Here is a 115,343-nt window from a genome sequence, read left to right as displayed (position 1 = left end):
CGACAGACCGGCGAATGCGTGGTGGTCGACCCCGCATACGCCGCCGGAGACCTGGTCGACACGCTGGAAGCCGACGGTATGCGCCTGTCCGGGGTGCTGGTTACCCACCATCATCCAGACCACGTCGGTGGTTCGATGATGGGTTTTGAGCTCAAGGGACTGGCCGAGTTGTTAGCGCGGGTGAGCGTGCCGGTGCACGTCAACACGCATGAAGCAGTGTGGGTTTCCCGGGTTACCGGGATTCCGATGAGTGACCTGACCACCCATGACCACCGCGACAAGGTCGGCATCGGTGCAATCGAGATCGAATTGCTACACACTCCTGGCCATACTCCAGGCAGTCAGTGTTTCCTGCTCGATAACCGACTCGTGGCCGGTGACACCTTGTTCCTGGAAGGGTGCGGACGCACCGACTTTCCCGGCGGTGATTCCGACGAGATGTATCGCAGCCTGCAGCAGCTCGCTGCGCTTCCGGGCGATCCGACGGTATTTCCCGGGCATTGGTATTCGGCCGATCCGAGCGCGTCGCTCTCCGAGGTCAAGCGGTCCAATTACGTGTATCGCGCGGCCGATCTCGCACAGTGGCGAATGCTGATGGGCGGCTGAGCAAGCATCCGGGCAGCGCGCGTGCCGGCGGACGCGCTGCGATACCCACCAGGAAAGCTGCGATACCCACCAGGAAATATGGCGGGCGCGCATCTACGATCATGTTCGGTGGGATTTCAGTATCGATAACTGCAGTGGTATAAGCGGAGGATGTATTCCATGGGGTGGGGCCAAAGCGGCTGGCATGGGATTTCCAATGTCGAGTCCAGTACCTGGGTAGCGCTGGCGGCCTGGGCGGCGTTAGCGCTTGCCATCGTGACGCTGATCGTGATGTACCGCCAGATCCAGCGCAACCATCAACTGACCGCCGAGCAAGCCCGGCCGTATGTGTCGATGATGATGGAACCCCACGTCGCGGATTGGCATGTGATCGAACTGGTCGTCCGCAACTTCGGTCGCACCGCGGCATACAACATCGGGTTCAGTTTCCCCAATCCCCCGACCGTGGCCGAATACGAAAACGCGTCCGACGGTTACGCCGACGTCGTCGAATTGCAGCTGCCCCGGGAGTTGCCGACTTTGGCGCCGGGTCAGGAATGGCGGATGGTGTGGGACTCCGCACTCGACCGTGCCGAGATCGGCCAGGGCGTCGAATCCCGATTCGAGGGGACGCTGACCTACTACGACCGCCCCGAGCAGCCGCGCGGGTGGCGGTTCTGGCAACGGGATCGACGTCCGCTGGAGACGAAGGTGGTGCTGGACTGGGATGCGCTGCCGCCCGTCCAGCGGATCGAACTGATGACCACCCACGACAATGCGAAGCGGGAAAAGCAGAAGCTGGAGCTGCTGCGCAGTCTGCTGACCTACTTCCACTACGCGAGCAAGGAAACCCGCCCCGACGTTTTCCGCAGCGAGATCGACCGGATCAACCGCGCGGTTCAAGAAACTCAGGACCGGTGGCGCACCCGCCAGCTCGATCAGCCCACCGATGTCAGCCTGCGCTGGGGTGAGGCCGAAAACGAGCTGGGTAAGCATCACGGTCAACGGGTCTAGCGACGCACCGGCTACGGGCGCGCGGTGCACCGCCACGGTGATCTGATTCAATCGACGGGCTGTCCGTTTCGAAGGAGAAACCCATGAGCGGTCTGGTCACCTACACCCACGACGATTCCATCGGCCTGATCCGGATGGATGATGGCAAGGTCAACGTCTTGGGCCCGGCCATGCAGCAGGCACTGAACGAGGCGATCGACAATGCCGAACGGGACAACGTCGGGGCACTGGTCATCGCCGGCAACCACCGAGTGTTCAGCGGCGGATTCGACCTGAAGGTGTTGACCTCCGGCGAAGCGCAGCCCGCCATCGACATGCTGCGTGGCGGGTTCGAGTTGTCCTATCGGCTGTTGTCTTTCCCCAAACCAGTGGTGATGGCCTGCACCGGTCACGCGATCGCGATGGGAGCGTTCCTGTTGTCCTCCGGCGACCACCGGGTGGCCGCCCACGCCTACAACATTCAGGCCAACGAGGTGGCGATCGGCATGACCATCCCCTACGCGGCGCTCGAGATCATGAAGTTGCGCCTGACCAGATCGGCATACCAACAAGCGTCCGGGCTGGCCAAGACGTTCTTTGGGGAGACCGCGCTGGCCGCCGGATTCGTGGACGAGATCGTGCTGCCCGAGATGGTGCTCAGCCGCGCCGAAGAAGCCGCGCGCGAATTCGCCAATCTCAACCAGCAGGCTCATCTCGCGACCAAGTTGCGTGCCCGCGCCGACGCGCTGAAGGCGATTCGCGCGGGTATCGACGGGCTGGAAGCCGAGTTCGGTCTCTAGCTGCGGCGAGCGTCACGGGTATCACGGCGGAACCGGTCGAGGTAATCCACCCAGTTCCAAGTCGACAGGAAGGTGTCCGCGGCCTGGTAACCGGTGCCGTAGAGCTCTTCCAGACGCGATCGCGAGATGTCGAAATCGAGTACGCCGACGTCCGTGGAGGCAACCGGTATCGTGCGGGCGCTCACCCATGGCTGGCTCAGATGAGCCTGATCATGGCCGACCAGCATGGTGGTGAACAGGCTTTCCAGCAGGGCTGACTGTTGCAGGAACCGCAGCGGCCGCAACGCCGGGAAGGCCTCCTCGATGCCTTCAGCGAGCTTGGGGATCACCGTGATCCCGAACGTGGGCCAACGCGGCGGCAGGCTGTCGGTGCGATCCAGTGAGTCGACCGGAAAGTTGGACAGCACCCCACCATCAACGAGGGTGGATTTCAGCCCATCCGCGCTGGTCAGTTTGACCGGCGGGTAGAAGAACGGGATCGCCATCGAGGCGCGCACCGCCGCGGCGACCGACTGTTCGTCGGGATCGACCCCGTAGACTCGCCGATAGTCCCAGGGCAACCGCACCAGCTGCGCCCTCGTCACGTCGGCGACGGTGATGACCACCCGGTAGCGCTGTTCGGGCGGCAGCTGGTCGTCGGGCAGGGCCAGATCAGCAAATGTCGTCACGCCTAGGTTTTGCAGTTCATTGCGGATCCAGTCATGCGCGACATCGCCGCGATACAGTGCCGAGTCCCGGACCAGCCCCCACGCGGAGCCCAGAAACGGAACCGGACCCGCGTCACGCCATTTGCTCAGTGGTACCGACAATGACAATTCCCGGATCTGCGCGCTGCTGAGCCGATCGCCCTGGGCCGCGGCGGCGGAGATAACGGCGACCACCGATCCCGCGGAGACTCCGGACACCCGGTAAGGCGAATAGCCGTCGTCGATGAGCCGCGCGATCGCGCCGACCAGGCCGATGAACTTGACGCCCCCGCCGGACAACACCAAGTCCATCGTCTGTTGCTGCTTCATCGGCCCGGCGTCACCCTTGGCCCGGGCCGTCCGCGGCCGAAGTCCATTGATAGGGAAGGAACTTTCCGTCAAACGTCACCACCACCCGATCACCCGAGGGGTGCGGCTTTTTCTGCAGGTCGACGCTGAAGTTGATGGCGCTCATGATGCCGTCGCCGAACTGCTCGTGGATCAGCTCTTTGAGGGCACCACCGTAGACCTGAAGCGCTTCATAGAAGCGGTAAACGGTGGGGTCGGTGGGCACTGCGTCCGGCAGCCCCCCGCGCATCGGCGATGCCGCCAGCACCGGCACCACGGACGCGTCGAGACCCAACATTTCGACGAGGACCTTGCCCTGCTCCGGGGCGATCGGGTGCTGGCCGAGCATCGCCGAGGTGGTCCATACCACCGGCTTGCCGATGGCGTCGGCCAACTCCTGCCACGTCAGACCCCGGGCCAGGCGGGCCACAACGATCTGCTCGGTGATCTCGCTTCTGTTCATAGCCCCAGCATGCGGCATGGGGGTTTCATCGCCGTGACCAGGGCCACTCGGTGGAAGGCGCCGATTCGGTGTGCGAATTGGGGGCTAACGGGCGATCCGCCGGGTATCCGATGCCGAGCCGGGTGATCGTAGGGCACGCCCAGGCCGGCGCGCGCCGTGTCCTGGTCGCCGCCGGGGCCCTCCCTGCACGTCACCGCTCGGCACCCAGCGTGTCAGGTCCGGGGACGACATATCGACGCCGACGCCCCGGCGGGCGGCGTCGACGTCTATGGTGACCCGCAATGGCGCTTCACCTCCACCGTGCCGAACGCACCGATCTGCTTGCCGACGGCCTGGGCGCCTTGCTGGCCAACCCGCTCCCGGACCCATTCGCGCAGGAGCTGGTGCTGGTTCCGGCCCGCGGTATGGAGCGCTGGCTCAGTCAGCGGCTTTCGCACGTGCTGGGCTGCCGCCCGGCCGGCGACGACGGTGTGTGCGCGGGCGTGACGTTTCGGAGCCCAGGGTCGCTGCTGGCCGACATCACCGGGACTGCCGACGCCGACCCATGGTCACCCGAGGCCATGACGTGGCCCCTGCTGGAGGTGATCGACGCCAGCCTCGATGACCCGTGGTGCGCGACGCTGGCCAAGCACTTGGGCCACTTCGATTCCGACGCCTGCGAAGCGGAGCTGCGCCGAGGTCGCCGGTACGCGGTGGCCAGCCGCCTCGCCGGCCTGTTTGCCTCGTACGCGCGGCAGCGGCCGGCGCTGCTGGCCGGGTGGCTGGACGGTGACGCTGCCGGGACCGATGCCGACTTAGGATGGCAACCGCAGCTTTGGCGGCTGCTGGTCGCGAAGATAGCCGCCGACCCGCCGCACGTCCGGCACCGGCAGGCCGTTGACCGACTCCGCCAATCGCCCACCGACCTGCCCGCTCGATTGTCGTTGTTCGGTCACACCCGGCTGCCGATCAGCGACATCGAACTCCTCGATGCGGTTGCCGCCCACCATGACCTGCACCTGTGGCTACCCCACCCCAGCGACGAGCTGTGGCGTGCCCTCAGTGACCGCTACAGCATCGATGGCATCGATCCAGTGGTGCGGCGAAGCGATGACGCCAGCCAGCTTGCTGCCGACCATCCGCTGCTGGAAACCCTGGGCCGCGACCTGCGCGAACTGCAACGCGCATTGCCCGCTCAGCGTGCCACCGACGAGTATCTCGGGCAGTCCGCCGAGCGGGACTGCTTGCTGGGCTGGCTGCAGTCCGACATCGCGGCGAATGCGCTCCGGCCCGGAGTTCGCGTGCCGGCGACAGATGACCGATCCGTTCAGGTGCATGCCTGCCACGGTCCGGCCAGACAGGTCGACGTGCTGCGCGAGGTATTGCTCGGCCTGCTCGACGACGATCCGACGCTGGAGCCCCGCGACATCGTGGTGATGTGTCCCGACATCGAGACCTACGCACCGCTGTTTGTCGCCGGTTTCGGGCTTGGCGAGGTGGCCGGGGAGAACCATCCCGCCCATCGACTGCGGGTCCGGCTGGCCGACCGCGCCCTTACCCAGACCAACCCGCTACTGGCAGTCGCGACGGAACTTCTCGCCATCGCGGGAAGCCGAGCCACCGCGAACCAAGTCCTCAACCTCGCGCACATGCCACCCGTACGCGCCCGGTTCGGTTTTACCGACGACGACCTCGACGTGATCACCGACTGGGTCCGCCAATCCAACATTCGTTGGGGCTTCGACCAACGACATCGCCAGCCCTACGGTCTGCACCATTTTGTACACAACACCTGGCGATTCGGGCTGGACCGCATTCTTACCGGCGTGGCGATATCGGACGATTCGCAAGCCTGGCTGGGCAGCGCGCTGCCGCTCGACGACGTGGGAAGCAACCGGGTGGAGCTAGCGGGACGCCTCGCGGAATTCATCGCACGGTTACAACGTTCAACCGAACGTCTCAGCGGCACACGGCCGTTGAGCGGCTGGCTGGATGCACTGGCCGCAGGGGTCAGCCTGCTCAGCCGTCCCGAACATGAGTGGCAACCGGCACAGCTGCAGCGCGAATTTGCCGACATCAGTGAGCAGGCGGGCGCCCGAGTTTCGACCCCGCTGCGGCTTACCGATGTCTCGGCGCTGCTGGACGGTCACCTCGGCGGGCGCCCGACACGGGCGAACTTCCGTACCGGCACGCTGACGGTCTGCACGATGGTGCCCATGCGCTCGGTACCGCATCGGGTGGTATGCCTGGTTGGCCTCGATGATGGGCTATTCCCGCGCCACAGCGTGCCCGACGGTGACGATGTGCTGGCACGCGACCCGCGAACCGGTGAGCGTGACGTCCGTTCCGAAGACCGGCAATTGTTGCTCGACGCTATCGGCGCGGCCACCGAGACCCTGGTAATCACCTACACCGGCGCTGACGAGCACACCGGGCATCCGCGGCCTCCCGCCGTGCCGCTGGCCGAGTTGCTCGACGCCCTGGATCAGACGGCCGCGGCGCCGGTTCGCGACCACGTCATTGTCCGACACCCGCTGCAGCCATTCGATCGCAAGAACGTCATACCTGGTGCCCTACTACCGGGCAAGCCGTTCACGTTCGACCCGGCCGCGCTGGCAGCCGCCGAAGCTGCTGGCGGGAGGCGCTGCACGCCAATGGCTTTCATCACCGATCGACTGCCCGAGCCGCCCATCACCGATGTGACCCTGGCCGATCTGTTGGACTTCTTCAAGAATCCCGTCAAAGGGTTTTTCCGCGCGCTCGACTTCACCCTGCCGTGGGACGTCGATACCGTCGAGGATGCGATGCCCGTCGAGATCGACGCCCTACGGGCCTGGCTGGTCGGCGATCGCATGCTGCGGGACATAGTGCATGGCATGCATCCCGACACCGCGGCAAACGCCGAGTGGCGTCGCGGGACGCTGCCTCCGGGGCGGCTGGGGGTACGCAAAGCCAAGGAGATTCGCGATCGGGCGCGTGATCTGGCATTGGTCGCCCTACGGCACAGGACGGCCGAATCGGACGCGCATGACGTCGATGTCGAGCTCGGCGGTGGGCGCCGGGTCACCGGAACCGTTGCGCCGGTATTCGGTAGCCGGATGGTGTCGGTCACCTACTCGAAGCTGGCACCCAAGCACGTGTTGCCATCGTGGATCGGGCTGGTTGCCTTGGCAGCACAACAGCCCGGTCGCCCTTGGGCAGCGGTGTGTATCGGTCGCGGCAAGAGCAGAAACCGCATCGCCACTCGGATGTTCGCACCGCCGCCCGATCCGGTGGCGGTGCTGCGGGATCTGGTGTTTCTCTATGACGCAGGGCGGCGGGAGCCGCTACCGCTGCCACTGAAAACGTCCTGCGCGTGGGCTGAGGCGCGCCATGCTGGCGACGACCCGCGCGCCGCGGCGCAGGAGCGGTGGGAGTCCAACAACTTTCGCGACGGTGACGACCGAGAGCATGCGCACGTGCGGGTGTGGGGCGAAAAGGCGGCACTTGATGTACTGCTCGACAGCCCACGCCCGGGCGAGGAGATGTCCGGTGAGGACACCCGGTTGGGTGCGCTGGCCGCCCGCTTGTGGGGGCCACTGCTGACCGCCGAGGGCAGCTCCGGATGATCGCGCCGTTCAACCTGCTGGGCCCGCTCCCCCACCGAGGCGCCACCATCGTATTGGAGGCCAGCGCGGGCACCGGCAAGACCTTCGCCCTGGCGGGTTTGGTGAGCCGCTATCTTGCCGAGACCGATGTGACCCTCGACGAGATGCTGCTGATCACGTTCAACCGTGCGGCCAGCCGGGAACTTCGCGAACGAGTGCGGGACCAGATCGTTGCGGCGCTGGCCGCCCTGGCCGGCCGGTCGGCCCCCGCCAACGATCTGATCGAGCACTTGCTGAGCGGCACCAATAACGACCGCGCCAGTCGCCACGCTCGACTGCGTAAAGCTCTGGCGAACTTTGATGCCGCCACCATCGCCACCACGCACGAGTTCTGCGGTTCTGTCCTGAAATCTCTTGGTGTGGCGGGTGATACCGACACCGGTTTGACACTTCAGGAGAGCCTGGACGACCTGTTGGCCGAGATCGTCGACGACCTCTACCTGATTGAGTTTGGTCATGCAGAATCCGATCCGGTGCTTACCCGTGCGCAGGCGTTGACCCTGGCCCGCGAAGTCGTGGGTGACCCGTACGCTCAGCTGCGCCCCCTCGAACCCGAACCCGACAGCGCAGCCGCCATCCGGCTCAGATTTGCCGATCAGGTGATCGGCGAACTCGAACGCCGAAAGCGCCGGCTGCGCATTCTCGGTTACGACGACCTGCTGATCCGGCTGGCGCAAGCGCTGGATGCACCGGATTCGCCCGCCCGCGATCGCATGCGCAAGCGCTGGCCCGTCGTGTTAGTCGACGAATTCCAAGACACCGACCCGATCCAATGGCAGGTGCTCGAGCGTGCGTTCGGCCGCCACTCGACGCTGATCCTGATCGGCGATCCAAAGCAGGCGATATATGGCTTCCGCGGCGGCGACATCCACACCTACCTTCGCGCGGCCCGAACTGCCGATGCGCGTTATACCCTGGATGTCAACTGGCGTAGCGACGCCGCACTCGTCGAGAGCCTGCAGACGATCCTGCGCGGCGCGGCATTGGGGCATCCCGAGATCGTCGTGCACGAGATCGAGGCACATCACCACGGACACCGGCTGACCGGCGCACCCCACAACGCGCCGTTTCGGTTGCGAGTGGTCAACCGGTCCCACGTTGGCTACGGCGGCACCGCTAACATCCCGATCGCAGTGTTGCGCAATCACATACCCGCCGACCTGGCCGCCGACATCGGATCGCTGCTGTCCAGCGGCGCCACCTTCGCGGGCCGGCCGGTTTCGCCCGGCGACGTCGCGGTCATCGTCGAGCAACACAGAGACGCACGCGCATGCCGGGACGCGTTGGCAGCAGCGGGAATCCCGGCGATCTATACGGGCGACACCGACGTGTTCGCTTCGCGAGCAGCCCAAGACTGGCTGTGCCTACTGGGGGCGATCGATGCGCCCCAGCACAGCGGCCTGGTGCGCGCCGCCGCCACCACAATGTTCTTCGGGGAAACCGCAGAAAGCCTTGCGGCGGAGGGTGACACGCTCACCGATCGGGTGGCTGCGACACTGCGCGAGTGGGCCGATCAGGCACGCCAGTGTGGCGTGGCAGCGGTGTTTGAGGCAGCTCAGCTGGGCGGGATGGGGCGTCGGGTACTGCGCCAGCGCGGCGGCGAGCGCCACATGACCGACCTGGCGCACATCGGCCAGCTGCTACATGAGACCGCCCATTGGCAGCGCTACAGTCTACCGGCACTTCATGATTGGTTGCGCAGGCAGTGCGCCGGCGGAAACGGCGCGACCGAGCACAACCGTCGTTTGGACAGTGACGCCGGTGCGGTTCAGATCATGACGGTGTTCGTGGCCAAAGGTCTGCAGTTCCCAATCGTGTACCTGCCCTTCCTGTTCAACAGGCACATCCGCCAGGACGACATCCTGCTGTACCACGACGACACCGACACCCGCTGCCTGTATGTCGGCGGTCAACGTCGCGACCCGCAGCGCAAATCCGTCGAAGAGCTGAACCGCTTGGAGGAAGCCAACGACAACATCCGGCTCACCTATGTCGCGCTCACCCGGGCGCAGGCTCAGGTGGTGGCGTGGTGGGCGCCAACCATCGACGAGGTCAACGGCGGGTTGTCGCGGCTGCTGCGCGGCCGCGGAAGCGGCGACCCACGAGTGCCCGACAGGTGCTCGCCGCGGATCACCGATGACGAGGCGTGGTCGAGGTTCGTGCAGTGGTCGGCCGCGGGCGGCCCCGCGGTGGAAGAATCGACGATCAACCGTCCCACCGCTATTGAAAAGCCCTCTCGCATTAGCGGTTTAGCGGTACGGCACTTCCACCGGACGGTCGACACCACGTGGCGCCGAACGTCGTATTCGGCGCTGGTGCGCGACGGCGCGGAGGCGGCGCCCGGGGTGGCCAGCGAACCGGAAATCGAACTGCGCGACGACGAAGTGGAGGTGGCTGTGGTCGCCGCATCGGATGCGGCCGACAACCTCGCCTCGCCGCTGGCGGCAATGCCGTCGGGCGCGACGTTCGGGTCGCTGATCCACGCGGTGCTGGAGGGCGCCGACCCGCAGGCACCCGACCTGGCCGCCGAACTCGAGGAGCAACTGCACCGGCAGCTGCCATGGTGGCCGGTTGACGCCGACGCCGGCGAGCTGGCCCGGGCGTTGGTGCCCATGCACGACACGCCGCTTGGCCCGCTTGCCGAGGGGATCACACTGCGCCGGATCGGCACTCGGGATCGGCTGCGGGAACTGGACTTCGAGATACCGTTGGCCGGCGGCGACCGGCGCGGCCCGACCACCAGCGCGTCGCTGTCCGACGTGGGCGAGCTGCTTCGTTCGTACCTTCCGGGTGACGATCCGCTGGTTCCCTATGCGGACCGCCTGACGTCTTCGGGGTTGGGCGGCCAATCGCTGCGGGGCTATTTGTCAGGTTCGATCGACGTGGTACTTCGGCTGCCCACCCAGCGATACCTGGTGGTGGACTACAAGACGAACCATCTGGGAGAGACCGCCGCGGACTACAGCTTCCAGCGTTTGACCGAGACGATGCTGCATTCCGACTATCCCCTGCAGGCACTGTTGTATACCGTTGTGCTACAGCGGTTTCTGCGTTGGCGCCAGCCGGGCTACGATCCGCAGCGTCATCTCGGAGGGGTGCTGTACCTGTTTGTGCGGGGCATGTGCGGTGTCGACACGCCCGTTCTGGCCGGCCAGCCGGCCGGTGTGTTCAGCTGGATGCCGCCGCCGGAGCTGGTGGTTGCCGTTTCGGACCTCCTCGAGGACGGGAGACTGATCGCGTGACATTGACCGATGTCGAGCTGGCCACCTCCGCCACGGGGCTCTTGCAGGTCTTCAATCAGGCCGGGGTTCTCGATGTCGCCGATGTTCACGTGGCGCAACGACTCTGCGCACTCAGCGGGGAGACCGAGGAACGGGTGGCGCTTGCCGTGGCCATGGCCGTGCGCGCGATTCGGGCCGGGTCGGTGTGCGTGGATCTGTCAGCGGTCGCACAAGTCACGGCTCGTGATGATCTTCCGTGGCCGGACCCCGGGCAGTGGTTGACGGCGGTACGGGCCAGCAAGTTGGTCGGCGACCCAGCGGTGTTGCGTCTTTACCAGGACCATCTGCTCTACCTCGACCGTTACTGGCGCGAGGAAGAGCAGGTGTGCCATGACCTGCTGACGTTGGCAAGCTACCGACCGCCGCCGTCCGCACCGACGTTGGAGCGGCTGTTTCCGGCCGACCATGCCGAGCAGCGCGAAGCCGCGCGCCTGGCTCTGGCGCAATGTGTCACCGTGGTGACGGGTGGGCCCGGAACCGGCAAGACCACGACGGTGGCACGGCTGCTCGCATTGCTGGTGGAGCAAGCGGAGCTGGCCCGAGCCGCGCGGCCGCGTATCGCGCTGGCGGCCCCGACGGGCAAAGCAGCGGCGCGCCTGGCCGAGGCCGTGCAACATGAGGTGGCCGGTCTGGGCGCCGCGGATCAGCGCAGGATCGGGCGCGTGCAGGCGGTGACGTTGCATCGGCTGCTCGGCGGCAGGCGCGAAACCTCGGCCCGGTTTCGACACCATCGCGGCAACCGGTTACCGCACGACGTGATTGTCGTTGACGAGACATCGATGGTGTCGCTGACGTTGATGGCACGGCTCCTGGAAGCGGTTCGCCCGGGCACCCGATTGATCCTGGTCGGCGACGCCGGCCAACTGGCGTCGGTAGAGGCCGGTGCGGTGCTGGCGGACGTGGTGGAGGGGTTCGCGGCACGCCACGACGTGCGAGTGGCGACGCTGCGCACCGCACACCGGTTCGGAGCCGCGATCGGAGCCCTGGCGAATGCGATCCGGGTCGGCGACGTAGCGGGCGCGCTGGGGCTGCTGCGATCGGGTGACGAGCATATCGAGTTCATCGAAACTTCCGATCCGACAGCGCGATTGCGCGCCGTACTGGTGCCGCACGCGTTGCGGCTGCGTGAGGCGGCACTATTGGGCGCCGTCGGCGCCGCGTTGGGCGCGCTGGACGAACACCGGCTGTTGTGCGCTCACCGGCACGGGCCTTTTGGCGTTCGGCACTGGAACCGACTGGTCGAGGCCTGGCTTGCCGAGGAGACCGGCCAGCCGCCGTGGTCGCAATGGTATGCCGGGCGGCCGCTACTTTTGACGGCCAATGACTACGGGCTACGGGTGTACAACGGCGATACCGGTGTCACGGTGGTCGGGCGAGACGGTCTGCGCGCGGTCATTTCCGGTGCCGCCGGACCGCTTGATTTCGCGACCGGTCGGCTATCTGACGTCGAAACGATGCACGCCATGACGATTCACAAGAGCCAGGGCAGCCAGGCCGACGAGGTCACGGTTCTGCTGCCACCGCAGGATTCACGATTGCTGACTCGAGAGCTCTTCTACACCGCGGTCACCCGGGCGAAGCGCAAAATTCGGGTGGTCGGCTCCGCAGCCGAGGTAACCAATGCGGTCCGGCGCCCCGCGTTACGCGCGTCCGGGCTGCGGATGCGACTGGAATCCGCATCGCCCCCGTAACCTACTCGGACAAGCTGTTCTCGACGAGGAGCCCGGCATGGATACACACCAGCTGCACATCCGCAACGTCAACGTCTTCGACAGTGTCGCCGGCAGCATCACCGGACCCTGGGATGTCACCGTCGAGGACAATCTGGTCGCATCGTTAAAGCCTGCGGGCGCAACAGACTTAGCGGGCACCCAGATCGACGGGTCAGGCAAGACGTTGATACCCGGGCTGATCGACGCGCACTGGCACACCATGTTCACCACCATTCCGACGACGGTCGCCCTGGTCAGCGAGCTCGGATACGTTTTCGCGCGGGCCGTCGTCAGTGCCCGAGACACGCTGTTGCGCGGGTTTACCACGGTCCGCGATTTGGGCGGGCCGGTATTCGGCATCAAGCAAGCCATCGACGAGGGCACGATCCCGGGCCCACGCATCTACCCCTGCGGCGGTTTCATCTCCCAGACCGGCGGCCACGGCGACTTCCGGCTGCCGTACGAGGTGCCGCGTGGCGTGTGCGGCCATCTGAGCTACATCGAGATCGTCGGGACCGCCGTGATCGCCGATGGCGAAGCCGAAGTGCTACGCGGCGCACGGGAGATGCTGCGCCGAGGTGCGTCGCAGTTGAAGTTGATGGCCGGCGGCGGGGTGGCCTCCAACTACGACCCACTCGACGTTTCCCAGTTCACCTTGACCGAGATGCGCGCGGCGGTGGAGGCGGCCGAAAACTGGGGCACCTATGTCACCGTGCACGCCTACACACCCCGAGCGATCCGCACCGCCGTGGCCGCCGGTGTCCGTTGCATCGAGCATGGCCAGCTCATCGACGAAGGCACGGCGGCGCTGCTCGCCGAAAACGACATCTGGTGGTGCTTGCAACCATTTCTCGCCGACGAGGACAGGGCTCTGGCGCCGGCGAACCAGGCGAAGTTGCAGCAGATGACGGCCGGCACCGACGCCGCGTATCGGCTGGCGATCAAGCATCAGGCCAAAATCGCGTTCGGCACGGATATCTTGTTCGCCCCGGAACTGGCCAGCCGCCAGGGCGCGATGCTCACCAAGCTCTCCCGCTGGTTCACCCCCGCCGAGGTGTTGCAACAGGCGACAATCCGCAACGCCGAGCTGCTGGCCATGTCCGGGCCGCGCAATCCGTACCCGGGACGGTTAGGCGTGGTAGCCGAAGGCGCCCTGGCGGATCTGATACTCGTTGACGGCGACCCGGTCGCCGACATCTCGCTGATCGCACGTCCGGAGGAATCGTTCGCCGCGATTATCAAGGACGGTAGGTTGGTCACGCAGGAGAGTGGGTGATGCCACCGTGAACCAGGTGATCCGAGACGGTTGCAGTTGGCCGGTCGGCACGGCCGCCGATGTCGCCTGGATCAACGAGGCCACGTCGATCGGCCTCACCATCACCTCGGCGATCCCGCCGACTTTCGACGCCTACGCCACCATCGTGCTGCCGAACCACCGGGAAGAACAACGGCGGCGCGACCGGGCGCTGCTCGCGCTGCTCGACGGGCAGTCACCCGGTCAGCGGTGGTGGCTTGGATATCTTGACACCGGCAGCTCCGACGTCGTTTTTCCGGACGCACCGCGAGTGCGCTTGTATGCGGACTGGCCTTATGTTTTGGTACAGGCCGGCCCCCAGCAGGCCGCCAGCTGGCGCCAAACCAACGTCGAGTCATCCGGGTCGAAGCAGCTGCCGGACCTGATGTTTCCGGTGGACCGGACCTGGTTGGCCTCAACGTTGTGGGACGACGACTGGACCTGTGTCGGGGGGCCGTTCGCGCTGATGGAGGGTGTGCCGAATCACCCCGATCTGGCGGAGCACACACGGCCAGTGGGCATCCACCAGGACGCCACCCCACCCGGCCACCAAGCGAGGTAAATCGTCGGCCGCTTGGGACTTGCCCGACCGCGTCACCAACCCAGCGGTCGCGGCCTGCTAAGCCACTGAATTAGCTTGTGCACCAACAGCTTCAACGGTCACTGACGGCGGCTTTTGCCGGTGGCTCGCGATAGTCCTCGAACATACATGCATTCGAATGACCGCGACTTTATCGGCGTAGCGTTCAACGAGCTGGACGCGGCGCTGAACCGGATTCTGGATCTGTCGTGCGACGTGCTGACCGTCGCGGAATGCCTCACGCCGCTGGAACGCTGTGGGGCGCTGTGGCGCCGGCTAGCGGCCGCCGAACACCCCTTGATCGGCAAGATCGCCGAACAATCCGACCAGACCACGGGTGACCCGCAATTTTCTGCATCAACTGCCCGGATTCCTCGACCTGGCCATGCGGGACAGGGCCGAGGCGGAGCTGGCCGAGCTGGGTGGCCGGTACCGCCCCGGGCATGTGCAACCCCGACGATCCCGCCCCGTGCACCGGCGGCACCCCGTCGTAGGTGGCGATCGAGTCGGACACCCGCAGCGCCGGGCCACGAAGCCACGACCCGCTGGCCGCGGCGTTGCGGGCGTTGCTGTGCTCGGGAGGTCTTGGCCACCACACTGGGTTGCCGATTGCGATCATCGTGTCGACGACGCTGGCCGAACGGGAATCCGGCCGCGGCAACGCACTGGCCGGCGACGGCACCGTGCTGCCCATGCACGATGCCATCCGGTTGGACTCCCACGCGCATCACCACCTGCGGATTGTTTCGAGCGGACGCGAGCTAGGTCTGTACCACACCAAACGCATCGCCCCACCGAGTCAGCGAATTGTGTTGTATGCCAAGGATAGTGGCTGCTCGCCTCCCAGCTGCGATGTCCCCGGCTATCGCACCGAGGTTCATCACCCTCGCGGACTTCGCCGAGTGCCAGGAACCCAACATCGGCGATCTGGCGTCGAGTTGCGGCCCCCACCACCAGTTGATTACCTCCGGCGGCTGGCAGACCCAAAAACACAAGGACGGCACCACCGAATGGATTCCCCCTGCCCACCTCGATTGCGGCAACCGTGTGCCAACGCGTTCTTCCACCTAAAAAGGCTGCTCGGCAACGGTGACGAGGACGAGGACGAGGACGAGGACGAGGACGAGGACGAGGACGATCCATGATCTTGGTTGGCATCCTCCTGCCTGCAATCCTGGTCCCACGGGTTAAGTTGTCGACGAGTCACTGACAGGCAAACCGATCCGAAGGGATCGTCGTGAAGATACGGGTTGACGGGCGCGACATCTCCGTTTCCGGTAGCTTGCTGCCCCCGCTCACCCGGCGGACCAACGACATCATCCGGCTCGTCTTGGCCGCGGTGTTCCTCGTGGTGGTGGTCACGAGTTCGGTAATCACCCGACCGCGCTGGGTGGCGCTGGAGAAGTCCATCTCCGAAATCGTCGGCGTGCTGACCCCCGCCCAGTCCGACCTGGTGTACCTGATCTATGGCGTCGCGATTGTCGCACTGCCGTTCGTGATCCTGGTCGGCCTGATCATCAGCCGCCAATGGAAGCTGCTCGGCGCCTACGGGGCGGCGGCATTCATGGCCATTCTTCCCCTGTCAATCAGCAGCAACCGCCTCTCGGCGCCGCGTTGGCATTTCGACCTGTCCGAGAAGCTCAGCTCGGTGCCCGCGCAGTTCCTCGACGACCCGCGGTGGATCGCGATGCTGGCCGCGGTGCTGACCGTGTCGGGGCCCTGGCTACCGGCCCGCTGGCGGCATTGGTGGTGGGGGCTGCTGCTGGCCTTCGTGCCGATCCATCTGGTGATCAGCGCTATCGTGCCGGCTCGGTCGGCGTTGGGTCTGGCGGTCGGCTGGTTCGTGGGCGCGTTGGTGGTGCTGGTGGTTGGCACTCCTGCGCTCGAAGTGCCACTGGAGGGCGCGGTTCGCGCGATGGCCAAGGGCGGATTCGTGGTGTCCACGCTCGCGGTGGTGCGGCCGGGCGGACCCGGGCCACTCGTTCTGTTGGCCACCTCACCGGATCCCGACACCAGGGCGGCCGTGGAGTTGTACGGACCGCATCAACGCAGCGGTGGGGCGCTGCGGCAACTGTGGTGGAAGCTGCGTCTGCGCGGTTCGGAGACGGCACCCCTGCAGGCCTCGCTTCGCCGCGCCGTCGAGCATCGTGCACTGATGTCCATCGCCATCGGCGAAACCGGTGTCGCCAATACGTCGACGATCGCTCTGGCGGCGCTTGATCGCGGCTGGACCTTGTACGCGCACCGGCCCGTTCGCGGCACCCCGCTGGATGAATGTGCAAGCCAAACACCGGTTGCCCGCGCATGGGAATCGTTGCGGGTGCTCAACGATCATCAGATCTCCCACGGGGATCTGCGCTGTCACGAAATCACCGTCCACGACGGCACGGTCCTGTTCGGCGGCTTCGGCAGCGCCGAATACGGCGCCACGGACGCCCAGCTGCAGTCGGATATCGCCCAACTCTTGGTAACCACGTCGGCGCTCTACGACGCAAAATCGGCGGTCAGCGCCGCCATCCACACCTTCGGCAAGGACACCATTCTGAGCGCCTCGCGGCGGCTCACCAAATCAGCTGTGCCCAAAAGAGTTCGTGAATCGGTAGCCAACGCCAAGTCCGTCATCTCCGGCGCCCGCGAGGAGGTCAAGCGCCAAACCGGTGCCGATCAAATCGAAACCCAGACGATCACCCGGTTCAGCCGCAGCCAGTTCATTCAGCTGGTGCTGATCGGCGCGCTGGTCTATGTCGCCTACCCGTTCATCAGCACCGTACCCACGTTCTTCTCCCAGCTCAGAACGGCGAACTGGTCGTGGGCGCTGCTCGGCCTGGCGGTGTCCGCGCTGACCTATGTCGGGGCGGCCGCGGCCTTGTGGACCTGCGCCGACGGGCAAGTGAGTTTCTGGAAGCTGTCAATCGTGCAGGTAGCCAACACGTTTGCGGCAACAACCACACCCGCCGGCGTGGGAGGCCTCGCGCTGAGCACCCGGTTTCTGCAGAAGAGCGGTCTGAGCGCGTTACGCGCTACCGCGGCGGTAGCCCTGCAGCAGTCGGTTCAGGTCATCGTCCACCTGGCATTGCTGATCTTGTTCAGCGCGGTCGCGGGCACCTCAGCGGACCTGTCCCACTTCGTCCCGACCGGGACGGTGGTGTACCTGATCGCGGGTGTCGCGCTGGGCATCGTCGGCACCGTCTTGTTCGTGCCCAACCTGCGGCGCTGGCTGTCCACCGAGGTGCGTCCCAAGCTCAAGGAGGTAACCGACGACCTCGTCGTGCTTGCCCGCGAACCGAAAAGATTGGGGGTGATCCTACTCGGTTGCGCGGGAACGACTCTCGGCGCAGCGTTGGCGCTATGGGCCAGCATTGAAGCGTTCGGCGGCGGCACCACATTCGTCACCGTCACCGTGGTAACGATGGTCGGTGGGACGCTCGCCTCGGCCGCCCCCACACCCGGCGGCGTGGGCGCCGTCGAGGCGGCGCTGATCGGTGGACTTGCCGCCTTCGGCGTGCCCGCGGCGATCGGGGTGCCCTCGGTGCTGCTGTACCGAGTACTCACTTGCTGGCTGCCGGTATTTCTCGGTTGGCCGGTGATGCGCTGGCTCACCAAGAACGAGATGATTTAGCAAATCCGCTCCGGCACCGCATTATTCCGCCAAGTCGATGACCACAACCAGCACCACCGAACTTCTGGCGCTGTGTCCGACCGTGGTGGTCAGATAGGTCAGATAGTAATCGTCAGGCACTGACCGCGCGACGGCGATTTCGACGTCCACCGCGGCCGCCCCGTCCTCACCGAACTCGCCAGACGCGGGCGTCACCGTGACACCGTCAATGGCAGACGATCCGGTGACCACGTAGTCGCCGGCATCGGCAATCATCCGTTGCATGTCGAGCCTGACGGTGCCGGTTGCACCCGGCGCGATACCGATGATCGGCCGGACCACGTTGACCGTTACCGCCGAACTACCCGCCCCGAACGACGGGGGCGCCGAGGATGGGGCAGTTCCCCACGACTTGTTGGGCCTGCCGGAAAGCGTGAAGGCGACGTCGCCGCCGGTGCGGATGATCGAATCCGGAAGAAACGTTTGCTCGGTGGCCCGGCCGTCGATGCGCAGGCCGCTGATGTATTTCATCCGGCTGGGCGCGGTCGCGCCGGGTGCGGAGATCCGGATGGATTTGCCTCCCGGTAGGGCGATGATCGCGCGATCGAACAGTGGGGTGTTCACGGTGAGGATCGAGGTCCCCGGGATGATCGGATACAGGCCGAGAGCGGCCCAGACATACCAGCTGGACAGTGCGCCGAGGTCGTCATTGCCCGGTGCGCCGTCGGGCGTGGGTGAGAACAGGCCGCGCACCCGATCGACCGTCCGCTGCGTCTTCCACGGTTGGCCCACGTAGTTGTACAGCCACGGCACCCCGAAGCCAGGCTCGTTGCCGACCCAGAGGTACGGCTCGTTGGGACCCACGTTGAGCTTCTTGGTGAAGCCATCGAGCCGGTCGGCAACCGCCTTGCGCCCCCCAAGAGCGGTGATCAGACCACCGATGTTTTGCGGCACCCACCAGAGATACTGTTCGGCGTTACCCTCGTCGTACCCGTCCTGCCCGAAGCCATCGGGGGTGTCCTTGAATCCCGGTCCCGGTGCAAAGAATCCGATCGGGCTGCGCGGCGAGATATACCGAGTGCTGGGGTTGAACACGTTTTGCCAGTTCTGCGCCCGGCGCTGGAACTCGGCGGCGGTCTTGGCATCTCCCAGCGAATCGGCGAATCGGGAGATCGTGAAGTCGTCCAGCGACCACTCCAGCGTGATCGACGCGCCGGCGAACCGACCGTTGGTACCGAAATCGACCGCCTGCGGCGCGTAGCCCAGCTCCTGGTAGGTGGCGACTCCCGGCCGTTCCACATATCCGTTGAGCCCAACACCACCCTGTGTCGCCGCGTGCACCATGTAGCGCAGTGCGGTCTTGGTGTCGAAGTCCTTGGCCCCGAACGCATACAAGTTCACGATGAGCGGCACTACGTTGTCCCCGCTCATCATGCCGGTCGCCGAATTTGCAAGTGCCCAGCGTGGAAGCGATCCGCTCTGCTCGGCATCATTGACCAATGATTGAGCCATGTCGCTGGCCTGCTCGGGGAAGAGCAGGCCCTGCAGGGCGGCCAAACTCCGGTAGGTGTCCCAATCGGAGAAGTTGGCGTACTGGGTATGTCCTTGGGTAACAGCGTGAATGGTGTTATCGAACCCGAGGTAGCGGCCGTCAACGTCGTTAAAGGTGTTGGGATGCAACAGCGATCGGTACAGGCAACTGTAGAAAGTCACCACGTGACCGTGATCCCGGCCGGCCACCGCGATGCGCGACAGGGCTGCGTTCCATGTGGCCGCGGAGGCCGCACGAACGTCGTCGAAGCCGGCCGCACCTTCGGCGGCAAGGTTCGCCCGGGCTCCGTCGATCCCCACATAAGAGATCGCGGTGCGAACTTCGAGCACCGAGCCGGCCGGAAACTCCACGTACCCACCGCTGTAAGGCGAATCCGCGGTACGCGAGCCGGGGTATACGGCGGCGCCGTCCCAGGTTCCGTAGGACGTGAACGGCTGGCTGAACTGCATGGCGAAGTAGACCGTGTAGGTGTTGTTCTTACCGCAGAATCCTCCGCTGGTCGCCCACCCGGTGATGGTGGTGCTGTCCGCACCGATCTGGATGGTTGAGCGAGAGTTTCCCGCAAGCGAGGCACCGGACCGCACGCGAAATGTGGCCGGCCGGCCGTCGCGCGGGTAGCTGAACCGACCGAATCCGGTTCGCGTGGTGGCGGTAAGCTCCGCGGTCACTCCGCTGGACGGGAATCGCACGGTGTAGTAGCCGGGCATACCCGACTCGGTGTCGTCGTGGGCAATCCGCTCCGTGGCGCGCCAAGGTTGCGCACCGACGGCGCTGGTGGTCGGCAACATCGAGATGTCACCAAAGGCGGCACAGCCCACCGAGGCGTGCGTCATGCTGAACCCGGTGGAGCGTGGGTTTTGGAAATCGTATCCGGCGTAGTTGCCGGGGGTGTCCGGCGAGTACTGCACCATGCCGAATGGCATCGAGGCGCCCGGGAAGTTGTTGATTTCCCCGACGATCTCGCCTCCTCTGCCGGTGCCGACGAGGGTGTCGACGTATTCGACCGGGTTGGTAACGAACTGCGGTTCACCGTCGTAAGCGGTCGGCGTGGCGGCAATCAACGGCACCAAGAATCCCAGCGCCGCCACCAGTGCGACGAGGGCCCGCATCGACCTGCGTGACCGCATAACTGTCTCTTACTGCACGTAGGGGGTTCCTGTGGTTGTTTCGAGGCTAATCGAGACTGAGCTGACGCGTCGATCGACGGCCGGCGCCGCGCACAAAGCGACAATGCTTGGCGCCGATTCGGCTAATGTCTGTCCCGACGTCACCGGCGCAAGCACCGGGGCCCAAATTTCCGGGAGATGCATTACATGAAGGACCTGATGGCAATGATTGCCACCGTGGCGCTGAGCGTGACGCTGGTTGGCTGCGGCTCCGACACCAAGACCAATGGCCAGACGTCCACATCCACAGCCACCTCGACGTCAACATCGACGACCACGTCAACGACGAGCGCGACGCCGGGCGCCCAGGTCAACTACACGATCGCCGACTACATTCGGGAGAACAACATTCAGGAGACGCCCATCCATCATGGCGACCCCGGATCGCCGAACATCAACCTGCCGGTGCCCGATGGTTGGCAGTTGATTCCCGAAGGCTCCGGCGCGCCGTATGGCGGCATTGTCTACACCAAACCCAGCGATCCCAACGATCCGCCCACTATCGTGGCGATCCTGTCCAAGCTGACCGGCAACGTCGATGCGGCGAAGATCATCGAGTTCGCCCCGGGCGAGTTGAAGAACCTGCCCGGATATCAGGGCAGCAACGACGGAAGCGCCTCCACGCTCAGCGGTTTCCAGGCATGGCAGCTGGGCGGCTCCTACACCAAGAACGGGAAGCAGCGAGCCATTGCCCAGAAGACGGTGGTGATTCCCAGCGCCGACGGACTGTTCGTGTTACAGCTGGACGCCGATGCCCTCGACAGCGAGCAAGGCGTCCTGATGGACGCCACCAACATCATCGACGACCAGACGACGATCACATCCTGACGGCAGCGCGGCGCGCCGTCCTCGATCCCTTCGGGCGCGTGGCGACCATGACGGGCGATTAGCTCATCGGCCGGAACCGCTGAGACATCCCAACCGCGGCCGCTCAGCCAGTCACGACATCGGCGCGGTCCCTGAAGTACCGCAAATCCTCAAAGTCCGTTGCGTGCTCAGTGGCGTTGCCCGCCGCCTCGCGATAGCGCTGCATTATCGAACGCTGCCGGGTGCCTCGATGGCAATCCCATCCCGGCGACGCGGTGACAGCGTGCGCGGCAGCGGCGCCGCCCACCCGAAACGTCATCCGCCGGGATTTGCCACTCCCGTAGCCGGCCCCGGTGTCCTACGGTGAGGACATGGCAGCACAGTCGCACGCGGTGGACGTCGGGCACCCGCCCTCGGCAGTACTTCGGGTCGTCAATCCGATGCTCGGCTTCCTCCTGGGCACCCCGCTGGCCGGCTCGCTGCGCAAGCAGCTGATGATGCTCGACTTCGCCGGCCGAAAGTCGGGACGGCGGTTCTCACTTCCGGTGAGCGCACACCTCATCGACAACGATCTCTACGCGCTGACCGGCGCCCCCTGGAAGCACAACTTCCGCGGTGGTGCAACGGCACAGGTCCGCTACGACGGCAGGGCGACCAGCATGCGCGGCGACCTGATCCAGGACAAAGACGTGGTCTGCGATCTCTACCTACGTTGCGCCCAGTCCTATGACCTCAAGCACGCCCAGCGAATGATGGGCCTGAAGTTCCGCGACCAACGCATGCCGACCCGGGAGGAGTTCGCCGAGGCGGTCGACCGGCTGCATCTGGCGGCAATCAAGTTGACCCCGGCCCGCTGACGTCCCGCATAGTGCGAAACCGGCCGCACACAAGTGGGTTTCACCGCTCGAATGCAGCATTGTCGTGCCTACTCGTGGCGGTGTTGACGGCCAGCCTTCTGGTCGCGTGCGGCTCGGCGACCAAGAGGACCTTCTACGAGTCCGCGCCGTGCCCGGTGCCCAACTTCCCCGGCGTGCCGCAAGCTGATCTGGGGGCCGCCTACAGCTGTGGATATCTCACCGTGCCGGAGAACCGTCTCAAACCGAACAGCCGGACCATACGGATCCTGGTTGCCCGGGTGACAGCCGCCAGCGATAACCCGAAGCCCGATCCGATCGTCTTCCTCGCCGGAGGTCCCGGCGGCGCCGGCACATTGAGCGCACCGGGAGTCGTTGCCGGCGGAATGAATGCCGACCGGGACGTCATCTTTGTCAACCAGCGTGGGACTGTGCACAGCGATCCGTTTCTGAGCTGCCCGGAAATGGACGACTTCACCGCCCATGCCGTCGACTTGGATTTCACCGCCCCGTCGACTGCGGATCTGGCCGCAGCTGCCGTCACAGCCTGCCGAAACAAGCTGTCGCCGAGCAATTTCGACTTCGCCGCCTACAGCTCCAGGGAGAACGCGGCCGATATCGCCGACCTTCGGGTGCAGTTGGGCATCGAAAACTGGAACGTTTATGGCGTCTCATATGGCACCGACCTGGCTCAGCAGTTGCTGCGTACCCATCCCGACGGCATCAGGTCTCTGGTACTCGACTCGGTGGTGCCGTCGTCGATCAACATTGTCGACCGGTGGTGGGAAGCCCCCGCTAGCGGCCTGGCCGCGATCTTTCAGGCGTGCGCCACCCAACCCAAGTGCGCCGCGGCCTATCCGGACCTGGCAACGATTTTCGTCGACGTCGTCACCAGGCTGAGCGCGACACCGCTGAAGGTTACCGCCACCGGTCCGGCCGGAGATCCGGTTCGAGTCACCATCGACGGCTCCAAGGTGGTGCCCTTGGTGCTCAACTGGAGTGCCGACCCGGCCAAGGTGACCGACATTCCGCGGATGCTCTTCGACCTCGCCCACGGCGACGGCAGCTTGGCAGCCGCGGGAATCGCCGCGAGCATCCCGCCGCCCGACCAACGCGGGCTGTTGGGCGCAGGGCTGGCGTTGGGTGCCTACTGCCAGGAGATGGCCAACTGGACCACGCCGGAAAGTGCTCTTTCCCAAGCGAAATCGGCGATGCCCTTGCTTCCAGAATCGGTACTGCGGATCACTCCGACCGGCAGTTGGATCTTCCGCGAATGCGATGCGTGGGGCCTGGGCAGGTCCGACACGGCCGATCGCCTGTCGGTGTCCAGCGGGGTCCCTACACTCATTCTGTCGGGCACTTTCGATTCCAGCACCGCACCACAGTGGGTCAAAAAGATCACCCCCGGGCTTAGCAATTCAGTCATGGTGCGCGTCCCGGGCGTGGGTCACGGCGTGCTGCCCACTTCCCAGTGTGCCCAGTCGATCATGACGGCATTCCTGGACGACCCGGCGAGCTATTTCGACCAGTCCTGCATCGACTCAACGCCCATGCCGACGTTCAGCCTTCCCGAGACCCGGTAGATCCTGATTCGCTCACCCCACATGCGCCGCGCCGGCGGCCGCGCGGGTCCGGGTGATCACCGGCTGCTCAAAGCCGGCCGCGCCCACCGCCCGCCGCACCGCAGAACCAACCGCCTCCGCCCGCTCGGCGGGCGTCAAGGCGATCACACATCCGCCGAAGCCACCGCCGGTCATTCGGGCGCCCAGGGCACCCGCGCGCACCGCCGTGTCGGCGATCAGGTCGATGTGGTCGGTGGTGATTTCGAAATCGTCGCGCATGGAGTTGTGCGACGCGGTAAAAAGCCGTCCAACCTCGACGAAGTTTGAATCGGCTAGCGCCGCAGCAAATTCGAGCACCCGGAGGTTTTCGGTCAGCACATGGCGGGCGCGTCGCGCGTCGACCGGATCGGCGACCCCGGCCAATCCCGCGGACCCGAGATCCTGCACCTCACGCAACGACGACGCACCCAAATCGGCGGCCGCACGCTCGCAGGACGCGCGGCGCTGCGCATATTCTCCGCCGGCGTGCCGGTGGCGGATTTTGGAGTCGATCAGCAGCAGCGCCACTCCACACGCGTCCGGGTCGAAGGGCACCGGTGCGACAGTGAGGTCGCGGAAGTCGATCAGCAGGGCCGTCGCCGGCGCCCCGAACAGCGACGCCAGCTGGTCAAGCAAACCCGTTGGGGCGCCGACGTAATCGTTTTCCGCCCGCTGAGCCAGCCGGGCGCGTTCTGTCGGGTCGATGTGGACACCGGCGGCAGCCGCGATGGCGCCCAGCACCGCGCATTCCAACGCCGCCGAGGAAGCCAGGCCGGACCCCATCTCCACGTCGCTGGTGATCGACATAGCGCCGCCGGGGACCGGATGGCCGGCGTGCCGCAGCGCCCACACCACCCCGGCCACATAGCTTGCCCAGCCGACCACGTGGCTGGCGGGGTCGCCGGGAGCGGTGTCCAACGGAACGCGCGTCAAGCCATCCACCCGATCGCTGCTCACCGTGATCACCTCGCCATCGCCGGGCGTGAACGTCACCACCGTGCGCTTCGGCAGCGCGATCGGCAGCGCGAAGCCGAGGTTGTAGTCGGTGTGTTCACCGATCAGGTTGACGCGCCCGGGTGCGGCGTAGCGAACGCTTGTCTGGGTCATCGGTCGAGGTCCCGCAGTCGCTGGGCGACGCTTTCCGGTGTGACGTCGCTGATGAAGGCGTCCATCGCCGATTCGGAGGCGGCCAGGTATTTGAGCTTGGTGGCGCTGCGCCGGATCGACATGAGTTCGACATGGAAGTAGCCGTCAGCTTGGGCATCGGTGTCGGCGAACTGGTGCAGTGCCGATATGTACGGCAGCGGGCCAACCGCCGGTGCGTAGATGCGGTCGAAGCGCGCCAGCATGTCGAGGTAGACCCGCGTGAATCCGTCCAGCTCCGCCTCGTCCAGCTCAGCGAGATTATGCACGAACCGGTTTGGGTAGATGTGTACCTCGACCGGCCAGCGCGCCGCGAACGGTACGAACGCCGTGAACAGCTCGGTGCGCGTGACGACACGGCTTCCGTCCGCGACTTCGCGGGCAAGCAGATCGGCAAAGAGGTTGCCGCCATGCCGCATCCGATGTTCACGAGCCTGGCCCAGCATGGCGGCGGTGCGGGGAGTCAGGTAGGGATAGCCGTAGATCTGACCGTGCGGATGGGTCAACGTCACCCCGATCTCTTCTCCGCGATTCTCGAAACAGAACACCTGCTCGATGCCGGTAGTGGCCAGCAGATCGGAGCTGCGGTGGCGCCACGCGTCGACGACGAGCCGGGCGTGCGGCAGCGTCAACTCCGCGAAGGAACCGGTGTGCTCGCTGGAGAAGCAGATCACCTCGCTGCGGCCATGTCCCGGTGCGGACAGAAAGCCCTCTCCGGGAGACAGCGTTGGCGCGGGTGCCCGATCGACGGCGCCGGACAAGCTCGGGAACCGGTTTTCGAAGACCACGACGTCGTAGTCGGGGGCGGGAACCTCGCTGGTCAGCCCCGTTGGCCCGGGGCACAGCGGACATTGATCTGCTGGCGGTTTATAGGTGCGGTCCTGGCGCAGCGCCGCGATGATCACCCACTGACCTGTCGATTTGTCGAACCGCAACTGTGACTGCTCGGGGTCGCGCGCCGGCAGCGGCCGGCGATCCGCCACCGGCGCCGGCCGGCGCCCAGGCAGGGAGAAGAACAACAGTTCACGACCATCGGCCAGCTTCGCCCGCGTCGGCGCAGTCACGATCTCGAAGACTAGCGGGTATCCCGGCGGGTGATCATGGACGGCGGTGGTCGGCGTGGCCGGTGGTCCCGACGAGCTGCGAACCACTGCGGCGCATTCGGTGGCATCGACACGATTGCGGCCATTGGTTCTCCTTGCCACGTGGCCATGAAGCCCTGGGCACGATTGCCCCCTGGCTAGTCCGCGGATGCGGAGTTGGTCGGCCGCCGGCCGGTGAAGGCGATCAGCCGATCCAGGATTGGGGCAACAGAGCCGACCGCCGCTGGCTGCGCGAAGCCGGCGGAGTTGCGGGTTGCCGGGGTGATGACCTTGCCGGCCACTCCCATCACATACTCCACCAGCTCCTCGGATGCGACCACCCGACGTCCAGTTGCAATTGCGAAATCCCAAGCATGTACCAGAAATTCGAGACAGAGAATGCCCACGGGAACAACCGCGGGTACCTGGTTTGCATTCAGCTCGACCGTGCCGTCCAGACCGTGTCGCCGCCACGCTTCCAGCACCGCCTGCGCTGCGTCGGCCACCTGAGTTTCCAGCGGCGCCTCCAAGTCGCGCGGTGGTATCCGTGCGCCCACGGCGCTGCCGATAATCGTCAGGGAGCGCATCAGATGATCAGCCAACTGGGCCACGTTGTATTCACTGCATGGCGTCTGCTTGGCCTGATCAGCGGCGGCCAGCCCGCGCAGCACGTGCTGAATCACCGCCAGCGCTGCTTCCGCGCAGGACAATTCATCGAGCGGCTCGGGGACAGCCGCCCATTCGTCGGGACCGGCGTCACCATGTTGGCCCGCAACAACCAGCCTGCTCAGGTAGTGATTCCAGGCTTCGCCGTGACGGGCGGCCTGCTCATCGGTGAGCCCGTCGTGCAGCAGCCGGACCTCGGTGCCGCCCTCGACTCCGGTGAGCGTGAGGCTCACCGTCGACTCATCCAGCATTGGATTGCCCCGCCGCTCCCAGCCCCAGGAGATGACCACCAGCTTTCCCGGGTCGACTGCAGCGACGGTGCCCACTGCGGTATGTCCGGGCGTCACCGTCCAGCGATATACCCCACCGACGCACAGTTCGATGCGAGCCGTGATGGTCAACCAGCACCGAAGCCCTTCGGGGGTAGCGATCAGCGCAAATGTTTCGTCTGGTTCGCGGGGCACAAAAGTTGTTTTTTCCCAAGGCATAACGAGCTCTTCCTGTGACACTGCCCAAGTTATCGACCAGATCCAGGGTGGATTCCTGGTTTCGCCGCATAACGGTGTCGGCCCGGGTCGAGAGGGACTGGCCTGACGACGGGCTTCGACGGGCGCCGCACGGCACCGCGCCGCCACCGGATGGACTCTGCCGCGACCACGATCGTGTCGAGCACACTTCGATACGTTAGCCGCGCCGTCCATTGGTTGCCTGAATCCTGCCAAGGGGCACAATTGCAGTGTGAAAGTAGCGATCAGCGGCGCCGGGGTGGCGGGTGCGGCACTTGCCCACTGGCTCTATCGAAGCGGCCACACCCCGACAGTGATCGAACAAGCGCCGAGTTTTCGCACCGGCGGCTACATGATCGACTTTTGGGGCGTCGGCTACCAAGCGACTAAGCGGATGGGCATCGAGGACCCGGTCCGCGCCGCCGGGTATGAGATTGAAAACCTGCGTTCGGTGGGCTCCCGGGGCGAGGTCAAGGCCAATGTCAGCGTTGACGTCTTTCGCCGCATGTTCGGCGAAGACTTCACCAGCCTGCCCCGCGGCGACCTGGCCGCCGCCATCTACGCGACCATTGAGGACAAGGTGGAGACCCGCTTCGACGACAGCATCACCAGCGTCGACCAGCACGTCGACGGCGTCCACGTCACCTTCGAAACGAGCACACCGCGTGAATTCGATCTGCTGATCGGCGCCGACGGATTGCACTCCAATGTGCGTCGGCTGGTCTTCGGGCCTGAGCAAGATTATGAGCACTACCTGGGCTGCAAGGTCGCGGCGTGGGTCGTCGAAGGCTACTGGCCTCGTGACGACTTGACCTACGTCTTGTACAACACTCCGGGCAAGCAGGTAGGGCGCGTCGCACTGCGCGGCGACCGCACCATGTTCCTGTTCATCTTCCGCGATGAACACGACAGCGGCGGCGCAACACCGAAAGAACAGCTGCGCAACCATTTTGGTGATGCCGGCTGGGAATGCCCAGACATCCTGGCCACCCTGGACGACGTCGATGACCTATATTTCGACGTTGTCAGCCAGATCCGGATGGATCACTGGTCGCGTGATCGGGTGCTGTTGGTCGGTGACGCCGCCGGATGCATTTCGCTGCTCGGCGGTGAGGGTACCGGCCTGGCAGTGACCGAGGCGTATGTGCTTGCCGGCGAGCTCGAACGCGCTCAAGGCGACCACCGTCGGGCCTTTGCTAGTTATGAGGCACAGCTGCGCCCCTTCATCAGAGACAAGCAGGGCAGTGCGGCCAAATACATCGGATTCTTTGCCACCCGAACCCAATTCGGTCTATGGTTCCGCAATCTGGCAATGCGGGCGATGAATGTCAGGCCGTTGGCGACGTTGATTGCCGGCAGCGTGCGGGACGATTTCCAGCTGCCCGAATACGACATGTAGCTACCTGGTGAGCGGTCGGCGCTCTACGCAGTGGTCGCCCTCACCGTCGGGCGAGGGCGACCTCCTGGCGTTGCGCGCGAAGCGCGGGGGCTAGAGCGGAATGAACACGCCGTTGAGCCAGATACCCCAGTGCTGATGTCCGGCATCCCAGACCACCGGCGTGTTGGGGGCATAGGCCGGCGGCGGGGGCTGCGGAGGCGCTCCCGGGGGCGGTCCCGCCTGCACGGGTGCGGGGGCGGGTGGCGGAGGGTCTGCGGCAGCATAGCCCGCGCCAACGGTGATCGCCCCCATGCTGAGGGCTCCGGCAACGGCGGCGCTAGCGAGAATATGGGCAATGTTCATCGGGATTCTCTTTCTTCCGTTGTGCCTGACGCACACCGACTTTGGCCTCGGCGGCGCTCGCACTAAATGGGCGGTGGCAAATCTGGGGGCAGCCACCGACGTGTTGACGGATCGCAAGCGCTGCGCACGCGGCACTGGATCGATCCAACATGGCGCGCCGCACTGCGCGCCCGCGCGATCGGAACCAGAAGCCGCCTAGGCCTTTATGGGCAACCTGGACGTCCTGCCGCGCGTCCTGCTGATAGATGCCGTTGGGCAATTTGCAGGGCACAGTCATTTAAGCACCCAGACCAGGCGGTTGTCTAATATTCAATGCAATTGTCGAATATCCGACATGCTGTGCTGCGGGCGGATTCACCGAGGCAATCGACACATGTTCGCCGCCGCGTCCGTCCTGCGGGAACTACCTGGGCATTGAAGGGCTCGACGACGTGGTCCGGCGACCGGCGGGGCACTCCCCTTCCGGGGCCGCCAACCGCGCAGCCGCCGGCACGTCACGGACCGCACCGACCCGGATGCGCGCACCACGACGTGGCACCAAGATGACGTGTTTGAGCTGTTGTCGTTCACCGGCTGACGCGGTGGTGCTCAACTCCACCCGCCGCAAGATTTCCCGCAGGACGACCCGCATCTCGACCATGGCGAAGTTGGCCCCAAGGCAGCGTCGGTTGCCGCCGCCGAAAGGTAACCACGTGGTCGGGCTCAGCGTCGCGCCAAGCATGCGATCAGGATCGAACCGCTCCGGGTCCGAATACACCTCGGCACTCCCGTGTACCAACCCGATTCCGGGAGCAACCATGGTTCTTGCCGGTAGCGCATAGCCGGCCAGTTCGATCGGCTCGGTCAGAACCCGGCCAACGTCGAACACGACCGGGCGGATGCGCAGCGTCTCTTTGGCCAGCGCGTCGAGGTACTCGTCACCGGCCGGATCGCCCGAGCCGCTGGCCTCAGCCGCGCGCACCGCCTTGGCCAGAATTGCCGGGTGCCGAGTCAACCGCTCCAGTGCCCAGGCGAGCCCGCTGGCCGTGGTGTCGTGCCCGGCGACCAGCAACGTCATCAGCTGGTCTCGCAACTCGGCGTCCGTCATCGCACACGTCCCGTCCGACGCGTCGTCCGTGGAGCGAACCAACATGGCCAGCGCATCGGTGCGCACCGCGAGGTTGGGGTCAGCGCGCCGGTCGGCAATTTCGGCGTAGAGCAACTCGTCGGCTTCCGCGATGTGCCGACGCAGTCGTCGCCACAGGCGGCGATTCATGAGCTCGGGTTTGGCAAGCGCCAGCGTCTCCCACGGCCCCACGTCGAGCACTCGCGGCATGACCTTGCGAAGCATCGCCAACCGCGCCTGGTCGGTGGCACCGATGACAATCCGCAGGATCACCTCGAGCGTGATCTCGGACATCTTGGGAGCCACCGCGAACTCACGGCCCACCGGCCACCCGGCGATGTTCTCCGCCGCGATCTCGGCCATCAGCGCGGCCTGGTGCGCGACAGCGTCGCGCTGGAATGGCGGCAGCATCAGACGTCGACGATCCCGGTGTACGTCGTCATCGCTCAGCAGCAAAGAACTCTCGCCCAACAATCCGCCGAGCATCTCGTTGGCTTCCCCAGCATGAAAGACGCGCGGATCGCCGGCGAACACCGTCTTGATGTCGGCCGGGTCATTCACATACACCATGGTCCCGAAGCCCGCGACGCGCAGCGTGAAAATGTTGCCGTAACGACGTCGACACGCGGCCAGGAACCACGCGCTATACCGCATCAACAATGCAGCCTGCACCAGCCGAGGCAACGAGGGTCCGGGAGGCAGCGCGGCAGCGGCGGAGTTGGTCATGACCGCAATGCTACATACGTCGAGGGCGCCGACCGGATGGTTTGAGGAATTATCACGCCATGGCCCGCGTTAGCGGTAGCGTCAATATCGGTTGCCGGCGTGCGATTTGCCACCGCACAGTCTCCGATGTATCCCAAATATGATGTACGGCAAGGTGATTGCTACCGCTACGGCCGGGAATACGTGAAACAGACTGACGTATAACGCGGTTCACTCAAGGCCTCACCTATTCGGATTTGCATGGCAGAGGCAATTCGCGGTGGCCGTCGCGCGTGGATTGCCTGTTCGAACGCGTAGGCGTAGCCAATGAGTTTCGGCTCCTAGAACGCGCCCGCGAAAACGACAATCCTATCGGCAGGCCAAAGAGGTACCCGGCGGGAACACAGATGTGTGGGTAACCCGCGACTGCCGGCGGCGACGAACAACCGCCCGGCAAGATGTTGTCGCCGACCACCGGATCGATCACGAACGCCAGCGAGCCTTCGGTGGGCGCGACGATGGCAGCGAGCCGAGTGCTCCGCCAGTGTCTTGCCAATGCCCTCGCCACCGGCCAAACGCCGTAGCTCGGCGTTGATCAGCAAATACTGCCCGTCGGTCAGATCCCCTGTGGCCTGTGTCTGCTCGAAAAATTCCTGGCGAAGGGGCATCACCCATCCTGGGCAAGCCCGGCGGCCGTCCACTCGCCTCGCTGGAACGCGGTCCGTTCGGCGATGCTGAACTCGGACAGTTCCATCTGGGGTTCAACCGGCCAGCGTGATCCGGCGTGCCGTGACCGGTTCGGCTTTGCCTTTGAGGCTCAGCGTGAGCTCCTCGCCGTCTTCGACGGCCGCCATGTCCGCGACCGCCTTGGACATGACGATGTCGCCGCCCGCGGCAACGCTTTGCAGCCGCGACGCGGTATTGACGACGTCTCCGATCGCGGTGAAGTCACGGATCTCGCCCTCACCGACGATTCCGACGTAAGCGGGGCCAACGTCGAGTCCGATGCCAACGTGCAGCTGCGGACCCTCCGGGGTGCCATAGCCCTGTTCGCGCAGGATGGTGCGAGCGTCATTGACCATCGAACTGACATAGCGGCCGTCCGCACTGAGCGGCGCAAAATAGAGCCCCATGACGGCGTCGCCGATGAGCTTGTCGACGATCCCGTGCTGCACGATCACCTGCGTAAGCTTCGAGTAGAAGCGATTGAGGGCAGCCACCATTTCGTCCGGCGCCACGGTCTCAGCCAGAGCGGTGGAGTCGCGCACGTCTGCGAAAAGAACTCCGATCGGCAGCGTCACCCCGCCACTGGGCGCCCTCTCGAAGCAAACCTGACACCAGCGCGGATTCTTCCGGGATGGGCCTTTCCCCACCCGCCGCATCAACCAGCCGCCAACTCCTGCGAACGGGTTACCGCAGGCCTCGCACCGGGGTGCAGACGGAAGGCTGGAGATGACTCGGATTCCACGACGCACCTTGGCGTGTCCGAAATACTCGAAGAAGCGCGCCCACTCCTCCGGGTCGGCCTGCGCACCCTCGGGGCGCGGCGGCGTGTGTCCGCGCGACATTGGCCGATTCTATGCGGCATTCGCGCAAGCAGGTGACCGCGGATCCGACGCTACTTGTGAGCGACCGCCGCGCTGGAGCCGGCGGCCAGCGGGATCACCTCGAAAGACCGGAATCCTACTGCGCTGCACCATTTCCGGAAGTCCGCACCGGTGAAGTCGAACGCATCACCGAATTCGATGAGCATGTTGAGCGACATCATCAATCCTTCGGTGTTTTCCCGCCGTGCGTCGTCGATCAGCGTCTCGATCACGACCAAAGCCCCGTCTTTTGGTAATGCCTCGTAGGCCTTTTCGATCAGCCGTTGTTTACCGTCCAGATTCCAGTCGTGCAGGATCTGCCCCATCGTGATGACATCGGCGGCCGGCAGCGGGTCGGCCAGAAAGTCACCGGCGACCGCACGCACTCGATCACCGAAGCCATGCTCGGCCAGCTTGCGCTGAGCGATCTCGGTCACCGCGGGCAGGTCCAAACTGATGCACTGTAGGTGCGGATGCGCCGTGGCAACGGTCCGCGACAGCAGTCCGTTGGCGCCGCCCACATCGCAAAGGGCGTGGTAGCGCTCGAAGGGAAAGCGTTCCGCGAGCAATTCCACATTGCGCCGCGATGCCGAGTCCATGGCGGTCACGAAGGCCTCGAGTTGCTTCGGGTCGGCATAGATAGCCTCGAAAAACGGCCGGCCCGTTCGCTTGACCTCGTTCTGTGGCTTGCCCGTCTGCAGGGCCTCGGTCAGATCACCCCAGAACCGAAAGTTGCGTTGGTCCCAAATTTTCAGCAGGCCGCCCTGATAGTCGGGGCTGGCTTCATCCAAGAATCGCGCCGTCTCCGGCGTGTTGCGGTAGCGGGCCTCGGGCCCGTCGCCATCGCGCCGCAGCAAGTCCAGCGACACCAGGCCGTCGAGGAAGTCCGTCGCCGGTCTTGGCACCAGCCCGAAACGGGCGGCGATGGCCTCCGCGGTCATCGCGCGATCGGCGAGTTCAGTGAAGAGCCCGAGACCCACCGCGGTCAGCAGTACCTTCGATGGGCCGTATCCGGCACCGATCGCCATGATCCGGTCGGGACTCAACCGATTCTCCACTCGACCTCCCGAACAACTACCGCTCTACGGTCGCGGCGCCGCCTACCGACCATAGGCCAAGTTTCGATTGTTGCGCGGGCTCGGCGGCGGGAAAGCCCGGGCGAAACCCCATCGCGATGGGCGCCGTTAGGTGCCCGGCCGGGCCCGCGCCGAAGATGGCAATACACATACCGCACATACCGCAATTTTGTATGGCCACGACCGAGACACCAGGTAGGCGCAGACCGCCACAAAGAGTCACTAACGGCTCGATCGTTGACGGCCTTTGCAACGCTGGCCACACATAATTGGAAGAGGTGTCCGCTAGGCCGGGTGCAAAGCGCCCATCTCCGATGGCACGCCAACTGTCACTTTGACCGCCGCCGATGTTGACATTCGGCGGCGGCGTGCACCACTGCCTCGGTGCCAACCCGGCCCGGCGCGAGCTGGCCCCAGGCCCTCGACGCGCTCACCCAACGCGTGCATGATCCGCATATCGTCGGGCGGGCGCCATGGAAGCCGATGGTGAGCCCTGGGCGGGCCGCTGATCCGCCGACCCTGCCCATCGAATTCGACCGCTAGCTGGGGCGGCCGGCCTCGTAGCCGTTCATCAGCCAGAACATCGTGCGGTCGATGCTGGGCAGAATTTCGGTGATGGCGATTTCACCGGCCGTGAAGCGCCCGAGCAGCCCGTACACCAGGCTGGAGATAACGGTGTCGAGGTCATTGATGAAGCCCGCATCGACGTCGGCAAGCACTTCCATCGCCGCCGGAACGACCATGTCCAAGCCGCGCCGAACCAGCCGCTGCCCACCGGGTGCGACCCTGGCCCGGAAATAGGCTTTCAAGATGTCCGGGTGCGCCTCCCAGGGCTGAAAAATGGTCCGGAGCACCCGCATCATGCCGGCATACAGCGACTCGCTCGCCGGGTGCGTTTGATCCGCCAGACCGGCGTAATGGTGCTCATCCATCCAGAACTCGAGGGCCGCCAAGATCAATTCGTCGCGGTTGGCGTAGTGCTTGTAGATGGTGGCCAGCGACGTGCGGGCACGCCGAGCGACCTCTCGCAACTGAACGGCGTCGTAGCCCTCGGTTTCCAGAATGTGCACCACGATCTCGAGGATGCGGTCTTGATGTCGCACCGACTGGACGATCGCTACTTCGGGACTGGCCACTTGCATGTCCCACCCTTGCTGTCATCGAGTAACAAGGTTACAGTACCGACTGTAACACGGTTACTCCTTGGCTCAACTTCAACGAGGCCCGATGTGCGTGCGGTCCCGGACGCGATCGCCGTCATCACCGGTGTGTCGCTGCGGGCCGATACCGGCAGCTGCCTGAAGTAGCGCGCGCTACCCGAAAGGTTCACCACACCATGACAACTCATAGTGAAGCCGCCGAAGCACCCGACGCCGACGTCTACTACGACCCCTACGACGTCGACATCGCGGCCAACCCCTACCCGACCTACGCCAGGCTGCGCGAGGAAGCGCCGATCTATTACAACGAGCGTTACGACTTTTGGGCCATCTCCCGCCACACCGACGTCGAAAAGGCGCTCGCCGATTGGCAGACTTTCTCCAACAGCCGAAGCGACATCCTCGAATTGGTGAAGTCGAAGTTCGACATGCCCTCGGGCGTGATGATGTTCGAGGACCCGCCGGTGCACACCATGCTGCGCGGCGTGATGTCCCGGGTCTTCACGCCGCGCCGAATGGCCGAGCTCGAAGACCAGATCCGGCGCTACTGCGTCGGCTGCCTGGATCCGCTGGTCGGGCGCGACAGCTTCGACATCATCGCGGAGTTGGGGTCGATGATGCCGATGCGCGTCATTGGCATGTTGCTTGGCATCCCGGAGCACGACCAGATCGGCGTTCGTGACGCCAACGACGCCAACCTGCGCACCAAACCCGGCACACCGATGAAGGTGGCCCGGCCGGACAAGATTGCCGACGGCACCATTTACGCCGACTACCTCGACTGGCGCGCCGACAACCCGTCCGACGACCTCATGACGGCGTTGCTCAATATCGAGTTCGAGGATGAAGACGGCGCGCGGAGAAAGCTCACCCGCAACGAAGTATTGCACTACACCCAGGTCGTGGCCGGCGCGGGCAACGAGACCACCGGCCGGCTCATCGGGTGGCTGGCGAAGGTACTCGCCGACCACCCCGACCAGCGCAGGCAGGTCCACGACGACCGATCGTTACTCACCCGCACCGTCGACGAAACCCTTCGATTCGAACCGACCGGCCCCCACATCGCGCGTTACACCCTGCGCGACCATCACTGCTACGACACCATGGTGCCCGCCGCCAGCGCCATCCTGCTACTTTTCGGTGCCGCCAACCGCGACCCGCGCCGCTACCAAGACCCCGATACCTTCAACATTCATCGCGACAACATCTCCCACCTCACCTTCGGCAAGGGCGTGCACTACTGCTTGGGCGCGAATCTGGCCCGCCTGGAAGGCCGGGTGGCACTCGACGAACTGCTCAACCGTTGGCCGGAATGGGGCATCGATTACGCCAGCCTGCAACTGGCGCCGACCTCGACCGTGCGCGGCTGGGAGCGATTGCGCGTCCTCGTCTCCTAAGCGCTGGCTGGTTAATTGCGTTCACTCGCGGCCGTGAGCGCCAGCGCGACCATCACGTCGGCGTAGGTAATGAAAAGCCCAATCCAGTACGCCCACTTAGCGTTCGGATCCGACTGTGACACAAAGAATATGATCAAGAAGATCGGTCCGACGATGCCGACCACGAACGTCATCAGCTGGATGACGACGTATCGCCAGAAGGTCGCCAATCCTGTGATCTCCCGTCCTGCAGTCACACCGGCCGTTGCGACCAGCAAGCCCAGACAATCCCGATCGGCGGCTTGGGCACGACGGCGTTGACCTATCCTAGCCCGAAATCATTAGGGCGCACGGACACCGGCGCCCCTAGTAGCAAATCTCTCCTGCTACCCGAATTTCCTTGCTCCATACGGCTTTCCTGGTGACCCGGGGCATCCGGTTCGAACGTCACTGCCCAGCATCGATGTGACACTGCCCGGGACCCCATGGCGCGCCTGCCACCCGAAAACGAACCACGAGACTGCGATGACCACGAAGACGGCAACCAGAACCGAGCCCGACCAGCCGGTCGGATACATCACCCCGGTGATGTAGTGCGCGATGAAGCCCGCGTCCGGCAGGGGCGCCATGCCCGCATGTGCCCGCCCCCATCGCTCCAGCCACGTCAGCGGACAATCGAGGTGCCGCATCGAGCTCAGGATCGCCCAGGCCACCACGGATACATGGCAGGCAATCGTCCGACGCCACCGCAACGCGACGACACCGCCGACCACCAGATAGGCCATGTAGGCGAAGTGCGCAGCGATGGTCGCAACGACCACGGCAACGTACATCAGCGAACTCTCAGAGCACCCTTCGATCTAGGCTTCGCTGCGGCCTCGGCTTCCTACCAACGCGGGAAATCAGGCCCTGCAACGATCATAAGGACGCCAGCGACGCCGTGCGGCTTGCCGCTCGTCGGCGACCTGGTGCACCGGCTCTGCCGGGCGTTACCGATGCCCGGCACGATCCGATGATAGACCGACGAACGTCTGGCCGATCCGGTAGGAAATCGAGGAAGCTAGGTAGGGCCGCGTATGGACGCACCAGCCGCGGCCGGCTACCGACAACCGAAGTGGAGTCTCAGTGAGCCTTGTCCTGGCGTTCGGCGTGGTGCTCCTCATCAGCGTGTCGCTGTCCGGGGTCGCGGCGCGCACGGTGTTGTCGAGTGCGCTGTTGTTCCTGGTCGCCGGCGCGGTCCTCGGACCGGGAATGCTCGGGCTAGACAACATTGGTCCAGACGACCCGATCGTCGCCGCGCTTTCCGATGTGGCGCTGTTCACCGTCTTGTTCACCGACGGCCAGCGCGCGAATCTGCACGAGCTGCGGGAAAATTGGCCGTTGTCCGGACGGGCACTCGGCGTTGGCATGCCACTGACCATGGTCGGAATCGCGGTCCCCGCCCACTTTTTGGCCGGCCTGAACTGGCCGACAGCGTTCCTGATCGGGGCCATCCTGTCGCCCACCGATCCGGTCTTCGCAGCGGCCATCGTCGGACGTACTGACGTGCCCGCCCGGCTGCGCCGTCTGCTCAATGTGGAGTCCGGGTTAAACGATGGGTTGGCGCTGCCCTTCGTCATGATTTTCCTGGCCACCGAGCAGGGCGCCGGCGCGGACGTGTTGTGGGTCGGCGTGGAACTGGTGCTCGGCCTGGTATTCGGCGTCGGGGTGGCGGCCGGTGTGGCGTTGGCGTGGCGGACGAAGATACTCACCGCCGAGCCGCATCTGCAGCCCCTGGGGCCACTGGCGATCGCGTTGGTGGTGTATTCGGCCTGCCACCTGACGCATGCCAACCCTTATCTGGCGGCGTTTGCCGCCGGCTCGGCGCTGGCCACGATGGACCACGTTGCCGCCGAATCGTTTCAACCCTTTGGCGACCTGCTATCCGAGGTGACCAAGTACGCCGCGTTGATCGTCTTCGGTGCGTTGATCACCCCGCAGCGATTGTCCGGGTTGAGTTGGCAAGATTGGCTTTTGGCGGTCGTGGTCATCTTGGCGATCCGGCCGGCGACAATGTTGTTGTCACTGTTGCGCACCCAGCTAACCAGACAAGAACGCCTGACTGCGGCGTGGTTCGGACCTAAAGGCTTCGCCTCGGTGGTCTACGGGCTGTTGGCGCTGCAGTCAGGGATAGCCAACCGAGAGCTGGTTTTCGATGTCGTCGCAGTTACCATCGCGCTGTCGATCGTGCTGCACTCATCCACCGACGTACCAATCGCCAAGGCGCTGCAGGTCGAGCCCCCAGACGATCTACCGGGCTCGCGCGGGCAGGCCGAGGCCGGAGAAGAGGCGAGTAAGCCCTAAATTCCTTCCGCTGCAGCGGTTTTAACGACCGCGGACCATCCGGAATGCGGCGCTCTTGGCGACGGGTCCGGCTGCTAACGTGGCCAGGCATGGGTGCCTTGGAAGGACGTGTTGCCTTAATTACCGGAGGAGCCCGAGGACAGGGGCGGGCACATGCTTTGGCATTGGCGAGCGCAGGCGCAGACATCGTCATAGCCGACGCGCCGGGCCCGATGAAGGAACTGACCTACCCGCTGGCCACCGAGCAAGACCTGCAAGACACCGCCGCGCTGGTTACCGACCTCGGCCGACGCTGCCTGCCGATAATCCTTGACATTCGCGACGCAACCCAGGTTGGCACCGCGGTGGAACAGACCGTCGAAGACCTGGGCAGCCTCGACATCGTGGTCGCCAATGCCGGCATCGTCAGCACCGGGCGCCTGGAAGAGGTCAGCGATCTGAGCTGGCAGCAGCTGGTGGACACCAACCTGACCGGCACCTTTCACACGCTGCGAGCGGCCATACCGGTGATGCGCGGTCAACGCTTCGGCCGGATCGTGGTGACGTCCTCGATGGGGGGCAGGATGGGCATCCCCGAGCTGGCGGCCTACAACGCCACCAAATGGGGTGTCATCGGACTGGCCAAGTCCGCTGCCCTCGAGGTCGCCAAGGAGGGCATCACCATCAACGTCATCTGTCCCACCACTACCCAGACACCGATGGTGCAGCCCACGGGAAGCGACGACGTCCCCGACGATTTGGTGCACCGCATGACCAAGGCCAATCCGATCCCGCAGCCATGGCTGCAACCCGAGGATGTCAGTCGCGGAGTGCTCTATCTGGCCACCGATCCCGGGGTGATCACCGGCAGTGTCCTGGAGATCGGCCTGGGCGGGAGCGCTCGCATTCACTGACCCGATCTGAGTTAACAGTCGGCTAAGTGGACCGCCACCGCTCGAGGCGCCCCCTAAAGTGTTGGGTCGCTAGGTATCTGCATCGACACTACGGCATCTGACGTGGGGATGGACGTTCATGAATTTTGTGGTGCTGCCGCCGGAAATCAACTCGGCGCGGATATTTTCTGGCGGCGGGGCGGGCCCGATGCTGGCCGCCGCGGCCGGCTGGAATGTGCTAGCCGGCGAACTGAGCACGGCGGCCGCCGCGTTTAAATCGGTCACGTCCGGTCTGGTCGGTGGGACGTGGCTGGGCCCGGCGGCGGCCGCGATGGCCCAAGCCGCTGCCCCATACGCCGAGTGGCTGAGCGCTTCAGCGGCCCAAGCAGCGGCGACGGCCAGCCAGGCCAACGCAGCGGCGACGGTGTTTGAGGCGGCGCAGGCGGCCACAGTGCATCCGGGACTGGTGCTGGCCAACCGGTCCGCGTTGGTGTCCTTGGTGCGGTCGAACCTGCTGGGTTTCAACGCGCCGGCCATCGCCGCCGTCGAGGCTCAGTATGAGCAGATGTGGGCCCAGGATGTGGCCAGCATGTCTGGCTATCACAGCGCGGCGTCGGCGGTCGCTGCGCAGCTGACACCGTGGCAGCCGGTGCTGCCGAGTGCGCCGGGCCTGCCGAATATAAACCTGGGGCTAGGTAATATCGGCAGCGTCAACCTCGGCAACGGCAACACCGGCAGCTACAACCTCGGCTCCGGCAACGGCGGCCCGAGCACCACCGGCGGCGGCAACGGCAACATCGGCTTCGGTAATTTCGGCTCCGTCAACTTCGGCGCCGGCAACGGAAACGCCGCCCTGACCGCCGACGGCAAGAGCTATCCCGGCGCCGCGTATTACAACGTAGGCACCGGAAACATCGGTGACCGCAACATCGGTTTCGGCAATGTCGGCAGCGGCAATATCGGCTTTGGCAACGGAAACCTGGTCGGGGCCATGGCGGCAACTCCGGCCATGTTCAACGTGGGGGCCGACAACGTCGGCAGCTACAACGTCGGCGTCGGCAATGTCGGCAACAACAACATCGGCGTCGGCAATGTCGGCAGCGGCAACATCGGCATCGGGCTCGTCGGAGACAACCAGATCGGTATTGGTGGGCTCAACGCCAACGGGATGGGGTGGAACGTCGGTCTAGGCAACAACGGCGGTTTCAACATTGGCTTCGGCAATACCGGTGACCACAACATCGGTCTAGCCAACTCCGGCAACGGCAACATCGGCATCGGGCTTACCGGCGACAACCAGGTTGGCTTCGGGGGATGGAACTCGGGCTCGGCGAACAGCGGTCTATTCAACTCGGGCAGCGGCAATTCAGGCCTGTTCAACTCGGGTGACAACAACTGGGGTCTGGCGAACTCCGGCAGCTCGAACTGGGGCGCGCTGAATTCGGGCAGCGTCAACACCGGAATCGGCAACGCCGGCGCCACCAATACCGGCTGGTGGAACGCAGGCGCCATGAACACCGGTCTCATGAACGCCGGCAGCACCAACATGGGTTTGGCGAACTCGGGCAACGGCAATCTGGGCGGCTTCAACTCCGGTGGCGGCGCCTCCGCGCTGTTCGGTCATGACATCGGCTTCTTCAACGCCGGAAACCACAATATGGGCGCGTTCAATGCGGGCTTCGGCAACGTGGGCCTGTCCAACGCGGGCGTCGGCAACACGGGTGGCTTCAATGCCGGCGGCAACGGCTCCAATCCGGTCTACGGGCCAGGAGTTACTGGTCAGGCCGGCAACACCGGCTTTTTCAACTCGGGCTTCACCAACACGGGCTTGTTCAACTCGGGCAGCACCAACACCGGACTGTGGAATGCCGGCAATGTGCACACCGGCATCGGCGGCACCGCCAACAACAGCGGCAACTCGGGCTTCGCGAATTCAGGCACCGGCAACTCAGGCTTCTTCAACTCGAGCAACTACAACTCGGGATTGTTCAACTCGGCCAACAACTCGTCCCTCGGCGGCGGCTACAACTCGGGCGGATGGAACTCCGGCGTGGGCGGCACCAACGTGGGATTCTTCAACTCCAGCAGCGGCGGCACCGACGTGGGCTTTTTCAATCATGGCGACGACGGCTTGCAGGTGGGCCTGTGGAACTCGGGCGAACATGACATCGGCCTGATGAACTCGGGCTTCTACAACACCGGATTCTTCAACTCGGGCAACCACAGTTCCGGTGTGGGCAACTCCGGTACCGGTAACGACTCCGGCTTCGGAAACTCCGGCGGCGGCTCGAACTCGGGTGGATTGAACGCGGGCACCGGGCAGTCCGGCTTCTTTGGGTCCGCCTGATAGGTCGCACCGCGATCGGTCCGCCGGGCCCAGCCCGGCACAATAGCCGGGCAGCTGCCGCGAGCGCCGTGCGGACCGGCGAAAACCGGATCCGAACTGCATCGATGCTGGTGGCAGGTACAGGATTCGAACCTGTGTAGGCGTAAGCCGACGGATTTACAGTCCGCTCCCATTGGCCGCTCGGGCAACCTGCCGCCTAGCAGGGTACAACGACCGGGTAGACAGTTCACAAACGGCCATCGCCAAAGCGGACAGGAAGGGACGGACGGAATGGCGGATTCATCGTTTGACATCGTCAGCAAGGTCGAACATCAGGAGGTCGACAACGCGCTCAACCAGGCCGCCAAGGAACTGGCCACCCGATTCGACTTCCGCGGCACCGACACCAAGATCGCCTGGAAAGGCGACGAGGCCGTCGAGCTCACCTCGTCCACCGAGGAACGTGTCAAGGCCGCCGTCGATGTGTTCAAGGAGAAACTGATCCGACGCGATATCTCGATGAAGGCCTTCGACGCCGGCGAGCCGCAGGCCTCCGGCAAGACCTACAAGGTCACCGGCGCCATCAAGCAGGGCATCAGCGGCGAAAACGCCAAAAAGATCACCAAGCTCATCCGCGACGAGGGGCCCAAGAACGTCAAGACCCAGATTCAGGGCGACGAGATCCGGGTCACCAGCAAAAAGCGCGATGATCTGCAGGCAGTGATCACGATGTTGAAGAACGCCGAGCTAGACGTTGCGCTGCAGTTCGTGAACTACCGGTAGGCGCGGCGCCCCGTCCGCGCCGAGCGGACCGCTGCGGCGAATCCCGGCGCCGATTTTCGCCCCGCCGCTACGCTCGCCGATCATTGCCTACTCTGGTGACGGCACCCATGTTCAAGCGAGGTTCACGATGACGGTGACTCCCCAAGAAGCCGACCAAGCCCCGGCGCCGACCCGCGAAGTCGATGTAGTGATCGTCGGGGCCGGGATCTCCGGCCTCGGCGCCGCCTACCGGCTGCTGCAACGCAACCCGGAGCTCAGCTACACCATCCTGGAACGCAGGGCGCGCATCGGTGGTACCTGGGATCTGTTCCGTTATCCGGGAGTACGCTCCGATAGCAGCATCTTCACGCTGAGCTTCCCGTTCGAGCCGTGGACCCGCAAGGAGGGCGTCGCTGACGGCGAGCACATCCGCGAGTACCTGACCAGTACCGCGCGCAAGTACGGCATCGACCGCCATATCCAGTTCAATAGCCATGTCCGGGCAGCGAATTGGGATTCGTCCACGGACACCTGGACGGTCACCTGCGACCAGGAAGGCGTAGCGAAGCGCTACCGCAGCCACTTTGTGTTCTTCGGCAGCGGCTACTACAACTACGACGAGGGCTACACCCCCGACTTCCCCGGTATCGAGCGGTTCGGCGGCACGGTCGTGCATCCCCAGCACTGGCCGGAGGACTTGGACTACACCGGCAAAAAGGTCGTGGTGATCGGTAGCGGCGCCACCGCGGTCACGCTGATCCCCGCATTGGCAGAAAAGGCCAACAAGGTGACCATGCTGCAGCGCTCGCCGACCTACCTCGCCGCGGCATCCAAGTACAGCATTTTCGCCGGGGTCGTTCGTAGAGCATTTCCTCGCAGGGCTTCCCACGCGATCACCCGAATGGCCGCCGCGTTGACGGAGGCGGGGTTCTGGTTCTTGTCCCGCAAGTTCCCGGGATTGGTGAAGTGGATGCTGCGACAGGTCGCGATCAAGAATCTGCCCGACGGCTACGACATCGACACCCACTTCAAGCCGCGATACAACCCGTGGGACCAGCGGATGTGCCTGATCCCCGACGCCGACTTGTACCAGGCGATCACCGCGGGCCGCGCCGCAGTGGTCACCGACCACATCGACCATTTCGACGCGACCGGCATCGCGCTCAAATCCGAGGGTCACCTCGAGGCCGACATCATCGTCACCGCCACCGGGCTGCAGCTGCAGGCGCTCGGTGGCGTCAAGATAAGCCTGGACGGTGGCGACATCGATCCCTGCGACCGCTTCGTCTACAAGGCACACATGCTCGAAGAAGTACCCAATCTGTTCTGGTGTGTGGGCTATACGAATGCGTCCTGGACGCTGCGCGCCGACATAACGGCCCGGGCTACGGCCAAGCTGCTGGCGCACATGGCCGCGCACGGCTACACACACGCCTATCCACGCCGCGGCGAGGCTCCGATGGCGGAAAAACCCTCGTGGGACATTCAAGCTAACTATGTGCTGCGGTCGCTGCACGCCCTGCCGAAGTCGGGTACCAAGCGGCCGTGGAATGTCCGACAGAACTATTTCGCCGATGCCATCGACTACCGGTTCGACCGGATCGAGGAAGCGATGGTGTTCGGTCGCGTCGCCGACCGGGCGCCGCTGGCCGGGTAAACGGGCGGCGGCGACAACGCTACGCGGATTCGCCGGGCGAGATTTCGGTACCGCCGTTCGGGCAGAGCCGTTCGCCCGGGTGATGCTGGGCCGGTGAACGGCTATTAAATGTCCGGTGGCCGCAATAGGGTGAGTTCCATGGCGGCTGCTATGCGCGAACCCAATGTCGTTGTACTTGGTGGCGGTTCCTGGGGCACCACGGTGGCGTCAATCTGTGCCCGGCGCGGACCGACGTTGCAGTGGGTGCGATCGGAAGCCACCGCAGCCGACATCAACGACAATCACCGCAACAGCCGCTACCTCGGCAACGACGTTGTGCTCAGCGCAACCCTGCGCGCCACCACTGACTTTGCCGAGGCCGCCAGTTGCGCCGACGTCGTGGTCATGGGAGTGCCCTCGCATGGCTTCCGGGGTGTCCTTAACGAGCTGAGCAAGGAGCTACGCCCCTGGGTTCCGGTGGTGTCCCTGGTCAAGGGGCTCGAGCAGGGCACGAATCTGCGCATGTCACAGATCATCGAAGAAATCCTGCCGGGTCACCCCGCGGGTATCCTGGCCGGACCGAACATCGCCCGCGAGGTGGCCGAAGGTTACGCTGCGGCCGCCGTCCTGGCCATGCCCGACCAGCACCTGGCCACGCGACTGTCCGCGTTGTTCCGCACCCGGCGGTTCCGCGTCTACACCACCGATGATGTCGTCGGTGTCGAAATGGCGGGGGCTCTTAAGAACGTCTTTGCGATCGCGGCGGGAATGGGCTACTCGCTGGGTATCGGTGAGAACACCCGCGCACTGGTGATCGCACGCTCGCTGCGCGAGATGACCAAGTTGGGCGTGGCAATGGGCGGCAACACCGAGACCTTCCCCGGTTTGGCCGGTCTGGGCGATCTGATCGTCACCTGCACCAGCCAGCGCAGCCGCAACCGGCACGTGGGCGAGCAACTGGGCGCGGGCAAGCAAATCGATGAAATCATCGCCTCGATGAACCAAGTCGCCGAAGGCGTCAGGGCGGCCAGCGTAATCATGGAATTCGCCAACGAATTCGGACTGAACATGCCCATCGCCCGGGAGGTCGACGCGGTGATCAACCACGGCTCCACCGTCGAACAGGCCTACCGAGGCTTGGCCGCCGAGGTACCCGGGCACGAGGTGCACGGGTCGGGGTTCTAGACTGGTGTAATCCGAGTTCTAACCTAGCCGTCTCCTCGCCGTAACGTGACGTTTCGCCGAGTAGATGCCAATTACATTGAACATTTGCGTTCCCTATGCACCTAGCGCGTCAAGTTGACCCTTGCTCCGTCGCGCCAATACCGTCGATGCAGCAGCCAAGCGATCGTGCCGAGCGCATCGTTGCCAACGGCAGACTTATTCGCCTGTGCACCAGCATGTTACGACTACATTGCAAAATGTATGGGGGCGGGAAATCGGGATAAATCCCCCGCTAGAAGCTAACGAGGGAGCGACCGATGCAACACATCGAGCTCGATAAACCAGACCTGGACCCAAGCCCGACGCCGGCGTCGCGCAGCGATCGGCTCAGATCGATCGTTCGGCACGATTTGCCGTCGTCGCTGGTGGTTTTCCTGGTCGCACTGCCCTTGTCGTTGGGGATCGCCATTGCATCCGATGCGCCGGTGCTTGCCGGCCTGATCGCCGCGATCGTCGGCGGCATCATCGGCGGCGCCCTGGCCGGATCGCCGTTGCAGGTCAGTGGGCCCGCCGCCGGGCTGACGGTGGTCGTCGCGGACCTCATCGCCGAATTCGGCTGGGGGGTAACTTGTCTCATCACCGCAGCGGCGGGAGTCATGCAGATCTTGCTGGGGTTCAGCCGCGTGGCTCGAGCCGCCCTTGCCATCTCACCCGTGGTTGTCCACGCCATGCTGGCGGGCATCGGAATCACCATCGCACTTCAGCAAACTCACGTGTTGCTCGGTGGCGAGTCCCACAGCTCAGCGTGGGTTAATGTTGTTGAACTACCGGCACAGATCATTGGCGCACACCGGCCGGGAGTGATCTTAGGACTCCTGGTGATCGCCATCATGGTCTGCTGGCGCTGGGCGCCGGCCAAGTTGGCTCCCGTACCTGGGCCGTTGGTCGCCATCGTGGTGGTAACCGTTGTCTCAGTGGTATTTCCGTTTCATGTATCCCGGATAACACTCGAGGGCTCGGTCCTGGATGCGCTGCAGCTGCCGACGATCCCACACGGAGGCTGGGGTGCCGTAGCGATCGGCATCATCACCGTCACGCTCATCACTAGCGTCCAAAGCCTGCTGACCGCGGTTGCGACCGACAGAATGCACAGCGGCCCACGCACCGAATTGAACCGCGAGTTGGTCGCGCAGGGCGCCTCCAACCTGGTGTCCGGAACCATCGGCGGCCTTCCCATCGCCGGCGTCATTGTGCGTAGTTCAGCAAATATCAAGGCGGGCGCTAAGACTCGAGCGTCGACAATCCTGCACGGCTTCTGGATCTTGTTGTTCGCCCTTCCGTTCGCGGGCTTGATCGAGCTGATTCCCAGCGCAGCACTCGCCGGCCTGCTCATCGTCATCGGAATTCAGCTGCTGCAACCCGCGCACATCGAAGCCGCGGTCAAGACCGGTGATTTCGCAATCTACCTGGTGACCATTGTCGCCGTAGTGTTCCTCAACCTGCTGCACGGTGTGATGATTGGGCTGGTGCTGGCCATCGCCATGACCGGATGGCGAGTAGTCCGCGCCAAGGTAGAGGCCCACCCGGTCGGTGACGAATGGCGGGTGATCGTCGAGGGGGCGTGCACCTTCCTGTCACTGCCGCGGCTGACCCGAGTGCTGGCGTCCATTCCTGAGCGCACAACGGTTACCCTTCATATCGCGGTCAACTATCTCGATCATGCTGCACACCAAGCCATTACCGACTGGCAGCAACAGCATCACGCCACGGGCGGCAGCGTCCGGATCGATGGCACACTCAAGCAAGGCCATTCCCGTCGCAAAGAGGCCGTACACCTAGCCGAAGGGAAAACGCAGGCCCAACAGGTGTAGGCAGGCCAGCCGCTGGGCAGACCCTTCACGCGGTCAAGTCCGGACCGGCCCGCTCCAGCGGCTAAGGCTGCGGCCGGGTCAGCCTCGTGCCATCGCTTCCAAGCGGCGGATGCGGTCCTCGATCGGCGGGTGCGTCGAGAACATCGAACCGATCCGCTCACCCACCCGGAACGGGTTGGCGATCATCAGATGCGCCTGGCTGGCGAGCTGCGGTTCCGGTGGCAACGGTGCCCGCTGCACTCCGCCGGAGATCTTGCGCAGGGCCGACGCCAACGCCAGTGGGTCTCCGGTCAGCATGGCGCCGGATTCATCGGCCTGATACTCGCGCGACCGCGACACCGCCATCCGCACTACCGTCGCGGCGATCGGGCCTAGCAGCGAAACCAGTAGCAGCGCGAACGGATTGCCGTTGTCCCGATTACCGCCAAACATGCCCATCCACATGGCCATGTTGGCCAGTGCGGTGATCACCCCGGCGAGCGCGCCCGCCACGCACGAGATCAGGATGTCGCGGTTGTAGACATGCGACAGCTCGTGGCCCAGCACGGCCCGCAACTCTCGTTCGTTGAGGATCTGCAGGATGCCGGTGGTGCAGCAGACCGCGGCGTTGCGCGGGTTGCGACCGGTGGCGAACGCGTTGGGCGCCGCGGTGTCGCTGATGTAGAGCCGCGGCATCGGCTGGTGGGCACTGGTCGCCAGCTCGCGCACGATGCGGTACATCGCCGGTGCCTGCAGTTCGGAAACCGGCTGCGCATGCATGGCCCTTAGGGCCAGCTTGTCGCTGTTGAAGTAGACATAGACGTTCATGCCGACGGCGAACAGTGCGGCGAACATCAAGGCCGTCTTGCCGAACAGGGCACCAATGGACACGATGATGCCGGACATGGCGACCAACAGCAGGAAGGTCTTCAGCCTGTTGGCATGCGGATGCCAGGTCATCGGTGTGTCCTCCTACGAACGCCGCAGCATGGGCGACTTTTGCTGATTCAATGCTGATTCAACGCCTCAAATGCCCCGCGTGGTTCCGCGATGGTGGATCCGGTGTTAGCCGTGCCGGCTAACGGTGTATTCGACCAGGGAGGCCAATGCCTGCCGGCCGGGCAGCTCGGGCAGCAAGTCCAGCTCATGACGCGCGCGGGCCGCGTATTGGCCCAACGTCTCTTTGGCCTGGTCCATACCCGGCGATGCCCGCAGCAGCGCCAGCGCCTCGAGCACCGCGTCGTCGTCGTGGATGGGTCCGGCCAGCAGGTCGCGAAGCCGCGCAGCGTCGGGGCCGCCCTGCCGCAGCGCGTACAGCATCGGCAACGTGCGCACTCCTTCCCGCAGGTCGGTGCCGGGTAGCTTGCCGGACTCGTCAGATTCGCTGTCGATGTCGATGATGTCGTCGGCGATTTGAAATGCGGTGCCGACAATGGCGCCGAGACGGCTCAGCCGCTCCACTTGATCATCGTCAGCGCCGGAAAACATCCCGCCGAACCGACCTGCCGCACCGATCAGACACCCGGTCTTCTCATGGACCACCTTGAGGTACTCGTCGACCAGGTCCACGCCGTCTGGTGCACCGCGGGTCTCGCGCATCTGACCGGTCACCAGCTGAGCGAATGTGTCGGCGACGATCAGAACCGCCTCCGGCCCCAGCCGGGATACCAGGCGCGACGCCGTCGCCAGCAGATAGTCCCCGGCCAGAATTGCGACGTTGTTGCCCCAGCGCGCGTTTGCACTGGGTGCGCCACGGCGGACCGCCGCCTCGTCCATCACGTCGTCGTGGTAGAGCGTCGCCAGGTGTATCAGCTCGATGACCGCGCCGGCGACGACCACCTCCTCGGCATCCGGGTTCGGTCCCACCTGGGCGGACAGCACGGTGAACAGTGGCCGGAACCGTTTGCCGCCAGCGGTAAACAGGTGCAGCAGCGAGTCGGTCATCACGTCGTCAGCCCCGCGCAGCTCGCTATCCATAAGCCGTTCGATTCGCGCAACGCCGTCACGCACCGTCGTAGCGAAGTGGGCGTCGCCAAAGTCAACGCCCGCCACCACTGTCGCCGGAGTCTTCACTCGACCAAACATACTGGTGACCGTGAGCACCGCAGAAATCAGAGCCGCCAAGGCCGACGTGGTGGTCGTGGGTGCCGGACCGGCCGGGTCAGCCGCGGCCGCTTGGGCCGCCCGGGCCGGTCAGGACGTCCTGGTCATCGACTCTGCCACCTTTCCCCGCGACAAGCCCTGCGGCGACGGCTTGACACCGCGAGCGATCGCCGAGCTGGAACAGCTGGGGCTCGGCGGCTGGCTGGCCGGCCGTATCCGGCATCGCGGTCTGCGCATGAGCGGGTTCGGCGGTGAAGTGGAAGTGGCCTGGCCCGGGCCATCCTTCCCGTCGCACAGCAGCGCGGTCGCCCGCCTGGAACTCGACGAGCGAATCCGGCAGGTCGCACAGGATCACGGTGCGCGGATGCTGCTCGGCAGCAAAGCGGTAGCCGTGCACCATGACTCGGCTACCCGGGTGGTATCGCTGACGTTGGCCGACGGTACCGAGGTGGCCTGCCGCCAACTGATCGTCGCCGACGGGGCGCGGTCGTCGCTGGGCCGCAAGTTGGGCCGCAGATGGCATCAAGAGACGGTCTATGGCGTCGCCGCCCGCGGTTATTTGGCCACCGCACGTAGTGCGGACCCGTGGCTGACCTCACATCTGGAACTGCGCTCTCCCGATGGCGCTGTGTTGCCCGGCTACGGCTGGATCTTCCCGCTCGGCAACGGCGAGGTGAACATCGGCGTAGGGGCACTCTCCACCTCGAAACGCCACGCCGATCTGGCATTGCGGCCGCTAATCTCCTACTACACCGACCTGCGCCGGGACGAGTGGGGCTTTGCCGGCGAGCCCCGGGCGGTGGCGTCCGCGTTGTTACCCATGGGCGGCGCGGTGTCCGGGGTGGCCGGACCGAATTGGATGCTCATCGGCGATGCCGCGGCCTGCGTCAACCCGCTCAACGGTGAAGGCATCGACTACGGATTGGAGACCGGACGCCTGGCCGCGGAGTCACTGGACGCACCCGACCTGTCCCGGCTGTGGCCGGCGCTGCTGGCCGATCACTACGGCCGCGGTTTTTCGGTTGCGCGCAGGCTGGCATTGCTGCTGACCTACCAACGGTTCCTGCCCGCGACCGGTCCCCTGGCGATGCGCTCCTGCGCACTGATGAGGATCGCCGTGCGCGTGATGGCCAACTTGGTCACCGACGAAGACGTCGACTGGGTTGCCCGAGTGTGGCGCGGCGGCGGGCGGGTTTCGCGGATGGTCGATCGTCGACCACCGTTTCACTGAGCGCGGCCCCGCCCGATATCAACTTCATTGACATATATCAGGCAGGTTGATATAAACGGGTATGGCCGAATCACTGGATTTTGAGTTTGAAACCGCCTACCGCGGCGAATCCGCCCAGTTCGGTGCGGGAGTACGACCGCCATGGAGCATCGGCGAAGCACAACCGGAATTGGCCGCCCTGATCGAACAGGGCAGGTTTCATGGCGAGGTGCTCGACGCAGGCTGCGGGGAAGCCGCCATCTCGCTCACGCTCGCCGCACGTGGACACACGGTGGTGGGTCTGGACATGTCTCCAACCGCCATCGAGCTGGCCCGCCGCGAGGCCGAGCAGCGCGGGCTGACCAGCGCCAGCTTCCATGTGGCCGACATCAGCGACTTCACCAGCTACCCGCCGGGATCGGCGACCCGGTTCGACACCATCGTGGACAGCACCTTGTTCCACTCCATGCCGGTCGAGCTGCGCGAGAGCTACCAGCGATCGATCGTCCGCGCCGCGGCACCGGGTGCGTCCTACTTTGTGCTGGTGTTCGACAGGGCCGCACTACCCGAAGGCCCGGCCAATGCGGTCACCGAGGACGAGCTGCGCGAGGTGGTGGCCAAGTATTGGGTCATCGACGAGATCAAGCCGGCCCGCCTATACGCCAAGGCGCCGACAGACTTCTTCGACATGCCCGGTGTCCAGGTGCGTTCCGAACCTGACGGTCGGGTGTCGGTTGGCGGCTGGCTGCTATCGGCGCATCTGGGCTGATCGGCCCGGCGCTGCGGTGTATAGTCCGGCTAATGAAGGGAACGAGGCTGGCCACCCTGGCCGCCATGGCGACGGTGGCGATAGGTATGGCGGCACCCGCACACGCCGATGACTACGACGCCCCTTTCAACGCCCAGCTGCACACCTACGGCATCTACGGCCCGCAGGACTACAACGCCTGGTTGGCCAAGATCAGCTGCGAACGGTTGAACAGGGGCGTGGACGGTGACGCCTACAAATCGGCGACCTTCCTACAGCGCAACCTGCCGCGGGGCACCACTCAGGGCCAAGCGTTGCAGTTCTTGGGAGCCGCGGTCGATCACTACTGCCCCGAGAACGTGGGCGTGCTGCAACGCGCCGGCCGTTAGGTCTTCGCCGACGCCGCAGGTGGCTTGTACGCCGCATGCAATGCCACGATTCCGCCGGAAAGGTTGCGCCACCGCACGGCTGACCATCCCGCCTGGGACATCCGCTGGGCCAACGTCGCCTGGTCCGGCCATGCCCTGATCGACTCGGCCAGATAAACATAGGCTTCCGGGTTACTGGACACCGCGCTGGCCACCCGCGGCAATGCCCGCATCAGATACTCCTTGTAGACGGTGGCGAACAATGCGCTCGTGGGCGTGGAGAATTCGCACACCACCAAACGGCCCCCAGGCCGGGTGACGCGCGCCATCTCGCGCAACGCAGCCGGAAAGTCGGCGACGTTACGCAGGCCGAAGCTGATGGTTACCGCATCGAAGACGCCATCGCCAAACGGCAGCCGGGTGGCGTCACCGGCAACCTTGGGCACCGTGCGCGCGCTGCCGGCGGCGAGCATTCCGACCGAAAAATCGGCCGCCACACACCATGCTCCGGCCTTCGCCAGCTCTACGGTGGATACCGCGGTGCCGGCGGCCAGATCCAGCACCCGGTCGCTCGGACCGATCCGCAACGCCGACCGAGTGGCCCGCCGCCAGTAACGGTCGCGGCCCAACGACAACACGGTGTTGGTCAGGTCATAGCGACGCGCTACGCCGTCGAACATCGACGCGACGTCCCGGGGATCCTTGTCCAACGCCGCACGAATCACTTCCGAGACGCTACCCGACAGCGTCGCGTCAGTACTGTCGGTATCTGCGCTGGACGTGTTCTTGCCGGATCGCGATCTGCCGGCGCCGTTCCTCGACCGACACCGTGCGGGTGTTCGCGGGCAGCCGGTGGCGCACACCGGCCAGCGGCACCTTGACGGCGGTAGCTTTGGGCAATTCCGACGGCGGGGTGCAATACGTCCATCGCAGCGTCAAGAAACCGCCGAGGTGGCCGGCGGTGTCGAGCCAGTTGGGCACGCCGGGGTCGGTGTCTGCAACGACGTAGCGAATCGTGCCGTCAACATCGGGTTCGCACTGAAATCCGTTGAGGCTGCACGTATGGTTGGCGTAATCCAGCGATTCACCCCACAGATTGGACAGATGGAATCCCATGTAGGCCGGCGGCACCGGGACGACGACCTCAACCAGGAGGGCCTCGTCGGTCTGCAAGTCGTAGACCCCGCCGCTGTAGACGTTGGTAATTTGGCCGCCACCCATGGCCAGGTTCGCCAGCGCAGGCTCATTGAGCGCATTGCGGGGCATCAGCGTGAGCCCATCCCCGTTCTTGTCGCCATACGCCTCAAGCACGACATCGTAAAACTGGTTCCAAAATGTCATCTGGTGCTCGACGATCGTCCCCAGGCGGCGCATATTCTGGGCCGCTCTCGCGGGATCGAGCGGCGCGGGATGGGCTCCCTCCTTACCGATCTGCACGATGAGCAACTCGGGTGACACCTCGCGCTCCCAGTCGTGAAACAGGATGCGGGCGATCAGGAATCCCGCTGTTGCGGCCTTGTCCGCGCTGACCGTGGCGATGAAATTCCCGGTGTGCCCACTGGGCCGCTGTGGGGCCAGCAAGATCTCGAATCGGCCGCCGTCGTCAACGACGAGGCCGGCGGTGTCCAGCGCCCCGGTGACCACGCGCCCACCCGGCATGAGTTCGGCGAGGCCGCCGGTGTCTCCGGCGTAGACGGTGTGTGCCTCAAAAATGAGGTACTGGGGCGCTTTTGGCCCGGTGAACCGGCCGGTCACCCGATAGCTGGTGGTGCCGTCGATCGACGCCGACAGGTACAGGGCATCGGCATTGTCGATGGTCGCCTTGTCCAGCGGTTGGATTGCGCGCCGAAAATACGGGAATTCGGGATTCTCGCGAAAGGCGCGTTCGATGCCACTGAACACAAATCCCAGCAGGTAGCCGTACCCGTCCGCGAGGCCTTGTGCGGTGATCGGTGGGGCGTGCAGATCGGCGATGTCGAGGGCATCCCGCGCCCTGATCAGCGCGTCGATCATGTCGGTCCAGGCGGCGCGTAGCTCGGCTTGGCTCGCTTCAGCCGACATGAGAGTCCTTTCCTTCGGTGTCCCACTGGTATTGATCGAACAAGGTGGCCAGCCGGGTATGAATTTCGCGGGAATCCAGGCCAAACTCCGCCAGGCTGTAACGGTGGGTCGTTTCGTGCCCGCTGCCTGCCGCGGCCGACGCAAATGCGTTGGCGGCCACCGGCCCCAAGTCCAGTTCCAAGCCCGCGTAGATGCGGCGCAAGGTGACCTCTGGTTGGCGGATCAGCTCACGGTAATCCACCAGGACCGAGTGAACGTCGCGATGGCGGGCCAAGACGTCGAGGGGATGCTGGTAAGAATCCAGCGATTGCTCGGCCAGTACTCGCAGCGAGCTGGCGACCAAGCGCTGATCGCGGCCGCGCAGGCGCCATTCGGTCTGCAGCAACTTGAGCAGGCTCGGGATTGTTTCATCGGGATTGCGCAGGGGTACCACAAATCTGGCGTCCGGAAAGGCCTCGATCAGCGCTTCGACGCGACCGCAGAAGGTGGGATTCTTGCTCAGGTGCGTCCCGCCGCCGTTGAGCGCGATTTGCCGCCGCACGCATTGCTTGTAGAAACCCATCACCCGTCGCCGCTTGGGCTTTGACCACCGATCGACATGGTAAAAATCGAGCTCCCCCATGAACGGGAACATCAAGATCCAGAACCCGGAACATAGTGACCAGGTCAAGAAGGCGTCGTCCTCTTCGGGCACGAAGAATCCGGTCTTGTGCATGTCGTCGGTTGGGGCGAAGCGACGCTTTTCGAGCTCGTCGAGCCGGCGCCGCAGTCGCTTTCCGAACATGGCGTCGACTCGAAGTAGCAGACGCAGCAAGCGCTTCTCTAACAACGAAGGGAAGAACAACTCGTACATCAGCGCATAACTGAACTGCGGGTCGGTGGCCATCAGCCGATGCAGATAAGTGGTGCCGCTGCGGGCGTGCCCGATACAGAACACCGGTGCGATCACCTGGGTGCGGCGCAGCGACGGGAACAGGATCGGATCGAGCGCAAAACACACCGCGTGGATCGCGGCGACGGCCGGCACACCGACGCCGAATGCGACGAAGCGCCGCCACCGCGCCGACGCCGGCGGGTTCCGGCGCAGCAGCCTCAGCATCGTACGGTAGTTGGGCCAGTCGAAGTAGAACCCCGTTCCCAGCATGAACACTCCTGCGCACAAGCCAATTTGGTGGGCGTATGCGCCGCCAAGCTATCCTTATTTTGTTGACTATGTCAAGTAGTTGCCGGATACTGTCCCGCCATGCGCAAGCTCGATTCGGTGGCCTCGATCAGTGCCACCCTCGCCCAGATCGTCCGGCTCAGCGTCAGTCGTTCGGCGTTCGCCGGACAGGCGTCGGCGGCCAACACCGCGCTATCGCAGCCGTCCTACATGTTGCTTCGCGTCTTGATTGACGAGGGACCGTTGCCACTGAGCCGACTGGCCAGGTTGGCGCACATGGACCCCGGAATGGCCACTCGCCGGGTGCGAGCCCTCATCGACTCCGGGCTGGCCACCCGGCATACCGATCCGCATGACGGACGAGTGTCGGTGATCGAGGCAACCACCGACGGACAGCGCGCCGCGGGCGCGCTACATGAGGTGCGAAGGGATCACCTGGCGCGCGCACTCTCGGGCTGGTCGCCGGCCGACCTCCGCGAGTTCGACCGGCTCCTGACGAAGTTCCTCAACGACACCAGACAGACGCCGATCAGCAAGACCTGATGTGTTAGGCACGTCGCCTTCGCAACGGCGCGTCACCCGCCCGCGCGGTCGGTGACAGCACCTCGTCGTAGTGGTCGAGCAACTGGTCACAGATGACCGACCAACTGCGGCCCAGCACGCTGCGCCGGGCCGCCCGCGAATAGCGATGGCGTTCCCGAATCAGATGCGCGACAGCGGCCGGCAGCTGCGCCTCGAACTCCGCGACGGGCAGCAGCAGACCGGTCCGTTGCGGCGTGACCAAGTCGCGGGGGCCGCCGGCGTCGGGGGCGATCACCGGCAGCCCCGACGCCAGCGCTTCCTGCACGACCTGACAGAACGTCTCGTGTTCGCCGGGATGCACGAACACGTCCAGGCTGGCGTACGCCGCGGCGAGCTCCCCGCCATACAGCGCACCCGTGAAAATCGCTGTGGGCATTGCCGATTCCAGCTTCGGGCGGTCCACTCCGTCGCCGATGATGACGAGCTGAACCGCACCCCACGCCGCCAGCGCAGCGAGCCGCTCGGCATGCTTCTCGGGCGCCAGTCGACCCACAAACCCGACGATAGGTCTTCCGTCGGGGGACCATTGTCGCCGCAGCGACTCGTCGCGCGCAGACGGCGCGAACCGAATCAAATCGACGCCCCGTGCCCATCGGTGTACCCGGGGGAAGCCCTGAGCGACGAGGGCCTCCATCGTGGGCGTGGACGGCGCCAGCGTGCGGTCGGCGAGGCCGTGCAGGTGACGAAACCAGGCCCATGCGGCCCGCGCAGTCATCGGAACGCCGTAGCTGGCCGCAAAGCCCGGCACGTCGGTTTGGTAGACGGCGACCGTCGGCACACCGAGCCGGCGCGCGGCCCGCAGCCCACCGTAGCCAAGCAGCGCCGGCGAGGCCAGATGCACCACGTCGGGGTCAAATCCCCGCAGCACCCGAAGGATTCGCGGAGTGGGCACACCCAGCGGCAACGTGGTCACCTTGGGGAACATCCGCGACGGCGCTCGGTGCACCCGGACACCATCATGCAGTCGTTCGGCGCGTCCTTCCCCCGGCGGGTTATCCGGTGCGATGACGAGGACTTCATGCCCCCTCCGGCGCAGATGCTCGAGTATCCGAACCACCGAGTTGCTAACGCCGTTGACATTCGGGAGGAATGACTCGGCGACGATCGCAACGCGCACACCCTCACAGTGTCAGCGTCGGCTGTCGGCAAGGTTGCCGACGGGCATACGGGGCGCGAAATCTACCCCGCACTCTCCGATTCGGACTGCCGGCTCAGCCGCTTGTCCAGCAGCGCCAGGGCAACGAGCGCGACCACCGCAATCAACCAGGCCGCAACGGCGATGGACCCCGCCGGGATGATCGCCAGCCCGGCGTTGCGGTGCTGCACCCGCACCAGATTGGGATCCCGTTTGTTGTATTCGACGTAGATACGCATACCCGTGGCCAGTTCGGATGGATACAGCACACCCAGTTCGGGCCGGTAAGTGACCCGGTCGGGCGTGACGAACTCGATGGTGGACCGGCGCGGGCCGGCGCTAAGCACCTCGGCCTGCGCCACGCCCATGTTGTTGTCGATCGCCAAGTCGTTGCGCCATGCACCGGCCACCAGCAGCACCGACTGCAGCGTGACCAGCATCGTCATGATCAGGACGGCGATGCGCACCCACCGCACCAGCTTCCTGGCCCGGGTGTCCGGCGCCTGTTCACTGGTGCCGTGAATCAAAAAGCGCAACAACCTTTTCGGCGAGATCACAGAGCGGCCTTGATGGTGGCGTGCAATTGCCGCAGCGAGGACCGGTCCGCCTTGACCTCCAGCACCCGCAACCCGGTGCCGTCCTCGCCCAGCGCCGCCGCCAGCTGGTCGACCTCGATCTGCCGGCTCTCCACGTGGTAGGCGCGACACAACGCACCCACGTCGACGTCGTGCGGGGTACCGAAGATTCGCGAAGATACATCGGAGAACCGCGGGTCCCCCTGCTCGAGCAGTTCGAAGATGCCACCGCCATTGTCGTTGGACACCACGATCGTCAACCGCCGCGGCGTCGGTTCGGTGGGTCCGATCAGCAGCCCCGAGCTGTCATGGACGAACGTCAGGTCTCCGATCAGTGCGATGGTGCGCCCGTCATGGGCCCGCTCGTATGCCAGCGCGGCACCTATCGCGGTAGACACCGTGCCGTCGATACCGGCAACCCCGCGATTGGACCGCACCTGGATGCCGCGGGTATCACAACCGACCAGCGCCACGTCGCGCACCGGGTTGGACGCTCCGAGCACCAGCTGATCACCGGGCCGTATCGCCTCCGCCACCGCCGCGGCGACGTGCAGACCGGTGGTCAGCGGGTGCGCGGCGAGTTGCTCGCGCACCGCGGTGATCGCATGCCGGTTCATCTGGGCGCACCGGTGCAGCCAAGCCGGGTTCGGTGCTCCGGTGACCACCGCTCGCGTGCCGGTGGCCTGCGAGTTGCCCGAAACGTCCGGCCAACGCGGCCCGGTCGTCAGGGCAAACACCGGCACATTTGGATCGGCCAACAACGCCGATACCGGACGATGCAGGGTGGGGCGACCCAGCATGATCACCTGCTGGGGGCGAAGCAGCGGCAGGGCCAACGGGTGCAACGGCGTGGTCGGTCCGGGCGCCGTCGGCTCGGCGACCGTGGGCACCTCGGCGAGGTTGGGATGCTCGCCCGCGCCGTGCCCGGCGATGACGACGGTGTCTGCCGACAGGTCGACCTCCAGCGGCTGGTCAAAGGTGACCGCGGGCGTGTAGGTCCACGACTTGCCGTCGGGCCGACCCGGCGGGGTCGCCTCGCCGCCGGGTTCCGGATCGGGCACTAGCGGTTCACGCAACGGGATGTCGAAGTGCACCGGGCCGGCATTGGCGGTGCGAGAACCTTTGGCCGCCACCAATACCCGGCAGGTGGCCGATCGCCACGTCGCGTTGAGTGCGGCGAGGCGTTCGGGCGCCTCGTCGGCCAGGCCCAGGCTGATGGTGGCGCGGACCTGGGTACCGAAGTAGCCCAGCTGCTCCATGGTCTGGTTGGCCCCGGTACCCAGTAATTCGTAGGGCCGGTTGGCCGACAAGACGATCAGCGGCACCCGCGCGTAGTTGGCCTCCACGACGGCGGGGCCGAGGTTGGCGACGGCGGTACCCGACGTCATCGCGATGCAGACCGGCGCCCCCGCCCCGATCGCCAGCCCGATGGCCAGATAGCCGGCGGTGCGTTCGTCGATGCGAACGTGCAACCGGATCCGGCCGCACCGGTCGGCATCCTGCAACGCGAACGCCAGCGGTGCGTTCCGCGAACCGGGGCACAGCACGACATCGCGGACGCCGCCGCGAATCAGCTCGTCAACGACGACGCGGGCCTGTGTCGTCGAGGGGTTCACCAGTACAGGGTGTCACAACCGGCTAACAGGGCTCGCCAAGCTCACCCGTCGACGCTGGCAAAGAACTTCAGCACCGCGGCGTTGACCGAATCCGGCCGCTCGAAGAACCCGAGATGACCGGTATCGGGGATTTGCAGGAAACGGCCGTTCGGCAGGGCGTCGGCAACCTCACGTCCCAAATACGGCGGGGTCACGATGTCGTCTGAGAACCCGATCACCAGCACCGGTGCGGCGATGCTGCGGTAGGCGGACAACCGGCTGGTCTGCGGCGAGATGTCCAGCTGGCAACGCAGCCCCGGAGTCTGCTTGATCGGCCACATGGAAAACATCGCGATCCAGTCCGCGATGGCCGCGTCGTCATTGAGTGTCTTGCGGGAGAAATTCTCCAGCAAGCGATCCTTGACGTCGTATGTCGGCGGCAACTGGGCGCCGGAGTCGTACAGCTCGGCCTCCGCATCGTGGAAGAACTGTCGGGCGCGATCCAGGCGGCCACGGGTGGCCATCAATGCCGCGGCGCGCACCAGCTCTGGCCGGGCCAGCATCAACTCCTGGGCGATAAAAGACCCCATCGACACTCCGACGATGCGCACCGGGGCGATGTCCAGGGATTCGATCAGCGCCGCTGTGTCATCGATCATGGTCTGCGTCGTGAAACCGGACGCATTTTCGGTGCCGCCAATGCCCCGGTTGTCGAAGGTAATGCACCGGTAGCCGGCCGCCAAGAATGCCGGGACTTGATGTGGATGCCAGGTGCGTCCAGCACCCCCGCGACCGGCAATAAAAAGGACCGCTTCACCGGTCCCTTTGTCGTCGTAAGCCAGGTTAATCACTCGACCGACGGTACAGCAGCGGGTAACAGGCCCTGATCCGGTCGATCCACCACTGCCGCCGAGGGGGCGCCGCACCCAGGGCATGCAGCCGCGCCGGATCGGGTGTGACCCGCCGCACCGACAACGCGCCATCGACGGGAACGGGCGCCTGGCCGGGTTCGGTGACGTCCTCGACGAACAGCCCACCGGTGCCCAACCCGCACGCGTGGTTAAGCCGCGGCAGGGCCGCGGCGGCCGTCAGCCCGGTCGCGATTCCCACTGCCGAGTCCAGCGCGCTGGAGACCACCACTGGGATGTCGATCTCGTCTGCAATCTGCAGCAGTGCCGAAACTCCGCCCAGCGGAGCGACTTTCAATATCGCGACATCGGCGGCTCCCGCACGGACCACCGCAAGGGGGTCCTGCGCCTTGCGGATGGATTCGTCGGCGGCGATCGGCACCTCGACTCGTTGACGCAGTTCGGCGAGTTCGCCGACGGTGGCGCAGGGTTGCTCGAGGTACTCCAGCGGGCCATCGGCGGTCAGGGCAGCGGCGGCCCGCACCGCTTGTTCGACGCTCCAGCCGCCGTTGGCATCCACCCGCACCGTTGGGACCAGGTCACGCACGGCATTTACCCTGCCCACGTCGTCGGCCAGGCTCTGCCCAGGCTCAGCAACCTTCACCTTGGCGGTCGCTGCGCCGGGAAATCGGGCCAGCACGTCGGCCACCTGGGCGGCGCCAACCGCCGGCACGGTCGCGTTGATCGGGACGCGATCACGTCGCGTGGCCGGCGGAGGCCGGTAGGCCGCCTCGATCGCCGACACCAGCCATGCGGCCGCCTCCTCGACCGGGTACTCGAGGAACGCACCGAACTCGCCCCACCCCGCCGGACCGTCGATCAACGCCACTTCGCGGACGGTGATACCGCGAAAGCGCACCCGCATGGGCAGCGCCACGACATGCAAGCGGTCGAGCAGATCCGCGCAGGCCGGCATCACTGCCGGTAGACCTGCCGGCCAGCAAGAAACGTGGCACGGACCTCGAGATCGGCGATCTCCTCGGGTGGCACCGCCCGCGGGTCCTGTGACAGCACGACCATGTCCGCGTACTTGCCGACCTCGAGCGAGCCGATGACGTCGTCGGCGAACAGCTGCCAGGCCGCATCGATAGTCTGCGCACGAATCGCCTGCTCCACAGTCAAACGCTCTTCGGGGGCCAGCACCCGCCCGCTGGGCGCCACCCGGGTCGCGGCCACGCTGATGTTGCGCAGCGGTTCCTCGGGTGTGACCGGGGGGTCGTTGTGCAGTGAGATGCGCATACCGGCGGCCACCGCGGACCCGGCCGGCATCCACCGGGACCCGCGCTCCGCTCCGAACAGACCGTCGACGATGACGTCACCCCAGTAGTGAATCTGGTCGACGAAGATGCTGCAGGTAACGCCCAGCTCGACGGCCCGCCGAAGTTGGTCTTTCCGGATGGCACCGACATGTTCGAGCCGCAATCGATGATCGGGGCGAGGATGGCGGCGCAGCGCCTCCTCGTAGACATCAAGGATGGTGTCGACACCGGCATCGCCCTGTACGTGACAGGCGATCGGCCAGCCCTTCGGGAAATACGCGTCGACGATTTCGGCCAGCTGGTCACGGGTGTAGTTGGCGCATCCGCAGGAACCGGGCACCACCCCAATGGTGCGAGTGGCGTCGGTGTCCAGATACGGAAATGTCAGGTCAATGTTGCCGATCCACGGCGAACCGTCCACCCAGATCTTGATGCCCACCTGGCGCAGCATGTCGTCGCCGTCGCCCGGCGAGGCGTCGCTGGACATTTGCGCATTGGAAATCTCATAGGTGCGCAGCCGGACCGTCAACTCGTCGCGCAGCGCCTCGACCAGCGGCCGAAACCCGGGATCGAAAGCCATCTCCGAACATGTGGTCAGGCCGGCCCGGTTGAGCCGGGCACACTCTGCGCGCAGCATCGCCGGGTAATTGCTGGGATCGGCCACCCCGGCAAGCAGCGGCAATACCGCGCCGGTTTCCTCGGCGGTGCCGTCGAGTTCACCGTTGGCGTCGCGGCCATACTTGGCGCCTTTGGGATCCGGTGTGTCGCGGTCCAGACCGCCCAGCCAGGCGGCGTTGGAATTGAAATAGGCCTTGTGGCCGGAATTATGGATGATCACCAGCGGTCCGTTCGGCGCGATTTCGTCGAGCCAGCTCAGCGTCGGCTCGGGAAGCCCCGGTTGTAGCAGCGGATCCCAGCCGATGAGGTAGGCACCCGCGGTTCCGCGCTCGGCGGTTTCGCGGCGAATCGCATCGACGACAACGTCGGCGTCGCGGACGGTCACCGGGCGGATGTCGACGATCCGGCCGGAGAGCACGATTGCCTCCATCAGCGGATGACCATGGGCCTCGACGAATCCCGGCATGAGGCAGCCAGAGCCCAGATCGATGGTTCGGGTGTCCGGACCGACGAGGCCGTTGACCTCCGAGCGGTCACCGACGGCGACGATCCGGCCGTCGGTGACCGCGATCGCCTGGGCGGTCGGCCGGGTGTCGTCAACGGTCAGCACAGTTCCGGTAATGACGACATCTGCATTGGCCATACGCAGGAATCCTAGTGATCCGTGCCCGAAATGGGTTCCGCCCGAGGGCGCGGCCGACCCAAATTGCAACACGTTCTAGTCTTGCCACATGAGTGACAAGTTGTTACGCAACCCAACGCACAACGGCCATCTGCTGGTGGGCGCGCTCAAGCGCCACACGAACAAACCGGTGCTGTTCCTCGGTGACACCACACTGACCGGCGGTCAGCTGGCCGACCGGGTCAGCCAGTACATCCAGGCCTTCGAGGCGCTGGGCGCCGGCACCGGCGTCGCGGTTGGCCTGCTGTCGCTCAACCGCCCCGAAGTGCTGATGATCATCGGGGCCGGCCAGGCCCGGGGCTATCGGCGCACCGCGTTGCATCCGCTCGGGTCCCTCGACGATCACGCGTACGTACTCTCCGATGCCGGGATCAGCTCACTGATCATCGACCCCAACCCGATGTTCGTGGAGCGCGCGCTGGGGCTGCTGGAGAAGGTGGACTCGCTCCAGCAGATCCTGACCATCGGGCCGGTCCCGGAGGCGCTCAGGGGTGTGGCGATCGATCTGTCGGCCGAAGCGGCCAAGTATCAGCCACAGCCGCTGGTGGCGGCCGATCTGCCGCCGGACCAGGTCATCGGCCTGACCTATACCGGCGGCACCACCGGAAAACCCAAGGGCGTGATGGGCACCGCCCAGTCGATTTCCACCATGACCGCGATTCAGCTGGCCGAATGGGAGTGGCCGGACAACCCCCGGTTCTTGATGTGCACGCCACTCTCACACGCCGGCGCGGCATTCTTCACCCCCACCCTGATCAAGGGCGGCGAGATGATCGTGCTAGCCAAGTTCGACCCGGCCGAGGTGCTGAGAGTTATTGAAGAGCAAAGGATTACCGCAACCATGCTGGTGCCGTCGATGCTGTATGCGTTGATGGACCACCCGGATTCACACACCCGGGACCTGTCGTCGTTGGAGACCGTCTACTACGGCGCTTCGGCGATCAATCCGGTACGGCTGGCCGAGGCAATCCGCCGGTTCGGCCCGATTTTCGCCCAGTACTACGGGCAATCCGAGGCGCCGATGGTGATCACCTACCTGCCCAAGGGCGAGCATGACGAGAAGCGGCTCACCTCCTGCGGGCGCCCGACCCTGTTCGCGCGGGTCGCGTTGCTGAGCGAGGACGGCAAGCCGGTGCCGCAGGGTGAGCCGGGCGAGATTTGCGTCAGCGGACCATTGCTGGCCGGCGGCTATTGGAATCTGCCGGAGGCCACGGCCGACACGTTTAAGGACGGCTGGCTGCACACCGGCGACATGGCCCGCGAGGACGAGGACGGCTTCTACTACATCGTGGACCGGGTCAAGGACATGATCGTCACCGGCGGTTTCAACGTGTTTCCTCGTGAGGTAGAAGACGTGGTCGCCGAGCATCCCGCGGTCGCGCAGGTGTGTGTGGTCGGAGCACCCGACGAGAAGTGGGGCGAGGCTGTGACCGCCGTGGTGGTGTTGCGCGCCGACGCAGCCCGCGATGACGCCGCGATCCAGACCATGACCGCCGAGATCCAGTCCGCGGTCAAGGACCGCAAGGGCTCGGTGCAGTCGCCAAAACGCGTGGTGATCGTTGATTCGCTGCCGCTGACGGGGTTGGGAAAACCGGACAAGAAGGCCGTGCGCGCACGATTCTGGGAGGGCGCCGGCCGCGCCGTCGGATAGCAACCCGTCCGGCGAGAGCGTGCTCGTTATTGTGACCCTCATGGGTGACGGCGAACGGATCAAGCCACCGTGGTGGCTGAAACCGGCGAACAAGGTTCGTATCCGACTGTCGCGGCTCGGAATGAGCTTCGGGGGCGAAAGTCCGGTGGTATTGGCCGTGCCGGGGCGCACGTCCGGAGTCCTGCGGTCGACGCCAATCGCGCCGATGACGGTGGACGGCAAGCGCTACGTTGTGGGGGGCTTCCCGGGCGCAGACTGGGTGCGCAACGTCCGCGCCCCCAACGAAGTCACGCTGACCCGCGGCCGCAAGCCCGAACGCGTCCGGATGGTGGAACTCTCGAGCGACGAAGCCAAACCGCTGTTGCGCGCTTTTCCCCCCGAGGTGCCCACCGGTGTCGGCTTCATCAAGCGGTGTGGACTGGTCAAAGACGGGCATCCCGAAGAGTTTGCCGCCTTGACCGGGCGTTGCGCCGTGTTCCGTTTCGAGCCGGTCTAGTCGGATGCGACGCGTGGTGCTGGTGTCATTGCTGGTGGCCGCCTGCGTCGGCGCGCCGGCGCCGGCGCGGTCCTTCGCCGCAGCGGGCTGCCCGCCGGGCGGCCCACCTCCTCCGGTCGATGCCAATGAACGGCAGGTCGGTGATCTCGACGGCGACGGCCGGCCGGACACGTTGTGGATCGGGCTGCTGCCGAAATCCGACGGGTCCCTCGAGCGGCTGGTCGGAATCAGCACCGCCAGCGGAACGAACACCGCCCAACCGATATTATCGGCGAGTCCGATTCCGTTGCGTGCCTTGGCTATTGATGCCGAGAACAACGGCGCTCACCAAGTCATTGTCAGTGACGGCCGCAGCGCCGGCCTATACGCGTTCGCCGAGTGCCGGCTGCAAACCGTTGTCGCCAGCCACGATGGCCAGCCGTTCCGGTTCGATCTGGAGAACTTGGCGGGCAACGGGACCGGGATCGGTTGCAGCAAGCTTGGTGCCGGTCGCCGGCTGGTCGGCCTGCAGGCATTGCAGGACGGCGAGCTATGGACGGTGCGCCGCACCGAGATCAACCTCAACGGCACCCTGGCCACCATCGGGCGGTCAGACACCCTCACCGCCGTTTCCGCGCAGGACCCAGTGGTGACCTCGGCAGAGACCATCAGCTGCGGAGATCTCACCATCGACCAGGACGGAGTTCAACAGCCTTGAATGACAACCCCTTTGACGCCCAGGTATGGAGACTGGTCGACGGCTTCGACGATCTGACCGACATCAGCTACCACCGTCATGTCACCGACGCCACCGTCCGGGTGGCATTTGACCGTCCCGAAGTGCGCAATGCGTTTCGCCCGCACACCGTCGATGAGCTGTATCGGGTACTCGACCACGCTCGGATGTCACCCGACGTCGGCGTGGTGCTATTGACCGGCAACGGACCGTCCCCGAAAGACGGTGGTTGGGCATTCTGCTCCGGCGGCGACCAACGAATCCGTGGACGTAGCGGCTACCAGTACGCCAGCGGCGACACCGCGGACACCGTCGACGTCGCGCGCGCCGGCCGGCTGCACATCCTGGAGGTCCAACGGCTGATCCGGTTCATGCCCAAGGTGGTTATCTGCCTGGTCAACGGCTGGGCGGCGGGTGGTGGGCATAGCCTGCATGTGGTCTGCGACCTCACCCTGGCCAGCCGCGAGCACGCCCGCTTCAAACAAACCGACGCCGACGTCGGCAGCTTCGACGGCGGCTACGGCAGCGCATACCTGGCCCGCCAGGTGGGCCAGAAGTTCGCCCGCGAGATCTTCTTTCTGGGCCGGCCGTACAGCGCCGAGCAGATGCATCGAATGGGCGCGGTGAACGAGGTCGTCGAGCACGCGGAGTTGGAGCGGGTAGGACTGGACTGGGCGGCGGCCATCAACGCTAAATCGCCTCAGGCGCAGCGGATGCTGAAGTTTGCGTTCAACCTGCTCGACGACGGGCTGGTGGGTCAGCAACTATTCGCCGGCGAGGCCACCCGGTTGGCGTACATGACCGACGAAGCCGTCGAGGGCCGTGACGCGTTCCTACAGAAGCGCCCGCCCGACTATGGCCCGTTTCCACGGTACTTCTAGATAGCGCGCCACGCGGCGAAACTAGACTGCCGACGTGTGAGCAAGAGTCCGCTGCGCCGGTTGACCGACCACATCACACTGGCCGGCATGCGCCCGCCGGTCGCGCCGCAACTGTTCGGCAACCGGCCGCCGATTAAGCCGATCGACCTCGACGGCAAGCGGGTTCTGATCACCGGCGCCTCGTCGGGCATCGGCGAGGCGGCCGCCGAGCAGTTCGCCGGGCAGGGCGCCACCGTGATCGTCGTCGCCCGCCGCAGGGATCTGCTGGACGCGGTGGCTGATCGCATCACCACCGGTGGCGGCACCGCGATGTCGGTGCCCTGCGATCTTTCCGACCTGGGCGCCATCGACGCGCTGGTCGCCGACGTCGAAAAGCGCGTCGGCGGCGTCGACATTCTGATCAACAACGCCGCCCGCTCCATCCGGCGGCCGTTAGCCGAATCGCTGCAGCGCTGGCACGACGTCGAACGGACCACGGTGCTCAATTACTACGCGCCGTTGCGGCTGGTCCGCGGGTTCGCGCCGGGGATGCTCGAGCGCGGCGACGGCCACATCATCAACGTCACCACCTGGGGGGTATTGACCGAAGCCTCTCCGCTGTTCTCGGTGTACAACGCGTCCAAGGCTGCACTGTCGGCGGTGAGCCGGACCATTGAAACCGAGTGGGGCCGACGGGGCGTGCACTCGACCACGCTCTACTACCCGCTGGTGTCCACTCCGATGATCGCGCCGACGAAGGCCTACCAGGGGATGCCCGCCCTAACTCCCCACGAAGCGGCCCAGTGGATGGTCACCGCCGCGCGCACCCGGCCGGTACGGGTGGCACCGCGGATCGCCCTTGCGGCCAAGGCACTGAACACCGTCGGACCGCGCTGGGTGAATGCCCTCATGCAGCGACGCCAAGAGGACACGACGACCAGCTGAACGACGCCCACCAGCCGAGGAGCTAGCTATGGCCGATGCCTGGACCACCATTGCGACCGAGCGCGGCGCCCTTGCCGATGACCTGGCGACGTTGACGCCATCGCAGTGGGACACCCCATCGTTGTGCGCGGGGTGGACGGTGCGCGACATCGTCGCGCACCTATGCGCAACCGCGTCGCTGAATCCGGCCAAGTTCTTCCTCGGCATGGCCGGCGCCGGTTTCAACTTCGAGAAATTCGCCAAGGGTCAGCTGGCCAAACACCGCGGCGCCGATCCGGCGGAAACCCTCCAAAAGTTCCGCAGCCTGCAGCACTCCACCTCCGCGCCGCCCGGGCCCAAGGTCTCCTGGTTGGGCGAGATCGTGATCCACGGCGCCGACGTGCGCACTCCGCTGGGCATATCGCACACCTATGCGCCGGGGACGGTGCGCCAGGTCATCGACTTCTACCAGGGCTCCAATCTGCTCATCGGCGCGAAAAGGCGCGTATCGGGGCTTGCGCTGGAAGCCACCGACGACGACTGGAAGCACGGGCAAGGCCAGCCCGTCCAGGGCCCCCTGTTGGCGCTGTTGCTCGCGACCACCGGCCGCGCGGCCGGCTGTGACGACCTCACCGGCCCGGGGGTGCAAATCCTGCGAAGCCGATGCGCCCCGACGTGATAGACACGAAGCCATGGAGATTCTGGCCAGCCGGATGCTGCTCCGACCGGTGGACTATGAGAAGTCGTTGACCTTCTATCGCGACCGCATTGGTTTGGCGATCGCACGCGAATATCCTGGCGGGACAGTGCTTTTCGCCGGACAGTCATTGCTCGAGCTGGCCGGCTACGGCAATCCCGACCAGTCCCACGGACCCTTTCCCGGAGCGCTGTGGCTGCAGGTCCGCGACGTCGAGGCCACCCAGGCGGAGCTCATTGGCCGGGGCGTATCGATCACCCGTGAAGCACGCCGCGAGCCATGGGGCCTCTACGAGATGCATGTGACCGATCCGGACGGAATCACGCTGATTTTCCTCGAGGTTCCCCGAGGTCATCCGCTCCGTGCGGACACCCGAGGTGAACGGCAGGGAACCGACGGTTAACTGCTAGGTAACATCTGGCGACGACTCCCGATACACCCGCGATTCTTGGATTTCCCGGTTCGACAATGGAATACCCCGACCAGCAGAATCAGGCACTGTGAACATCGACTTGTTCCTCTTGATCATCGTCGTCATCACGGCGTTGGCATTCGACTTCACCAACGGTTTCCACGACACCGGCAACGCCATGGCAACCTCGATCGCCAGTGGCGCCCTGGCGCCCCGGACCGCGGTCATCCTTTCGGCCGTGTTGAACCTGGTGGGAGCGTTTTTGTCCACCGCCGTGGCGGCCACTATCGCTAAAGGTCTCATCGACGCCAATCTGGTGACGCTGGAGCTGGTGTTCGCGGGCCTGGTCGGCGGGATCGTGTGGAATCTGCTGACCTGGCTACTGGGCATCCCGTCGAGTTCGTCACACGCATTGATCGGCGGCATCGTCGGGGCCACCATCGCCGCTGTCGGCGGTCGCGGCGTGATCTGGAGCGGCGTGGTGTCCAAGGTGATCGTGCCGGCCGTGGTGGCCGCGCTGCTGGCCACGCTCGTCGGGGCGATCGGCACCTGGCTGGTCTACAGGATCACCCGTGGCGTTTCGGAAAAGCGCACCGAAGGCGGCTTCCGGCACGGCCAGATCGGCTCGGCGTCGCTGGTCTCGCTGGCCCACGGCACCAACGATGCGCAGAAGACGATGGGCGTGATCTTTCTGGCCCTGATGTCCTACGGAGCGGTCAGCACCACCGCCGTGATGCCGCCCCTGTGGGTCATCGTGTCCTGCGCCCTTGCCATGGCCGGGGGTACCTATCTCGGTGGCTGGCGCATCATCAGGACCCTGGGCAAGGGGCTGGTCGAGATCAAACCTCCCCAGGGCATGGCCGCCGAGGCGTCCTCGGCCGCCGTCATCCTGTTGTCCGCGCACTTCGGCTACGCGTTGTCGACCACCCAGGTCGCCACCGGATCCGTACTGGGTAGCGGCGTCGGCAAACCCGGCGCCGAGGTGCGCTGGGGAGTGGCCGGCCGGATGGTGGCCGCATGGCTGATCACCCTGCCGTTGGCCGGCCTGGTCGGGGCAATCACCTACTGGCTCGTGCACTTCATCGGCGGATACCCCGGCGCGATAATTGGCTTCACCTTGCTGTGCGTGGTCGCTACCGCCATCTGGCTGCGGTCGCGGCGGGCGACGGTCAACCACACCAACGTCAATGCCGACTGGGAAGGCAGCCTGACGGCGGGATTGGACGGGTCGAGCAAAAGCGTCCCTCCGTTCCATGACCGACAACCACCGGCGCCACCGGCACCACCTGAAGCAAACGGTCAGCTACCACACTTGGGCGCCGACGACACGCTTGCGGCGGGGAACCCATCATGAATCATTGGTTCAACTACGCGGCCACGGCGAAGATCCTGATCTTCAGCCTGCTGGCGGGGGCTGGCCTGCCGGCACTCTTTGCCCTCGGGGTGCGGCTGCAGGCCGTCGGGGCTGATGGCGTCGGTGCGAGTAGCCCGTCACTGCGACGCACGGTATCGGTCACGCTCGGGTGGGTGATCTTCGCACTCATTCTCGCGGTGGTCGTTCTCGGGGTGCTCTACATCGCCCGCGACTTCATCGCACATCACACCGGTTGGGCCATCCTGGGAGCGAAAACCAAGTAACGTCAAGTGTATCCCTGGCTTATGGTTCGCTCACGGGCTGAACGGGAAGTTGTAACGGCGTGAATCGATTCCTTACCTCGGTCGTGTCGTGGCTGCGCGCGGGCTATCCCGAAGGCGTTCCCCCGACCGACTCCTTTGCCCTCCTTGCCCTGCTGGCGCGCCGGCTGACCAATGACGATGTCAAGGCCGTCGCCAACGAGCTGATGCGGCGCGGCGAGTTCGACAAGATCGACATCGGCGTGGTGATCACCCAAATCACCGACGAACTCCCGTCACCGGAAGATGTCGAGCGGGTGCGGGCGCGGCTGGCCGCCAATGGCTGGCCGTTCGATGACGCCCTCGAGGACCGCGCATAGCCGTTCTGCGGGCGCTCAGCGTCCCCGCCGGCCGCGCTATCGCATTGCTGCTGCCCGCCCTGCAACGCGTTCTGGATGGCCGCGATCCGGCCCTGGTCGCATTGCCGGCGGGGCATGAATCCGAGCTGTCGGGCGCATTGCGGGTGGGCGAAGACATCGGCGACGAGGTGGCGCTGGTGGTCACCACCTCAGGAACCACGGGTATACCCAAGGGCGCGCTGCTGACCGCGGAGGCGTTGCTCGCCAGTGCAGCGGCCACCCACCACCGTCTCGGCGGCGCGGGCAGCTGGTTACTGGCGGTGCCACCGTTTCACATTGCCGGTCTGCAGGTGCTGATTCGCAGCGCCCTGGCCGGCACCGTTCCCGTCGAACTGGACGTCTCGGCGGGCTTCGACATCACCGAATTACCTAGGGCAATAGCGAAATTGGACTCCGGCCGACGATACACATCGCTGGTGGCCGCTCAGCTGGCCAAGGCGCTCGCTGACCCGGCGGCGGCCGCCGCACTGGCGACATTGGACGCGGTGCTGCTTGGCGGCGGACCCGCCCCACGACCGGTGCTGGACGCGGCAACCGCCGCCGGCATCAGGGTCGTTCGCACCTACGGCATGAGCGAAACCGCGGGCGGCTGCGTTTATGACGGTGTACCCCTCGACGGGGTGAACCTGCGTGTCCGTACCGATGGCCGCATCATGATCGGCGGTCCCATACTGGCCCAGGGCTATCGCAATCCGGTTGTCCCTAACCCGTTCGCCGAACCGGGCTGGTTTCGTACCGATGATCTTGGCGTGCTGGATGATTCGGGCGCGCTGAGCGTCCTGGGCCGGGCCGACGACGCGATCAGCACCGGCGGGCTGACCGTGCTGCCGCCGCTCGTCGAGGCCGCGCTGGCCACCCACCCCGCGGTGCGCGACTGCGCGGTGTTCGGGCTCGATGACGACCGGCTAGGGCAGCGCGTGGTCGCCGCGATTGTGGTCGGCGACGAGCGCACCGCGCCGACGTTGGACGAGCTGCGCGCACATGTCTCAGGCGCACTAGATGCCACCGCAGCTCCCCGCGAGTTACACGTCGTGGATGAGCTGCCGCGGCGCGGCATCGGCAAGATCGACCGGGCGGTGTTGGTGCGCCGGTTCGCTGCCCCCAACGACCAATAGGCTGAGCAATCGTGAAGATTGCGCGCCGGGAAGCTTTGGCCGTGGTAGTCGGGGTCGTCCTGGTGGCAGCCGCGTTCGTGTTGCCCCGGTTGCCCATCGGCGTCAACCCGCGCCGGGACATCGGCCTGGAGCGCTTTGCTTCGCGAGCCGGTGCGGCGCCTATCTTCGGCTACTGGGACATCCACGCCAGCTGGGGCACGGTGGCAGCGATTGTTATCGGGATGGGCGTGGTGGTGTGGGGGCCGATTGTGGCGCAACGGCTTTCCTGGCGTTTGTTAGCCGTCGGCGCCTGGGCCACCGCGTGCGCCTGGGCGCTTTCGCTGGCCATGATCGACGGTTGGCAGCGCGGTTTCGCCGGACGGTTGACCACCAAGGACGAGTACCTGTGGGAGGTCCCCGGTATCGCGGACATCCCCGCGACTTTGCGTTCATTTGCCAGCCGGATCGTCGACTATCAGCCGCATTCCTGGGTCACGCACGTCTCCGGCCATCCACCGGGAGCGCTGCTGACGTTCGTGTGGCTGGATCGCATTGGTTTGGGTGGCGGCGCCTGGGCCGGGCTGCTGTGCCTGCTGGTCGGCTCGAGCGCGGCGGCGGCGATGGTAATCGCCGTGCGCGCGCTCGCCGATGAGCGGACCGCGCGGCGGGTCGCACCCTTTGTCGCGGTGGCGCCCACGGCCATCTGGGTCGCCGTCTCGGCCGACGGATACTTTGCCGGCGTCGCGGCATGGGGTATTGCGCTGCTCGCGGTAGCGGCGCGGGGTGCGTCGCCGCATCCGGCGCTGACGTCAGCGGGAGCGGGCCTGCTGCTGGGTTGGGGCATCTTCCTCAACTACGGCCTGCTGCTGATGGGGTTGCCCGCGTTGGCGGTACTGGCATCGGCGCGCAACTGGCGGACCGCGTTGCGGGCGTTGGGACCGGCCGTCTTGGCTGCGGTGGCGGTGGCGGTGGCATTCGCGGTCGCTGGGTTCTCCTGGTTTGAGGGCTACACCCTTGTGCAGCAACGATATTGGCAAGGGATCGCGCACGACCGACCGTTTCAGTATTGGTCGTGGGCCAACCTGGCGTGTGTGGTCTGCGCGATCGGGCTGGGCAGTGTCGCCGGTATCAGCCGGATATTCGACCGAGACGCCATCGGCCGCCGCTCGGGTTTTCACCTACTCTTGCTCGGGATGCTGGCAGCCATCGTGGTCGCCGACGTGAGCATGCTGAGCAAGGCCGAGACCGAACGGATCTGGCTGCCGTTCACCATGTGGCTGACTACCGCGCCGGCGCTGTTGACGGCGCGGTCGCACCGGGTGTGGCTGGCGGTCAACGCCGTCGGAGCTCTGCTGTTGAACAGCATCATCTTTACGAACTGGTAGCCGGCAGCCTTAGAGTCCGGCCGAGCGTGTGACCCGAGCGAACCTACTGTCCCGACCGCAGGCGTCGCGCACCACCATGACATCGTCGAAGACGTCGAAATCAGCCAATCGCTGCACGGTAGCCACGTCAATACCCCTGTCGCGCAACGCCTTAAGCGTGAGCTCGCCGGTATTGGGCCGTGACATGGGCACGGTGCGCAGGCATTGCGCCGCGGCCGGCGTGTGCACTCCCAACACCCACCAGCCTCCGTCGTCGGCAAGACCGAGCACCGCCGGCGTTTCCAGCAGCCGTTGGGCGCAATCGGCCAGCAGGCCGGCGCTCACCTGCGGGGTGTCCATGCCAACTTGGAGCACCGGGTAGCCGTCCGCCGCATCATGGTGGGCGTTGGCGAGGCGATCGGCGAAGTCGGCACCACGCTGTCCGATCACGGTGAACGTCTCGAGACGGCGCCGGATTTCGGCGGCATGTGGGGCGTTGTCCAGGTCGCCGGTGAGCGCAACCACCCGCGCGGCCACCGGGGCTGCGGCTACCGCGTCGAGCGTGTCGAGCAGGGCCGCCGCGGCGATTTCGGCTGCGACCTGGTCACCGACGGTCGCGGCCAGCCGCGTCTTGGCCAAGCCGGGTTCGGGTGCTTTGGCCACCACCAGCACCGTCACCGGTAGGTGACTCACGAGATCACCTTCCAGAAGTCCAGGATCGCAATGATGCTGCCCCGGAGCGAACCGCTGACCTTGGATTTGCCGCCCGTCCGAGGGCCGTATCGGATGTCGAGTTCAACCACCCGCCAGCCGGCGCCCGCGGCCCGAACCAGTAGTTCCAGCGGATAGCCCGACCGTCGATCGACGACGCCCAGATCCAGCAGCGCCTCCCGTCGAGTCACCCGCATGGGCGCGATGTCGTGCACCGGCAGCCCGTGGCGGGTGCGCAACCGCCAGCTCATCACCACGGTGCCCACCCGCGCGACCCACGGCCAGTGCAGTCCGGGCGCCGGACGGCGCCGGCCCGTCACCAGGTCCGCTCCCCGGTCGAGTTCGGCGACCAACCGAGGCAAGTCGCCGGCATCCATCGAGCCGTCGGCATCGATCACGGCCACCACCGGAGTCGTCGCGGCGACCACCCCAGCGTGCACCGCAGCGCCGTAGCCCGGGCGGGATTCGGTAACCACCTGGGCACCGTGCCGCCTGGCCACCGCGGCCGTGTCGTCGGTGCTGTTGTTGTCCACTACCAGCGCCCGGTAGTTAGCCGGAATGGCGGCCAGCACCGCTGGCAGGGATTCCTCCTCGTTGAGGCAGGGCAGCACCACCGTCACCACATCGCCGGACATGCACTGACCTTAGGGGTGGTCGGCCTGCCGCTCAGTGACCGCCACCTCCTGAGGAGTGCCCGCCGCCACCGGACGAACCACCGCTCGAGGACCCACCACCGGACGAACCACCACCGGACGAACCACCACCGGACGAACCACCACCCGAGGACCCGCCACCGGAGGATCCACCTCCCGACGAACCACCACCCGACGAACCCCCTCCCGAGGACCCGCCACCGGACGAACCCCCTCCCGAGGACCCGCCACCCGACGAACCGCCACCCGACGAACCCCCTCCCGACGAACCGCCACCCGACGGCGGCTGCGGGGCCTGCTGCGTGGGCTGCGGGGCGATGGTCTGCTGGGTCGGCTGCTGCGTGGGCTGAGGGGCGATGGTCTGCTGGGTCGGCTGCGGAGCGACCGTCGTCGGCGCCACTGTCGTGGGAACCACCGTCGTCGGCGCCACCGTCGTCGGAACCACCGTCGTCGGCGCCACCGTTGTCGGCGCCACCGTTGTCGGCGTCACCGTTGTCGGCTTCGGGGTGGTCGGTGCGGTGGTCACCGGCGTGGTCGGTGCCGTGGTCACCGTGGTGGTCGACGGCTTGGTTGTCGTCGGCGGCGTGGTCACCGGCGTAGTCGTCGGCGGCGTAGTCACCGTGGTGGTCGGCGGCTTAGTCGTCGTCGGCGGCGTGGTCACCGTGGTCGTCGGTGGTGCAGTCGGTGGTGTGGGCACCCCCGGCGACCAACCCGGCCACGGAATGATGATCGGAACCGGCAACGGGATCGGAGCGGGCACCACGCCGGGGGCCGGCGCGGGAGCCGGCGCCACCGGCGGCCCGCCCGTCCCAGGTGACGTTCCCTGTCGAGGAACCACACCCTGCACCGCGGGAATGGTGCCGCCCTGGAAACCCGCCGTCGGCTCATCGGCCGGCGGCGGCGGTACCGGCGCTTGCTGTTGGGTTGGCAACAGCGGCATGAACTTGCCCGGCTGGGCATTCTGATGTCCCTCGACGGGCTGCGCGGCCGCAGTCGGCCGGATGGCCACCGCCACCGCCACCGCCAACGACGCGAACCCAATGACCGCGAATGCGACGACGGCGTTGCTGATCAGCAGCGACCGGGAACTCAGCCGTGGCCGTGCCGCCGCGCCCGCTTCGTCGTCATAATCGCCATACTCGTCATAATCGTCCGGGTAGCCGTCATAGTCGTCCAGACCATCGGCGGGAAGCAACTCGTCATCGGCGGCCTGGGAGTACGCCAGCTGCCCGTCCTCGTCCCGATTGCTATCCACCACCGCCGCGGGCGCCAGGTAAGTGGTGGCGTCTGCGGCCACAGCCGGTTGAGCCATCGTCGAACCCGCGGCGACGGCCGCCATCGCCGCCCCGCGAGCCAGCGCGAAGGTGGGGTCTTCGGGAATCTGCACGCGCATCGTCGATGCGCCACGCAACTGGTCGGCAATCACGGAGGTTTGCTCGTCGGAGGTACCCACCAGCAACACCTCATCGGGGGTGCCGGCCTGGTCGTCGAACCGTGCCATCAAAGTGTCGAAGGTCGATGTGGCGTCGCCTTCAACCGGCGTCGCGGCCAGCAGCGTGGGCGGTGCGTCCCCCGCGCCCGGAATCGACAAGCTGGCCGTTTCCTCGCCGACCAGCAGAACCGCCGAGTCCGAGCCCCGCACCCCAAGCAACGCGGTGGCGGCCTCCGACTCGGACAACACCGCAACGTCTTGCACCCCGGAACTGTCCAGCGCATCCCGCAGTTCATCGGCTTTGCCTTGATCCGACCAGCACAGCCGGGTGGCAACCAGCCGGTGACCCTCGTCGACCAGCAAACGGTTCGTGCCGACCACGGTCTCCGTCAGCACCAAAACCGCGTCGTCGGCCAGATCGACCGAGGACTGGTCAATCACGGAACTAGCCTCGGCGGCCGCGCCGACGAGCGCCAAGCGCGCGATCGGACCCGCGACCGCCACCCCCAACACAACGTCCATCTAGCGGTTCTCCTTCGGCTGGCCACACCCCACAACCAGCAATGTCCAGCATCACTACACTGCAATAGCGTCGGCAGTATTCATCAATTCGGGCGACAAGGTTTCCCTATGAGCGCAGCGTAACTGGATTCTCAAGTTGTTCGGGACGGTCATCACGCAACCCGTCCGCGGATCACTTGATTTCAGCCAATGCCGCATCGTCCGAACGGAGAATATGTTCGCAATCGAACAACGCAGCGGGTCCAGCAGGGGGTTCCCTCGGCGTCGGACCGAACCAGAGCCGGCCGGAACCGACCTTGATCTCTTGGGGGCATCGTGAGCCTGAGCAGCGACGACACGCCTACTGGCCCCATCGCGGGCGCGCCACCGACGCAGCCGCCGCCCAGTTCGGCCGACCAAGGCCAAGCACCCGACCCGTTGGCGCGCCGAAACAAGATGCTCGACCTCACCGGCGGTGCGCTGCTCGTCACCGCGCTGTTCTTCCCGTGGAACCTATATTTCGGTTTCCGAATCCCCGGCAGCAACCCGTACCTGTTCGGGGTCTTGCTGCTGGTCACGCTGCTGTCCCTGGTGGCCGTCGCCGTGCCGTACCTGGGCGACCCCAAACCAACCCTGGTCGGCCGGCTCCGTCTGGGGCTCAACGTTCCCTATCTGCTGCTGCTGGTGGCGTTCGTCGTCTACGACGTTTTCCAAACGATCATTTCCGGAGGAACGGTCCACGTGCCCGGTGGTGTTGGGCCGGGCGGCTGGCTGGGGCTGGCCGGCGCACTGCTGAGTGCGCGGCCGCCGACTACCGGCCCGTCCGCCGCCGACGACGACCGGCATCAGCGCTGGCTGCTGGCGGCCCGAATCATCGGCTACGCCTCGATGTTCGGGGCGGCGCTGAGCACCGGGTTCAACTTGGCCTGGCGGGTGCGATACGCGCTGACACCCTCGGAACCCGCCTCCGGATTCGGCAAGCAGAACCTGGCGGTGATCGACACCGCCGTCGTCTACGGTGTGGTCGCCCTGGCGGCAGTGCTGATCGCCTCCCGATGGCTGCTGAAGGGCACCGCGGAATATCGCCTGTCCACCATTGGGCTGGGGGCATCGACACTGGCAGCGGGCATGGTCGTGTGGATTCTTCCGATCGGGCGCGAGATCGACGCATTCCACGGCATTGCGCAAAACACCTCGACGGCGGGAGTCGGCTATGAAGGCTATCTGGCCTGGGCGGCGGGCGCCGCGATATTCGCGCCGCTGATACTGCCCCGGTCCGCCCAACACCAGCCTATCGACCAGGGTATTTGGCGGGCGGCGGCCCGAAACGGGCTGTTACTCATCGCGGTATGGTGCTTGGGTTCGGCAGTGATGAGGCTCACCGACCTGTCCACTGCGGTGATGTTGAACTTCCCCTACTCGCGTTATGACACCATGACGCTGGCCGCGTTCGATCTGGCCACCGGGGTGCTGGCAATCTGGCTTCGGGTCAATGCGGCCAGCATGGTCACCGCCGCGCTACCGGCGCGACTGTTCTCGTCACTGTCTGGCCTGCTGTTCACGCTCACCATTGCTCGCGTCCTCGTCGGCGTCCTGCTCGCGCCGCGTTTCGCCCCAACCCCCGGTGTGGTGCCGAACCCGGTCTACGGAAACAATCTTGCCCAACAGATCACCAGTGTCTTCGACGTGACACTGTGTGGCCTGGCCTTCGGCGTTGCCGCCGCCGTCGCCATCAGCCGACGACAACCTCAGACCACGCGATCTCACCAACCCCGCCGACGCCCACGCCGAGCGCGCCGGCCCGGACCCTGGTCTGCCCGTGGGGGCGCCGCGGTGCCGTCGGAGGCCAAGACGACCCAGTTCCGCACCCCCGACGCGGGCGCCGTTGAGGACGACACGCCCACCCCAGTGTTGTCCGAGCCCACCGGGTCGCCCCGAATCTTCCGCTCCGCCGAGACCACCGGCCCAGTCCGGCCGAAGATCTACCGGCCACCGGGCTCCGCGCAGTAGCCACCGTCAGCGCAGGGGCGCAAACGCGAACCCGCGCAATCCGTCGCGCGGTTCCACGGCGGCGCGGAAGCCCAGCACCTCGGCGGCACGCGCCGGATCGGCGACGATGTGTCGCACATCGCCGCTGCGGTACTGCCCGGTGATGATCGGTGATACCGAGTCGGCCCGGGCATGACACAGCGCGGTGGCGACTTCGAGAATCGAGATGGGCCGCCCCGAGCAGACATTCACTGCGGTAAACCCCTTGGCCTCGCCCTCGACACGATGCGCCGCGGCGAGGTTGGCCGCGGCTATATCGTCGACGTGGACGAAGTCACGCATCTGACCACCGTCTTCGAAAACCCGTGGCGGTTCGCCCTTTTCCAATGACGAGCGAAAGATCGCCGCGACTCCCGAGTAGGGAGTGTCGCGCGGCATGCCGGGGCCGTAGACGTTGTGGTAGCGCAGCGCCACCACGGAGGCGCCCGTCGACTCCGACCACGCTAGCGCGTAGTGCTCCTGGGCGGTCTTGCTGGCCGCGTACAGGCTACGCGGCCGCAGCTCGGCCGATTCGTCGACAAGTACCCAGCCGACCGGCTCCCCACAAGCCGGGCAGCGATGCTCGAACACGCCGGTGTCCAGGTCGCTGCGCCGCCGGGGTAGCGGGTCGACGTGGCCATGTTGGCGACACTGGTAGCGGCCCTGCCCGTAGACCACCATCGACGACGCGAGCACCAGGCGCCGGACACCGGCCGCGAACATCTGCGCCAGCAGCACCGTGGTACCCAGGTCGTTGTGGGCGCCATACAGGGGGGCGTCGGCCGCATCCACGCCCGCACCCACCATCGCCGCCTGGTGACACACCAGGTCCACACCGGCCAGCAAGGGCGCTATCGCATCGGCATCGCGGACGTCTACCCGGTGACACCCGGGCGGCAACACCGGGTTTGGCCCGTGCGCGGCAGGCAACAACGCATCCACGCCGACAACGTCATGGCCCGCGGCGCTGAGCACCGCCCCCACCCGAGATCCGATGAATCCGGCCGCGCCGGTCAGCAGCACTTTCATGGCAACTCGAACGGTAAGATGACACCGGCGTGCATCAGGCAGTGGCTGCAACTGCGCTCTGCGCCGACCCGACCGATTGCCGCCTGCACCAGCTGCTTGAGCATATCAATCTTTCCTCTGAATTCAGCAAACACGTCGGCGGCCTTCACACCCTCACCAACGCCGACGCCGGCATCGATGTCGGTAACCAAAGCGATTGCCGTATAGCATAGTTCGAGTTCACGGGCGAGTATCGCCTCCGGATATCCGGTCATGTTGACCAAGCTGAACCCGGCCGCGGCGAACCACCGACTTTCCGCGCGCGTGGAAAAGCGCGGGCCCTGGATGACCACCATGGTGCCGCCGTCAACCACCTCGGGCAGCCCGGTGACCGCGCTCCGCAGCGTCGGACAGTACGGATCGGCAAAAGCAGCGTGCACACCGCCGGAATCAAAGTAGGTGTCGATTCGGCCGCTGGTGCGGTCCACCAGCTGGTCGGGCACCACCACCGCACCCGGCCCCAGCTGCGGGTCCAGGCTGCCGACCGCGCACGGGGCGAACACCCGCCGGACGCCGAGCGCGCGCAGCGCCCACATATTGGCCCGATACGGCACGGTGTGCGCCGAATACTGGTGCAGCGCGCCGTGGCGGGGCAGAAAGGCGACTTCATGTCCGGCGATGGCGCCGATCGTGATCGGGGCACTGGGCGAACCGTAGGGGGTGTCCGGATGGACACTGCGAGCATCGGGTCCGAAAAAACTGTAGAAGCCGCTGCCACCGATCACTCCGAGCATCCGCCCATTGTTGTGCATGGGGCAGGATGCCCTGGTGGCCACATTCACGCAGTGGGTCTCCGGGGCGCGTCCCCATACCCTGCCCAACGCGGTGGCGCCGGTCGTCGCGGGCACCGGCGCCGCGGCCTGGCTGCACGCCGCCGTGTGGTGGAAAGCGCTGCTGGCACTGGCTGTCGCGGTGGCACTGATCATCGGCGTCAACTACGCCAATGACTATTCCGACGGCATCCGCGGCACCGACGACGAACGGTCCGGCCCAGCACGGCTGGTGGGCTCGCGCTTGGCAAGCCCGCGATCGGTGCGGGCCGCGGCCCTGGTGAGCCTCACAGTCGCCGCGCTGGCCGGGCTGGCGCTGGCGTTGCTCAGTCAACCGTGGCTGATCGTCCTCGGTGCCGGCTGCATTGCGGGTGCCTGGCTCTACACCGGCGGCTCCAAGCCGTACGGCTACTCGGGTTTCGGCGAGGTCGCGGTGTTCGTATTCTTCGGCCTCGTCGCAGTACTGGGCACCCAGTACACGCAGGCTCTACGGGTCGACTGGGTGGGGCTGGTGCTGGCGGTGGCGACGGGAGCCTTGTCGTCATCGGTGCTGGTCGCCAACAATCTGCGCGACATCCCCACCGACGCGCAGTCCCACAAGATCACCCTGGCGGTACGCCTGGGCGATGCTCGCACCCGGCTGCTCTACCAGGCGCTGCTGGTCACGGCCGGGGCGTTGACGCTGGCGTTGACGATCGCGACGCCGTGGTGCGCCGTGGGGGTGTTGGCCACCCCAGTGGCCCTGCGAGCGTCGGCGCCGGTGCGAGCCGGCCGCGGCGGACCCGAGTTGATACCGGTGCTGCGTGACACCGGGCTGGCGATGATCGTTTGGGCCATTGCCGTGTCCATCGCGTTAGCGTGGGCAGCATGAATGCGCCTACGGTCTTGGCTGGCGCCCACGGGGCGGGCCATGTCGGAGTGTCTTCGCCACTAGAGCACACTCAACGTGTGGATAACACCAAAGGACGGCTATGACGGAGATCGCCACGACCAGTGGGCCCAACAACGTCGGACTGCTCAGCGTCGGCGCCTACCGCCCCGCGCGGGTGGTCACCAACGAGGAGATATGCCAGAACATCGACTCCTCCGATGAATGGATCTACTCCCGAACCGGAATCAAAACACGCCGGTTCGCCGGCGACCAGGAGTCCGCGGCTTCCATGGCGATCGAGGCCAGCCAGCAGGCGATTTCGCGGGCCGCGCTCAACGGGTCCGACATCGACGGAGTGATCGTCGCCACCAGCACACACTTTCTGCAAACCCCGGCCTGTGCCCCGATCGTCGCCGCCGGACTGGGCGCCCAGGGCGTGCCCGCCTTCGACATCTCAGCAGGTTGCGCCGGCTTCGGATACGCGCTGGGTGTGGCGGCCGACATGATCCGAGGCGGCAGCGCCGGCACGATATTGGTGGTCGGGACCGAAAAACTCTCACCCACCGTTGACATGCACGACCGGAGCAACTGCTTCATCTTCGCCGACGGCGCCGCCGCGGTGGTGGTGGGCAAGACACCCAGCCAAGGCGTGGGTCCGGCTGTGTGGGGTAGCGACGGCGAACAGGCGACCGCAATCCGCCAGGACATCGACTGGATCAGCTATGCGGAAAACCAGACCGGCCCACGCCCGTTTCTACGCATGGAAGGGACCGCCGTTTTCCGCTGGGCGGCGTTCGAGATGGGCAAAGTCGGCCAGCAGGCGATGGATGCGGCCGGGGTCAAACCCGACGACATCGACGTGTTCATACCCCACCAGGCCAACAGCCGAATCAACGAACTGCTGACCAAGACCCTGCAGTTACGACCGGATGCCATCATCGCCAACGACATCGAGCACACCGGCAATACCTCGGCCGCTTCCATTCCGCTGGCCATGGCCGAACTGTTGGCGACCGGAGCCGCCCAACCCGGGGATTTGGCCTTGCTGATCGGCTACGGGGCAGGCCTGAGCTATGCCGCGCAGGTGGTGCGGATGCCCGTCGGTTGAGCGCGATCTCAGCTTTCGTCGACGCCGTCGTCGGCAAGCTGATCGGGCCGCTCTCCGGGCATGGCATCACCCCGCAACCGGGCCCGCAATCGTTCGCGTTCGGCGCGTCTGCGCTCGCCCACGATCGCGAGCGCAGCCGTTGCGCGCCGGCGCAGCGGGGTGAACAGCCAGATCCCCAATGGCATCGCGATGATCAGGCCGAACAGTGCCGCCACCACGAGCGGGAATTCGGCAATCCCCGCCAGTAGCGCCGCTCCGTAGATCGCAGCGCTGACCACGACTGCCAGCAACAACCGGGCGATGGCGTACACCAACACATCGACGACTCCGCGGTAGCGCGGGCCCCCCGCGGTTCCGGCGGCATTGCCGCTAGGCGCTTCTGACACAGCCTGAGCCTACGGCGCGGGTATATTCGCTCACAGGAGGTGTCGAGTGCTTTACCTGCTCGTCGTACTGATAATGGGGACGCTGATCTACATCGGCTGGCGTGCCGCCAAGGCGCAGTCGAACCGGCCGAAGACTCGCGTTATCGGGCCCGACGATGATCCAGAATTCTTGCGGCGGCTGGGGCAAGGCGGCCAGTAGGCGCGTTCACCCACCCCGCGCTAGGTGAAGTTCGGGTTGGATCGTCGCTGGTCCGCGGCGAATCCATCGGTGACCACGGCGGCCAATTCGGCAAGCGCTTCCCGCGTGTCGCGTTTCAACAAGTCCAGCGCGATCTCGGCGCCTTCGTCGAGATGTGGGTCGAACGGCATCAGCCGCACCGCCCGGCAACGCCGCCCGAAGTGGTCAATCACCTTCTGCATATCAACCTTGCCTGAGCGTGGCCGCACCCCGTTGATCACCGCGATGGAGTTGCGCACCAAATCCTCATAGCCGTGTGCCTCCAGCCAGTCCAGCGTCGCAGAAGCACTCCGTGCCCCATCGATGGAGCCGGAGCTCACCACGATCAGCATGTCGGACTTGGCCAGTATCGCCGCCATCGCCGAATGCAGCAGCCCGGTACCGCAATCGGTGAGCACCAGGCCATAGAAGCGTTCCAGGATGTCCAGGGTGCGGTTGTAGTCGTCGGCGCTGAAGGCCTCGGAAGCGGCCGGATCGGTGTCTGAGGCCAGTACCTCCAGGCCGCTGGGCCCCTGCGAGGTGTAGCCCCGCACATCGCTGTAGCGCTCGATGCCTTCGGCATCGCGCAGCAGGTGCCGGACGGTGGCCGGCGTTTCCAACGGCACCTTCTGGCTCAGCGTGCCGCGGTCGGGGTTGGCGTCCACCGCGACCACACGGTCACCACGGACGGAGGCGAAGGTCGATCCCAACGTCGCGGTGATCGTGGTCTTGCCGACGCCGCCCTTCAGCGACACCATCGCGATCCGGTAGCAGCCCCGCATGGGCCTGTTGATCTGGGCAACCAGGTTGTTGTAGCGGCTGGCGCGGGGGCTCTCGCCCAGGTTGATCCGCTGACCGGACAGGACGTAGAGCAACCGACGCCAGCCTTCCGATGGCGGCGGTTTGACCGGTCGCAGCAGCATGGTGGTGGCTAGCTCGGGATACGGCGTTTGAGGTATCGGCTCCGGCCGGTACTCGCCCCGCTGGGCTGGCCCTTCGGCCGAGTCGGGCGGTCCGGTGTAGTAGGCGCCGTACGCCGTCGGATCTAGCCGCGGCAAACCGCTCACCGGTCCGGTATCCCACGGCGGCACTTCGGCGGAAGTCGACGGCCCTACGCCGAGCGCCCCAGGGCCCTCGGCCGGTCCGGGGCTACGCCGCTCGGTTCGAAACCCGGCGAAAGCCCGGGTCGGGGCGTCGCCGCCGGGCTCGACGGGCTGGTCGCCCGGGTACTGCTGGGGCAGCTGCATGGTGGGATGATCCGAGCCAACGTTTCCCTCTTGGGCTGTGGGCTCCCCTACACCGGTCGTTGGTTGCTCTGACACGCGCACCCTCCCCTAGTTATGACTCAGCCCACGCCCGCATAGGAATGCAGGCCGACCGTCACCAGGTTAACGAAGAACAAATTGAAGACCATGGCGACAAATCCGGCGACGTTGATCCAGGCGGCCTTCCGATCCCGCCAGCCGGCTGTCGACCTGGCATGCAGGTACGCCGCGTATACCACCCACGCGACGAACGACACCGTCTCCTTGGGATCCCAACCCCAGTACCTCCCCCAGGCCTCCTCGGCCCAGATGGCACCGAAGATCACTCCGAAACCGAACACTGGGAAAGCAAACATGGTGGTCCGGTAGGCGATCCGGTCCAAAGTCTGGGCATCGGGGAATCGTTGCACCAGCCGCGCCAGCGTGCCCGGATCATGCTCGGCGTCGGGCTCACCCAGCCGCGAGGTCCGCAGCAGGAAAAGGATGCTGGCAATGCCGGCAACCAGAAAGATCCCCGAACCGAGACTGACCACGGACACGTGGATGGGCAGCCAGTAGGACTGCAACGCCGGCATCACCGGTGCGGCATTGGCGTAAAGCCAGCGTCCGGACACCGTGAGCAGAATTAGCACCGGCACCAGCAGGAATACCCACAGCGGCCGATACTGCGGGCGACGCAGCACGATCGCGCCGGCGACCAGCCCGGACAAACAAGTCAGGTTGATGAACTCGTACATGTTGCCCCACGGCACCCGCATGGTGGCCAGGCCACGCAACACGATGCACGCCAGCAGGAGCCCGGTGCCGAGGTAGACCACGGCCAGTCCGGCCCGCCCGACGCGTTCGTCGAATGGGCGCAGCGGCGGCGCCGCCACGATTCCCGGTGTGGCGCTGTCGCCGGCCACCGAGCCGGCCGGCACCAATTCGCGTTCGTCCACCTTGCGGCCACGCACATAGGCCAGCTCGAACGCCAGCAGCAGCAGCGCAACGACCAGCGCGACCACCGCCGAGGTGAATGCCCAGTCGGAGTATCTGGCCAATCCGATGTTGATGTTGGCCGGGTTCATGTGACGTCCACCTGAGGACTCCTTCTTGCCGTCCCGCCAGCGGTCTGCGAGACCGAGTCGGTCGCGCCGGACTCACGCAGCCCGGACAACAATCTTTCGGTCAGCCGCTCGAACTCGTCGCCCCATCCGGAGTTATCCGTCCGAGCCAGGCCACCCAGCTCGACGTTCACCGTACCCGGCGCTTCAATCGCCGACGTGAGTCGAACCCAAACCCTGCGACGGCGCACCAGCAGAGACACCAACAGCCCGGCCATCATGGTGATCGCGAAAACCAGCACCCACGCCTGGCCGGGGTCGTGGGAAACCTGCACGTTGACGAATGGCACCGCACCATCGAACCGGACGACCGTACCGGCCGCGGGGCCCTGCGCAATGCGGACCTGTTCACCCGCGCGCAGGTTGACACGCTTTTCTTTGACCAGCCGACCTTGCTCGATCAGCCGTGGATCCAGAGCGAACAATGACTGCGGTCGTCCGCTGTCCAGACCGGTGTCGCCGCGGTAGATGTCGACAGCCACCGCGGGCGCGTTGAGGGCCGGGAACCGTGATGACAGCAACGTCCCGTCGAGCTGTTCGGTCGGCGCCAGCAGACCCTGAATCGCGATCTCATGTTTGCGGCGCACGTCGGCGTCCGGGTAGCTGCCAGCCGGCGGGTCGATGCGCACCACACCCGACGACAGCAGGGTTTGTGGGTTGTCCGGGCGCCACTGCACCGTCGACGTCCGGGTCTGCCCGTCCGGGAACGTCACCGTGAAGGTGGGCGCGTAGCCGTGGCCCTGCAGGTACACCCGGTCGCCGCCGACACGCAGCGGTCGGTTGACTTCCAGTCGGTAGGGCCGCCAGGTGTTGGCCGTCAGTTCGCTGCCGGCCTGATAGTCGATGTCCGCGGCGAACGAGATGGCCTGCCCGGACGGCAGGTAGTGCGCGTCAAAGTCGTTGACCCGGATACAGATCGGGTACAGCGCTGTGCCGTCGACGGTGTTCCCGGCGCGAAACGAGTCGAAGGCGGCCGGCGAGGCCGAGCAGAAGCCGGGACCGCCGTCGGCGATGACGATCACGTTGCCCTCGTAGCCGAACAGCTTGCCGACGGCCACCGCGACCAGCAGGCCTAGCAGCGAGAAGTGGAACACAATATTGCCGAATTCACGCAGGTAGCCACGCTCGGCGGACAACTCCACAACTTCGGATGCTGCGTCGCCAGTGGGTTTGCGCCGAATGGCGGTGCGCCAGCCGCGGAGACGCCCGGAGATCAACGCCGCCAGGGCTTCAGGTTCGCCGACGAGCTGTGCCCCGGCGTGCTTGGGCAACCGGGCCAGGTTACGCGGCGCGGCGACCGGCGTGGCCCGCAAGCTGCGGGCGTGCTCGATCATCCGCGGGGTCAGACAGCCGACCAGCGACACGAACAGCAGCACGTAGATGGCGGTGAACCAGAAACTGGAGAACACATCGAAGGCCTGCATCTGGTTCAGCCAGGGGCCGATCACCGGGTGGGCTTTCAGGTAGTCGTCGACCTTGCCGGCGTTGAGGCTGCGTTGCGGCAGCAGCGCCCCGGGTATCGCGCCGAGCGCAAGCAGAAACAGCAGCACCAACGCGGTGCCCATCGAGGTCAGCGAACGCCAGGTATTGCGCGCCCAGGACACTCCGGGCGCGAGCAGACGCGGAATCGCACCAAAACGCGCCGTTTTGGGCGATTCCGCGTCTGCTCGCGAGTCAACCTGCGCGGTCAAATCGGCAACCTGACGTCGGAGACCAGCGCGTCACGCAGCCAGGAGATCACGTCGTTCCACAGCCCGGTGACCAGCGCCAGGCCGACGGCGATCAACAGCGCGCCGCCGAAGATCTGGATCGCCCGGGTGTGCCGGCGTAGCCAGCCCAGGCCCGCAACGGCCCCCGCCGATCCGAACGCCAACAACACGAATGGGATGCCCAGCCCCAGGCAATAGGCGATCACCAGCACGATCCCGCGGGCCACGCTGGCACCGTCGGTCGCTGAGGCCACCGTGACCACTCCGGTCAGCGTCGGCCCCAGGCAGGGGGTCCAGCCGAGCGCGAACACCGCGCCCAACAGCGGCGCCCCGGCCAGCGTCGTCAACTGTCGCGGGCGCAACCGGGCCGGACGCTGCAGGGCCGGGATGAGACCCACGAAGACCAGACCCATCACAATCGTCAGCACACCACCCACCCGCTGCAGCAACACCTGGTTGGAGATCAGCGTGGTGGTCATGCCGAGCACGGCGACGGTACCCAGCACGAACACCGCGGTGAACCCGGCGACAAACAGCGCCGCCGATCCGGCAACCCGCCACCGCGTTGCCGCGGGCGCTTTGACCACGCCAGGTTGCAGCTGCGCATCGCCCTCGGAAACCCCGACCACCGCGGCCAGGTAGGACAAGTAGCCCGGCACCAACGGCACCACACACGGCGACGCAAACGACACCAGACCGGCCAGCACGCACAGTCCAAGCGCCACCAGCAGCGGTCCCGCGGCGGCGATGTGGGCGAACCCGGTCATTGCGGTCCCGGCGGAGTCATACCCCCCGCTGACTCTTGGGCCACCCGTTGCACCACCGGCTGCAAATCCTCGGCGAGCAATTCGCGCAGAAAAACCGCAGCGACCCGATGTTGGCGGTCCAGCACCAGCGTGGACGGAATCACGGTGGTCGGATATTTACCGCCAAAGGCGATCAGGGTGCGCATCGCCGGGTCGTAGATCGATGGGAAGGTCACCTGCCGGTCGTTGATGAAGTCCTGGGCCGCCTGGCGGGCACCGTCGCGAACATCGATGCCAAGGAAAGCCACCCCAACGCCCCGAGTGGCCTGGTACACCCGCTGCAGTTGGGTGATCTCGGCCCGGCACGGCCCGCACCACTGGCCCCATACGTTGACGACAACGACCTGTCCGGGGAAATCATCGAGGGAGATAGTTTGCGTCGGATTCATCAAGTCCGGACCCGACAACGGCCCGGGGTGGCCACGGCTGGCCGGTGGGTCGTAGAAGATGTCGGTCTTACCCCCGGGCGACACGAATTCGAACGTGCCGCCCTGTGCGACGGCGTCTTTCCCGGAGCAGCCGCTCAGCAGTGCTGTCAGCACCGTCACAGCGATCGCCAGCCGCCGCATGGTCAAGCGCCCGCCGGTTGGGAATACGCCACATCGACCAACCGGTCGCCGTCATAAATCAGCGAGGTCACCGACGCCAGCGCACACTGACGGCGCCGCGGGTCGTGCCACAGCCGCCTACCGGTGGCATGCATCCGAAGCGTCCATACCGGCAGCTGATGGCTGACGCACACCGCCTCATGGCCGGCGGCGCGGGCGCGCGCCTTGTCCACCGCAGTCGCCATCCGCTGCGCAATCTGGGTGTAAGGCTCGCCCCAGGAGGGCGTGAACGGGTTGCGCAGCTGCCACCACACGCGCGGGTCCCGCCACGCCCCATCGCCCGGGCCTAGCCGCCGGCCCTCGAAAAAGTTGGCCGATTCGATCAAGTCTGGGTCGGTGTCGACGGGCAGGTCGTGGCGGGCCGCGATGGGCGCGGCGGTCTCCTGCGCACGCTGCAGCGGAGATGCGATTACCGCGACCACGTCGCGGTCGGCCAGGAAGTCGGCCACGGCCGCCGCCTGTGCGGCGCCGGCCTCCGACAGCCGGAATCCGGGCAACCGACCGTAGAGAATGCCGCTGGGGTTGTGTACCTCGCCGTGACGCACCACGTGCACCCGGGTCTGTTCAGCCATCAGTGCCTGCCCTTCGGGTTGACTTGGCTCGCCTCGGCGGCCCGACGGGCCGCGGTCGGTAGCGCGTCCGCAATCCGATCGAATGCCGTGCCATCGAGAGCCGCCGAGACAAACCATGCCTCGAACGCGCTGCACGGCGGGTAGACACCGGCGTCCAATAGGGCATGAAAGAACGGGGCATAACGCCAGGTTTCGCTGGCCCGCGCCGACCCGAAGTCGGTCACCGGCTCCTCGGCGAAGAACACGCTGAACATGTTGCCGGCGCGCGGAATCTGGTGCGCCACACCGGCGTTTGTCAGCGCCTCGCTCAGCAGCAGGACCATGCGGTCGGCATTGGCGTCCAGCGCGGCGTACACGGCGTCGTCGGCGGCCCGCAGCGTCGCCAGCCCAGCGGCCATCGCGACCGGATTGCCGGACAACGTCCCGGCTTGATACACCGGCCCGAGGGGCGCCAGCCGCTCCATCACCTCGGCACGTCCACCAAACCCGGCCGCCGGTAACCCACCGCTCATCACCTTGCCGAACGTGAACAAGTCGGCCGCGACCGGATCGATTCCGTACCAACCACTTCGGGTGACCCTAAAGCCGGTCATCACCTCGTCGACAATCAACAGCGCCCCGTACTCGGCGGTGATCGCGCGCAGCGCCGCGTTGAAGCCGGGCGCCGGCGGCACCACCCCCATATTTCCCGGGCTGGCCTCGGTGATCACCGCGGCCACCTGGTCGCCGATCCGGGCAAACATCTGCTGCACGGCGTCGATATCGTTGTAGGGCAACACGATTGTGTCCGCCGCTGCGGCGCCCGTGACTCCCGGCGATGACGGCAGCCCCAAAGTCGCCACCCCCGAACCCGCGTCGGCCAGCAACGCGTCCGCATGGCCGTGGTAGCAGCCGGAGAATTTGATGATCTTGGCTCGTCCGGTGAAGCCCCGCGCGAGGCGGACCGCACTCATGGTGGCCTCGGTGCCGGAATTGACCAGTCGCATCCGCTCCACGGGCCTCACCCGCCCGATGATTTCGGCGGCCAGTTCGGTCTCGGTCGGCGTGGGCGCGCCGAACGACAGACCGTTGGCAGCGGCTTTGGTAACGGCGTCGACGACGGCGGGATGAGCATGGCCGAGGATCATTGGCCCCCAGGAGCAGACCAGGTCAACGTAGCGGTTGCCGTCGGCATCGGTAAGCCAGCAGCCATGCGCTTCGGTGATGAAGCGCGGAGTACCGCCGACCGCCGAAAACGCGCGCACCGGGGAGTTGACCCCACCAGGAATAGCCGTGCACGCGTCCGCGAACAGTTTCGCGGACGCGTGCACGGTGGCAACCGTCTGATCGGTGCTGCCCATGACGACTAGTGTCCCAGCCTCGGCACCCCGCCCAACTACAGGGTGTAAGAGTTGGCGGGGCCGGCGCCGGTCGGCGCGCGCCACAGTCCCGCCGACGATCCACAGCGGGTGGTCGGAACAAATGCAGCGCGCGAGTTGTAGTGCATGGTATGCGGCATACGACCACGAAAAGGTTTACGAAAAGGCTGTCAACCGGCGAGACCATTGGAGTGGGCGAGCTGGATACCGTCACCGGGCAGTCCGTGTCGGTGCCGGCCCCGGCCGGCCGGACGCATCTGCAGTTCCGCCGATTCGCCGGCTGCCCGATCTGCAGCCTGCACCTGCATCGCTTTGCCGACCGTCACCAGCAACTCACCGATGCCGGGATCACCGAAGTCGTGTTCTTTCACTCGCCGGCCGGCGAGCTGCGCGGCTACCAGGCGTTGCTGCCGTTCGCGGTGATCGCCGACCCGAACAGGGTGTACTACCGCCAATTCGGAGTGGAGAAGGGCCTGCGCGCTCTGATCAGCCCCCGCAGTTGGTCTGCCGGCGCGCGCGGCTACCGCGCCGCACTGCGGCACCGGGGGGACCCCAATTACGCTGGCGTGAAATCCAGTTCCGATGGCGAAACGCATTTGGGATTGCCAGCCGACTTTCTCATCGAGCCGGACGGAACGATTGTCGCTGTGCACTACGGGCGCCATGCCGACGATCAATGGTCCATCGACGAGTTGCTGGACCTACACCACGCACTGGGGTGAACGGTATGGGCGAGCGAGAAGTGGTGGTGTATTGGCGGCCCGGCTGCCCATTCTGTTGGCGGCTGCGGACCGGGCTACGCCGACGAGGTCTACCCACCAAAGAGGTCAATATTTGGTCCGATCCGGACGCGGCGGCGGTGGTCCGTTCGGTTGCCGGCGGCCACGAGACGGTTCCCACCGTCGTGGTTGGCGACCTGGCCATGGTCAACCCAACAGCCGGTCAGGTGGTTAACGCGGTCCGCGCCCACGCACCCGAGCTGCTCGCTCGGAGCTCAAACGGCGGTTGGTGGACGGTCCTGCGGTCACGACTTGGAGCGCGATAGGGCGCGGGTAGTGCACATCGGCGGCCTTGAGATGACCGGTGCGAAGCGAGCGGGATGGACCAGCTGGTGTCTTCTGCGCGCGAGCACCCCGGCGCCCAGCGAGGCGATGGATCTGATCGTGTTGGCCATCAAGGCGCTGACGTGTTCACCGGAGCTGCGGCAGGCGTTCCCATGCTCGGTCGATGCGGGCGCAGCCGAACGCGATACCGACCGCAGTGGCCACGGCTATCGAAAACTATTGGAATGCAAGATAATAGGGCTAGCCGACGACAGGTTGCCGGTTGCGCATCACTGTTTTGATGGCGGCGTACAACCCAATCACCACCAGCCAGGACAGCAGGCTGAGCCAGAGCTGGCTGCGCGCCGCGTCGTCGAATGCCATCCGGACGAGCACACCAATGATGCCGATCACCGCGACGATCGACAGTATCGGGAACATCCACATCCGGACTCGCAGCTTTTCCGGTGGGGTCCGGCCCCGCAGGATGATCTGCGAGAGCGCGATCAGCAGGTAGACGAAGAGAATGACGGCACCCGACGAGTTGAGCAGAAAGATGAATACCGTATTAGGCGCAACCGCGGCCATGATCACACACAAGAAGCCCACCGCCGAGGACGCGAGGATGGCGATATAGGGGACTCCGCGCGCGCTGAGCTTGACCAGTGAAGCCGGTGCCTCCCGTCGCGCGGCAAGTACGAACAGCATTCGCGATGCGGTGTACAGACCCGAGTTCAGACAAGACAGCACCGCGGTAATCACCACCGCGTTCATGATCTGATCGGCGCCGGGAATACCCATATGCCGGAAGGCGGCGACGTAGGGTGACGAACCCGGCTCGATCGAATTCCACGGCAGGATCACCGCGAGCAGGAAAACCGAGCCGACGAAAAAGATCGCGATGCGCGCGACCACCGTGCCCATCGCTCGCTGCACCGCACGTTCCGGGTCGGGGGTTTCGGCCGCGGCAATGGTGACGACTTCGGTACCGGTCATGGAGAAGATCGCGACCACGACAGCGGTGAAAACCGCCCCGACTCCGGCGGGAAATAGTCCGCCATCTGCAGTGAGGTTGCTGAAATCCATGTCATGGCCCGGCAACAGTCCGAACGCGAACGCGCCGCCCAACAGCAGGAACACCACGATGACCACGACCTTGATGCCTGCGAACCAGAATTCGAACTCACCGAAAGATGACACCGAAAACAGGTTCGTCGCGGTCATCATCATCATCAGAATCAGCGACAGCAGCCACAGCGGTGTGTGGAGCCAGTAGGTCAGGACTTTGGCGCCGGCAACCGCTTCAAAGCCCACTACGATCACCCAGAAGTACCAATACAGCCAGCCGACCGAGAATCCTGCCCAACCCCCCAGGGCTTGGGCGGCAAAGTCGGCAAACGAACCGGTGGACGGGTTCGCGGCGGCCATCTCGGCAAGCATCCGCATCACCAGCACGACCACCACACCGCATAGTGTGTACGTCACAAATGCGGCCGGACCGGTAGCCCTGATGACCACCCCGGACCCGACGAACAGGCCAGCGCCGATAACCCCGCCGATTGCGATCATATTGAGCTGGCGCTGCGACAGTCCTTGACGCAGTCCTGACCCGGTATCTATAGCGGCCGCCTTCCGATGAGTCGAGGGCCGTGAATCCGACACGCGGGTCGGTTCACCGACGATACCGGCCCGCCCACCAAGCCGGGGGGAATGCGACCTGGTGGGCGGGCTCGGCACCTCAGGCAGGTTTCCTGAAATGCTGGATGCCCCAAGCAAGGTGGCCCCTGCGGGCGGCGTCCACCCAGTTCTGCAGTCCGGCCCGCATCTTGTCCAAGTATTCGATTGAGGATTTCCGTTCGAGTTCGCGATGGCGGGTCTCAAGCTCCTCGAGCACCCGCTGGTAGTGAATCCCCAGATTATGGACCAGGTCGATTTGATCGATCACTTCGAAACCAACCGACTGCGCCGTTTCGCGATAGAACCGCATCGAGCCCAGATCGACCAGGTTCAACCGATCGTAGACCGGCTGCAGCACGCCATCGGGCACATCATCGGCCTGCATCGGATCGGTGAAGACCAACTCACCACCGGGCCTGAGCACCCGAAACGCCTCTTCGAACACTCGGCGGCGATCGGCGGCGTGCAAGATGGCATCCTGCGACCAGACGACGTCGTAACTGGCGTCCGGTTCGGGAACAGCGTCGAAGCTGCCATGGACCACTCGGATCCGCGACTCGAGCCCAAGGCGCGCGTTGCGCTCCCGGTTGGTCTCATTCTGCGCCTCGGAGATGTTCAGACACGTGACCGAACAGCCGTACTCCGTGGCGAGGTGCCGCGCCGACCCGCCATAGCCCGAACCCAAATCCAACAAACGGGTATCGCCATCACACGTCGTCGACAGCTGCCGGACCATGCGTTCCACGGTTTTCCGGGCGGCCGCCCCGATGTCGCGGGTGTGCTCGTAACAACCGACGTGAATGTCCTCGCCGCCCCAGATCATCGAGTAGAACGCGTTGGCGTCGGCACTGTCGTAATAAGCCTCGGCGCCGACCTCGGATTCGGCCTCGTTGGGAGTCAGCGCCTCGGCGATAGCCGGTCCACCGTTTGCACTGTGCGACAACGACTTCTCCGCAACGTGGATGAAAAAGTCGGGTTCGGTCCCCTCATACGATTCCTGGAAGTCGCCGTATGTGCGTACGGTTTCAAAGCCCGCTTCGCGCATTAGACGGCGAACGTAGGACTTGCGCAGCGGAAACATGTTCAGCGTGTATTCGCAGCCGTCCGGGAACGTGTATTTGAAACGAGCGAGCCCGTCATCGACGTACTCCGGCTCGGCCGTCACTTTGTCGCCGCAATAATAGTATTTGTGCTTCGACTTGAACCCGTGATCAAGCATCTCGTCGTAGTTCCGTTGATCGAGGATCAGAATACCGTCATGGCGGAGCGCCGCATAAAATTCGGCAAGGGCCCGACGACGGTCATGCTCATCATGCAAATGAGTGAACGAGTTTCCCAGACAGATAATGGCGTCGTATTTACCTTGGATATCGCGGTTCAGCTCTCGCCAGTCGGCCTGCACCGTTCGGATGATCAGACCGCGCCGCCTGCCGTTCTCGAAGGCCTTAGCCAGCATCGCCGCCGAACCGTCGGCGCTGGTCACATCGAACCCCGCCTCGGTCAGACGGACCGAGTGAAAGCCGGTACCGGTCGCGACATCGAGGATGTGCTGTTTGTCGCGCGCGCGCAGCACATCGACAAAGAACCGCCCCTCGGACTCGGCGCGAGCATCCCAGTCGATCAGCTCGTCCCATTTCTCGACGAAACTCATGACATATTCAGCACGATATAGCCCAGTGTCACGGTCGGATAATGGATCGTCGCCATAAACTTGATCGTGTAGCTCTAATTCGGCGTTATCCCGGTGGATAGATAAACTCGTCATCTAACCTTTCTTTTCCGTTCGCCCACGCGCAATAACACGACCCGATCTGCGCACGGTGTACGTATTGCCAAGAAATGCACCAACACCCACCCACGGGCCCGGGGCGAACTTGTGCCTGCCGTGCATTCCGCCGAGCGAAAACGACGCCGTTTCGGTAACTCCCCAAAACTTGCCACGCCTAAGACGCGGCCCGACTGGCCAGCTGGCCCGTCGCTTCCGCACCGCGCACACCAGTCTAGTGGTATCTCTGAGAAACAGTGCACATAGGTAAGGATTGCGTACGTTTGTCGGATGGAGTGCGCCATCAGAATTCCGCCAAAACCAGTTCCTACCTGCGGAGCACCGGGATTACCCGGCGCAGCATTTTGTCGGTGGCCACCGCGAGTGAGACAACGGCGGCGACGGCGAAGATGCGCATCCACGCCGGGACCCCGATCGGTGCGGTGTCGAAGACGTCGTTCATCGCCGGTAGGTAGGTGATTGCGAGTTGCGCGATCACCTGCGCGGCGACGCCGAGCACGATCCAGCGGTTGGAGAAGACGCCGACCCTGATGGCCGAGCGGGTCAACGACCGGCAGCTGAACAGATAAAACGCCTCGACCACGACAAACAGGTTCAGCGCAGCGGTGCGGGCCACCTCGACGCTGGCCCCTCTGTTGACTTCCCATTCGAACAGCCACCACGCACTGGCCACCAGCAGCGTCGAAACCAGCAGAATCCGCACCACGAGACCGCGAGTCAGCAGCGGCTGGTCGGGATCGCGCGGCGGACGGGTCATGATGCCGGCCTCCTTGGGCTCGAAGGCGAGCATGAGGCCAAGAGCGATGGCGGTGGTCATGTTGATCCACAAAATCTGGGTCGGCAGAATCGGCAGCGCCGAGCCGAAGGCGATGGCAGCCAGGATCACCAGGCCTTCGCCGATGTTGGTGGGCAGCGTCCACGTGATGAATTTCGTCAGGTTGTCGAATACCGCGCGGCCCTCTTCGACCGCGGCCTCGATGGTGGCGAAGTCATCATCGGTCAACACCATGTCGGCGGCGTCCTTGGCGACCTCGGTGCCGCTGCGACCCATCGCAACCCCGACGCTGGCCTGCCGCAACGCGGGCGCGTCATTGACTCCGTCGCCGGTCATCGCGACCACCTGGCCCCTGGCCTGTAGCGCCTGCACAAGCCTCAGCTTCTGCTCGGGTGAGACCCTGGCGAACAGTTTGGCCTCGTCCACAGCGTCGGGGAATTCGTCGGCGGCCAACTCGGCCAAGTCGGTGCCGACAAGTACATCCCCCGGTCGTGGTTCGTCGGCGTCGAGCAGTCCCACGTTGGTCGCGATTGCCGTGGCCGTGGCGACATGGTCGCCGGTGATCATCTTGACCGCTATGCCCGCGGCATGACAGGCCGCCACTGCGGATCGGGCGGCGGGTCGGGGTGGATCGAGCATCGCCTGCAGCCCGGTAAATGCCAGCGAACCCCGCAACGAGTCCTCGGTCAATTCACCCGGACCGACACCGGATCGGACGCCGGTGGCCAGCACCCGCAGACCTCGCGCTGCCAGCAGGTCAGCGGCGCACAGCACAGCGGAACAATCCAGCGGTCGCAACGTCCCATCGGCGCCCATCTGCAAACTGCACAGCTCGAGCATCCGTTCGACGGCGCCCTTGGCCAGCACCACGTGGTCGTCGCCGTCTCGATGCAGCGTGGCCATGTACTGACGCTCGGAGCTAAACGGGATGGCCGCCACTCGCGGCGTGCCCGCAGCGAACCGTTCAGGGTTGACGCCGGCCTTGGCCGCCACCACGAGCATCGCGCCCTCGGTGGGATCACCCACAACATTCCATCGCTTGTCGTCGTGGGTGATCGCGGCGTCGTTGCAGCCCACTCCGGCGACCAGGGTCCAGCGCAGTGCAGCGTTTGCCGCCAGCGACACGTTGTCGCCGTCGTGATTCTGCAACACGCCTTCGGGGGCGTATCCGGTTCCGGTGACCTCCACCATGACATCCGGGGTCCAAATTGCCTGGACGGTCATCTGGTTCTCGGTCAGAGTTCCGGTCTTGTCGGTGCAGATCACGGTGGTGCTGCCCAGCGTCTCCACCGCGGGCAGGCGCCGAATCACGGCTCGGCGCCTGGCCATTCGAGCCACACCGATAGCCAGGGTGATCGTGACCGCGGCCGGCAGGCCTTCGGGGATAGCCCCCACCGCCAGCGCGATCGCGGCGGTGAACGTTTCGATAGCGTCCTGTTGCCGCAGCAGACCCACCGCGAAGGTGACGGCCGCCAGGCCCAAGATTGCGATGGTCAGGACCTTGCTGAACCACGCAAGTTTCGCGGTCAGCGGCGTCGTCAGAGTTTCCGCGGCACCGACGAGGCGATGAATCTCACCCAGCTCCGTTTCGGCGCCTGTCGCGACCGCGATTCCGGCGCCATGGCCCCCGGTGACCAACGTGCCGGAATACACCATGTTGCGACGATCAGCCACCGGAGTGGCTTCCGGTAATACCACTGCATCTTTGTGCGCCGGGGCCGACTCGCCGGTAAGCGCGGACTCGTTCACCCGCAACTCGGTGACCCGCACCAGCCGCAGATCGGCCGGAACCTTGTCCCCACTTTCCAGCATCACCAGGTCGCCGGGGACCAGATCCTCCGACGGCACGCCGTGCTCGCGGCCCTCCCGAACCACCTTGGCCCGCGTCCGCACCATGGACCGCAGGCCCTCCAGCGCGGACTCGGCCTTGGATTCCTGGATGAACCCCACGACGGCGTTGAGCACCACCACGCCAAATATCACCGCGGAGTCGGCGTATTCCTGCAGGCCGGCGGTGACTACACCCGCGACGAGCAACACGTAGATAAGTGGATGGTGAAACTGCCGCGCCATGCGCAGCAACAAGTTGCTGCGCGCGGCTACCGGCAATGCGTTGGGCCCGAAGCGCTCCAAACGCTGCACCGCTTCACCGTCCGACAGTCCGCGGTGCGGGTCGGTCTCGAGCAGCAGCACCACTTCATGCGCCGGTAATCCATGGTGAGCCGGTGCGGAGGTCACCGATACCGACAATCACCTCACCTCATCCGGCCGGCAGCCACCGAGCAATCATGTGTTCCACCCTGCCCGATACGGCACGTGCGGATCAGAGCCATAAGTCACCCATCCCGGAGTGGTCATGCCCCCGGCGGGGCGCCTCCGATCAGGGGGTCGCCGGAACCTCCCACGCGCCCGGCACAACCATGACCGGTCGATGCGCGTGGTGCACGGTACCAGTTGCCACGCTGCCGACCAGCGCTTCCCGCGCGGCAGAGTGTCCGTGCGTCCCAACGATCACCAGGGCCGCGTCGTGATCGTGGGCCGCGGCGACCAGCGCATCGGAGACGGCGCGGGCATGGAACCCACGACCGCGGGCCACGGTCAGCGGGCGGATCTCCCCGCCAGCAGCGTCCACCGGTGATCCAGGTGCGGTGCCGTCGTCGACGAAAATCAACAGCACATCGCGTTCCGGGCACAGGCGTCGAGCCGCAGCGAGCGCCGTTTCGGCGCCGGCAGACCCGTCCCAGCCCACCAGCACCGGCCCATGGGAAAGCGCCTCGTACTCGGCGGTCAACATTGGGTGCGGCACGACGACCACCGGCTGGGCGCTGTAATGCAGCACCATGTCGGCCACGCTGCCCAACACCGATTGGGTTCCCCCGAGTCCCCGGGATCCCGCGAGCACGAAATCTGCCTGCACCTCCTCGGCCGCTTGCGCGATGCGCAGGCCCTCGGCGCCCCAGGTCCGGGTCAGCAGCGGCTCGGCATCCCATCCGGCAGCGCGAGCCAGCGTCACCCCCATGCTGACCACCCGTTGGGCCTCACGCTCCCCTTCGCGTTCGACCATCTCGATCAACTCGTTCGCGTCGCGAGCCAGCGGCCGCAACCGACGGCGCACCTTATCGCTGGCGAACGGCGGAACCCACAGGTAGGTGATCCACCCGTGTGCTCCCGGAAACAACAGCGCACCGGCATCTATCGCGGCGCTCGCCCCCGGCGAGCCGTCGTATCCCACAATCGCGTTCAGCGGCAAGGCGGCACCTCCGTTCGATACATCATCTGCTTGAGTCTGCTTGAGTCGAGGGTGGCATCAGTCCCAACGGAAATCTACGCGCCCCGCGCGACCGCCTCGCAAAAGGAGCGGTCCACGCAACCGGGACACGGACACCCGCGCGCGCAGCCCGTCCTGGGCCCTGATCTGATTCCGCAGCGATCAAGCGGACGTCACGCCACAATTACATTGGCCGGTTCTACGGCGTGGCTCGACCGGAAAAGCCCTGTCGGCGCGGCATTATGGCGCTCGTGGCCGACCTGACCCGCCGCTCGATGCTGCGCGTAGGTGCCGGCGCCAGCGCAGGAGCCGCCGGCGTGTGGGCATTGAGCGCCCTGCTGGATCCACTCAAGCCGCAAGCCGCACCGCCGCAAGCGCCCGCCCCGTTCGAACCCCCGGCCGCGGGCAGCAGCCTGCCTACCCGATTGTCCGGTTCGTTTATCTCGGCGGCCCGCGGCGGCATCAAGACGAATTGGGTGATTGCGCTGCCGCCGGGCCAAACCGGGTTGTTGCGTCCAGTGATCGCCTTGCACGGCAAAGACGGCAACGCCGGCATGATGCTTGACCTCGGTGTCGAAGACGGGCTCGCACAACTGGTCAAAGCGGGCAAGCCGCCCTTCGCGGTGGTGGGTGTTGACGGCGGCAAAACCTCCTACTGGCACCGCAGGGCCTCCGGCGGGGACGCCGGGGCGATGGTGCTCGAAGAGCTGTTGCCGATGCTGGCCACGATGGGCATGGACACCTCGCGGGTGGGTTTCCTCGGCTGGTCCATGGGTGGATACGGCGCGTTGCTGCTGGGTGCCCGGCTGGGACCGGCCCGCACCGCGGGGATTTGCGCAATAAGCCCGGCATTGTTCACTTCGTTCACCGGCAGCGCGCCCGGGGCATTCGACAGCTACGACGATTGGATGGAACACAGCGTGCTGGGCCTGCCGGCGCTCAACCAGATTCCGCTGCGCGTGGACTGCGGCACCGGCGACCGCTTCTACTTCGCCACCCGCCAATTCGTCGGCCAGCTGAAAAAGCCGCCGGCGGGCAGTTTCTCCCCCGGCGGGCATGACGCGGAATTCTGGCGCGAACACCTTCCCGGCGAGCTGGCGTGGATGGCGTCCTAGCCATGAGGCCGCCGCTCCCGAACCGACGAAGATAATGACCGACCGGCAACCGATCCCGCGGATCTCCTTTCGACCTGACATCGAGGGGTTGCGCGCCGTGGCGGTGATTGCAGTCGTGCTGTTCCACGCGGGCATACCCGGTGTCGTCGGCGGCTACATCGGGGTGGATGTGTTCTTCGTCATTTCCGGCTTCCTGATCACCGGGTTGCTGTGGCGCGAAGTCAGCACCACCAACACCGTTCGCCTCGGCCGCTTCTACGGCGCCCGGGCACGCCGTTTACTGCCGGCCGCGGCCGCCGTCGCGGTGGCCACCGCGGTGGGCGCCGCCCTCGTGCTACCGCCACTGCAAGCACGACGCGTCTTCGTCGACGGCATCGCCAGCGCCTTGTATATCGGCAATTACCGATTCGCCATGCAAAAAACCGACTACCTGATCTCGGACTTGCCGCCATCGCCGTTTCAGCACTACTGGTCACTCGGCGTGGAGGAGCAGTTCTATCTGGTGTGGCCGGCGTTGATCATCGGCACCGCCTGGCTGGCGCGACGCATGGGACACCAGACCGCGTCTCGGGCCGCGCCCTATGCGCTGGTCCTCGGGCTGATCGGCGCCGGATCGTTGGCCGCCGCCACGATATGGACCCGTACGTCGCCGCCGTGGGCGTTTTTCTCGCTGCCCACCCGCGCATGGGAACTGGCGGCGGGTGGACTGATAGCCCTGTCGATCGGGCAATGGCGACGGCTGCCGCTCGCCCCGGCGGTAATCGTCGGGTGGGGTGGTCTGGCCCTGATCTTGCTGACCTGCACCCAGCTGGGCCCGAGCACTCCGTACCCGGGCACCGCTGCGCTTCTGCCGGTGCTGGGAACCGCGCTGATAATCGGCGCTGGTGGTGTTACCGGCGGCATGGGGGTCGGGCGGCTGCTGTGCAAGCCGGCAATGCGGGCGATTGGCCGGGTGTCGTACTCATGGTATCTGTGGCACTGGCCGGTGCTACTGCTGCTGCCGCCGCTGTTGGGCGCTCCCGCGGGCCTTCCCGCCCGGCTGGCCGCCACCATCGTCTCCGCCGGCCTCGCGGTCATCACCATGTATCTGGTCGAGCATCCGGGCCGGTTCACCGCAGCGTTGCGCCGATCGGCGCGAGCAAGCTTGCTGCTGGCGGGCGCCACTAGCGGCGTCGCAGCATGTGCATGCCTGCTATTGCTCACGGCGGTACCGGCCCCCGTCGGTCACGGATCGGCGGCGCCGCAAGCCAAGATCATCGCGTTGCCTACCGCACCCCAGGCACAGGCCGTCAGTGCCGAAGAAGCCGCGGTGCAGAATGCCTTCGCCCAAGTGCGCGAGCTGGTGGCGAGTTCGGAGACGCTGCAAGCGGTCCCGTCGAACCTGGATCCGCCGTTGGCGGTGGCACCGGGCGACAAGGCGCCCGTCTTCGTCAACGGTTGCATGCGCTCTTGGCGCGACGTCGGACAAAGCGAGTGCGCGACGGCCGACATCACCGCGCCGACGACCGTGACGCTGATCGGCGATTCCCACGCCGCCATGTGGGACCCGGCCTTCCAGCAGATCGCCGAGCAGCGGCACTGGCGGCTGGAAACGCTGGCCAAGGTGACCTGCCCGCTGTTGGATCTGCCGATTGTCAGTCCGTACCTGGGTCGCCGCTATACCGAGTGCGAACAGTGGCGCACCGAGATCGTGGGCCGACTACAGGCCGAGAGGCCACGCCTGGTGGTGCTGAGCATGAGTCGGCGCTACCAGGCGGACTTCAGCTTCGCGTCCTACGACGCGGGATGGATCGATGCGCTGGCCCGGGTCGTGGCGCAGCTGCGCAGTCTGGGCTCAACCGTGCTGGTGTTGGGGCCGGTCGCAGATCCGCAGTCCTCGGCACCGAGCTGCCTATCCACTCACCTCGACGATGCACGAGTGTGCGCGCCGCCTCGTTCGGCGGCGGCCAACCGTGACGGCATCGCCGCCGAGCGCGCGGCCACCGAGGCCGGCGGGGGCCACTACGCCGACCTGACCGACCTGTTCTGCAGCCCGGCTCGCTGCCCGGTGATCGTCGCCAACACGCTGGTGTTCCGCGACGACAACCACGTGACGACCGAGTACGCGCGACTGCTGGCGCCGGTCATCGGTGCGTTGACCGATCGTGCCCTGGCACAGCGCTGAAGGCAGGTGAGTTCGGTGTGAATTTATCCGCAAATGAACCACATCGCGCCGTCGAACGTGCTAGGAATGAAAGAGCTTTGGAGGTTTGAGATGAGCCCGATGCTGGTGGTCTTGATCACGGCAACTGCGCCCCTCGCCGGACTTGGTTTGATGCAATTGCAAGCGCGCCTTGAACGTTGGGACTACGACCGACACGCCGAAGACTGAAGTCGCACGCTAGACACCTTGTGCGGCTAGAGCTTTGGCCGGCTGCCGGCCAGGAGAAGCGGCTGTCATAGTCAGCTACACACGCTAGCCAGATAACTGTGCGCGAATAAGCGGTGCGATCCTGTCCGCCAGATACTCATGCCCGGCGTCGTTCGGGTGCACACCATCGGATCCGATGAGGTCTGGCCGGTCAACGAACCAGCGTTCATCGATCGGGTCGACGAACGTCGCTCCCGCGGCCCGTGCCGCCGCGTCGACAGCATCCCGAATCTGAAACATCGATGCGGGCACATCCGCGGTCGGCCAAGGGGGTCCGACCACCAGAAACTTTGCCGACGGCGCCAGGCGATGCGCCGAATCGAATGTGTCGCGGGCTCTTTCGCCCAACAGCCTGGGATCGAAGTCACGGTCGTTGAGGGAGCCGAAGTAGACCACCAATACGTCGTCGGGTTCGACCGCCCGCTCGGTCAGGTCCTGGAAAACGCTGCCGTGGTCACCGGGCACCCCATAGCCGGCCCTCCCCTCGGCGGCCACGTCGGCGGCAATCCGCACTCCTGTCTGCCCGAGCAGCTGCCAGGCGCGCGCGGTCCAGGACTTCTGGCCTAAACCGCCCTCATCGGTGCCCGTGGTGTAGGAGTCTCCGATGACCGCAACGTGGCTGAGCCGGTAATCCTGCGTCAGGGCCTCGTAGGCCCGCACATGCGCCGGATTTTTGATGGCCAAGCCGGCCAGCAGCGCAACGCCCATGACGAATCTGGCCAGACGACTCACAGCTACCTCCACCGGTAACGACATGTCCCGTGCCGCATCCAAGTCACCGGCATCCTACGAGGAAACCGGCGTGCACTCGGGTAACCCGTGGTTGTTTCGGTTTTGTGGCACAGTACGATTCGCGTCACCGGGTAGCCGTCATACTGCGCGGGCCGAAACCCCTTCTAGCGCACCGTCGATTTGACGACGCCGCCCGACCACGGACTCCGCGGCGTCGATTTGCGTGTCCACGGCCCGGACGTCGACCATCCGGCGCATCCAACGGCGGGCGGGCTCTTCGACGACGTGATACAACAGCATCGCGGCGCCCACGGCGATCGCGAGCAGGACAAAGACGTTCCACTTCCACGGGGCGTCCTGCGGCGTGAGCTCGAATTGCGGTACGGCCCATCCCCAGACGTTATGCACCAGCTCATGCACCATGTACAGGCAGAACGAGATCTGTCCGCCGTAAACCATCGCCCGCGTCGACAACAGCCTTGGCAGGCTGCCCAAACCGATCGCCAGCAAGATCACCAGGGGAACGAACAGCACGTCCACCACTCCGCTGCTGTCGACAACGCCGGTTATCGGATGCGCATCAACCAGGTAAAGGATGCCCACGATGGCCGCGACCAGGAGCATCGAACCGTACCCGGCGACGCGGCGGGCACGATCGGTGAGCCGCAGCCGGCGCACCCCGGCACAGGCCAGCGCGCCCGCGGTGAACTGCGTCACGATTCGCGGCAACCAGCTCCACGGGGTGTAGAACTCGCCGCTGGCCAACAACAGCACCACCGGGGGCAACGACGCCGCAACCGCCAGCCACATCAGCGTGCGCGCCCGCGTGGCATGCTGCATCCGGAAAATCACCAGCACGAGCACGCCGAACAACAGGTAGGCCAGCCATTCCGCGCTGATCGACCAGGCCGGCCCATCCCAACTCGACCAGTCGAAGTACGGCTGAACCCACAGTTGCACCAGCAGGATCTGCTGGACATAGCTGGTCGCGGTGAACCGGAACGCTTCGGGTGACGGTACATGGCCCACGTGCAGGGTGAAGATCATCCAAACCGCAGCCAGGTGCAACGTCACCAGGTACACCGGCCACACCCTGGCCAGCCGTAGCCACAGGAAACGCAAGGTGGCGCGCGTCGACCACGACCGGCCCATGCGGTCCAGGTAGTTCCACGTCAGCACGAATCCGCTGAGAATGAAGAACAGATCGACGCCTTGCGCGCCGCAGTTGAGCACCGGCGCCAGGGCATCGCGGAAACCAGGCGAGGCATCGCGCACCATCGGCCGGAAGTGAAACAGCACCACCCACACCGCGGCGACAATGCGAAGCCCGGTCAGGGCCTTGATCTCTGCGCGCACGACGCTCTTTCCGCCTGGACTCTGCTGTTTGGTTCGCCTTCTCGTTGGGCTGACCGGGCGACTCCCCGTACCACCGGCCACCCGGCCCTCTTCCGACCGGCAACCCGCAGCCATCGCAGCGTATCAGCGCAATGGCGGTGATGGCGTCAGGGCGATCGTGGTACGACGGCACCACCGATCGACTACCGACGGAACTCTCCACGGTCGCTGTACTGCGCAGAGGCCGTCAACGCGGTTGCTTTGATCTTCGCAACCAGCCCGAAAGTCGCTTCTTAGCAAAGAGTTAGAAGTGGCTTCCGGTCTCCTTAGATTTTGCTGAGAGCGTTGGAGCAGGTTGGGTCGGCGCTGCGCCGGCCTACGTAACGCCAGCGGAATGGGGCTGCTCATGACTAGCGCGACCGTCACGGCTCGACAGGACAACTCCACCTTTGACTGCGCGGGCGCTCAAATTCGGGCACACTGTCGCCCGCTGGCGACTGTGGTGACCATCAGGGGGGAGATCGACGGCGTCAACGTCGACCGGGTAGGCCAGTACATCCGGCGGTTCATCGTCGGGCAGGGCCCGGTGGTGCTCGACCTGAGTGGCGTTAGTCATTTCACATCCGCCGGTATCGCACTGTTGTGCGGTTTTGACGAGGACTGCTGCGCCGCCGGGGTGGAATGGATGTTGGTAGCCGACCCGGCGGTGACCGAATTGCTCGGCGACGGCTGTGACCAGAGGCCGGGCGAAGCCATGTTCCCGATTACCCGCTCAGTCCACGAGGCCCTGCACCGCCTGGCCGACGACATCGTTAGCCGTCGTCAGCTCGTGCTGCCCCTCATCAAAAAGACGGCCTAGGATCGGACGCGCCCGGTAGTTCCGGCCGGCGCGCCGCCCGCCGCAGCCTGGCCACACCGACCACCCCAAGCACGCCGGCCAGGGTCACCAGCCACAGGGTCAGCACCAACAGTTGCGGGTGATAGATCACCGACATGGTGGCGGGCTGTCCCTCGATCACCGGAGCGACGGCCACCGATGATCGCGTGTGCGCCCAGCTGGCACCGGCAGCCACCAACATCGCGCACGCCAGGGCCAGTTCCGCCCATGCCCGGTTGCGGGGCTTCACAGCGCCGACTCATTGTCGTCGTCATCACGTTGGGAGGCCTCACTCTGGGTCGGCGCCACCCGCTCCTGCACCAGTGGCATCAGCGCCGCGCGCAGGTGGCGGTGCCGACGAGCCCAGGCCTGGGCGGTGCGGCCGCCGGTGAGCTTAAGTCCAATGCCTACCCGGCCCCGGGGTACCCCGACCAGTTCGCCCAGCGTCCGCGCTGACTGCCACTTGGCCAGCGGCTTCCCCGATACCACCGAATTCTCCGGCTCGGGAAACACCCTGAGGATCTCGGACACCAGGATGGTCTCGGTCCCTTGCCGCAAGGACTTTTCGGTCAGTTCCACCGAGGTGTGGATCCGTGCCGCCTTGACCTGGACACCCACGAACACCGTCACCAGCACCAAGAAAATGGCGGGTGTAATCAGCTCGAGCTTGGCGCCACTGGACTTTTCGATCAGGATCAACGACAACGCCGAGAATGGGCCAGCCAACAACCAATACCAGCTGGCACCAGGTTCGTAGAACAACGGCCTGGATTGGCTCTCATCGGCTGATGTCATGTGAGCCCCTCCTCACCTGAGCCAGCTCGCCGCATCGGCAGCCCAGTACGTCAGCACCATGTCGGCCCCCGCACGCCGAATGCTGGTCAGTGACTCCAGCGCGGCGGCGCGCCCATCAATCCAATTGTTGGCCGCCGCCGCGCAGATCATCGAGTACTCCCCCGAAACCTGATAGGCGGCCACCGGCACCGGTGAGACCTCCGCCGCCGCCGCCACCACGTCCAGGTACCCCATCGCCGGTTTGACCATCACAATGTCGGCGCCCTCATCAAGATCCAACTCGACCTCACGCAGCGCTTCGCGGACGTTGCCCGGCTCCTGCTGATAGGTGCGCCGGTCTCCGGACAGGCTACAGCTCACGGCCTCACGGAACGGGCCGTAAAACGCCGAGGCAAATTTCGCCGCATAGGCCAGGATCACCACATCGGCATACCCCGCGGCGTCTAGGCCGTCGCGGATCGCGCCCACCTGGCCATCCATCATTCCGCTCGGTCCGACCACGTGCGCACCGGATTGAGCTTGCGCCACAGCCAGTTCCACGTAACGAGCCACGGTGGCATCGTTGTCGACCCGCCCGCGTCCATCGAGGACGCCACAGTGCCCGTGGTCGGTGAATTCGTCCAGACAGGTGTCGGCCATTAACACCGTCTCATCACCGAGGTCCTTGGCAAGGTCACGAAGTGCAACATTGAGGATGCCCTCGGAGTCGGTGCCGGCCGATCCGATAGCATCCTTGGCCTCATCCCGCGGCACACCAAATAGCATCAGACCGCCCACTCCGGCCGACACGGCGTCCGCGGCGGCGCTACGCAGCGAGTCTCGGGTGTGCTGCATCACGCCCGGCATCGACGCGATCGGCCGCGGCTCGTCGATACCGTCGGCGACGAACATCGGCAACACCAAATGCCGTGGCTCCACGGCAGTTTGTGCCACCAAGCGGCGCATCGCGGGAGTGGAGCGCAGCCGACGCGGCCGCTGCCGCGGGTAGCCCATGATGCTCGGTGTGTCCCGGCGACCCGCCGCGCCCGGCTCCGCCGCGCTCGCGATCGCCACGGGGTTCGATTCGCGGCGACCCGCCGCGCCCGGCTCCGCCGCGCTCGCGATCGCCACGGGGTCCGATTCGCGGCGACCCGCCGCGCCCGGCTCCGCCGCGCTCGCGATCGCCACGGGGTCCGATTCGCGGCGACCCGCCGCGCCCGGCTCCGCCGCGCTCGCGATCGCCACGGGCTAGCGCCTGCGGCTCTTTTTGCGCGGCGGGGGCAGTGCACCTTCGGCCCGCAGCCGGGCAGCATGCTCAGCCAGCGCGTCGACCAGCGGGCCCACCGCAGCGGTCTCCGGCTGGACATCCACTCGAAGCCCGAATTCGGCGGCGGTCTCGGCGGTCTTGGGGCCTATGCAGGCGATGATGGTCCGCGCGTGTGGTTTGCCGGCAATGCCGACCAGGTTGCGCACCGTCGAGCTGGAGGTGAAACAGACCGCGTCGAAACCGCCCGTCTTGATCATCTCTCGGGTGGCCGCCGGTGGCGGAGCCGCCCGCACCGTCCGGTAGGCGGTGACATCCTCGATCTCCCAGCCACGCTCGCGCAGACCCTCGGCCAGAGTTTCGGTGGCGATGTCGGCACGGGGCAACAGCACCCGGTTCACCGGGTCGAAAACGCTGTCATAGGGCGGAAAGTCATCCAGCAGACCGAGCGAGGACTGCTCCCCGGCCGGCACCAGCTCGGGGCTGATTCCGAACGCCCGGACCCGGTCGGCAGTAGATTCGCCCACGCAGGCGATCTTGACCCCGGAGAATGCCCGCGCATCCAGACCAAATTCACCGAACTTCTCCCACACGGCACGCACCGCGTTGGTGGAGGTGAACACCACCCACTGGAAACGACCGTCGACCAAACCCTTGACGGCGCGTTCCATCTGCGCGGGGCTGCGCGGCGGCTCGACGGCGATGGTGGGCACCTCAACCGGCAGCGCGCCATAGGACGTCAGCCGCTCGCTCATCTCGCCGGCCTGGTCCTTGGTGCGCGGCACCAACACGGTCCAACCATAGAGCGCCCGGCTCTCCCACCAGTTCAGCTTGCCCCGGTTGCCGACGGTCTTGCCGATGGTCACCACTAGCGGACCAGTGAGCGCTCCGGTCGGGTCGCCGCCACCCAGGATGGCCGGATCGGTAAGACCCTGCAGTGTGGTTTCCACCGACCGCTGCTGGCAGGTGCTGCCGTGCGCGGTCACCACGCACGGTGTGGTCTCGGCCAGCTCGTGTTCGACGAGCGCGCGCGCGGCATCGGCCAGGTGGGACGCGGTGGCCTGCAAGATCAGCGGCCCGGGGGCCGCTGCCAGCGCCTCCCAATCGACATCGCCGCGCACGTCGGCAACGGTGTGCGCGGAACCTAGGGGCAGCCCCGCGTAGGTCGGGACAGCGCTGGTTGCCGCCAGACCGGGCACCATCTCGACAGTCAGATGGGTACGTGCAACGGCATTGACTTCGGCAATGACCGCGTCCACCGACAGCGGATCACCGGCTACCAGCCGCACCACGTCGGAGCCCGAGCGGGCCTCAGCGGTCAACGTCTTGGCGACCTCCGCGGGATCACCCAGCGCCGGCCGGATGTCTGGGCCACTGGACACCACCGCCGGCTGGGTCTGCGAGGATCCTCCTTCGGCCGACCCGGCCACCGCGGGCTCGGCGTTGTCCCCCACCGGGCCAGCCGGCGCCGGGCCGGAAACGGGCGGCAGATCCTTGCCGATCAGCGCCAACACCGGTTCTGGCACGTCGGGGTCGGTGAACACCAGGGCGGCGTTCGCCAGCACCGCGGCCGCTCGTGCGGTCAACAGACCGGGGTCGCCAGGACCAGCACCCACATAGGTGATGCGGCCCGGCCTTGGCTTACGCCCTCGCGTCGTCATTGTCGCTCCCACGTCAGTCACTCAACTTCCTTGCGCGGAGTCATGTCGCGCTCCCCAAATCAGCTCTCGAGCGCCCAGCTCGAACAGCTCCGCGGCAACGGAGAGCCCCAGCTCCCGTGCCCGGCCGGAACTGCCGATTCCGGACGCACGGATCACATCGGATCCGTCCAGTGCCGCCACGCAGCCACGTAACGACAGCTCTTCGAAGACCCGCCCCTCCTCGTCGATGGACTCGACCACCTCAGCGATCGCGCCCACCGGCGCGGAGCAACCGGCCTCCAGTTCAGCGAGCAGGGCTCGTTCGGCTGTGACCGCCGCTCTCGTGTCGGCATCGTCCAACTCCGCGAGCACCCTCGCCAACCGACTGTCGTCAGCACGACATTCGACCGCGAGTGCGCCCTGAGCTGGCGCTGGCAACATCTGCACTGGCTCCAGCGTCTCGGTGACGTCGTCGAGACGGCCCAGCCGGGCCAACCCGGCCCGAGCCACCACGATGGCGTCAAGATCACCACTACTTACCCTGTTCAACCTGGTATCTAGGTTGCCTCGTAGGGGGCGGATTTCCAAACCGAGACCCAATGCCCTAAGCTGTGCGGCCCGTCGCGGGGATGATGTGCCCACCAGCGAACCCACCGGCAATTCCCCGAGCACCAGGCCGCCGCGGGCGACAACTGCGTCGCGCGGGTCTTGCCGAGGCGGAATGGCCGCCACCGTGAACCGGGGATCGTGCACAGTTGGCAAATCTTTGTGCGAGTGCACAGCAGCGTCGACGCGACCGTCTGCGATCGCCTCGCGCAAGGCGGTGGTGAAAACTCCCACACCGAGACTCTCGATGGGCGCGGAGGACCGGTCGCCCACCGTGCTGATGGTCACCAACTCGGCCGGGTAGCCGCCGGCGATAAGCGCGTCTCTGACGGTTGCGGCCTGGGTGGTGGCCAGCAGGCTGCCCCGGGTGCCTATCCGGATCACGTGTGACAATCAGCTACTCGGCGGCGGACTCTGGGCTGCGGGACCCACCGCGTGCTCGCGCGCTGGGGTCGAATTCGCTTGAGAACATAGGTAATTCACCTGTGGTAGCAACGGCGGCTACCGAGTCAATGGCGGTCTGGTCCAGTTCGAAGAGTTCGCGCAACGCCTCGGCGTAGCTATCTCCGCCGGGGGCGCCGGCGAGTTGTTTGATGCGCACCGTGGGGGCATGCAGTAGCTTGTCCACCACCCGTCGCACCGTGCGGGCCACCTCTTCACGGTGCGCCGTATCCAGACCGGGCAGCCGGTTGTCCAGCCGCAGTAGCTCCGCCTCAACCACCTCGGCGGCACGTTGGCGCAGCGCGGTGACCGTGGGAGTGACTTCGGCCATCCGCTGACCCACCAAGTAGGCGGCAACTTCTGCGGCAACGATATGGCGGGCGGCATCGACATCGGCGGCCGCGGCATGCGCCGACGGTTCGCGCTGTACCCGGTCCACATCGATGACCCACACACCTGGCAGTCCGGCCACCGCCGGATCGACGTCGCGCGGCATCCCCAGGTCGCATATGACCAGCGGCTTCGCCGCTTCGTCCCGGCGGGCTCCGGCCAGCGCATGGTGCACGTCGGCCAGCGAGACCACCGGAGTCAACGCCCCGGTGCAGCTGACCACCACGTCGGCATCGGCCAACGCATCGGCCAGGCTGCCCAGGGCCAACGCCTCGGCCTGCACACCCGATTCGCGGATCTTTGCGGTCAGCCGCCGCGCCCGGGCCAACGACCGATTGAGCACGTGGATCCGGCCGATGCCGGCTCGGGACAGGTGCGCCGACGACAAGGCACCCATCGCCCCGGCCCCGACCACGGCGGCTGTCTTGCCCGCCAACCCGCCTAGAGTGCGTTCGGCGATGCCCACGGCGACCGAGACCACCGAGGCACCGGCCGCATCTATCGCGGTTTCGGAGTGAACTCGTTTGCCCACCGACAGTGCCCGCTGGGCCAGCTCGTGCAAAATCCGGCCGACGGTGCGGTTGGCCTCGGCGGCGGCATACGAGCGGCGGACCTGACCAAGCACCTGCTGCTCACCGATGACGGCCGAATCCAGGCCGCTGGCCACCGCGAACAGGTGCTCGACGGCGGCCTCGCTGTAGCGCACGTAGGCGTGTTTGGTCAGGTCGCTCATCGACATGCCGGAGTGTTCGGAAAGTACCTGCCCGATCACCGATAGGCCGCCGTGGAACGCCTCCACCACCGCATATATCTCAACCCGGTTGCACGTCGACAGCACCATGGCCTCGGTGACCAGGGGCGACTGCAGCACCCGGTCGACGATCTTGATTTGATCGGACTCGTCGATGCTGAGTTGTTCCAGGACGGAGACCGGCGCGCTGCGGTGCGAAACCCCGAAGAGCAGGATGCTCACGGCAGCACCACCTGGCCCGCTCCCTTGCGTCTTTAGAAAGTGAACTGCTGTCTACGGTAGACGCTCACCAGGTGGGCTTCCAAATAATTGCTCGACCGCTGCGGCCCGCGCTGGGCCCCACTAGTGGGCCAGATCGGCCCGCAGTCGGGGTTCGTCCACTTCCCAGTAGCTGTGTTCGCGGCCGTCGAGCAGGATCACCGGCAGCCGGTCGCCAAACTCGGCACGCAGTGCGGGGTTGCCCGCGCCGGCTTCGGCGTCCACATCCGTGCTGACCAGCTCGAAGTTCAGCTCGCCGGCCAGCTCGGCCAATTGCGCGTGCACCCGCAGGCAAATGGTGCAGCCGTCGCGTGTCAGCAATTGCACCCGTCTGGCCCTAGATCCAGTTGGTGACTGCGGCATGGGCACCAGTGTGGCACCTGCTCTGCCGGTCCTGATGCCGGTCCGATGCCGAGCGGTTAGCGCCAGAGGTTGGCGCGGGCATCGCTGCTGTTCAACCCGGGGGCAGGACGAGAGTCGGGGAGGTCATCACCGGCCGTCGGCTTCTTGTCGGGCGGCAGCAACAGAGCACGAACCAAGCCGCGCGGTCCCGATGGCCGCAGCATCTGACTCGCGGGGCGCGGGCGCACCCGTTGCGGCCACCAGAACCAGCGCCCGAGCAGCGCGGCAATGGACGGCGTCATGAACGAGCGCACGATGAGCGTGTCGAACAACAAGCCCAGGCCGATCGTGGTGCCGATCTGGCCGATGATTCGCAAATCGCTGAACACAAAAAGGGACATCGTCACGGCGAACACCATGCCGGCGGCCGTCACCACCCCACCTGTCCCGGCCATCGCACGGATAATGCCGGTATTCAAACCGGCGCCGATTTCCTCCTTGAGCCGCGAGATCAGCAACAGGTTGTAGTCCGATCCCACGGCCAGGAGCAGGATCACCGACATCGCCAACACCATCCAGTACAGCTCGATGCCGAGAATGTCCTCCCAGACCAGCACGGACAGGCCGAAAGACGAGCCCATCGACAGCAGCACGGTTCCGACGATGACCGCGGCGGCAACCACACTTCGAGTGATGAGCATCATGATGATCACGATCAGACTGATCGCGGCCACTCCTGCAATCAGGAGGTCGTAGGCGGCGCCCTCACGAATATCTTTGAACGTCGCGGCGGTGCCACCCATATAGATCGCGGCACCCTGCAGCGGAGTTCCCTTGATCGCCTCTCGCGCCTCTTGCTTGATCGGCTCGACACGAGAGATGCCCGCGGACGTTGCGGGATCCCCTTCTAGGGCGATGATGAAGCGAGCCGCCTTGCCGTCCGCGGACAAGAACATCTTCAGACCGCGTTGGAAATCGGGATTCTTGAAAGCCGACTGCGGCAGGTAAAACGAATCATCGATCTGGGCGGCGTCAAAAACCCGGCCCATCGCACCGGGATCTTTGCTACCCGCATCCTGCTGTTCATAGAAAGACTGCAGTGTGCCGTGCCAGACGATCAGCATGTCTCGCATGAGAGTCATCGTGTCGATCATCGGTAGCATCTGGGCTTGCATTTTCGGCAATAGCGTGACCAACACATCCAAGTCTTTGACCAAATATTCGAGCTTTTCGCTCAGCTGGTCCACGCTGTCAAACATATCGAATATTTGTCTTATCGCCCAGCAAACCGGGACATCGTAGCAATGCTTTTCCCAGTAAAAATAGCTGCGAATCGGCCGCAAGAAATCCTCGAAATCCGCCAGGCGATCCCGCAATCCATCCGTGATATCCGCCATATCATGCGTTAGGTGATCCATGTCGAGAGTATTGTCAATGACCTCACCCATTAAGTCATACATATGGTGCATCGTGTCGATGGTTACATTCATCGCCTGCACCTGAAGCAGCATGTCGTCCAACCGCGCTTTCATGAATTGCATATTTTCGGTGCTGGACACGCCCTGCATGCTGATGATGAACGGTATCGAAGTATGCTTGATGGTCGTTCCCAACGGCCGAGTAATTGATTTCACCTGTTCGATACCGCGACTGTGATAGATATTCTTGGCCACTTTGTCTAGCACCAGCATGTCCACCGGATTGCGCATATCGTGGTTGGTCTCGATCAACAACACCTCGGGGTTGAGCCGAGCCCGCGAAAAGTGCCGACCCGCGGCGGCGTCCCCGACGTTGGACGGCATGCTGGCCGGCATGAATTTGCGCAGATCGTACGTAGTCTTGTAGCTGGGCAAGGCGAGCAGGCCGACGGAGGCGACAAGACAAGTCGCCGCGAGCACCGGTCCGGGCCAACGAACAATCGCGGTACCGACTCGGCGCCATCGCCGGGTGTTGATCCGTCGTTTCGGATCAAAGAGCTTGAAAAAGCTGCCGACGGCCAGCACGGCGGGCCCGAGCGTGAGCGCCGCGAAGACCGCAACAAGCATCGCTATCGCGCATGGCGCGGCGAGCGTCTGGAAATACGGAAGTCGGGCAAAGATCAAGCAGAACATGGCACCGGCGATGGTTAAACCGGAACCCAGGATCACATGGGCCGTCCCGTGAAACATGGTGTAGAACGCGCTTTCTCGGTCCTCGCCGCTGTTGCGCGCCTCGTGATAACGCCCGAGCATGAATATCGCGTAGTCGGTGGTGGCCGCGATAGCCAGAAGAACGAGCAGGTTGGTCGAAAAGGTGGAAAGGCTAAAGACATCATAGTTGGCAAGCAAGGCGACAGTACCGCGGATCGCGCCCAAGTCTATTCCCACCATCACTAGAACCAGAAGCGCGGTGACCACAGAGCGATAAATGAAAAGCAGCATAACCGCGATAACCAGACTGGTGATAGCGGTGACCTTGGCAATACTCTTGTCGCCGGCCTCGGCCTGATCGGCGTTGAGGGCCGAAGGCCCGGTGACGTAAGCCTTCACTCCGTGGGGCGGCGGTGTGGTATCCACGATATCCCGCACGGCGTGGACCGATTTATAAGCCTCCGTTTCGTTGTTGCCGACGAGGTAGATCACAACGTACGCGGCTTTATCGTCCGCGCTTTGCGACCCCAGCGCCGTCAACGGATCACCCCAGAAGTCCTGGACGTGTGCGACATGCTTGGTATCGGCCGAGAGTCTTTTTATCAGCCGGTTATAGAACTGGTGGGCCTCGTCACCTAATGGCGTGGTGCTCTCCAGCACGATCGTGACCGCATTATCGGAATCAAACTCATGGAAAACCTGGCCCACATGTTTGATCGCCTGAATCGACTCGGCGTCGCTGGGACTCATCGAGACCGAATGCGCCTTCCCCACCACTTCCAATTGCGGAACGGCGAGGTTGACGAACGCGGTGAACCCTAGCCACAGCAGCAAGATCAGCACCGCGAACCGACGGATCATTCGGGGCAGGAAAGGACGCTTTGCGGGCGCGGTGGGCTGGCCTTCGGTCATGCGGAGGTCACCTCGCAGAACGTCAAGGCTTTCGGTCTGGACACCGACCTCTCGTCCTTGACGTCGCCGTTGACCAGGATTCGACAGCTGAGCTCGTTCCCATCACTTTGTGCCAGCAGGTTCACCGTCACCGCGGGCAGCGTGGTCGTCACGGTTTGCGACCACGGCAACGGAATGTTTGACAGTTGCCGCACGTGGGCATCAGGGTCCAGGTAGGCAATCCGTGCCGTGCTGGCGGGGCCAAAGACTTCGTAGGTCACGCGCTTCGGGTCGAACTGCGGGATATCGGTATCAGCCTCTTCCTGGACGACTGGTTGCTCGTGAGAGCCGAAGACGCGATGAAGCCGGTAGATGCCAAGCCCCGCAACAACGGCCACGGCGACGACAGCAAGCAACAGCCATACTCGTTTCATCCAGTTCGCAACCGGATTCATCCTCACCCTCGTGCTCGGTCACCGGGCCACAACATTGCTTGGTTCAAGCGAACGCGCCCTCCGCGGCTCCTGGGTAGGAGCTGGCCGGGGACCCGTCGCGCGAACTCGTACCTCCTGAAAATCCCCACGCTCATCGCGAATCTGATGGTTAGTTGTGCTAGCAGCGTAGACGCTACCGCTGGCCTGCAAAAAGCATTTCGGTTTTCGCCTAAACCTTGTTACGTGGCCACGTCCCACTCGCCGGCCCATCGGGTAAACGTAGTACTCACCGCAGCTGCTGCGGGAGGATTTGCGGGAGGATTTCCGCAGAGCAGCAGCACATCATCAATCCGCAAACCTCGCGTAACCTGACGTCGATCGGGCTCAGCCGCCAAACAAGGCGGTTCGGTCGCGGTGATCGCTTAGAGCAGCTTCTCTACCGTGATCGGCAACTCGGTGACTCGTCTGCCGGTGGCGTTGAACACCGCGTTGGCGATCGCGGCGGGAACCCCGACGATCACCAGCTCACCCAGGCCCTTGACACCGATCGGATTGGCAATCTTGTCTTCGGCAGGCAAGAAGGTTGCCTCCAGCGCGGGCACATCGCCGTTGACCGGAACCAGGTAATCCGACATCGTCGCGTTGATTACTCGGCCTTGTCGGTGATCCATTTCGCCCGCTTCCAACAACGCCATCCCAATCCCTCCGACCATGCCGCCGATCGCCTGACTGCGCGCGAGTTTGGGATTGACCACCCGGCCCACGTCATAGCACGCATGCACCCGTCGGATCCGCACCACCGGCAGCAATGAGTCGACGGTGACTTCGGCAAACACCGCTCCATAGGCGTAGGTGGAGTAGTTGTCCTCGGCAGTGCCCGGCGTCCAGGTCTGCGCGACGTACAGCACCGACCAGCCGCGGCGGCGCAACAGCTCCTGATAC

General features: G+C 65.5%; 100 protein-coding genes, 1 tRNA gene and 2 pseudogenes (2 of these 103 cut by a window edge). 48 read left to right on the top strand and 55 right to left on the bottom strand.

The genetic code is table 11. The features are described 5' to 3' along the window. The 3 genes from MB901379_RS03995 to MB901379_RS03985 form a co-directional block, all read left to right on the top strand. On the top strand, positions 1–606 hold the 3' portion of the coding sequence (locus tag MB901379_RS03995) for an MBL fold metallo-hydrolase (RefSeq protein WP_162334318.1). Its footprint begins 111 nt before the window's first position; the window shows 606 of its 717 coding nt (coding positions 112–717); the start codon falls outside the window, past its left edge; the stop codon is at positions 604–606. 150 nt (positions 607–756) lie between these two features. Beyond that, complete coding sequence (locus MB901379_RS03990) at positions 757–1,599, top strand: hypothetical protein (protein WP_174236974.1); 843 nt, start codon at positions 757–759, stop codon at positions 1,597–1,599. 83 nt (positions 1,600–1,682) lie between these two features. Beyond that, a complete protein-coding gene (locus tag MB901379_RS03985; protein WP_158015465.1) occupies positions 1,683–2,378 on the top strand; it encodes a crotonase/enoyl-CoA hydratase family protein in 696 nt (231 codons plus the stop codon). Here the strand turns inward: MB901379_RS03985 and MB901379_RS03980 are convergent. Both MB901379_RS03980 and cynS read right to left on the bottom strand, forming a co-directional pair. Then, the gene (locus MB901379_RS03980) at positions 2,375–3,394 is read right to left on the bottom strand and encodes a patatin-like phospholipase family protein (protein ID WP_158015464.1); all 1,020 of its coding nucleotides are present in this window, start codon (positions 3,392–3,394) and stop codon (positions 2,375–2,377) included. The genes MB901379_RS03985 and MB901379_RS03980 overlap by 4 nt on opposite strands. Positions 3,395–3,404: 10 nt before the next feature. Then, a complete protein-coding gene (cynS, locus tag MB901379_RS03975; RefSeq protein ID WP_158015463.1) occupies positions 3,405–3,875 on the bottom strand; it encodes a cyanase in 471 nt (156 codons plus the stop codon). A gap of 281 nt (positions 3,876–4,156) precedes the next feature. On the opposite strand from cynS, the gene recC reads away from it, so the two are divergent. From recC to MB901379_RS03940, 7 genes and pseudogenes are all read left to right on the top strand, one after another. Then, the gene (recC, locus tag MB901379_RS03970; RefSeq protein ID WP_158015462.1) at positions 4,157–7,462 is read left to right on the top strand and encodes an exodeoxyribonuclease V subunit gamma; all 3,306 of its coding nucleotides are present in this window, start codon (positions 4,157–4,159) and stop codon (positions 7,460–7,462) included. Beyond that, a complete protein-coding gene (gene recB / locus MB901379_RS03965) occupies positions 7,459–10,743 on the top strand; it encodes an exodeoxyribonuclease V subunit beta (protein ID WP_408632332.1) in 3,285 nt (1,094 codons plus the stop codon). The genes recC and recB overlap by 4 nt, the downstream gene beginning before the upstream one ends. Next, positions 10,740–12,473, top strand: coding sequence for an exodeoxyribonuclease V subunit alpha (recD, locus tag MB901379_RS03960; protein WP_158015461.1), 1,734 nt, complete (start codon positions 10,740–10,742; stop codon positions 12,471–12,473). Before recB ends, recD begins: the two co-directional genes overlap by 4 nt. A gap of 37 nt (positions 12,474–12,510) precedes the next feature. Further along, positions 12,511–13,770 carry a metal-dependent hydrolase family protein gene (locus tag MB901379_RS03955; RefSeq protein WP_158015460.1) on the top strand — a complete coding sequence of 420 codons (1,260 nt, stop codon included), beginning with the start codon at positions 12,511–12,513 and terminating at the stop codon, positions 13,768–13,770. Between the two features lie 7 nt (positions 13,771–13,777). Next, positions 13,778–14,350: a hypothetical protein gene (locus tag MB901379_RS24130; RefSeq protein ID WP_197717857.1), complete on the top strand. Its 573-nt coding sequence runs from the start codon at positions 13,778–13,780 to the stop codon at positions 14,348–14,350. Between the two features lie 147 nt (positions 14,351–14,497). After that, positions 14,498–15,513: pseudogene (locus MB901379_RS03945) on the top strand (DUF222 domain-containing protein). Between the two features lie 98 nt (positions 15,514–15,611). Continuing rightward, positions 15,612–17,987 carry a lysylphosphatidylglycerol synthase transmembrane domain-containing protein gene (locus tag MB901379_RS03940; RefSeq protein WP_158018925.1) on the top strand — a complete coding sequence of 792 codons (2,376 nt, stop codon included), beginning with the start codon at positions 15,612–15,614 and terminating at the stop codon, positions 17,985–17,987. A gap of 21 nt (positions 17,988–18,008) precedes the next feature. On the opposite strand, the gene MB901379_RS03935 is transcribed toward MB901379_RS03940, so the two are convergent. Further along, on the bottom strand, positions 18,009–20,645 hold the full coding sequence (locus tag MB901379_RS03935) for a GH92 family glycosyl hydrolase (RefSeq protein WP_158015459.1): 2,637 nt from the start codon (positions 20,643–20,645) through the stop codon (positions 18,009–18,011). A gap of 186 nt (positions 20,646–20,831) precedes the next feature. Between MB901379_RS03935 and lpqN the strand changes: the two genes are divergently transcribed. Further along, on the top strand, positions 20,832–21,512 hold the full coding sequence (gene lpqN / locus MB901379_RS03930) for an envelope biogenesis lipoprotein LpqN (protein WP_158018924.1): 681 nt from the start codon (positions 20,832–20,834) through the stop codon (positions 21,510–21,512). Between the two features lie 103 nt (positions 21,513–21,615). Here the strand turns inward: lpqN and MB901379_RS03925 are convergent, their stop codons facing one another. Beyond that, a complete protein-coding gene (locus tag MB901379_RS03925) occupies positions 21,616–21,810 on the bottom strand; it encodes a hypothetical protein (protein ID WP_158015458.1) in 195 nt (64 codons plus the stop codon). 52 nt (positions 21,811–21,862) lie between these two features. On the opposite strand from MB901379_RS03925, the gene MB901379_RS03920 reads away from it, so the two are divergent. Both MB901379_RS03920 and MB901379_RS03915 read left to right on the top strand, forming a co-directional pair. Then, positions 21,863–22,348, top strand: coding sequence for a hypothetical protein (locus tag MB901379_RS03920; protein WP_158015457.1), 486 nt, complete (start codon positions 21,863–21,865; stop codon positions 22,346–22,348). Positions 22,349–22,407: 59 nt separating this feature from the next. Beyond that, positions 22,408–23,928, top strand: coding sequence for an alpha/beta hydrolase (locus tag MB901379_RS03915; protein ID WP_232021980.1), 1,521 nt, complete (start codon positions 22,408–22,410; stop codon positions 23,926–23,928). 12 nt (positions 23,929–23,940) lie between these two features. Here the strand turns inward: MB901379_RS03915 and MB901379_RS03910 are convergent, their stop codons facing one another. The 3 genes from MB901379_RS03910 to MB901379_RS03900 all read right to left on the bottom strand — a co-directional run bounded on the left by MB901379_RS03910 (position 23,941) and on the right by MB901379_RS03900 (position 27,325). Beyond that, positions 23,941–25,053, bottom strand: coding sequence for a galactokinase (locus MB901379_RS03910; RefSeq protein WP_158015455.1), 1,113 nt, complete (start codon positions 25,051–25,053; stop codon positions 23,941–23,943). After that, positions 25,050–26,153 (bottom strand): galactose-1-phosphate uridylyltransferase, encoded by a 1,104-nt coding sequence (gene galT / locus MB901379_RS03905; protein WP_158015454.1) that lies wholly within the window; start codon positions 26,151–26,153, stop codon positions 25,050–25,052. Before galT ends, MB901379_RS03910 begins: the two co-directional genes overlap by 4 nt. Before the next feature lie 176 nt (positions 26,154–26,329). Further along, the gene (locus MB901379_RS03900; RefSeq protein ID WP_158015453.1) at positions 26,330–27,325 is read right to left on the bottom strand and encodes a TIGR03086 family metal-binding protein; all 996 of its coding nucleotides are present in this window, start codon (positions 27,323–27,325) and stop codon (positions 26,330–26,332) included. Positions 27,326–27,575: 250 nt separating this feature from the next. On the opposite strand from MB901379_RS03900, the gene MB901379_RS03895 reads away from it, so the two are divergent. Further along, positions 27,576–28,742, top strand: coding sequence for an FAD-binding domain (locus tag MB901379_RS03895; RefSeq protein ID WP_158015452.1), 1,167 nt, complete (start codon positions 27,576–27,578; stop codon positions 28,740–28,742). A gap of 90 nt (positions 28,743–28,832) precedes the next feature. Here MB901379_RS03895 and MB901379_RS03890 read toward each other — a convergent pair whose 3' ends face one another. From MB901379_RS03890 to MB901379_RS03870, 4 genes are all read right to left on the bottom strand, one after another. Beyond that, positions 28,833–29,084, bottom strand: coding sequence for a hypothetical protein (locus MB901379_RS03890; protein ID WP_158015451.1), 252 nt, complete (start codon positions 29,082–29,084; stop codon positions 28,833–28,835). Between the two features lie 403 nt (positions 29,085–29,487). Continuing rightward, positions 29,488–30,915, bottom strand: coding sequence for a cytochrome P450 (locus MB901379_RS03885; RefSeq protein ID WP_158015450.1), 1,428 nt, complete (start codon positions 30,913–30,915; stop codon positions 29,488–29,490). A 740-nt stretch (positions 30,916–31,655) separates the two neighbouring features. Further along, the gene (locus MB901379_RS03875; RefSeq protein WP_232021978.1) at positions 31,656–32,195 is read right to left on the bottom strand and encodes an adenylate/guanylate cyclase domain-containing protein; all 540 of its coding nucleotides are present in this window, start codon (positions 32,193–32,195) and stop codon (positions 31,656–31,658) included. A 317-nt stretch (positions 32,196–32,512) separates the two neighbouring features. Further along, positions 32,513–33,508, bottom strand: a complete 996-nt coding sequence (locus MB901379_RS03870) for a methyltransferase (RefSeq protein WP_158018923.1) — start codon at positions 33,506–33,508, stop codon at positions 32,513–32,515. A gap of 389 nt (positions 33,509–33,897) precedes the next feature. Between MB901379_RS03870 and MB901379_RS24375 the strand changes: the two are divergent. Continuing rightward, positions 33,898–34,099 (top strand): annotated as a pseudogene (locus tag MB901379_RS24375) (cytochrome P450); the annotation flags it as partial. Here MB901379_RS24375 and MB901379_RS03865 read toward each other — a convergent pair. Continuing rightward, positions 34,096–34,698, bottom strand: a complete 603-nt coding sequence (locus tag MB901379_RS03865; protein WP_158015448.1) for a TetR/AcrR family transcriptional regulator — start codon at positions 34,696–34,698, stop codon at positions 34,096–34,098. The pseudogene MB901379_RS24375 and the gene MB901379_RS03865 sit on opposite strands and share 4 nt — an antisense overlap. A gap of 194 nt (positions 34,699–34,892) precedes the next feature. Between MB901379_RS03865 and MB901379_RS03860 the strand changes: the two genes are divergently transcribed. Further along, a complete protein-coding gene (locus MB901379_RS03860) occupies positions 34,893–36,113 on the top strand; it encodes a cytochrome P450 (RefSeq protein WP_158015447.1) in 1,221 nt (406 codons plus the stop codon). 11 nt (positions 36,114–36,124) lie between these two features. Here MB901379_RS03860 and MB901379_RS03855 read toward each other — a convergent pair whose 3' ends face one another. Together MB901379_RS03855 and MB901379_RS03850 are read right to left on the bottom strand one after the other, a co-directional pair. Next, positions 36,125–36,322 carry a hypothetical protein gene (locus MB901379_RS03855; protein WP_158018922.1) on the bottom strand — a complete coding sequence of 66 codons (198 nt, stop codon included), beginning with the start codon at positions 36,320–36,322 and terminating at the stop codon, positions 36,125–36,127. A 156-nt stretch (positions 36,323–36,478) separates the two neighbouring features. Beyond that, entirely contained in the window at positions 36,479–36,925 is a 447-nt protein-coding gene (locus MB901379_RS03850; RefSeq protein WP_158015446.1) for a DUF2784 domain-containing protein, read from the bottom strand. Positions 36,926–37,217: 292 nt separating this feature from the next. On the opposite strand from MB901379_RS03850, the gene MB901379_RS03845 reads away from it, so the two are divergent. The 3 genes from MB901379_RS03845 (at position 37,218) to MB901379_RS03835 (ending at position 41,654) form a co-directional block, all read left to right on the top strand. Then, the gene (locus MB901379_RS03845; RefSeq protein WP_158015445.1) at positions 37,218–38,435 is read left to right on the top strand and encodes a cation:proton antiporter; all 1,218 of its coding nucleotides are present in this window, start codon (positions 37,218–37,220) and stop codon (positions 38,433–38,435) included. Between the two features lie 89 nt (positions 38,436–38,524). Further along, positions 38,525–39,328, top strand: coding sequence for a mycofactocin-coupled SDR family oxidoreductase (locus MB901379_RS03840; RefSeq protein ID WP_158015444.1), 804 nt, complete (start codon positions 38,525–38,527; stop codon positions 39,326–39,328). A gap of 118 nt (positions 39,329–39,446) precedes the next feature. Beyond that, the gene (locus MB901379_RS03835; protein WP_158015443.1) at positions 39,447–41,654 is read left to right on the top strand and encodes a PPE family protein; all 2,208 of its coding nucleotides are present in this window, start codon (positions 39,447–39,449) and stop codon (positions 41,652–41,654) included. 108 nt (positions 41,655–41,762) lie between these two features. Here MB901379_RS03835 and MB901379_RS03830 read toward each other — a convergent pair. After that, a tRNA-Tyr gene (locus tag MB901379_RS03830) sits at positions 41,763–41,848 on the bottom strand. 76 nt (positions 41,849–41,924) lie between these two features. On the opposite strand from MB901379_RS03830, the gene MB901379_RS03825 reads away from it, so the two are divergent. From MB901379_RS03825 to MB901379_RS03810, 4 genes are all read left to right on the top strand, one after another. Continuing rightward, positions 41,925–42,416 (top strand): YajQ family cyclic di-GMP-binding protein, encoded by a 492-nt coding sequence (locus MB901379_RS03825; protein WP_158015442.1) that lies wholly within the window; start codon positions 41,925–41,927, stop codon positions 42,414–42,416. A 127-nt stretch (positions 42,417–42,543) separates the two neighbouring features. Continuing rightward, positions 42,544–44,052 (top strand): flavin-containing monooxygenase, encoded by a 1,509-nt coding sequence (locus MB901379_RS03820; protein ID WP_158015441.1) that lies wholly within the window; start codon positions 42,544–42,546, stop codon positions 44,050–44,052. 138 nt (positions 44,053–44,190) lie between these two features. Next, the gene (locus tag MB901379_RS03815) at positions 44,191–45,216 is read left to right on the top strand and encodes an NAD(P)H-dependent glycerol-3-phosphate dehydrogenase (RefSeq protein ID WP_158015440.1); all 1,026 of its coding nucleotides are present in this window, start codon (positions 44,191–44,193) and stop codon (positions 45,214–45,216) included. Positions 45,217–45,512: 296 nt separating this feature from the next. Beyond that, complete coding sequence (locus MB901379_RS03810; RefSeq protein WP_158015439.1) at positions 45,513–47,066, top strand: SulP family inorganic anion transporter; 1,554 nt, start codon at positions 45,513–45,515, stop codon at positions 47,064–47,066. A gap of 78 nt (positions 47,067–47,144) precedes the next feature. Here MB901379_RS03810 and htpX read toward each other — a convergent pair whose 3' ends face one another. Both htpX and grcC1 read right to left on the bottom strand, forming a co-directional pair. Beyond that, a complete protein-coding gene (gene htpX, locus MB901379_RS03805; RefSeq protein WP_158015438.1) occupies positions 47,145–48,005 on the bottom strand; it encodes a zinc metalloprotease HtpX in 861 nt (286 codons plus the stop codon). Between the two features lie 105 nt (positions 48,006–48,110). Then, a complete protein-coding gene (grcC1, locus tag MB901379_RS03800) occupies positions 48,111–49,118 on the bottom strand; it encodes a nonaprenyl/(2E,6E)-farnesyl/geranylgeranyl diphosphat synthase (RefSeq protein ID WP_158015437.1) in 1,008 nt (335 codons plus the stop codon). Between the two features lie 37 nt (positions 49,119–49,155). Between grcC1 and menJ the strand changes: the two genes are divergently transcribed. From menJ to MB901379_RS03785, 3 genes are all read left to right on the top strand, one after another. Continuing rightward, positions 49,156–50,379: a menaquinone reductase gene (gene menJ / locus MB901379_RS03795; protein ID WP_174237072.1), complete on the top strand. Its 1,224-nt coding sequence runs from the start codon at positions 49,156–49,158 to the stop codon at positions 50,377–50,379. 61 nt (positions 50,380–50,440) lie between these two features. Further along, a complete protein-coding gene (locus tag MB901379_RS03790; protein WP_158015436.1) occupies positions 50,441–51,127 on the top strand; it encodes a class I SAM-dependent methyltransferase in 687 nt (228 codons plus the stop codon). 32 nt (positions 51,128–51,159) lie between these two features. Continuing rightward, entirely contained in the window at positions 51,160–51,495 is a 336-nt protein-coding gene (locus tag MB901379_RS03785) for a DUF732 domain-containing protein (protein ID WP_158015435.1), read from the top strand. Here the strand turns inward: MB901379_RS03785 and MB901379_RS03780 are convergent. From MB901379_RS03780 to MB901379_RS03770, 3 genes are read right to left on the bottom strand one after another with little or no spacing between them, the layout of a single operon-like run. After that, entirely contained in the window at positions 51,492–52,199 is a 708-nt protein-coding gene (locus tag MB901379_RS03780) for a demethylmenaquinone methyltransferase (protein WP_158015434.1), read from the bottom strand. The two genes, MB901379_RS03785 and MB901379_RS03780, sit on opposite strands and share 4 nt — an antisense overlap. Positions 52,200–52,227: 28 nt before the next feature. After that, positions 52,228–53,535, bottom strand: a complete 1,308-nt coding sequence (locus tag MB901379_RS03775) for a hypothetical protein (protein WP_158015433.1) — start codon at positions 53,533–53,535, stop codon at positions 52,228–52,230. Continuing rightward, a complete protein-coding gene (locus tag MB901379_RS03770; RefSeq protein ID WP_158015432.1) occupies positions 53,525–54,679 on the bottom strand; it encodes a sulfotransferase family protein in 1,155 nt (384 codons plus the stop codon). The genes MB901379_RS03775 and MB901379_RS03770 overlap by 11 nt, the downstream gene beginning before the upstream one ends. 99 nt (positions 54,680–54,778) lie before the next feature. Here MB901379_RS03770 and MB901379_RS03765 point away from each other — a divergent pair, with 99 nt between their 5' ends. After that, positions 54,779–55,240 carry a MarR family winged helix-turn-helix transcriptional regulator gene (locus MB901379_RS03765; protein ID WP_158015431.1) on the top strand — a complete coding sequence of 154 codons (462 nt, stop codon included), beginning with the start codon at positions 54,779–54,781 and terminating at the stop codon, positions 55,238–55,240. A 4-nt stretch (positions 55,241–55,244) separates the two neighbouring features. Here the strand turns inward: MB901379_RS03765 and MB901379_RS03760 are convergent, their stop codons facing one another. From MB901379_RS03760 to MB901379_RS03735, 6 genes are all read right to left on the bottom strand, one after another. Continuing rightward, complete coding sequence (locus MB901379_RS03760) at positions 55,245–56,396, bottom strand: glycosyltransferase family 4 protein (protein ID WP_158015430.1); 1,152 nt, start codon at positions 56,394–56,396, stop codon at positions 55,245–55,247. 62 nt (positions 56,397–56,458) lie between these two features. After that, entirely contained in the window at positions 56,459–56,971 is a 513-nt protein-coding gene (locus MB901379_RS03755) for a DUF3592 domain-containing protein (RefSeq protein ID WP_158015429.1), read from the bottom strand. After that, entirely contained in the window at positions 56,968–58,605 is a 1,638-nt protein-coding gene (gene menD, locus MB901379_RS03750; RefSeq protein WP_158015428.1) for a 2-succinyl-5-enolpyruvyl-6-hydroxy-3-cyclohexene-1-carboxylic-acid synthase, read from the bottom strand. The genes MB901379_RS03755 and menD overlap by 4 nt, the downstream gene beginning before the upstream one ends. A 41-nt stretch (positions 58,606–58,646) precedes the next feature. After that, the gene (locus MB901379_RS03745) at positions 58,647–59,435 is read right to left on the bottom strand and encodes an alpha/beta fold hydrolase (protein ID WP_158015427.1); all 789 of its coding nucleotides are present in this window, start codon (positions 59,433–59,435) and stop codon (positions 58,647–58,649) included. Next, positions 59,428–60,408 (bottom strand): o-succinylbenzoate synthase, encoded by a 981-nt coding sequence (locus tag MB901379_RS03740; protein WP_158015426.1) that lies wholly within the window; start codon positions 60,406–60,408, stop codon positions 59,428–59,430. Before MB901379_RS03740 ends, MB901379_RS03745 begins: the two co-directional genes overlap by 8 nt. Beyond that, positions 60,408–62,012: an amidohydrolase gene (locus MB901379_RS03735; RefSeq protein WP_158015425.1), complete on the bottom strand. Its 1,605-nt coding sequence runs from the start codon at positions 62,010–62,012 to the stop codon at positions 60,408–60,410. Before MB901379_RS03735 ends, MB901379_RS03740 begins: the two co-directional genes overlap by 1 nt. 88 nt (positions 62,013–62,100) lie before the next feature. Between MB901379_RS03735 and fadD8 the strand changes: the two genes are divergently transcribed. The 12 genes from fadD8 to MB901379_RS03675 all read left to right on the top strand — a co-directional run bounded on the left by fadD8 (position 62,101) and on the right by MB901379_RS03675 (position 72,318). Continuing rightward, positions 62,101–63,702 (top strand): fatty-acid--CoA ligase FadD8, encoded by a 1,602-nt coding sequence (gene fadD8 / locus MB901379_RS03730; RefSeq protein ID WP_158015424.1) that lies wholly within the window; start codon positions 62,101–62,103, stop codon positions 63,700–63,702. Between the two features lie 40 nt (positions 63,703–63,742). Next, entirely contained in the window at positions 63,743–64,198 is a 456-nt protein-coding gene (locus MB901379_RS03725) for a nitroreductase/quinone reductase family protein (RefSeq protein ID WP_158015423.1), read from the top strand. Positions 64,199–64,202: 4 nt separating this feature from the next. Continuing rightward, entirely contained in the window at positions 64,203–64,895 is a 693-nt protein-coding gene (locus MB901379_RS03720; protein WP_158015422.1) for a hypothetical protein, read from the top strand. Then, entirely contained in the window at positions 64,892–65,794 is a 903-nt protein-coding gene (locus tag MB901379_RS03715; RefSeq protein WP_158015421.1) for a 1,4-dihydroxy-2-naphthoyl-CoA synthase, read from the top strand. The genes MB901379_RS03720 and MB901379_RS03715 overlap by 4 nt, the downstream gene beginning before the upstream one ends. A gap of 36 nt (positions 65,795–65,830) precedes the next feature. After that, on the top strand, positions 65,831–66,718 hold the full coding sequence (locus MB901379_RS03710) for an SDR family oxidoreductase (RefSeq protein WP_158015420.1): 888 nt from the start codon (positions 65,831–65,833) through the stop codon (positions 66,716–66,718). A gap of 28 nt (positions 66,719–66,746) precedes the next feature. After that, positions 66,747–67,376 (top strand): maleylpyruvate isomerase family mycothiol-dependent enzyme, encoded by a 630-nt coding sequence (locus tag MB901379_RS03705; RefSeq protein WP_158015419.1) that lies wholly within the window; start codon positions 66,747–66,749, stop codon positions 67,374–67,376. Between the two features lie 13 nt (positions 67,377–67,389). Then, positions 67,390–67,797, top strand: a complete 408-nt coding sequence (locus MB901379_RS03700; RefSeq protein ID WP_158015418.1) for a VOC family protein — start codon at positions 67,390–67,392, stop codon at positions 67,795–67,797. Positions 67,798–67,894: 97 nt separating this feature from the next. Further along, complete coding sequence (locus MB901379_RS03695) at positions 67,895–69,160, top strand: inorganic phosphate transporter (RefSeq protein WP_158015417.1); 1,266 nt, start codon at positions 67,895–67,897, stop codon at positions 69,158–69,160. After that, a complete protein-coding gene (locus MB901379_RS03690) occupies positions 69,157–69,444 on the top strand; it encodes a hypothetical protein (protein WP_158015416.1) in 288 nt (95 codons plus the stop codon). The genes MB901379_RS03695 and MB901379_RS03690 overlap by 4 nt, the downstream gene beginning before the upstream one ends. A 59-nt stretch (positions 69,445–69,503) precedes the next feature. Further along, positions 69,504–69,800, top strand: a complete 297-nt coding sequence (locus tag MB901379_RS03685; RefSeq protein WP_158015415.1) for a DUF3349 domain-containing protein — start codon at positions 69,504–69,506, stop codon at positions 69,798–69,800. Positions 69,801–69,844: 44 nt separating this feature from the next. After that, positions 69,845–70,954 carry an o-succinylbenzoate--CoA ligase gene (gene menE / locus MB901379_RS03680; protein ID WP_232021977.1) on the top strand — a complete coding sequence of 370 codons (1,110 nt, stop codon included), beginning with the start codon at positions 69,845–69,847 and terminating at the stop codon, positions 70,952–70,954. A gap of 11 nt (positions 70,955–70,965) precedes the next feature. Beyond that, positions 70,966–72,318: a hypothetical protein gene (locus tag MB901379_RS03675; RefSeq protein ID WP_158015414.1), complete on the top strand. Its 1,353-nt coding sequence runs from the start codon at positions 70,966–70,968 to the stop codon at positions 72,316–72,318. A 9-nt stretch (positions 72,319–72,327) separates the two neighbouring features. Here MB901379_RS03675 and MB901379_RS03670 read toward each other — a convergent pair whose 3' ends face one another. From MB901379_RS03670 to MB901379_RS03660, 3 genes are read right to left on the bottom strand one after another with little or no spacing between them, the layout of a single operon-like run. After that, positions 72,328–72,990, bottom strand: a complete 663-nt coding sequence (locus MB901379_RS03670; protein WP_158015413.1) for a TIGR04282 family arsenosugar biosynthesis glycosyltransferase — start codon at positions 72,988–72,990, stop codon at positions 72,328–72,330. After that, positions 72,987–73,643 (bottom strand): glycosyltransferase family 2 protein, encoded by a 657-nt coding sequence (locus tag MB901379_RS03665; protein ID WP_197717856.1) that lies wholly within the window; start codon positions 73,641–73,643, stop codon positions 72,987–72,989. Before MB901379_RS03665 ends, MB901379_RS03670 begins: the two co-directional genes overlap by 4 nt. Positions 73,644–73,674: 31 nt before the next feature. Next, entirely contained in the window at positions 73,675–75,615 is a 1,941-nt protein-coding gene (locus MB901379_RS03660; protein ID WP_158015412.1) for a hypothetical protein, read from the bottom strand. A 435-nt stretch (positions 75,616–76,050) separates the two neighbouring features. Here MB901379_RS03660 and MB901379_RS03655 point away from each other — a divergent pair, with 435 nt between their 5' ends. Next, complete coding sequence (locus tag MB901379_RS03655) at positions 76,051–77,604, top strand: DUF7937 domain-containing protein (RefSeq protein ID WP_232022075.1); 1,554 nt, start codon at positions 76,051–76,053, stop codon at positions 77,602–77,604. Positions 77,605–77,610: 6 nt separating this feature from the next. On the opposite strand, the gene MB901379_RS03650 is transcribed toward MB901379_RS03655, so the two are convergent. Both MB901379_RS03650 and MB901379_RS03645 read right to left on the bottom strand, forming a co-directional pair. Continuing rightward, the gene (locus MB901379_RS03650; protein WP_158015411.1) at positions 77,611–78,651 is read right to left on the bottom strand and encodes an NAD-dependent epimerase/dehydratase family protein; all 1,041 of its coding nucleotides are present in this window, start codon (positions 78,649–78,651) and stop codon (positions 77,611–77,613) included. Next, positions 78,648–79,424, bottom strand: a complete 777-nt coding sequence (locus MB901379_RS03645; RefSeq protein WP_232021976.1) for an S-methyl-5'-thioadenosine phosphorylase — start codon at positions 79,422–79,424, stop codon at positions 78,648–78,650. Before MB901379_RS03645 ends, MB901379_RS03650 begins: the two co-directional genes overlap by 4 nt. 34 nt (positions 79,425–79,458) lie before the next feature. Between MB901379_RS03645 and MB901379_RS03640 the strand changes: the two genes are divergently transcribed. Beyond that, on the top strand, positions 79,459–80,331 hold the full coding sequence (locus tag MB901379_RS03640; RefSeq protein WP_158015409.1) for a 1,4-dihydroxy-2-naphthoate polyprenyltransferase: 873 nt from the start codon (positions 79,459–79,461) through the stop codon (positions 80,329–80,331). Between the two features lie 100 nt (positions 80,332–80,431). Next, positions 80,432–81,439 carry a beta-ketoacyl-ACP synthase III gene (locus MB901379_RS03635; RefSeq protein ID WP_158015408.1) on the top strand — a complete coding sequence of 336 codons (1,008 nt, stop codon included), beginning with the start codon at positions 80,432–80,434 and terminating at the stop codon, positions 81,437–81,439. 8 nt (positions 81,440–81,447) lie between these two features. Here MB901379_RS03635 and MB901379_RS03630 read toward each other — a convergent pair whose 3' ends face one another. Continuing rightward, positions 81,448–81,825, bottom strand: a complete 378-nt coding sequence (locus MB901379_RS03630) for a DUF4229 domain-containing protein (protein WP_158015407.1) — start codon at positions 81,823–81,825, stop codon at positions 81,448–81,450. 46 nt (positions 81,826–81,871) lie between these two features. Between MB901379_RS03630 and MB901379_RS03625 the strand changes: the two genes are divergently transcribed. Then, entirely contained in the window at positions 81,872–82,024 is a 153-nt protein-coding gene (locus tag MB901379_RS03625; protein ID WP_158015406.1) for a hypothetical protein, read from the top strand. A 20-nt stretch (positions 82,025–82,044) separates the two neighbouring features. Here the strand turns inward: MB901379_RS03625 and MB901379_RS03620 are convergent, their stop codons facing one another. From MB901379_RS03620 to hemL, 7 genes are all read right to left on the bottom strand, one after another. Next, positions 82,045–83,289, bottom strand: coding sequence for a MinD/ParA family ATP-binding protein (locus tag MB901379_RS03620; protein ID WP_158018917.1), 1,245 nt, complete (start codon positions 83,287–83,289; stop codon positions 82,045–82,047). Positions 83,290–83,387: 98 nt separating this feature from the next. Further along, on the bottom strand, positions 83,388–84,374 hold the full coding sequence (ccsB, locus tag MB901379_RS03615) for a c-type cytochrome biogenesis protein CcsB (protein ID WP_158015405.1): 987 nt from the start codon (positions 84,372–84,374) through the stop codon (positions 83,388–83,390). Beyond that, entirely contained in the window at positions 84,371–85,975 is a 1,605-nt protein-coding gene (locus tag MB901379_RS03610; protein WP_158018916.1) for a cytochrome c biogenesis protein ResB, read from the bottom strand. The genes ccsB and MB901379_RS03610 overlap by 4 nt, the downstream gene beginning before the upstream one ends. A gap of 122 nt (positions 85,976–86,097) precedes the next feature. Further along, positions 86,098–86,886 (bottom strand): cytochrome c biogenesis CcdA family protein, encoded by a 789-nt coding sequence (locus MB901379_RS03605; RefSeq protein WP_158015404.1) that lies wholly within the window; start codon positions 86,884–86,886, stop codon positions 86,098–86,100. Continuing rightward, positions 86,883–87,494 (bottom strand): TlpA disulfide reductase family protein, encoded by a 612-nt coding sequence (locus MB901379_RS03600; protein ID WP_158015403.1) that lies wholly within the window; start codon positions 87,492–87,494, stop codon positions 86,883–86,885. The genes MB901379_RS03605 and MB901379_RS03600 overlap by 4 nt, the downstream gene beginning before the upstream one ends. Positions 87,495–87,496: 2 nt before the next feature. Continuing rightward, positions 87,497–88,105: a histidine phosphatase family protein gene (locus MB901379_RS03595; protein ID WP_158015402.1), complete on the bottom strand. Its 609-nt coding sequence runs from the start codon at positions 88,103–88,105 to the stop codon at positions 87,497–87,499. Then, positions 88,105–89,445, bottom strand: coding sequence for a glutamate-1-semialdehyde 2,1-aminomutase (hemL, locus tag MB901379_RS03590; protein ID WP_158015401.1), 1,341 nt, complete (start codon positions 89,443–89,445; stop codon positions 88,105–88,107). The genes MB901379_RS03595 and hemL overlap by 1 nt, the downstream gene beginning before the upstream one ends. A gap of 149 nt (positions 89,446–89,594) precedes the next feature. On the opposite strand from hemL, the gene MB901379_RS03585 reads away from it, so the two are divergent. Next, a complete protein-coding gene (locus tag MB901379_RS03585) occupies positions 89,595–90,185 on the top strand; it encodes a peroxiredoxin-like family protein (protein WP_158015400.1) in 591 nt (196 codons plus the stop codon). A gap of 5 nt (positions 90,186–90,190) precedes the next feature. Then, on the top strand, positions 90,191–90,508 hold the full coding sequence (locus MB901379_RS03580) for a glutaredoxin domain-containing protein (RefSeq protein ID WP_158015399.1): 318 nt from the start codon (positions 90,191–90,193) through the stop codon (positions 90,506–90,508). 259 nt (positions 90,509–90,767) lie between these two features. Here the strand turns inward: MB901379_RS03580 and MB901379_RS03575 are convergent, their stop codons facing one another. From MB901379_RS03575 to MB901379_RS03560, 4 genes are all read right to left on the bottom strand, one after another. Beyond that, the gene (locus MB901379_RS03575; RefSeq protein ID WP_158015398.1) at positions 90,768–92,168 is read right to left on the bottom strand and encodes an amino acid permease; all 1,401 of its coding nucleotides are present in this window, start codon (positions 92,166–92,168) and stop codon (positions 90,768–90,770) included. A gap of 76 nt (positions 92,169–92,244) precedes the next feature. Further along, positions 92,245–93,948 carry a glycine/sarcosine N-methyltransferase gene (locus tag MB901379_RS25410; RefSeq protein WP_158015397.1) on the bottom strand — a complete coding sequence of 568 codons (1,704 nt, stop codon included), beginning with the start codon at positions 93,946–93,948 and terminating at the stop codon, positions 92,245–92,247. Positions 93,949–94,276: 328 nt separating this feature from the next. After that, positions 94,277–96,994, bottom strand: a complete 2,718-nt coding sequence (locus tag MB901379_RS03565) for a cation-transporting P-type ATPase (protein WP_158015396.1) — start codon at positions 96,992–96,994, stop codon at positions 94,277–94,279. A gap of 130 nt (positions 96,995–97,124) precedes the next feature. Beyond that, positions 97,125–97,994 carry a universal stress protein gene (locus MB901379_RS03560; RefSeq protein WP_158015395.1) on the bottom strand — a complete coding sequence of 290 codons (870 nt, stop codon included), beginning with the start codon at positions 97,992–97,994 and terminating at the stop codon, positions 97,125–97,127. Between the two features lie 260 nt (positions 97,995–98,254). Here MB901379_RS03560 and MB901379_RS03555 point away from each other — a divergent pair, with 260 nt between their 5' ends. Further along, complete coding sequence (locus MB901379_RS03555) at positions 98,255–99,127, top strand: alpha/beta hydrolase (protein ID WP_158015394.1); 873 nt, start codon at positions 98,255–98,257, stop codon at positions 99,125–99,127. Positions 99,128–99,161: 34 nt separating this feature from the next. Beyond that, positions 99,162–101,291, top strand: coding sequence for an acyltransferase family protein (locus tag MB901379_RS03550; RefSeq protein WP_158015393.1), 2,130 nt, complete (start codon positions 99,162–99,164; stop codon positions 101,289–101,291). A 291-nt stretch (positions 101,292–101,582) separates the two neighbouring features. On the opposite strand, the gene MB901379_RS03545 is transcribed toward MB901379_RS03550, so the two are convergent. Further along, positions 101,583–102,269 carry an Rv0518 family GDSL lipase gene (locus MB901379_RS03545; protein ID WP_174236973.1) on the bottom strand — a complete coding sequence of 229 codons (687 nt, stop codon included), beginning with the start codon at positions 102,267–102,269 and terminating at the stop codon, positions 101,583–101,585. 138 nt (positions 102,270–102,407) lie between these two features. Further along, positions 102,408–103,625: an acyltransferase family protein gene (locus MB901379_RS03540; protein ID WP_232021975.1), complete on the bottom strand. Its 1,218-nt coding sequence runs from the start codon at positions 103,623–103,625 to the stop codon at positions 102,408–102,410. 385 nt (positions 103,626–104,010) lie between these two features. Here MB901379_RS03540 and MB901379_RS03535 point away from each other — a divergent pair, with 385 nt between their 5' ends. After that, positions 104,011–104,463: an STAS domain-containing protein gene (locus MB901379_RS03535; RefSeq protein ID WP_162334315.1), complete on the top strand. Its 453-nt coding sequence runs from the start codon at positions 104,011–104,013 to the stop codon at positions 104,461–104,463. Here MB901379_RS03535 and MB901379_RS03530 read toward each other — a convergent pair. From MB901379_RS03530 to MB901379_RS03485, 10 genes are all read right to left on the bottom strand, one after another. After that, a complete protein-coding gene (locus tag MB901379_RS03530) occupies positions 104,447–104,731 on the bottom strand; it encodes a hypothetical protein (RefSeq protein ID WP_158015389.1) in 285 nt (94 codons plus the stop codon). The two genes, MB901379_RS03535 and MB901379_RS03530, sit on opposite strands and share 17 nt — an antisense overlap. Beyond that, complete coding sequence (locus MB901379_RS03525; protein ID WP_158015388.1) at positions 104,728–105,276, bottom strand: DUF3093 domain-containing protein; 549 nt, start codon at positions 105,274–105,276, stop codon at positions 104,728–104,730. Before MB901379_RS03525 ends, MB901379_RS03530 begins: the two co-directional genes overlap by 4 nt. Positions 105,277–105,288: 12 nt before the next feature. Next, positions 105,289–106,269: a porphobilinogen synthase gene (gene hemB / locus MB901379_RS03520; RefSeq protein WP_158018915.1), complete on the bottom strand. Its 981-nt coding sequence runs from the start codon at positions 106,267–106,269 to the stop codon at positions 105,289–105,291. A 234-nt stretch (positions 106,270–106,503) separates the two neighbouring features. Then, complete coding sequence (locus MB901379_RS03515; RefSeq protein ID WP_158018914.1) at positions 106,504–108,180, bottom strand: bifunctional uroporphyrinogen-III C-methyltransferase/uroporphyrinogen-III synthase; 1,677 nt, start codon at positions 108,178–108,180, stop codon at positions 106,504–106,506. Between the two features lie 21 nt (positions 108,181–108,201). Then, positions 108,202–109,149: a hydroxymethylbilane synthase gene (hemC, locus tag MB901379_RS03510; protein WP_158018913.1), complete on the bottom strand. Its 948-nt coding sequence runs from the start codon at positions 109,147–109,149 to the stop codon at positions 108,202–108,204. A gap of 13 nt (positions 109,150–109,162) precedes the next feature. Then, a complete protein-coding gene (locus MB901379_RS03505) occupies positions 109,163–110,569 on the bottom strand; it encodes a glutamyl-tRNA reductase (RefSeq protein ID WP_158015387.1) in 1,407 nt (468 codons plus the stop codon). A 120-nt stretch (positions 110,570–110,689) separates the two neighbouring features. Continuing rightward, on the bottom strand, positions 110,690–110,968 hold the full coding sequence (locus tag MB901379_RS03500; protein ID WP_158015386.1) for a glutaredoxin family protein: 279 nt from the start codon (positions 110,966–110,968) through the stop codon (positions 110,690–110,692). 56 nt (positions 110,969–111,024) lie between these two features. After that, complete coding sequence (locus MB901379_RS03495; RefSeq protein ID WP_158015385.1) at positions 111,025–113,988, bottom strand: MMPL/RND family transporter; 2,964 nt, start codon at positions 113,986–113,988, stop codon at positions 111,025–111,027. Beyond that, complete coding sequence (locus MB901379_RS03490) at positions 113,985–114,428, bottom strand: MmpS family transport accessory protein (protein WP_232021974.1); 444 nt, start codon at positions 114,426–114,428, stop codon at positions 113,985–113,987. The genes MB901379_RS03495 and MB901379_RS03490 overlap by 4 nt, the downstream gene beginning before the upstream one ends. Before the next feature lie 395 nt (positions 114,429–114,823). Next, positions 114,824–115,343: the 3' portion of a xanthine dehydrogenase family protein molybdopterin-binding subunit gene (locus tag MB901379_RS03485; protein ID WP_158015383.1), read on the bottom strand. It continues 1,658 nt past the right edge of the window; the window shows 520 of its 2,178 coding nt (coding positions 1,659–2,178); its start codon lies beyond the right edge, outside the window; its stop codon occupies positions 114,824–114,826.

The sequence above is a fragment of the Mycobacterium basiliense genome, assembly GCF_900292015.1.
Lineage (GTDB): Bacteria > Actinomycetota > Actinomycetes > Mycobacteriales > Mycobacteriaceae > Mycobacterium > Mycobacterium basiliense.
Note: the sequence above shows the minus strand (reverse complement) of the source record. Positions and strands in the feature narration are given on the sequence as shown.

Excerpts from the sequence above, each read along its gene's own strand:
- MB901379_RS03790 (WP_158015436.1), top strand. The coding sequence starts at position 50,441 with ATGGCCGAATCACTGGATTTTGAGTTTGAAACCGCCTACCGCGGCGAA.
- MB901379_RS03820 (WP_158015441.1), top strand. The coding sequence starts at position 42,544 with ATGACGGTGACTCCCCAAGAAGCCGACCAAGCCCCGGCGCCGACCCGC.
- MB901379_RS03700 (WP_158015418.1), top strand. The coding sequence starts at position 67,390 with ATGGAGATTCTGGCCAGCCGGATGCTGCTCCGACCGGTGGACTATGAG.
- MB901379_RS03935 (WP_158015459.1), bottom strand. The coding sequence starts at position 20,645 with ATGCGGTCACGCAGGTCGATGCGGGCCCTCGTCGCACTGGTGGCGGCG.
- MB901379_RS03655 (WP_232022075.1), top strand. The coding sequence starts at position 76,051 with ATGCTCGACCTCACCGGCGGTGCGCTGCTCGTCACCGCGCTGTTCTTC.
- MB901379_RS03605 (WP_158015404.1), bottom strand. The coding sequence starts at position 86,886 with ATGACCGGGTTCGCCCACATCGCCGCCGCGGGACCGCTGCTGGTGGCG.
- MB901379_RS03810 (WP_158015439.1), top strand. The coding sequence starts at position 45,513 with ATGCAACACATCGAGCTCGATAAACCAGACCTGGACCCAAGCCCGACG.
- MB901379_RS03860 (WP_158015447.1), top strand. The coding sequence starts at position 34,893 with ATGACAACTCATAGTGAAGCCGCCGAAGCACCCGACGCCGACGTCTAC.
- MB901379_RS03840 (WP_158015444.1), top strand. The coding sequence starts at position 38,525 with ATGGGTGCCTTGGAAGGACGTGTTGCCTTAATTACCGGAGGAGCCCGA.
- MB901379_RS03785 (WP_158015435.1), top strand. The coding sequence starts at position 51,160 with ATGAAGGGAACGAGGCTGGCCACCCTGGCCGCCATGGCGACGGTGGCG.
- MB901379_RS03815 (WP_158015440.1), top strand. The coding sequence starts at position 44,191 with ATGGCGGCTGCTATGCGCGAACCCAATGTCGTTGTACTTGGTGGCGGT.
- MB901379_RS03850 (WP_158015446.1), bottom strand. The coding sequence starts at position 36,925 with ATGTACGTTGCCGTGGTCGTTGCGACCATCGCTGCGCACTTCGCCTAC.
- MB901379_RS03955 (WP_158015460.1), top strand. The coding sequence starts at position 12,511 with ATGGATACACACCAGCTGCACATCCGCAACGTCAACGTCTTCGACAGT.
- MB901379_RS03775 (WP_158015433.1), bottom strand. The coding sequence starts at position 53,535 with ATGTCGGCTGAAGCGAGCCAAGCCGAGCTACGCGCCGCCTGGACCGAC.
- MB901379_RS03870 (WP_158018923.1), bottom strand. The coding sequence starts at position 33,508 with ATGGCGATCGGTGCCGGATACGGCCCATCGAAGGTACTGCTGACCGCG.
- MB901379_RS03835 (WP_158015443.1), top strand. The coding sequence starts at position 39,447 with ATGAATTTTGTGGTGCTGCCGCCGGAAATCAACTCGGCGCGGATATTT.
- recC (WP_158015462.1), top strand. The coding sequence starts at position 4,157 with ATGGCGCTTCACCTCCACCGTGCCGAACGCACCGATCTGCTTGCCGAC.
- MB901379_RS03735 (WP_158015425.1), bottom strand. The coding sequence starts at position 62,012 with ATGGCCAATGCAGATGTCGTCATTACCGGAACTGTGCTGACCGTTGAC.
- MB901379_RS03580 (WP_158015399.1), top strand. The coding sequence starts at position 90,191 with ATGGGCGAGCGAGAAGTGGTGGTGTATTGGCGGCCCGGCTGCCCATTC.
- MB901379_RS03635 (WP_158015408.1), top strand. The coding sequence starts at position 80,432 with ATGACGGAGATCGCCACGACCAGTGGGCCCAACAACGTCGGACTGCTC.
- MB901379_RS03650 (WP_158015411.1), bottom strand. The coding sequence starts at position 78,651 with ATGAAAGTGCTGCTGACCGGCGCGGCCGGATTCATCGGATCTCGGGTG.
- MB901379_RS03920 (WP_158015457.1), top strand. The coding sequence starts at position 21,863 with ATGGCAGCACAGTCGCACGCGGTGGACGTCGGGCACCCGCCCTCGGCA.
- MB901379_RS03515 (WP_158018914.1), bottom strand. The coding sequence starts at position 108,180 with ATGACGACGCGAGGGCGTAAGCCAAGGCCGGGCCGCATCACCTATGTG.
- MB901379_RS03535 (WP_162334315.1), top strand. The coding sequence starts at position 104,011 with ATGACTAGCGCGACCGTCACGGCTCGACAGGACAACTCCACCTTTGAC.
- MB901379_RS03585 (WP_158015400.1), top strand. The coding sequence starts at position 89,595 with ATGCGGCATACGACCACGAAAAGGTTTACGAAAAGGCTGTCAACCGGC.
- MB901379_RS03925 (WP_158015458.1), bottom strand. The coding sequence starts at position 21,810 with ATGACGTTTCGGGTGGGCGGCGCCGCTGCCGCGCACGCTGTCACCGCG.
- MB901379_RS03910 (WP_158015455.1), bottom strand. The coding sequence starts at position 25,053 with ATGACCCAGACAAGCGTTCGCTACGCCGCACCCGGGCGCGTCAACCTG.
- MB901379_RS03555 (WP_158015394.1), top strand. The coding sequence starts at position 98,255 with ATGGCGCTCGTGGCCGACCTGACCCGCCGCTCGATGCTGCGCGTAGGT.
- MB901379_RS03595 (WP_158015402.1), bottom strand. The coding sequence starts at position 88,105 with ATGGCTGAACAGACCCGGGTGCACGTGGTGCGTCACGGCGAGGTACAC.
- MB901379_RS03705 (WP_158015419.1), top strand. The coding sequence starts at position 66,747 with ATGGCCGATGCCTGGACCACCATTGCGACCGAGCGCGGCGCCCTTGCC.
- MB901379_RS03885 (WP_158015450.1), bottom strand. The coding sequence starts at position 30,915 with ATGACCAACTCCGCCGCTGCCGCGCTGCCTCCCGGACCCTCGTTGCCT.
- fadD8 (WP_158015424.1), top strand. The coding sequence starts at position 62,101 with ATGAGTGACAAGTTGTTACGCAACCCAACGCACAACGGCCATCTGCTG.
- MB901379_RS03620 (WP_158018917.1), bottom strand. The coding sequence starts at position 83,289 with ATGCAGCTGCCCCAGCAGTACCCGGGCGACCAGCCCGTCGAGCCCGGC.
- recB (WP_408632332.1), top strand. The coding sequence starts at position 7,459 with ATGATCGCGCCGTTCAACCTGCTGGGCCCGCTCCCCCACCGAGGCGCC.
- MB901379_RS03665 (WP_197717856.1), bottom strand. The coding sequence starts at position 73,643 with ATGTCCGGCGATGTGGTGACGGTGGTGCTGCCCTGCCTCAACGAGGAG.
- MB901379_RS03865 (WP_158015448.1), bottom strand. The coding sequence starts at position 34,698 with ATGCAAGTGGCCAGTCCCGAAGTAGCGATCGTCCAGTCGGTGCGACAT.
- MB901379_RS03645 (WP_232021976.1), bottom strand. The coding sequence starts at position 79,424 with ATGCTCGGAGTGATCGGTGGCAGCGGCTTCTACAGTTTTTTCGGACCC.
- MB901379_RS03740 (WP_158015426.1), bottom strand. The coding sequence starts at position 60,408 with ATGCCGGCCTGCGCGGATCTGCTCGACCGCTTGCATGTCGTGGCGCTG.
- MB901379_RS03765 (WP_158015431.1), top strand. The coding sequence starts at position 54,779 with ATGCGCAAGCTCGATTCGGTGGCCTCGATCAGTGCCACCCTCGCCCAG.
- hemB (WP_158018915.1), bottom strand. The coding sequence starts at position 106,269 with ATGGGCTACCCGCGGCAGCGGCCGCGTCGGCTGCGCTCCACTCCCGCG.
- MB901379_RS03990 (WP_174236974.1), top strand. The coding sequence starts at position 757 with ATGTATTCCATGGGGTGGGGCCAAAGCGGCTGGCATGGGATTTCCAAT.
- lpqN (WP_158018924.1), top strand. The coding sequence starts at position 20,832 with ATGAAGGACCTGATGGCAATGATTGCCACCGTGGCGCTGAGCGTGACG.
- MB901379_RS03500 (WP_158015386.1), bottom strand. The coding sequence starts at position 110,968 with ATGCCGCAGTCACCAACTGGATCTAGGGCCAGACGGGTGCAATTGCTG.
- MB901379_RS25410 (WP_158015397.1), bottom strand. The coding sequence starts at position 93,948 with ATGACGAGTTTATCTATCCACCGGGATAACGCCGAATTAGAGCTACAC.
- cynS (WP_158015463.1), bottom strand. The coding sequence starts at position 3,875 with ATGAACAGAAGCGAGATCACCGAGCAGATCGTTGTGGCCCGCCTGGCC.
- MB901379_RS03900 (WP_158015453.1), bottom strand. The coding sequence starts at position 27,325 with ATGCCTTGGGAAAAAACAACTTTTGTGCCCCGCGAACCAGACGAAACA.
- MB901379_RS03495 (WP_158015385.1), bottom strand. The coding sequence starts at position 113,988 with ATGACCGAAGGCCAGCCCACCGCGCCCGCAAAGCGTCCTTTCCTGCCC.
- htpX (WP_158015438.1), bottom strand. The coding sequence starts at position 48,005 with ATGACCTGGCATCCGCATGCCAACAGGCTGAAGACCTTCCTGCTGTTG.
- MB901379_RS03660 (WP_158015412.1), bottom strand. The coding sequence starts at position 75,615 with ATGGACGTTGTGTTGGGGGTGGCGGTCGCGGGTCCGATCGCGCGCTTG.
- MB901379_RS03770 (WP_158015432.1), bottom strand. The coding sequence starts at position 54,679 with ATGCTGGGAACGGGGTTCTACTTCGACTGGCCCAACTACCGTACGATG.
- hemL (WP_158015401.1), bottom strand. The coding sequence starts at position 89,445 with ATGGGCAGCACCGATCAGACGGTTGCCACCGTGCACGCGTCCGCGAAA.
- MB901379_RS03600 (WP_158015403.1), bottom strand. The coding sequence starts at position 87,494 with ATGCGGCGGCTGGCGATCGCTGTGACGGTGCTGACAGCACTGCTGAGC.
- MB901379_RS03890 (WP_158015451.1), bottom strand. The coding sequence starts at position 29,084 with ATGAACATTGCCCATATTCTCGCTAGCGCCGCCGTTGCCGGAGCCCTC.
- MB901379_RS03985 (WP_158015465.1), top strand. The coding sequence starts at position 1,683 with ATGAGCGGTCTGGTCACCTACACCCACGACGATTCCATCGGCCTGATC.
- MB901379_RS03690 (WP_158015416.1), top strand. The coding sequence starts at position 69,157 with ATGAATCATTGGTTCAACTACGCGGCCACGGCGAAGATCCTGATCTTC.
- MB901379_RS03550 (WP_158015393.1), top strand. The coding sequence starts at position 99,162 with ATGACCGACCGGCAACCGATCCCGCGGATCTCCTTTCGACCTGACATC.
- MB901379_RS03825 (WP_158015442.1), top strand. The coding sequence starts at position 41,925 with ATGGCGGATTCATCGTTTGACATCGTCAGCAAGGTCGAACATCAGGAG.
- MB901379_RS03610 (WP_158018916.1), bottom strand. The coding sequence starts at position 85,975 with ATGGGCACCGCGTTGGTGCTGCTGTTTCTGCTTGCGCTCGGCGCGATA.
- MB901379_RS03720 (WP_158015422.1), top strand. The coding sequence starts at position 64,203 with ATGCGACGCGTGGTGCTGGTGTCATTGCTGGTGGCCGCCTGCGTCGGC.
- ccsB (WP_158015405.1), bottom strand. The coding sequence starts at position 84,374 with ATGAACCCGGCCAACATCAACATCGGATTGGCCAGATACTCCGACTGG.
- MB901379_RS03725 (WP_158015423.1), top strand. The coding sequence starts at position 63,743 with ATGGGTGACGGCGAACGGATCAAGCCACCGTGGTGGCTGAAACCGGCG.
- MB901379_RS03525 (WP_158015388.1), bottom strand. The coding sequence starts at position 105,276 with ATGACATCAGCCGATGAGAGCCAATCCAGGCCGTTGTTCTACGAACCT.
- MB901379_RS03980 (WP_158015464.1), bottom strand. The coding sequence starts at position 3,394 with ATGAAGCAGCAACAGACGATGGACTTGGTGTTGTCCGGCGGGGGCGTC.